Below are 111,984 nucleotides of genomic sequence, written 5' to 3' on the forward strand. Positions count from 1 at the left end.
CGATCCTGCTTTCCGGCCTGTTTGCCTACCGGATGCTCTCCACCTCGGCACTGCCGCAGGTGGACTACCCGACCATCCAGGTGACCACCCTGTACCCCGGTGCCAGCCCGGATGTGATGGCCTCTGCCGTCACGGCCCCGCTGGAGCGCCAGCTCGGGCAGATGGCCGGGCTGAGCCAGATGTACTCCACCAGCTCCGGCGGCGCGTCGATCATTACGCTGAAATTCAGCCTGGATCTCTCGCTGGATGTGGCGGAACAGGAAGTGCAGGCGGCGATTAACGCTGCCGACAGCCTGCTGCCCAGCGACCTGCCCAACCCGCCGACCTATAAAAAGGTCAACCCGGCGGACAGCGCCGTCATTACGCTGGCAGCCACCTCGCCTTCTTTGCCGCTGATTAAAGTGCAGGATCTGGTGAACACCCGGATTGCGCTGAAGCTGTCGCAAATCTCCGGCGTCGGCATGGTGACGCTGGCAGGCGGCCACCAGCCGGCGATCCGCGTGCAGATGAACCCGCAGGCGCTGGCGGCGCATAACCTGACGCTGGAAGACGTCAATACGCTTATCGGCAACAGCAACGTCAACGGCTCCAAAGGCGGCTTTGACGGCCAGTACCACTCCATCACCATTGATGCCAATGACCAGCTGCGTACCGCTGAGGAGTACGGCAACCTGATCCTGACCTATCAGGACGGCGCGGCATTGCGGCTGCGGGATCTCGCCACCATCACCGAGGCGGAGGAGAACAGTTACCAGTCCGCCTGGGCCAACCGCCAGCCGGCGATTGTGATCAGTGTGCAGCGCCAGCCGGGCGCCAACGTGATTGCCGTGGTGGACGCGATTAAGAAACAGTTGCCGGCGTTGCAGGCCGCATTGCCGGACGGCGTCACCGTGTCGGTGCTCTCTGACCGCACCCAGACCATCCGCGCCTCCATCAGTGACGTGCAGTTCGAACTGGTGCTGTCGATTGCGCTGGTGGTGATGGTGACCTTCCTGTTCCTGCGCAACCTCGCCGCGACGCTGATCCCCAGCATCGCGGTGCCGCTGTCGCTGGTCGGTACCTTCGGCGTGATGTACCTCGCCGGGTTCAGCGTCAATAACCTGTCGCTGATGGCGCTGACCGTGGCCACCGGCTTTGTGATCGATGACGCCATCGTGGTGGTGGAGAACATCTCGCGGCGGCTGGAACAGGGCGAAACGCCGATGCAGGCGGCGCTCAACGGTTCGAAGCAGATCGGCTTTACCATTATCTCGCTGACTTTCTCACTGATCGCGGTGCTGATCCCGCTGCTGTTTATGGGTGACGTGGTCGGGCGGCTGTTCCGCGAGTTCGCCATTACGCTGGCGGTGTCGATTCTGGTGTCGATGGTGATTTCCCTGACGCTGACGCCGATGCTCTGCGCCTACCTGCTGCGCCATATCCCGGAAGCACAGCAGAGCCGCTTCTCCCGCAAGGGCGGCGAGGTGTTTGACCGGCTGATCGCCGGTTACGACCGCCTGCTGACGGTGGTGCTCAACCACCAGCGGCTGACGCTGCTGGTGGCGCTGGCGACGGTGGCGCTCACTGCCCTGCTCTACCTGGTGGTGCCGAAAGGCTTTTTCCCGGCACAGGACACCGGGCTTATCCAGGGCATTACCGTGGCCTCGCAGGATGTGTCGTTCAAGGAGATGAGCCGCCGCCAGCAGGCGCTGGCGGACATCATCCTGAAAAACCCGGCGGTGGAGAGCCTCTCTTCCACGCTCGGCATTGACGGCACCAACACCAGCCTCAACAGCGGGCGGATACAGATCAACCTGAAACCCTTTGATGAGCGGGACGAACGCGCTGACGTGGTGATTGACGAGCTGAAACAGGCGGTGGCGCAGGTGCCGGGCATCCAGCTCTATCTGCAATCGTCGCAGGATCTCACGGTGAATGATCAGGTCACACCGAGCCAGTACCAGTTCACGCTGGACGATGCCGACAGTGAAAACCTGGTGGAGTGGACACCGAAGCTGGCGGCGGCGATGTCGGCCAACCCGGCGTTCCGCGACGTGGTCAGCAACCTGCAGGATCAGGGCCAGGTGGCTTATGTGGAGCTGAACCGCGACGCGGCGGCGCGCTACGGCATCACCGCCGCGGACGTCGATACCGCGCTGTATAACGCCTTCGGCCAGCGGCTGGTTTCCACCATCTTTACCCAGTCGAACCAGTACCGCGTGGTGCTGGAAGTTGCGCCGCGCTTCCAGCAGTCGCCGGCATCGTTTGATGATATCTACCTGGCGACCAATAACAGCGACAGCAGCACTGACAGCACAACCACCACGGACAGCAGCACCAGCGGCAGTTCCACCAGCACCAGCACCAGCGCTACCAACGGCATGGTGAAACTCACCTCGATTGCCGCCATCCACCAGCGCACCGGCGCGCTGGTGCACGCCCGGCTGAACCAGTTCGCGGCGGTGACGCTCTCCTTCAACCTGAACGAGGGCTATTCACTGGAAGAGGCGCAGCAGACGATTACGGACATCAGCCGGCAGCTTAAGGTGCCGTCCAGCATCACCCTGCGCTACCAGGGCGAAAGCGCGGCTTTCCAGAGCGCCACCGGCAACACGCTGTGGCTGATCCTGGCGGCGCTGCTGACCATGTATGTGGTGCTGGGCATTTTGTATGAGAGCTTTATCCACCCGGTAACCATCCTCTCCACCCTGCCCTCGGCGGCGGTCGGCGCGCTGCTGACGCTGCTGCTGGCGGGCACGGAGTTCAGCCTGATTGCGTTGATTGGCGTGATTCTGCTGATCGGGATTGTGAAAAAGAACGCCATCATGATGATCGACTTCGCGCTGGAGGCGGAGCAGAAACAGCACCTGTCACCGCGTGAGGCGATCCACCAGGCCTGCCTGCTGCGCTTTAGGCCGATCCTGATGACCACCATGGCCGCGCTGCTCGGCGCCCTGCCGCTGATGCTGGCGCACGGCTCCGGCGCGGAACTGCGCCAGCCGCTCGGGCTGGTGATTGTCGGGGGGCTTATCTTCAGCCAGGTGCTGACGCTGTTCTCCACGCCGGTTATCTACCTCTACTTTGACCGGCTGGCGATCCGCGGCCGGGCACTCTGGCGGCGTAAAGGCCCGCAGGGGGCACGATGAGCGAACCGCGTGAACCGCGCCGGGCGCGGCCGCTGAACATCTCGCGGCTGTTTATCTTCCGCCCGGTGGCGACGCTGCTGCTGACGCTGGCGATCCTGCTGCTGGGCGCGCTCGGCTACCGGCTGCTGCCGGTGGCCCCGCTGCCGCAGGTCGATTTCCCCACCATTATGGTGAGCGCCAGCCTGCCGGGTGCCAGCCCGGAGACGATGGCCGCCACCGTCGCCACGCCGCTGGAACGGGCGCTGGGGCAGATTGCCGGCATCACCGAGATGACCTCCAGCAGTTCGCAGGGCTCCACCAATGTTATCCTGCAATTTGAGCTGGACCGTGACATCAACGGTGCAGCGCGCGATGTGCAGGGGGCGATCAACGCCGCCCGCAGCCTGTTGCCGAGCAGCATGCCGTCGCTACCGACCTACCGCAAAGCCAACCCCTCTGATGCGCCGGTGGTGATGCTGGCGCTCACCTCCGCGACCCGCACCAGCGGCGAGCTGTATGACCTCGCCTCCAGCCAGATCAAACAGAAAGTGGCGCAGGTGCAGGGGGTCGGTGAGGTGTCATTGCTCGGCAGTGCGCTGCCGGCGGTGCGCATCGACCTCGAACCGCAGCGGCTGACGCACTACGGCCTGTCGCTGGACACGGTGCGCAGCGCAGTCGCCAACGCCACCAGCAACCAGCCGAAAGGGATTTTGCAGGGCAGCGCGCAATCCTGGGTGGTGGACAGCAACGGCCAGCTCGACAAGGCGAAAGCCTACCGTTCGCTGATTATCCGCTATCAGGACGGCAAAGCGGTGCGCCTCGGCGATGTCGCCACGGTGTATGACGCGGTGGAGGATAACTACAACGTCGGTTACTACAACCAGTCGCGTTCGGTGATGCTGGGCGTGACCCGCTCCGCCGGGGCCAACATGCTGGAAACGATCGATGCCATCAAGGCGCTGATCCCGGAACTGCGTGAGACGCTGCCGGGTGACGTCGGGTTGCAGATCGTGGTGGATCGTTCGCCCAACATCCGCGCCTCCCTGCGCGACACCGAAGAGACGCTGCTGATCGCGGTGCTGCTGGTGATCGCGGTGGTGTTTGTGTTCCTGCGTAACGTCAAAGCGGTGGTGATCCCGGCGCTGGCGCTGCCGGTCTCGCTGATCGGCACCTGCGCGGTGATGTACCTGCTGGACTACAGCCTGGACAACCTGTCGCTGATGGCGCTGATCATCGCCACCGGCTTTGTGGTGGATGACGCCATCGTGGTGCTGGAGAACATCACCCGCTACATCGAAGAGGGGCTGGGGCCGGTGCGTGCGGCACTGAAAGGCGCGCAGGAGGTGAGCTTTACCGTGCTGTCGATGACGCTGTCGCTGGTGGCGGTGTTCCTGCCGATCCTGCTGATGGGCAGCATCGTCGGGCGGCTGTTCCGCGAGTTTGCCGTGACGCTCACCGTGTCGTTGGTTATCTCGATGCTGGTGTCGCTGAGCCTGACGCCGATGCTCTGCTCCCGCCTGCTGCGGCGCAAGCCCCCCGTGGAGAAGCGCCCGCACCCGCTCTACCAGGCGATTGAACGCGGCCTCAGCGGCCTGCTGGCGATCTACAGCCGGGCGCTGACCTGGGTGATGCGCCACCAGCGGCTGACGCTGTTCAGCCTGCTGCTGACCATTGTGCTGAATGTGTTCCTCTACAGCGTGGTGCAGAAGGGCTTCTTCCCGAACCAGGACACCGGGCTGCTGATGGGGATGCTGCGTGCCGACCAGAGCACCTCCTTCCAGGCGATGAAGCCGAAAATGGAGGAGTTCTCGAAGATGATCCAGGCTGACCCGGCGGTGGACGGTGTGATGTCCTCAATGGGCAGCGGCGCGTTCGGCTCGCGCAACAGCGCCAATTTCTTTGTGCACCTGAAAGATTTCGACAAGCGTGACGCCACCGCCACCGAGGTCGCCAACCGGCTGACTATGAAGGGCATGAGCCAGCCGGGGTTGCAGCTGTTCCTGATGCCCGCGCAGGATCTGCACATCGGCGGCCGCAGCGCCAACGCCTCTTACCAGTTCAGCTTGCAGGCCGATTCACTCGACACACTGCGGGTCTGGACGCCGAAAGTGAAAAAGGCGCTGGAGGCGCTGCCGCAGCTCACCAGCGTGGACAGCGATTCGCAGACCGGCGGCCAGGAGGTGATGCTGACCATCGACCGTGACGCCGCGACCCGGCTGGGGGTGGACGTCAACACGCTGGATACGATGCTGAACAACGCCTTCAGCCAGCGGCAGGTGGCGACGATCTACAAAACGCTGAACCAGTACCATGTGGTGATGAACCTCAACGCGGACTTTACCGGTGACCCGGCGATCCTGCATTCGCTGTATGTGGTGAATGATGAGGGCGCGCAGGTGCCGCTGGCCGCCTTCACCCGCCTGAGCGGCGCCAATGCGCCGCTGTCAGTGGCGCACCAGGGGCAGTCCGCCACCAGCACCGTAGCGTTTAACCTGGCGGACGGCGTGTCGCTGGAGCAGGCACAGCAGGTGATTGACGAGGCGATGGCGAAAATCGGCCTGCCGGACACCATCCAGGCCGGGTTCCAGGGCACGGCAAAAGCCTTCAGCGACCTGACGGCCAGTATGCCGTGGCTGATCCTGGCCGCGCTGGCGGCGGTGTATATCGTGCTCGGGATGCTGTATGAGAGTTACATCCACCCGCTGACCATCCTCTCCACCCTGCCTTCGGCCGGGGTCGGCGCGCTGCTGCTGATGCTGGTGACCGGCACCCAGCTTACGGTAATTGCGCTGATCGGCATTCTGTTGCTGATCGGCATTGTGAAGAAAAACGCCATCATGATGATCGACTTCGCGCTGGCGGCGGAACGTGACCGCGGCCTGACGCCGGAACAGGCGATTGTGCAGGCCTGCCTGATGCGTTTCCGGCCGATTATGATGACCACGCTGGCCGCCTTCTTCGGCGCGCTGCCGCTGGCGCTTGGCAGCGGCGGTGACGCTGACCTGCGCAGCCCGCTGGGGCTGGCGATCGCCGGCGGCCTGGCGCTGAGCCAGCTTTTGACCCTGTTTACCACGCCGGTGGTTTACCTCTATATGGACCGCCTGAGCGCCCGTACCAAACGGCTGTGGCAGCGCCTGCGCCACCGCCCGGCAACAACTGGACACCCTGAATGAGCATGAAAATTTCCCCGTTTATCCCGGCGCTGCTGACGCTGCTGCTGGCCGGCTGCACCGTCGGCCCTGACTACCAGCGCCCTTCTGCGCCGATGACCGCCCAGTTCAAGGAAGCCAAAGGCTGGACGCAGGCCACGCCGCAGGACACGGCCGCCAAAGGCGACTGGTGGGCGGTATACCAGGATCCGGTGCTCTCCAGCCTGCTGGCGCAGGTGCAGATCTCCAACCAGAACGTGGCGCAGTATGAGGCGCAATACCGGCAGGCCCAGGCGCTGGTCGCCAGCGCGCGGGCCGGTTTTTTCCCTACGGTAAGCGGCACGGTGAGCAGCAGCCGCAGCGCCAGCGGGGCCGCCTCATCGGCCAACGGCAACAGTATCAGCAACAGCCACCAGGCGCAGGTCAGCGCCAGCTGGGAGCTGGACTTGTGGGGCAAACTGCGCCGCCAGCTGGAGAGTGACCGCGCCAGCGCACAGGCCAGCGCCGCTGAGCTGGCGAACATCACCCTCAGCGCCCAGTCCTCCCTGGCGCAGGACTATTTCCAGCTCCGCATCATGGACCAGCAGATCGCGCTCTATCAGCAGAGCGTGGAGGCGTACCAGCGTTACCTGCGGGTGATTGAGAACAAATACCGCGCCGGCAGCGAGTCACGCGCCACGCTGGCGCAGGCGCAGACCCAGCTGGAAAGCGCCCGCGCCTCGTCGCTGGATCTCCAGTGGCAGCGCGCCCAGCTTGAGCACGCCATCGCGGTGCTGATGGGCCGCCCACCGGCTGATTTCACCCTGGCCGTGGCGAAAGCAGACGCCACCCTGCCGCCGATCCCGGCGGCCCTGCCCTCCCAGTTGCTGGAGCGCCGCCCGGACATCGCCTACGCCGAGCGCAATATGGCCGCGGCCAATGCGGCGGTGGGCGTGGCGATCGCCGGGTATTACCCGGATCTGACGCTGAGCGCCAGCGGCGGTTACAGCAGTTCGACGCTGCATAAGCTGATTTCCGCACCGAACCGCGTCTGGTCGCTCGGCCCTGAGCTGAGCGGCACCCTGCTGGACTTTGGTGCCACGCGCGCCAGCGTGGAGCAGGCGCAGGCCAGTTATGACGCCAGCGTCGCGGCTTACCGCCAGAGTGTGCTGAGCGCCTTCGAGGAGGTGGAAAACTACCTGGTGGAACTGCACACGCTGGAGAGTGAGATCGCCGCCCAGCGCGCCGCCGCCGCCGCGGCCGGCGAGTCCGCCCGTGTGACCAATAACCAGTATCAGGCCGGGATGATCGACTACCTCGACGTCGCGACGACCGAGGCGACCAGCCTGTCGCAGCAGCAGAGCCTGCTGTCCCTGCTGGCAGACCAGCGGGTGACAAGTGTGAAGCTGATTGTGGCGTTAGGGGGCGGGTATGGTGCGCCTGCGGCGCAGAGCGGGGAGTGATCCGGCTGTGTTCTGCCGGCCCTGCACCCGCGGGCATGGTGTACGCGGTACGGCTTTTAAGGGTTTTTGTGGAAGGTTTCGGTTGCTCATGTGTATTTGTCTACCCGACTTTTCGCGCCTCAACCGAGCAGGGCGCGCCGGTGCGCTCGCCCTGCACCCGCGCACGTTCGGTACCCCGGCTGAATCATTGCACGCTCTCGCGTGTCCCCTCATTTCGCCTCCGGGCTAATCGGGCCGCCGCAGACACGCTCCCGGCGTGGCTGCGACTCTCGCACACATCCTTGTGTGCTCGCCCGGCCCTGCGTCTCCACTCGGCAATGATTTTTACGCCCCCACCAGACTGCATATATTTTTGTATGTAAGGAAATGGTAGGTGGGATTTTTTAGGTGTTATGTATGATTGACTGGCCTTGCGGCTCCGCTCGGCAATAATTTAAAGCGGCCATAACAATTCATCATCAACACGGGCAATCGCTTCAACGCTGATGGAGCACTCTTCATCAGAGGCAAGCGTTGTAGTCATAAAACGGAACAATTGATTATTTTTACCAGTAAACTGGATTCTGTAAATCTGTTTATAAATAGGCTGGGAAAGATAGATATCATCAAAAAGATGAGGAGCGTTTGATAAGCCTATCCGGCCAGCACGCTCAATTTCTCTTTTAATCAAAGCCTCCGCCTGTTTCTTCGTTATCTCTGCGGAAACCAGTAAATCAGTTTTGGTCTTTTCGAAGATGATGCTTTCACTTTTAATACCAAACTTTGCCAGCAAATTTGCCGTTATTTGTGTTGGCCAACTATTGATATCCGAGCAATCCGGCCCTGCGGCGCTTACAACACCCGAAAACAGCAGTGTGCAGAAGAGGATTATTTCATGCTTAAATAAGGAGCACTTTCCACACAAGTTAATTACCCTGTCAGGCACCACGCTCTTTCTCTTTATATTAACTCTTTCCTTACCCACTCCCGATAAATAATTTTCCAGCCACAAATAAATTGGCAGTGCCATTTTTCATCCCTTTCATTAAAAAAAGAACCCTAACAATACGCCTGTTAATAAACAGATGACTATATCAAGGCGCTTAAACATGATTTTAATAAGGCTAAATAAACAAAAAATTGGGTGATTTAAATCCTTCCCCTACTCTTTCCTTACATACCCACAAATTTGCAGAAGTGGTGGGGGCATTAAAATTATTGCCGACGAGGACGCAGGGCCGGGTGAGCGGGCAGGATGCCAAGGCCTTCGCCCACCTACCATTTCCTTACATACCCATAAATTTGCAGAAGTGGTGGGGGCGTAAAAATCATTGCCGAATGGAGACGCAGGGCCGGGCGAGCGGACAGGACGTCCGCGAGAGTCGCAGTCACGCCGGGAGCGTGTCTGCGGCGGTCCGATTAGCCCGGAGGCGGAGTGAGGGAACACGCGGTAGCGGGCAATGATTCAGCCGGGGCACCCAGGGCGCGGGGATGCAAGGGGCGCGCGCCTACGCGCCCCTTGCGCGGTGGCGGCAGCGGAGCCGGAGAAAGACGCCGGGCGTATGCCAACGCAACTCACCTCAATCAAAAAAGAAACGCTGCCGTACCGCGTACACCATGCCCGCGGGTGCAGGGCCAGCAAGCCGGGCCAATCCCCCTCTCCCTTTACACAGATTGACAAATAGTGCTATCCCCTCGCGAATTCAGGCTTTTCCCAGAGGTCAACTTGCAAAGTGCGCAGTACGCTCTAGGGTGAAAGAGTCACTTTCTTTATGAATTGGTGCAGCGGTTTGCTGCCATAACAGATGAGACCTATGAACAGCGATAAAAATAACGCGTCACAGGACGCTGCCGCGCAGGACGATCAGGCGCGTAAACCGGGAACCCAACAACAGAACGATAACGGCGCGGGAAAGGATAAAAAACCCTCTGACCGGGCTGATAAAAAATCGGATAACCAGGAGAACAACGACGAGCAGGACGACGGGGAAAACACCCGCAAACGCCCCGGCAAGAAACCGTTGATCATCCTCGGCGTGGTGGTGGCCGTGATGGTGGTGGTCGCGCTGGTCTGGTGGTTTATGACCCGCAATCAGGTCACCACCGATGACGCCTTTACCGAAGGCGACGCCGTGACCATTGCGCCGAAAGTCTCCGGCTATATCACCGATCTGGCGGTAAAAGATAACCAGCCGGTGAAAAAAGGCCAGCTGCTGGTGAAAATTGACCCGCGTGACGCCGTGGCGGAACGTGACCGCGCCCAGGCGCAACTGGGTATGGCACAGTCCCAGCTGCATCAGGCCGAAGTGCAGCTCGCCCTGGCAAAAGTCCAGTACCCGGCGCAACTGGCGCAGGCCAAAGCGCAACAGGCGCAGGCAGAGGCGAACCTGGTGAATGCGCAGGCGGACTACAAACGCCAGCGCGGCGTTGACCCGCGTGCCACGACCCAGCGCAATATCGATGCCGCCAATGCGCAGCTCCGCTCCGCCAATGCGGAACTGGAAAACGCCAAAGCGCAGGTGCAGGTCGCAGCCCAGGTGCAATTGCAAATCCGCCAGGCCGCGGCCAATGTCGAGGCTGCCCGGCAACAGGTGGCGCAGGCCAATGCCCAACTGGAAACCGCCAACCTCAACCTCTCTTATACCGAAGTGCGCGCGCCGTTTGACGGCTACGTCACCAAGCGTAACGTCCAGCTCGGCACGCTGGTGCAGGCCGGCTCCTCCCTGTTCTCGCTGGTATCGCGTGACGTCTGGGTCACCGCCAACTTCAAAGAGTCCCAGCTTGAGCACATGAACCCCGGCGACAAAGTGGTGGTCACGGTAGACGCCTACCCGGACATGGAGCTGCACGGCCATGTGGACAGCATCCAGCAGGGTTCCGGCTCTCGCTTCTCCGCTTTCCCGTCTGAAAATGCCACCGGCAACTATGTGAAAATCGTGCAGCGTGTGCCGGTGAAGATTGTCCTCGACAGCGGGCTGGATCCTGAATTCCCGCTGCCGCTCGGCCTCTCCGTGGTGCCGAAGGTGACTGTGGAATGAGTGGCGACCGTCAATGGAAACCCGCCAGTAACCCCTGGGCCGTCGCGCTGGTCGTGACGCTGGCGGTGTTTATGGAGATCCTGGACACCACCATCGTTAACGTGGCGCTGCCGCACGTCGCCGGGTCGCTCTCTTCCAGTTATGACGAGTCCACCTGGGTGCTCACCTCCTATCTGGTGGCAAACGGCATCGTGCTGCCGCTGTCGGCGTTCTTCAGCCGGGCGCTGGGCCGCAAAAACTACTTCCTGATCTGCATCGGCATGTTCACGATTTGCTCGTTTTTGTGCGGCATCGCCACCGAGCTCTGGCAGATGATCCTGTTCCGCATTTTGCAGGGCTTCTTTGGCGGTGGCCTGCAACCGGTGCAACAGTCGGTGTTGCTCGACTACTTCAAAGCGGAAGATCGCGGCAAGGCGTTTGGCCTGTCGTCCATCGCGATTATCGTGGCGCCGGTGCTCGGCCCGATGCTGGGCGGCTGGATCACCGACCACTACAGCTGGCGCTGGGTATTTTTGATCAATATCCCGGTCGGCGTGCTGACGGTGCTGGCAGTGTTCCAACTGCTGGAAGATCCGCCGTGGGAGAAACGGCTTGAGCCGGGCAAACTCAGCATCGACTACATCGGCATTGGGCTTATCGCCCTGGGGCTGGGCTGCCTGCAGGTGATGCTCGACCGCGGCGAGGATGATGACTGGTTCCAGTCCAGCTTTATTGTGCTGTTTGCAGTGCTGGCGCTGGTGGGGCTGGTGGGCGCGATCTACTGGCTGTTCTACGCCCGCAAACCGGTGGTGGATCTGCACTGCCTGAAGGATCGCAACTTTGCTGTCGCCAGTTTGCTGATGGCAGGGATGGCGATGATCCTCTACGGCAGTTCGGTGCTGATGCCGCAACTGGCCCAGCAGCAACTCGGCTATACCGCCACCCTCTCCGGGCTGGTGATGTCGCCCGGCGCGGTGCTGATTGTGCTGTCGATCCCGCTGGTGCTGGCGCTGATGCCGAAAGTGCAGACGCGGCTGATTATCGCGTTTGGCTTCCTGTTGCTGCTGCTCTCCTTTATCTACTCCAGCCGCCTGGTGCCGAATGTGGATTTTGAAACCATGGTGCTGATGCGCAGCGCGCAGTCGATTGGGCTGGGCTTCCTGTTTGTGCCGCTGACCACCATCGCGTTTGTGACGTTGTCACCCAAGCTGAATGCAGACGGCGCAGCGCTGTTCTCAATGTTCCGCAACGTGGCCGGCTCAATCGGCATTTCGCTCTCTACGGCGGCGATCACCGAGCGCTCCCAGACCCACAGCGCGTACCTCGCACCAAACATGACGCCGCTGGATGAGCAGTTCAACCAGGCGGTGCAGCGCGGCGCGGCAGCGATCCGGGATTTCAGCCATGCGGTGGGCGACCCGGTGACGCTGGCCACAGCGCAGCTATACCAAGAGATGATCAGCCAGTCCCGCGTGCTGGCGTATAACGACGTATTTATGCTGTGCGGGATAATGTCGCTGATCATGATTCCATTTTGTTTCTTGCTTTCGCCGATCAAGAGCGAAGGCAGTGCCGGAGGTCATTGACATGGCTGTCTCTACCTTGTTCAGTTCTGCACGGGCGCCGTTGCGCCTGCTGCCCCCTTCCCCTTTACGGCTGGCGGTGGCCCTGGCGGTGCTGGCGCTTGCCGGGTGTTCCGTTGGCCCCGATTACCAGCCGCCGCAGGCACAGACGCCCAAGGCATTTAACGATCTGGCGTCTCATACCCAGGCGAAACCCGGCTCCGTGGCGCTGGCCAGCGAGCCGGACCCGGCCTGGTGGCGCAGTTTTAATGACCCGCAGCTCGACAGCCTGATTGGCCGGGCGATTAACGGCAACCTGTCGTTGCAGCAGACGGTGCTGCGTATTGCCGGGGCGCGGGAACAGGTGACGCAGGCGCGCGGGGCGTATCTGCCTTCCGTGAATGCCACGGCCAGCGTCAACCGCCAGCAACTCGGGCTGAAAGGGATACTGGAAGCGCACGATATTCCGGGGCAACTTGAGGCGGAAAGCCCGGAAGCGGCGGATGCGCTGGGCAGCGTGACGAAGCCGGTCACGCTGTTCCAGGGCGGGTTTGACGCCTCCTGGGAATTGGATTTGTTCGGCAAAACGCGCCGGGCAGTGGAAGCGGCCGATGCCCAGACGCAAGCCACCCTCGAGCAGCGCAACGATGCGCTGGTGTCGCTGGAAGCGGAAGTGGCGCGAACCTATCTGCAATTGCGCGGGGCACAGAGCGTGCTGAACACGCTGCAAACGCAGATCGATATCGCCCGCCAGACCACCGACCTCACGCAGAGCCAGGCGAAAAACGGCCTGGCGCCGCAACTGGATGTGGAGAATGCGCAGGCGCAGCTTGGGTCACTGGAGGCGCAGCTGCCGGGTTATCAGGCGCAGGTACGGCAGGCGATGAACGCGCTGGCGGTGCTGCTCGGCCAGCCACCGGGCGCGCTGGATGCTGAGTTGCGGGCTGTGAAACCGCTGCCGCCGATCCCGGCCGCCGTGCCGGTGGGCGTTCCGGCAGAACTGGCGCGCCGCCGGCCGGATGTGCGCCGGGCCGAGGCGAACCTGCACGCCGCCACCGCGGAGATCGGCGTCTCGGTGGCGCAGATGTTCCCCAGCCTCTCCCTGACCGGCCAGGTCGGGATGCGCAACACCGATGCGGACTATCTCACCGACTGGAGCAGCCATTTCTACTCTTATGGGCCGCAGATTTCGCTGCCGATTTTCCAGGGCGGGCGGTTGGTCTCCAATGTGCGGCTGTCACGCGCGCAACAGGCCAGCGCTGTGCTGGACTACCGCCAGACGGTGTTGACCGCGTTGCAGGATGTGGAAAATGCGCTGGTGAGTTACCGCACCGATCAGGACCGGGTTGACGGGCTGGAGCGCACTGCCGCCTCGCTTCAGAACGCTTACGATCTGGCGAGTGAAAGTTACCGCCAGGGCATCACCACCTTTATTAATGTGCTGGATGCACAGCGCCAGTTGGCGCAGGCGCGGCAACAGGCCACCGAGGCGCGGGTGCAAACCAGCACCGATCTGGTGGCGTTGTATAAAGCGCTGGGAGGCGGCTGGCAGCCTTACCAGAATATTGCCCTGCCCAGCTATTCGGTATTTGGCCCGGCACAAACCGTGCCCGCCACCCCCTGAAAAACCAGGCGCCCGTTGGGCGCCTTTTTTATTTCCTCAGTATGCCGCGTTGTTTCCCCACTGATGCCCCCGCCCCTGCCGGCCTTTTTATTCCTGCCGCCGGCCAGAATAGCGCTTTTCAACCATACCGATGAGCCGGGCTTATTAATCACAGTTTTCACAGGGTTATTAATAAAATGCATTGCGCAGTTTGTGCACGTATTTCATCTTTTTTCGCCGAGGGTGAAATCAATTTTTACTCTTAAAAATTATCTACATAAATAAAAAAAGATAATACGCAAGCCAGCCTGGGTGATTTCACTTGCCGGGGGTAATGTGAAAATTCCTGTGATTGTAATAAAAATCGCTTATGCTTCTGGGGCAGTCTCTTTTTTCACCTGCCGGGCGGGTTTCTGCCGGGGTCAGGTGCTGCTTTACACCGAATTATAAAAAGGCAAGGCCGAAAGAGCCGCCAATAACCGTGCCTATTCACAGCAATGATCCGCCCCATTCTGTTTCATGATGGGGGTAATTCATGGTTATCCCGGCAGATACGCCGGGTTCTTATTCGGGAAATACGATGGCCTCGGTAAATAAAATGGCGAGTAAATTGGGTCTCTTCCGCGTCTCTTCACGCAACGTGTTTGTTCCGCTTTTTCTGCTTTCCCCCCTCAGTGCGCTGGCCGCAGGCAACTATTTTGAGGCCCGTAACGATGCGATGGGCGGCACCGGTGTGGCGTCTTCCACGTATGGCTCTGCGGTGCTGGCTAACCCGGCATTGATGACCAAAGCGACCGGCACCGATGATATCAGCGTCATTTTCCCGGCCGTAGGGGTGCAAGTCACGGATAAAGATAAGATCCTCGACAAAATTGATGACCTTTCCGATAGCGTGGACAGCTACAGCGACAACGTCACCAGCTACAGCGCCCTGCGCCGGGCGGCAGGCGATTTAGCGGGTGACCTGCGCGGCATTCAGGGCAGCCAGGCCTGGGCCAATGCCGGGGCCTCGCTGGCGGTGACGTTGCCGAACGATCAACTGCCGCTCGCCTTTGTGGTGAAAGCCTACGGCAATGCGCACGTCAGCACCGATGTATCGCAGGGGGATATTGATTACCTGCAACAGATCGCCGACGGCGTGCGCATCCCGCTGCCGGGCGATGAAGACCGCCTCACCTCCAGCGCACACGGGCGGGCGGCAATTATCACCGATTATGGCGTGGCCATGGCCCATGAATTCAACGTCGGCGGGTTGCCGGTGTCAGTGGGTGTGACGCCGAAAATCCAGCACACCACGCTCTATAACTACTACACCTCGGTGTATGACTACGATAAGTCAGACATCACCAACGGTGAGTATGAGAAATCCAATACCGGTTTCAACGTGGATGCCGGGCTATCGGCCGATCTTTCTGACGCCTGGACGCTGGGCCTCAGCGCGCAGAACCTGGTGCCGCGTGACATCGACACCAAAGAGGTGAACGGCTACCGCGATACCTACCAGATCCGCCCGCTGGTGACCGGCGGTGCGGCCTGGCATAACGAGCGCATCACCGCCACGGCGGACGTGGATATGACGCCGACCAAGCGCTTCAAATCGGAAGAAGACAGCCAGTACGCCGGGGTCGGGGCCGAGTTCCGCGCCTTTGACTGGCTGCAACTGCGCGCCGGTTACCGGGCGGACATGAAGTCCAATGACACCAATGTGTTCACCGGCGGTATTGGGTTGTCCCCGTATAAGAAAGTGCACCTGGATCTGACGGGGATGGTCGGGGATGACAATACCTGGGGGGCGGTGGCACAGGTAGGGTTTACGTTCTGATTGGGTGATTAGGGTGGCATGTTTCGGTTGCTCATGTGCGGTGGAATGTTTCGGTTGTTTATGTGCGGTTGTCCACCCTGGTTGCTGAGCCTCAACCGAGCAGGGCCTGCCGGCGCGCCGGCCCTGCACCCGCAGGCATTGTGTACGCGTCACGGCTTCTACGGGTCAAGTGGCATGTTTCGGTTGCTCATGTGCAGTTGTCTACCTGTCCTTCATTGCCTCAACCGAGCAGGGCGCGCCAGTGCGCTCGCCCTGCACCCGCGCACTTTCGGTGGTTTGGCTGAATCATTGCCCGCTACCGCGGGTAACCCTCACTTCGCCTCCGGGCTGCTCGGGCCAGTACAGACACGCTCCCAGCGTGGCTGTACCTCTCGCGGACGTCCTGTCCGCTCGCCCGGCCCTGCGGCTCCATTCGGCAATGATTTTTATGCCCCCACCAGACTGCATATTCTTAGGTATGTCAGGAAATGGTAGGGGTGGATTTTGCATGTGCGGTGTGCTCGCCCTGCGCTGTTCGGTGAGGATTCTTATGGCGCGGTAATCTTCTGCGGGCCGGGAAAATTTTGCGCTCCGGTAAAAAATGATCCTAAACTGTTCTTATGGATAAAGAAAAAGAACTCAAACGCAGTAAGCGCAATGCCCTGCTGCTGTTACTCGCGGCGGCCGCCGTGTTTGTTATTACCCTGTTTCTGCCGCGCAACCTCTGGGTTGACGGTATTAAGGCCGTGTCGGAAGCCGCTATGGTCGGTGCGCTGGCGGACTGGTTCGCCGTGGTGGCGCTGTTCCGCCGCGTGCCGTTGCCGCTGATTGGTGCCCATACCGCCATCATTCCCCGCAATAAAAATAAAATTGCGGATAACCTCGCGCTGTTTGTGCAGGAAAAATTCCTGGATGCTAACTCTCTGGTCGGGCTGATCCGCCGCTATGACCCGGCAACCATGCTGGCCGACTGGCTGAATACCCCCGCCAACACCGAACGGATGGCGCGCTACCTGGTGCGGGTGCTGCGCGGCCTGTTTGAAATGACCGACGATGTGCGCATCCAACGTTTCCTCAAAAAAGCCCTGTTTACCCTGATCGACAAAATCGACCTTACGGCATCCGTTGCGACCCTGCTGGAAAGCATGACCAAAGAGGGACGACATCAGGAATTGCTCGACAGCGCCGTGACCCAACTGATCCGCACGCTGGAACAACCCTCGACCCGCGCCACCCTGTCACGCCAGATCGTGCGCTGGGTGAAACGCGAACACCCGATTAAAGAGAAAATCCTGCCGACCAGCTGGCTGGGCGAACATGGCGCCGACATGATTGCTGACGCGGTGGGCACCATCCTGGATGAAATCAGCGCCGACCGCGGCCACGCCTTGCGCGTGCGCTTTGATATGGCAGTGGAAAGCTTTATCAGCCGCCTGAAACATGACCCGGCAATGGCGCTGAAAGCGGAAGAGATCAAAAGCTACCTGAAACATGACGAAACGCTGAATACTTACGTCAAAGCGCTGTGGGGCGACCTGCGCGAGTGGATGCGTAATGACCTGGATAAACCGGACTCCCTGCTCCAGCAGAAAATGCGCGATGCCGGGCGCTGGCTGGGCGAAACACTGGCACAGGACGCCACCCTGCGCAGCACCCTGAACCGCCAGCTTGAACAGGCCGCCGGGCGTATGGCCCCGGACTTCGCCGCCTTCCTGACCAAACACATCAGCGATACGGTGAAAAGCTGGGATGAGGCGGAAATGTCACACCAGATTGAACTGAACATCGGGAAAGACCTGCAATTCATCCGCATCAACGGCACCCTCGTCGGGGCGTGTATCGGTTTGCTGCTCTATCTCTTCTCACTGCTGCCGCTGGTGCTGCCGCGCCTGCTGCCCTGACATTCCCCCCTATTCCGGCGCATGGCAACAGACACAGAGTTTGTTGCCCTCCGGGCAGCGGAAATACGCGCCGTAATAGTCAGGATGGTAATGCGGCCGCAGGCCCGGTGCGCCTGCATCCTGCGCGCCGTGGGCTAACGCCACGGCATACGCCTCATCCACCTGCGCCCGGCTGCGTGCCAGCAGCGCGGTCATCTGCCCGTTACCGGGCGTGGCCGGCTCACCGTTGTGCGGGCGGCTGACCACCAGCAACGGCCGCGCGACGCCCGCCTGCCACCAGGCTGCACACTGCGCCTGCTCATCACAAAATTTCAGTTGCAGGCCGAGTACCGGTAACAGCGTGCTGTAAAACTGAAAAGCGCGCGTGAAATCATTCACGCCGAGGTAAACATGCGAAAACATGCCGGCTCCTGACAGAGGTGAGCGGAAAGGTGTAAGACGGTAATACCCTGTGCCGGTACTACCCTGTCGCGGTAAAACAGTGTGCCGGGCGACGGCGTGCCGCCCGGCCGGGAACCGCTTAGCTCACTGTTTTGCTGAAGGCGTCCACCGCCAGAATCGCGTGGGCCACATCTTCTGCGGAGAGGTTCGGGTTGAGGTTGTTCAGTGTGTCACCCTCACTGCCTGCCAGTGCACCAACCTTGACCAGATTCTCAAAGGTCTCATTCTCCAGGTGCATTTCCGCCAGCGTGGTCGGCATCCTGATGGCGCGGTAGAAACGCACATAACGCGCGATCTCCTCATCCGGGCGCTGCTCCAGCACCATCTGGGTCAGGGTGCCGTAAGCGACTTTCTCACCGTGTGTCAGGTGGTGAATGTCCCCCTGGATCGCCGTAAAACCGTTGTGGATGGCGTGCGCCCCGGCCAGCCCGGCATTCTCAAAGCCCAGGCCGGAGAGCAGCGTGTTGGCTTCCACCACCGCTTCTACTGCCGGGGTCACCAGTTTCTGCTCTACCGCTTTGTAAGCACTGTAGCCGTAGGTCAGCAGCGTTTTCTCACAGGCTTCGGCAATCGCCATCCCGGCGATGGTCGGGTCGCCGTCGACCATCGATTTGCTGTGGGAACGTTTCACGGCCTGCGCCTCGACGTACGTTGCCAGCCCGTCAGCAATGCCGGAGGCAAACAGGCGTGCCGGGGCCTGCGCACAGACGGCGGTGTCCACCAGCACCAGATCCGGGTTTTTGTCATAGAAGCGGTAGCTGTCAAAGACCCCTTCGTCGGTGTAGATAACCGACAGGGCGCTGCACGGCGCATCGGTGGAGGCGACGGTCGGCACAATCGCTACCGGCTGGTGCAACTCGTCCGCCACCGCTTTGGCAGTGTCCAGGGTTTTGCCCCCGCCCAGCCCGACCACCAGCGTGGTGCCGCCCTGTTTTGCCGCGGCCGCCAGCCGGGAGATCTCATTGCTGGAGGCCTCACCGTTAAAGCGCTCAAACTGGTAACGCAGGCCCGCTTCACCCAGGGCCGCTTCCACCCGCTTACCGATAATGCCCCAGACAATCTCATCGGCAATCAGCAGGGCATTATCGCCAAGCGCAGGCAAGTAACGCCCCAGGTCTTCAATGACGCCGCTTCCCTGTACATATTTCCGTGGTGATGAAAAAACAAATTTACTCATGGCTTTTACCTCTTGGTGGAGACATGAACCGGCCCTGATGTTCAGGCCGGAAGAGATTATCCTCACTGCCGAAAATAGTCTGCCGGCGCGCAGTGCATTTTATGTGAATTTAATGTTACTAATTAACTTTAAATTCACACACCTCCGGCGACAGCGGTGCGTTTATTTCCGGCACCTGATAAAGCGTAGAGCATCATGCGCCGCCCTGCCGCCGGGTGGTAGCAGAAACCGCATGATTTGCAAAGGAAATCGCAAACATCACTGCAACGGCATGATAACGAAAATAAGGGGTTACGCCTGTTCGCGCGGCGGGAAAATAAACTGCCGCGGCCCAGGCCGGGTTAATGCGCAGGCGATAAAAAGCCCGCAATCGCGGGCTGTTAGCTGACAGACGCAGGGCAAAAAATTAGCGCATCTGGCGGTCGTCGATATATTTGCGCTTATCGGCCGGCGGCGGGAAATATTGGTAGAGCCAGGTTTCGCTCAGCGTGGTGTCGTGGGAGCGCAGGAACATGCGCATCTCGACCGGGTCGGCTTTGTCGCTGTCCGGGAACCAGTCGAACAGGATGCGGTAGCCGTTGATCGGCTCAACATACAGGATCTCAATATTGTTGACCCGGCCGGATGAGACGTTAATCACCGGCTCAATGCCCTTGTCGGCGTAGGCTTTCAGCTCACCGTTGATGAAGTCCACCGCGAAACGGCGCGCCCAGACCGTGGGGTAGTTTTCGCCCGGCGCCCAGCCTTCCGGGAACGCGCCCATGCCGGTGCGGGTCGCTTTGATGTTCGCCAGCGGGCTTTTCACCGGCGCCTCAGAGGCCCAGTAGAGACGGTAGGCGTAGCTGTGCGACTGCCCGGCGCGCAGCGGCTGCTCCGGCTGCCAGAAGCAGACGATGTTATCCAGCGTTTCGCCGGTGGTCGGGATCTCCATCAGGTTGACGGCACCCTTGCCCCACTTGCCGATCGGCTCGACCCACAGGCTCGGCCGCTTGTTGTACCAGCCGATCACATCCTGGTAATCATCAAAGTCGTGGTTGGTTTGCAGTAACCCGAAGCCCTGCGGGTTGTCATCTGCATAGGCGTTGAATTGCAGGCGCTGCGGGTTGTTGAGCGGGCGGCAGACCCACTCGCCGTTGCCGCGCCACATCGCCAGCCGGTCGGAATCGTGGATTTGTGGGTGGATGGTGTCACACATCCGGCGTTCATTGGTGCCGCAGCTGAACATGGTGGTCATCGGCGCGATGCCGAGCTGTTTGATGTCTTTGCGCGCGTGGAGGTGTTTCTCAATCTCCATCACCACCCGCTCTTTCTCACAGAGGATAGTAAAGCGGTATGCCCCGGTGGCGCTGGGGCTGTCGAGCAGTGCATACACGATGAACGTGGTGTCTTCCGGCTTCGGCGTCTCGAACCAGAAGGCGGTGAAGTCCGGGAACTCTTCCGGCTGGTCGGTAAAGGTATCAATGGCCAGGCCGCGGGCGGAGAGGCCGTACTGGTAGGTATCATCCACCGCACGGAAATAGCTCGCCCCGAGGAAAGAGACCACGTCCCGGCGCGTCAGCTCCGGGGCTTTGTTGACTTTGAAGCCGGCAAAGCCGAGGTTGTCCCGCCCTTCCAGCTGTTTGGTGTCAACGCCTGCATCGTGGTAATTAAACAGCTCAGGGCGGAAGTGGATTTCGCGCGCCTGCTGTTTGGCCGCATCCACGGAATAGACGCGTATCCGGCGTTTAAAGCCCATGCCGACATGGAACAGCTCCACATCCAGCTGGCGGCCTGCGCCGTTGCCGTTCCACAACGAGTGGTCATGGTCATACTGGATTTTGTTATACGCCTGCGGGGTCAGCCCGGCCAGCGTCGGCGGCAAGGCGGCCGGGGGGCCACCGAACGGGGTGGCGGCCAGATCGCGGGCCATGTTTTGCAGGGTGGAGAAGTCGAACGGGGTAACATCGCCGTCTGCCACGTCGGCGGCCGCCGCAGAACGGCTGAATAGTGACGACATCAACGGCGTACCGCAGTAGGCGGCAAACGCCAGTGATGCTTTAAGGAATGCTCTTCTTTCCATGCCTGAGGAAGTTCCTGTGCTGGGCAAAGTGTCAGTCCGGGCGTCCTGGCCGCAATAAGGGATGCGGCAAAAAGGGCCACGCCGGGGCTCGAAAATTTACGACATCAAGGGTGACGGAAAATTCATGGCGTGAATACGGCAATACCCAACAATCACAGCCCGTTACGCCCTGCTTTCAGCAACAGGCAGCACACGCCACGCCGCAGTGTATGCGGGCTGCGGGCGCGCCGCAATATGTTGCCCGGCAGTTGCGGAAAAGTTCTGCGCAGGACGAGGTTTAAGAACATTCTGTATCCATTGCTCTGAGCGTGTGGTTGAAAATGCAGCGGAATTTCTGCGCGTGTGGTCACGTGCTGGTGTGCCGCCCTCATTCCTGCTTTACCCGCTTTTTAGCCTTTTATTGTGCCCCCTGCACCGCTGCTGCCTGAGGGTGCCGTCGCGGCAATAAGTATGTTGTAACTACATGTAGGGGTGAACGGTGCGCACACTTACCTTGCCGCAGCCGGTGACAGATGTTTTACACTCTGGCTTCTTTTTACTGACCGGGAATCACTATGTCCTTTTTCCAACCGGTACTGCCGGAACACGCCAGCCGCCTGCTGAACCACGGCCCGACCATCCTTATTACCAGCCGCAGCCGCGACGGCCAGCAACGCAACGTGATGACCGCCGCCTGGTCAACGCCGGTGGAGTTCACCCCGGCGCGCATCGCGATCGTGGTAGACAAAAGTACCCTGAGCCGCACGCTGATCGAAGAGAGCGGCGTATTCGGCATCTGCGTCCCGACTGCCGCGTTTATCGACACCGCCTACGCACTCGGCAGCGTGTCGGGCCGTGAGGAAGAGAAGTTTTCACGTTATCAGGTTGCGGCGCAGGCCGGGGAACAGACCGGCGTACCGCTGATTGAAACCGGCTGTGCCGCCTGGCTGGAGTGCCGCCTGCTGCCTGAGGCCGGGTCGCAGGAGAAGTATGACACCTGCTTTGGCGAAGTGCTGGCGGCGGCGGCCGATGCGCGGGTGTTCCATAGCGGGCGCTGGCACTTCACCCCGGAAAACCGGGCGCTGCACTCGATTCACCACCTCGGCGGCGGCCAGTTTGTGCTGAGCGGCGAGACGGTGCAGGCTAAGCCCCTGTAATGGCGCAGGGTGTATATACTTGAGGGAATAGTGTGAGGAAATAGCCTGAGGGAGTACGCCCGATGCCTGAGACCCTGACCTCTGCCTTGCTGGAGACATTGTGGCAACAACTCGCCCCACAGGGGGCCGCCGCCCCGTTGCATTTCACCGGTGACGGGCGCTACCCCTCGCTGTTTCCGGTGAGTGAGCTGGCGCAGGCATCCTTCGGCGTGCTGGGCCGGGCGCTGTCGGCGTTGCTGGCGGAGCGCCACGGCACCCTGGCCCCGGTACAGGTTGACCGGCGGCTCGCCTCGCTCTGGTTCGGCACCACGCTGCTGCCGCACGGCTGGGCGCTGCCCGCCGCCTGGGACGCACTGGCCGGTGACTACCCCACCGCGGACGGCTGGATCCGGCTGCACACCAATGCCCCGCACCACCGCCGGGTGGTGGAGGCGCTGCTCGGCGCAGCGGCTGACCGCGCCACCCTCGCCCCCAGGGTGGCTGCCTGCCGTAACGCTGAGCTGGAAGCGGAGATTGTTGCCGCCGGGGGCTGTGCCGCCCGGATGATGACGGAAGCGCAGTGGCAGCAGCACCCGCAGGGGCAGGCGGTGGCGCAGGATCCGCTGTTTTTGTGGCAGCCCCACGCCGCCGGGGCCGACCGGCCGCACTGGGCGTTGCCGCGGGCCCGGCCGCTGAAGGGTATCCGGGTGCTGGATTTAACGCGGATCATCGCCGGCCCGGCCGCCACCCGCGCGCTGGCCGGGTTTGGCGCAGAGGTGCTGCGCATCGATCCGCCCGGCTGGGAGGAGCCGTCCATGGAACCGGACGTCACTGCCGGGAAACGCTGTGCACGCCTCGACCTGCATCACCCGCAGGATCGCGCCACCTTTGAGCAGTTGCTGGCCGGGGCGGATGTGCTGGTGCATGGCTACCGCGCCGGGGCGCTTGAAAAGCTGGGCTACGGCGAGGCGCAGCGGCAGGCGCTCAGCCCAGGGCTGGTGGATGTCAGCCTGAATGCTTACGGCTGGCACGGCCCGTGGCGCGAACGGCGCGGCTTTGACAGCCTGGTGCAGATGAGTTGCGGCATCGCCGCCGGTGGTATGGAGAGCCTTCAGGCACCCGCGCCGCGGCCATTGCCGGTGCAGGCGCTGGACCATGCCACCGGCTGCCTGATGGCGGCGGCGGTGCTGCACGGGCTGGCGGAACGGCTGCGGCACGGGCGCGGGTGCAGCGTGCGGATGTCACTGGCGCGTACCGCACGCGAGCTGGCCGCCCACCGTTACCCGGCGTTCCTGGCCGGCGAGCCGGTGCCGCCCGCCACGCGCCGCGATTGCCGCGACACGCTGGAGCTGACGGCCTGGGGCGTGGCGTCCCGGCTGTATGCGCCAGTGACACTCGACGGCACCGCGATGCTCTGGCACACGCCCGCCCGGCCGCTTGGGCGCGACCTGCCGGTATGGTCTGCGCGCTGAATGGCTACGTCAGCCGTGGGTCGGGGTGGCAACTGGTTTTGCGGTATTGCAGCGGCGTCTGGCCGATCAGTTTTTTGAAGCTGGTAATAAAGTAAGGGGTATCCGCAAAGCCGCTTTTCTGCCCAATCTGCTCAATGGTGAGATCGGTGCCGCGCAGCAGTTCACAGGCGCACTTCACCCGCCGCGTCACCAGGTATTCCTGAATTGACCCGCCGGTCTCCTGGCTGAAAACCCGCGAGGTGTAGCTGCGTGACAGCCCCACCGCCTGCGCCAGCCGCTCCAGCGAGAATTTGCAGTCGTAATTCTCTTCGATCCAGTTCATGACTTTGGTGGCGGTGGTGTGCGGGAAAGCGTGGTGGTGCACCCCCTGCTCCGGCATAAAGGCCATCAGTTGCAGCACCAGCACCACGATGTCTTCCAGCTGGTGCGTGCCGTGGCGGCACAGGGTGTGAAAATTCTCCAGCAGGTAATCCAGGTGATCGCTGTGTTCGCTTAAATCGTAGATGCGCGCCAGGCTCTGGGTGTCGCACAGCTGGCGGAAGATTGCCCGGCGTTTTGGGAAGGGTTGCAGGGCGGTGTCGATAACCACGTTTTCAATATGCAGCGTGGTGCGCTCATAGGGGTTGGCCGGCCCCTGCTCCACATAGACTTTGTGTAACTTGAACGGCGGGAAGATAAACATCCGGCCGGGGCGCAGGGTGTATTGTTGGTTATCGACAATCACAATGCCGTACCCACGCATCACAAACAGGATTTCCAGACACTGGTGCCAATGGTAATAATTGGCGCTGGTGGTGCTCATCCGGGTAAAAGAGATAAATCGCTCATTCAGTGCAATACGTTCCAGAAAATCGTTATCCGCCATAAACAGGCTCCTGACTCGGGTTTTATTATTGTTGAGAACATTTTTTCCCTTTATGGCGAAGACAACAAAATTAAGTTTTTTAGCATTTTTTTATAATTTAAGCCGGGTTACGGCCAGATAATCAACTGACATTTAAAAAAAGCGCGCATTTTGTGAGCTGTCTAACAATTAGCAGCTTTTCCCTGCCTGTATTATCCGCCCAGCTGTTCAGCGGCAAAAAACAATAAAGTGATTACAAGGTTAGCCTATTTTCTGACCTTTCATTCCCGACTATTCCAATTATTCCTGTTAACCCGATCCGCCGGATCAGGAGGCCCAGATGCACCCTGAAGATGCCCCTTTCCCTGCTTCGCCCTTTGCCGGCGAGCTGACTACCCGGCCGCAGATGCAGGCGGCGCTGAATACCCTGCTTGGGGCGGTTGCCCCTTATTGCCGGGCGGGCGCGAGCCGCATTCCGCTCGGCCATTTCACCGCCCATTACGGCCCGGACATCGCCGGGATGGAGGCGCTGGCGCGGATGCTGTGGGGGCTGTTCCCGCTGCTGGCAGGCGATGGGCACAATGAACAGTTGCCCTTTTTTATCGAGGCCATCGCCCACGGCACCGACCCGGCGGACCCCGGCTATTGGGGTGAGGTGCAGGCGTATGACCAGCGCTGTGTGGAGATGGCGGTATTCGGCGTCGGGCTGGCGCTGCTGCCGCAACGCTGGCGGCAGTGGTTCAGCGAGGCGCAGCAACAGGCGATCTATGCCTGGCTGAACCAGAGCGCCGCCGCCGACATCCCGGACAACAACTGGCACTACTTCCCGATTCTGGTGCAGGTGGGGTTCCACCGCGCCGGGCTGCCGTTCAACCGGGCAGCGGTTGAACGCCATTTCGCCTGCATGGAGCATTACTACCTCGGCGATGGCTGGTATTCCGACGGGCCGGGCCGCCCGCGCGATTACTACATCTCGATGGGCTTCCACTTTTATGGCCTGCTCTACGCCACCCTGATGGAAGAGGAAGACCCGGCGCGCGCCCGCTTGTTGCGTGAGCGTGCCACGGCGTTTGCCCAGGATTTTATTTACCAGTTCGCCGCCGACGGCTCCGCCATCCCGTTTGGCCGCAGCCTGACCTACCGCTTTGCCGAGGCCGCGTTCTGGAGCGCGGTGGCGTTTTCCGGCCTGCCGGTGTTTTCGCCCGGCGTGGTGAAAGGGCTGGTGCTGCGCCACCTGCGCCACTGGCTGCAACAGCCGATTTTTGAGCGCGACGGCGTGCTGAGCGTAGGTTACCACTACCCGAACCTGATCATGGCCGAGGATTACAACGCGCCCGGCTCCCCCTACTGGGCGCTGAAGCTCTTTCTGGTGCTGGCGCTGCCGGAAGAGAGCGCATTCTGGCAGGCGGAGGAATTGCCGCTGCCGCGCCTCGGCCGGCAACGCACGCTGCCGCACGCCGGGCAACTGATTGTGCGTGACGCGCAGGATGACCACCTGTTCCTGCTGACCGCCGGGCAACTGGAGCTGAATAACTTCGTCAACACCGGCCCGAAATACACCAAGTTCGCCTACTCCAACCGTTTTGGCTTTTGCGTGGAGCGCGGCCGCTACGGCCTGCCGCATGCCGCCGGGGATTCAATGCTGCTGCTGGCGGAACAGGATGAGTACTGGCGCGGGCGGCGCGACTGCCGGGAGGTGGAAACGCGCGATGACCTGATCTTCAGCCGCTGGCTGCCGTGGCATGACGTTGAGGTATCGACCTGGCTGATCCCGGCCGGTGAAGGCCATGTGCGGCTGCACCACCTCGTCACTGCCCGCACGCTGAGCAGTGCCGAGGGCGGTTTTGCGGTGGTGTCTGACCGGCATACGCTTATCCGCACCGGCGCGCAGGGCCGCCGCTGTGACGCCGCCGCGCGCAACGGCACCAGTGTGATTCAGTGCCTGCACGCCACTGTGCCCCGGCAGGCTGACTGGGTGCGCACGCCGCCCAACAGCAATCTGATGTTTGCCGACACGGCGGCAATCCCGGTGCTGAAAGCACTGCTGCCGCCCGGCGAACACTGGCTCGGCTGTTGGGTGGCTGCCTCGCCGCAGGCCGCGATCGCAGACGCTGAGGTGCCGCAACTGGCGCTGTCAGCCGACGGCCTGACGCTGGTGTCCGGCGGCCATCGCCGCCTGGTCCGCCTCTGATCGTGTTGCTCACCGTTTCCGCCGGGCGGCAGCCCTGTTGCCGCCCGGCTCCCTGACCCTACGCAGGAGAACCCTCATGGATGCACCGTCAACCGGCTCTGCCCCGGCCGTGGCAAAAACGGCTTACTACAAGATGAGCAGTTTCATTTTCCTCTACTTCTTTACCTGGTCCGCCAGTTTCGGCCTCTATGCGCTGTGGCTCAGCCAGAAAGTGGGGCTGGACAGCGTCACCATCGGCACGGTGTTTGCCGTTAACGGCGTGTTCGCGGTGGTGATGAAGCCGGTCTACGGCTACATCATGGACAAGATCGGCATGAGCAAGCGCCTGCTGTACGTGGTGATCCTGCTCTCCGCCCTGATGGCACCGTTCTTCGCCGGGGTCTACCAGCCGCTGCTGATGTCATACCCGCTGGCAGGCATCATTCTGGGGGCCATCTACCTCAGCCTCGGCTGGTACGCCGGGGTGGCGGCCTCTGAGTCTTACGCTGACCGCTTCAGCCGCCTCTACGGGCTGGAGTTCGGCCAGATCCGCATGTGGGGGTCGCTGGGCTGGGCGCTGGCCGCGGCCTTTTCCGGCGTGCTGTTCAATATCTCCCCGCTGCTGAATTTCTGCCTGAGCAGCGCCACTTCGCTGGTGATGCTGGCGGTGCTGCTCAGTTTGAAAATCGGCGAGCAGGAGCTGAAGAACAACCAGGTGATCTCCGACGAGAAGATTGTGTTTGCTGATGTTGTGCTGCTGCTGAAAAACCGCAAATTCTGGATGTTCAGCCTCTATGTGGCCGGCGTGGCCTGGATGATGTTTATCGCGGAGCAGCAATTCCCGCGCTATTTCGTCTCTTTCTTTGAGACGCAGCAGCAGGGGAACGCGATGTACGGCTATTTAAGCACCCTGCAATCGGGGCTGGAGTTCCTGATGATGATGGCGCTGCCGTGGCTGGTGAACCATTTCGGCGCCAAAAAAGGGATGCTGCTCACCGGCCTGGTGGTCGGGCTGCGGCTGATCGCCTCCGGGCTGGTGCATGACCCGCTGATGATTTCGCTGATCAAGCCGTTTTACGGGCTGGAGATCTCGCTGCTGCTGATCTCGGTGTTTAAATATATCGCCGAGCATTTCCCGAAACGGGTTAACGCCACCATGTACCTGCTCGGCTATCAGGCGATGATTTATGTCGGGTCAGTGGTGGTCGCGCCCCCGGCCGGTTACCTCTATGACCGCATCGGTTTTGACCGCACCTACCTGCTGATGGGCGCGGCCGCACTGCTGTTTACCCTGATCTCCGCCTTTACGCTTTCTCCCTGCCGGGCGGCCCGCACCGCAACGCCGCCTGCGCCCGCTGCGGATCTCACCCGTTTGAAACCCTGACTGATTTTCACTGACAAGGAGTACGCCATGAGCCATCCCCCCTTTATTGCCCGGCCACAGCCGGACCGCGCCGCCCTCAGCGCCCGGCTGGAACAGGCCTGGGCCACGGTGCTGACCCGTATTGACGCCGGGATGGCCGCCTTCGGCGACCGTTTCCCGTCGGAAACCTGCCTCCACGGCCACTATCAAGCCCGTGATAACGTGGAGTGGACGCCCGCTTTCTGGAGCGGCCAGCTCTGGCTGGCGTGGGAACACAGCGGCAACCCCGCTTACCGGGCGCTGGCTGAAAGGCATGTGGTCAGTTTTGGCCGGCGGATTGTGCAGCGGATCGACACCGCGACCCACGATCTCGGCTTCCTTTATAGCCTCTCCTGCGTGTGTGCCTGGCAACTGACCGGCGACCGGGCCGCGCGCGGCATCGCCCTGCTGGCGGCCGAGGCCCTGCTGGAGCGGTTTAACCCCCAGGCCGGGATCATTCAGGCGTGGGGGGATCTTAACGATCCGGCGCAGCGCGGGCGGATGATCATCGACTGTAACCTGAACCTGCCGCTGCTCTACTGGGCAAGCGCGCAGACCGGCGACCCGCGCTTCGCCGATGCCGCCCGCACCCATGCCGGCCAGGCGGCGCGTTATCTGGTGCGGCCGGACAGCTCGACGTATCACACCTTTTATATGGACACCGTGACCGGCGAGCCGCGCTTCGGCAATACCCACCAGGGCTATGCCGATGACTCCTGCTGGGCGCGTGGGCAGGCGTGGGGCATTCTCGGCTTTATGCTGAGCTGGCGCTATACCGGTGACGCGGAGATGGTGCGGCTGGCGCAACGGCTGGCGGACTACTTCCTGCAACGCCTGCCGGAGGATGGCGTCTGCCATTGGGACCTGGCGCTGCTCGGCACCGACGCCCTGCGGGACAGCTCAGCGGCGGCCATTGCGGTGTGCGGCCTGCTGGAGCTTTCTGCCGCCCTGCCCGCCGCCGGGGCCGACCGCGGGCGCTACGAGGCAGCCGCACTGCATATAATGGATTCGTTGACGCAGACCTATCTGGCTGCGCCGCAGGAGCCGGGGACCGGGCTGCTGAAACATTCGGTCTACCACCTGGCGGATAATAAAGGGGTGGATGAGTGTTGCAGCTGGGGGGATTACTTCTATATGGAGGCGCTGACCCGGTTGACCCAGGTGTGGCAACCTTACTGGTAACCGCAGCCGGGGCATTCCCCCGGCTGCATCTTATGCCGGGTGCTGCGGCATAAATGCCTGCAAGCGGCGGTGCTGATGGCCCGCCCCATCAAAGTTGTCCGCCGCCAGCCACTGGGAGAACGCCTGCCTGATGGCCGGCCAGTCGCTGTCCAGCAGCGCGAACCAGTCGGTGTCGCGGTTACGCCCTTTGCTCACCATCGCCTGGTGGAAACGCCCCTCGTACCGGAAACCGTAGCGCAGCGCCGCTGCGCGTGAAGGGGCATTCAGACTGTCGCACTTCCATTCACAGCGCCGGTAGCCCAGTTCATCAAACAGGTAGCGCAGCATCAGGAAAATCGCCTCGGTGCCGGCGCGCTGCCGTTGCATCCGGGGTGACCAGTTAATCCAGCCTATTTCTGCCACGCCATGCGCAGGGTCAACGCGCAAAAACGCCGCGGTGCCGAGCGCCTCGCCGCTGGTTTTATCAATGACGGCCATGTGCAGGTCTTCCGCCCCGTCCAGCGATGCCAGCAACTGGCGGAACGCGGCTAAATCCGCCGGGCGTTCAACCGGCAAATAGGTCCACCCTTCGTTATGCGGGATACTGTAATAGGCATCAAACAGCGACTGGGTATGGCGCTCTGCCATCAGCGGCTCCAGGCGGCAATAGTCACCGGGCAGAGTAATACGCGCCGGGCGCGGCCGGGCCGACCATGACGGCAGGTCTTCCCCCACCGGCTGGCCGAAATGATTAATCACAGGCATAGGTATCATCCTTGTTATGGTCATTGGCCCACTCCCGCTTATGAAAGAAACGGCAGCGCGGGCGGTATAGGTGAAAAAGAGGATGTTTGATTTTTGTTATGTAAATTCTGAGGTTACATAACAAAATTTGAGCAACCGGTTAACGATAGCACAGGCCTGATAAAATGAAATAGTCCAGGATGATTTCATGAATTGTTCAGCAAAACAGATAATTCATTAGTCTAAAATGCTTTTACTTCACAATTCAGGACAAAAACCGTACGGCATCTCTGTAAAATGCGTTACAAAAAGGACTTCTATACGTGATTTAAGTTTCAATAGTGTTACTTTCTTGTGCATTTACTGATCTTTTTTTAAGTGCTTATCATTTCCAGCAAAGGCGCATTTCCATAAGTCATTGTTTATAAAAAGTAAAGCCCAACAGAGACTTGTACAAAAAATAGACTTAAGACAAATTCTGATATTTAGTCAATCAGTAGGGTGTAATAGATGAATTATTTTTAACTATCATGCAAGACTGGATTCTTTGACTAACCTTCTCTCCTCCAGGGTACAAGCCCGCCAGCACCGTCAATCCCGGTAATACTCCTACCCGAAAGGAGGTATCCGGCTCTTTTTTTCCTGTCAGAACCCGGTTTACCAGGCACCACTGACTTAAGGCAAATTTATAGTTAGTGTGAGATCAGCGGTTTAGTCTGAAATTATCATTGAACTGGTGATAGGTTTGTTGGTAGAACATACACCAACGTGATGTATCTGATCTATTTTCTCGTCTTCAGGATTTTTCTTACTGTAATTTAACGGTTAAAAACGGATTTAATTGAGGGGTTCTCTTATGCCGACGATCATTATGGATTCATGCAGCTATACACGCCTGGGTCTGACCGATTACCTGACAAGTAATGGCGTCAGAAAGAAACATATAAATGCCATTAACGACCTGGAAAGCCTTCAGGAACGATGCAGTAAATTAAATCCCAACGTTGTGTTTATTAATGAAGATTGTTTTATTCATGAAACCAACGCAAAAGAGCGGATTAAACGTATTATAATGCAGCATCCGGATACGTTATTCCTGATTTTCATGGCGATTACCAATATCCATTTTGAAGAGTATCTCTTTGTTCGCAAGAACGTGATTATCTCTTCAAAAGCGATTAAGCCACAGACCCTGAACGAGCTGCTGAAAGGTTACCTGGAAAAGACCAGCCACGCGGCAGAGCAGCGCCCAAAGATCGATGTGACGCCGGTAACGCTGAGCCAGACCGAGTCTAACATGCTGCGCATGTGGATGTCCGGGGAAGGCACCATCCAGATCTCTGACAAGATGCAAATCAAAGCAAAAACGGTCTCGTCACATAAAGGCAATATTAAACGTAAAATTAAAACCCATAATAAGCAGGTTATTTATCATGTGGTGCGCCTGACTGACACCCTGACCAGCGGTATTTATGTCAACACCCGGTAATCCGTTTTATTTTTTCACACCAAGAATGCGCTAAATAAGCTATTGTCATTTTTAATTACTGCGGTAATTAAAAATGAGTGAATTCACCAGTTACTTTTTTTGCGCTTTTACCCCACCGGCGTTTTACCCGGTGGGGATTTTTATTCCCCAGCCTGATTCCCTATTCTACTGCGTCGCTGTTTTTATTTTTTCCTGCTTTACACCCTGAATAAAATTTACGACCGTACCGTTATTTTATTTCACCTGAAATCCCCCATTTTATTTCACTTTTCATCCGCTTTTAAGAATCCTCTTATGTCACCCCGGCAGAATTTTCCACTGCCCCGCAGGGCGCATCACGCCTGGCTTTTCCCTCCTTTGCGCCCCACATACACGCGCGTGCGCCCTTCCCTGACCGCGATTAAAGCTTTGATTTTTACGGCCGATAACAGCCCGGCATACTCTTCTGTGCGATTTGCCTGCACAGGGTTATTTTTACACCTTGCAACGAGTCACTATTATGAATGCGTCTTCACACGCTGAAGGTTCCTTACCGACCGGGGTGATCGGAAACACCCGTCTGGTCACGTTGTTTATCGTGGTGCTGAGCAGCATCCTGCTGCTGTTTGCGGTTTCTATTGGGGCGTCCAGCTATTTCCTGAAGGAGAGTAACGATGCGCTGGTCAACAATAACCAGGAGATCGCCACCCGGAAAGCGCTGACGGACAGCGCCAACCAACTGAGTACTGCCCGCCTGATCATGATTCAGGCTGCCTTTGCCTCCCGCGTGAACGACACCACGCTGTTCCAAGAGGATATTAAGGCCGCGAAAGTGATGATTGCCCAATCCCAGGCGTCGTTTGACCACTTTATTGCCAACAGCAAACGCAGTGAGTCCGGCACCCAGTTCAATGCCGAACTGACCCAGGCGTATAACCTGTACCGTGATATGGGCATCACGCCGATGCTGGCCGCCACCGAAGCGGGCCAGTTTGAGGATGTGCTGGCGCTGGAGTCCGCGACGCTCAGCAAGCTGGAGCAGGACTACCGTAAGCCGGTATCAGCCTCTTCGGCGTTCCGTACGGCGCAGGCGAATGAGATCAATGAGCACGCCCGCGCCAATGCCGGCCGGGGTTACCTGATGATGGCGCTGGCTTTCGCCGCGGCGCTGGGGCTGTCTCTGCTGACTTACGTGGTGCTGCGCCGGGCCGTTGTCGCCCCGCTGCTGATGCTGGTTAACCGCATCCGCCAGATTGCCGCCGGTGACCTGACCCTGCCGGCCATGCGCCCCGGCCGCAATGAGATTGGCGTGCTGGCGACCAACCTTGACCTGATGCAGCAGGCCCTGGCGGAAACCGTGTCCGCCGTGCGTGAAGGCGCCGAGTCGATCCACCAGGGATCGACCGAGATCGCCTCCGGCAACACCGATCTCTCTGCCAGGACGGAGCAGCAGGCCGCGTCACTGGAGCAGACCGCTGCCAGCATGGAGCAGCTCACGGCCACCGTGAAACAGAACTCTGACAACGCCCACCATGCCAGCCAACTGGCGGCCAACGCCTCCAATAAAGCGCGCCAGGGCGGCACGCTGGTGAATGACGTGGTCAGCACCATGGAGAGCATCTCCAAAAGCTCCGGCAAGATTGCCGAGATCACCACGGTGATCAACAGCATCGCCTTCCAGACCAATATCCTGGCGCTGAATGCGGCGGTAGAAGCGGCCCGTGCCGGTGAGCAGGGGCGTGGGTTTGCGGTGGTGGCCAGTGAAGTGCGTAATCTGGCACAGCGCAGCGCCGATGCGGCGAAAGAGATTGAAACGCTGATTGAGGAGTCGGTGACGCTGGTAGGGGAAGGTGCCGGGCTGGTGGCCAACGCCGGTGATACCATGCGTGAGATTGTGTCGGCAGTCACTAACGTGACAGACATCATGGGCGAGATCGCTTCCGCATCGGATGAGCAGAGCCGCGGCATTTCTCAGGTGAGCCAGGCGGTGTCGGAAATGGACAGCGTGACGCAGCAGAATGCCTCATTGGTGCAAGAGGCTTCTGCGGCGGCAGCGTCACTGGAGGCGCAGGCCGCCCGCCTGACGCAGTCCGTAGCCGTGTTCCGGCTGAACGGCCGCCAGAGCACCGCCCCGGCCCGCCCGGCAAGCACCGTGAAAAGCGCGCGTACGCCTTTGCCTACCATCGTGCCTGATACCGCCGGTGCGCGCACCGGCCGGGTCAATGACAGCGACTGGGAAACGTTCTGACGTCAACAAGGGCAGCCGCGGCTGCCCTTTTCTTCTCAGGAAGAGGATGGCGGCGTGCGCGGCTCAACAAAGGTGCCGTCCAGGCTGTCGACTTCATTGAAGAACCAGATGCCGGTGGGATAGTCCTCCAGCTGCACCAGATACATGACCCCTTCGTTAAATTGTTCCACCGCCAGGATGACGCCTTCCCGGCGTGGCCCACCGTCTGTTTTTACCGTCACCAGATCATTGACTTGCATGGCGTTGCCTCGCGTATTGACGCACAAAATGAAATGCAGGCCTACAGGCTACCACAGAGTGGCCGGGGGTGTCTTTCGCCGCATATTTTCAAAATCTTAACACTTCACCGCGAGAAATCTGTCAGGGCTTTCACCTAGACTACGCCTGTACTACCCCCCAAAGTAGTAGCTTCAAAAAACGATGTAACAAGGAACTTTGCCCGCTCACCGCGGGCTTTTTTTTGCCTGTTTTCCGGCGCACGCGCGGATCAACGCCCATAAAAAAACCCGCCGGAGCGGGTGACAGTCAGGCCAGACAGGCTGCCTGTAAAAACAAAAAACCCGCCGGAGCGGGTAGCTATTTTTATAGACCAACAAAACAAAAAACCCGCCGAGGCGGGTTTTTTTAAATCTCGTTAACGGCGCGTCAGCTCATGATAAGCGTGCTGCGCAGCAAGGGAGATTAGATAGCGGTAACGTTAGCCGCTGACGGACCTTTAGCACCGTTCTCGATGGAGAACTGTACGTTCTGGCCTTCAGCCAGGGTCTTGAAGCCGGTGTCCTGGATGGCAGAGAAGTGTACGAACACGTCTTTGCTGCCGTCAGCCGGAGTAATGAAGCCAAAGCCTTTAGACTCGTTGAACCACTTAACCTGACCTTTCATCATAGTCATGATAAATTCCTTAATATTAAAAATGTGACGCCGAAGGCGATATATAGCCGGCTTTCAGCCATTACTTATGAGGCACTCAAAAGGAAATTCGTCACAGAAGGGCTATCAACGATAACGCTTGGATTGAAACTTCTTTACTCAGGATGTCGTGCATAAATAGGTCTGTACCACAGGCCGAGATGCATTTACTCATAGCGCAGAAGTAATAGCAACTCTTTTTATGACGCCCGATGATGATTGCCGTGATTTTCAGCGCCCCAAAACGGGGGCCTGCCCCCCGTAAAGGCAGCAGGGGCGCGGCCCCGGCGGGTGTTGCGCCCCTGCTCTCCCCTGCCGGTTTTCAAGGTAAAATTTCGGATACCGTATGCCGGACATAGGCGGTTATCTGCGCCAAATCGTCCGGCTTGGCATGGTCGCCGCCAATCTGCCGCACTTTTTCATCGAGCTGGGCGATGTCCTGCTCCACTTTATGTGCGATCTGGACCTGAACAATTTTGTCCACTGAGGCAATCAACGCCCGCAACACCGCTTTAATGGCGAACGTTTCACAGAACGAATCGTAAGTCTGACCATTTACCGTGGGAGGGCGGGATGCCGGGCGGGGCGCAAGCGCTTTCAGGTTTTCTACATGTTCAATAATAAGATCGATATCTTTGAGTAACTGATCTAACTCTTTTGCCACTTTTTTTCCTTCGCCCCCCGAAAACCGGGAAGAATATCATCCGCGCCACAGCGGGAGAAGCCACTGCCGGTTGCGGCACGCACATTTATTTTCCCGGCCGCCTGGGGCCGGGGTCAGATCAGCGCAGCGTGGCGCAATTCATTTTTCAGGTATGCATAGTAAATCGGGGCCGCAATCACCCCCGGCAGGCCAAAGGCGGACTCAAAAATCAGTATCGCCAGCAGGATCTCCCAGGAGCGCGCATTGATGCGGGTGCCGACAATCCGGGCATTCAGGAAATACTCCACTTTATGGATGATGATGAGGTAACTCAGCACCAGCAGCGCCACCCACAGCGACAATGACAACCCGACGATAAAGATCAGCGTATTCGACAGCAAATTACCGATGACCGGGATCAGGCCGCAGACAAAGGTGACCACCACCAGCGTTTTTGCCAGCGGCAGGTGGATGCCGAACAGCGGCAGCACGCCGAACAGAAACGCCGCCGACAGCACCGTGTTAATCAGCGAAATTTTGAACTGGGCAAACACGATATTGCGGAACGCCGAGGCCAGCAACTGCATACGCTGCAACAGTTCCGCTTTCAGGGGCGGATAGGGTTGCGCGCTGTCATCACGTTGCAGGGAGACAATCGCCCCCAACACCATGCCGATCAGCATCGTAATAAAGGTGTGGGCCGCATTTTTGCCGATATTTTGCAGCATCACGATGTGGTCGCGCAGCCATTTCAGGAACTGGCGCTGTAACTCTTCGATGTTGGTCGGCAGGTAATGGGACATCACCGGCGACAGCCGGGACTGCGCATCTTCCAGCAATGACGCCACCCTGGCGTTGAATACCGCCGAGTTTTGTACATCCTGCATCAGGAAACTGATGATGCCGGTCACGGCCGCAATCAGGCCGCTGACCACCGCCGTACTGATTAACGCCACCACCAGCCAGCGCGCACGGTCACCGCTGATGATCTTCTGGAAATGCGGCGTCAGGGCATTCACCAGCTCGTACACCACAAAGCCGGCAATAAAACAGCCCAGCAGATGCAACGGCAGCAACAACAGTAAGCCGCCCAGCATCACCACCAGGCTTAACCAACGAATTTGATTCAACGACATGATCTGCATTGCAAAAGTCCTTATGCCCTACACCGCGCACGGAACGCGCCCGGCGCATCATACCATTTCAGGCAAATGTCTCGCAGCGCCCATTTTCCCTGTTGCCCGTACCAGGGCCGGGCGCTGCCCTGCCCGGCCGGTTTACGGCGTTTAATAAGCGTTGTTGCCGATTTCACCTGGTGAAATTCCTCAAAAAAAGTGAAAAACAGCCAGCCTGCGTAATCTTTTATTACCCCATCAGCGGCCGGATAATAGCGCTGATGGGCGTTAATATTCTGTTATCGTGCATTAATTATCCATTACGCCTGTTTTGCGGCGACATTAACAGCGTTCATGATACTTAACTGTTTTTATTTCCCCGTCAAAAATACATTAAGAGTATTGATCGATAGTAAACCGGTTATTTCCGCCGGAAAAAACGGAATAAAGGCAGAAAAAAAGCGGGTCAGGCGGATTTAATCCGTAACAGACTCAGGCGTCCGCCAAATACGGCACCGGTATCCAGATAGAGTTGGTTAAGAAATTTAAGCGGACGTTTCAGGGGGGTATGGCCGAAGATAAACAGATCGGCCCCGGCAATCCGGTTGCCGCGCCCTTCCAGCGCCCCGGTAATGCGTTTGCGGCTCCAGACGACATCTTCCGCGTTGACCGGCTGGTCATATTCATAGCGTTCGGCCGGATAATCGGCGTGGGCCACCACGATATGCTGCGGGAGATGGGTGACTTCAATCACCAGCGGCAGGGCGTCACAGCGGTGGATCAGCGTTTCCGCCCGCTGCCGCGCCTCCCCTTTCAGGCGGTAGAACCAGTCACCGCCGTTGCGCTGCCAGTGGAAATCCACCCCGCTCAGTAATGCCATCAGCGCCATCTGTTCATGGTTACCCATCACCATGCTAAACCAGGGCGCGTCCAGCAGCCCTAAGCAGCTCAGGCTTTGCGGCCCGCGGTCGATGACATCCCCGACGGCGATCACCAGATCCTGCTGCGGATCAAAGTCACGCGCCTGGAGCTGCTGTTGCAGCGCCTGATAACAGCCATGCACGTCGCCTACAACAAAAATTTGCCGGTAACGGCTGCCGTCAATTCGGTGGTACATCGCAGGGTGGCCCTCACTGGACAAAAAATCGTACGCAGATAAGGAGTATAGCGGCTACCACCGCAGGAGAGGGAGGTGAAAAGCAGAAACAGGAACACGTACCCGGCCGCGGGTGCCGGGTACGTTTGCGCGTCATAAAAAAGACGCATCCTAAGTCAAAAAATAAAAGTGCGTGGCGTAAGTCAGGCCAATTTATTTTTTAAATCAGTGCTCAATGACTGAATGGCCGCAGCAGGGTCAGGCGCGTATTACGCTCAGCCGTGACCATGGCTGTGGCGGCGGCGCAGTGACATCATCCGCGGACGCACGATAAGTTTTTTCTTCTCTTTTTCGCCGCGATACATTTTGAACGCGTAGACAGAGAACGAGAGTAATATAACGGCCAGGGCGAACCAGACAATAAGCATGAAAACCTCCGTAACAAGAGACTATTTAAATCAGTATTCCTAATTATTTCTTATGTGCGAAATATCTTAGACACTCAAAACATCACACACCCGCTCCCTGGGTGCAATCGGTGAAATATAAAACCTCCGGTTATTTTATGACTTTTCACTTTTTGCGCATCGTACAGCGGGGCACGTAAGTGAAATAAAATTATTTCACCTCTTTTTCTTGATTTTGATCAAGCAGATAGCAAAAAGCCCATTTTTAACGATGATTTTCCTGAGCCGAGGTGCCGGAAGCGCAAAAATGCGTGTTTTCTGGGGCTTTGCCATTTTTTTTGGTTAATCCGGCTGTTCAAACCACTAAAAATGCCAAGGTTAAGCGCACAAACCATCTGTCAGGCTAATAAATCCCAGCAATATTCCACGCAGAAGCCTATGCATCGTTTTTTGCCGCGGCTGTCAACCCCCTGCCGGCCGCGTGATCGCCGCTTATGCGAAGTGAAATCACATTCAGAGTTATTTTGCGCTGTCTATAGGCGTCGGACGAAACCTGAAAAAGCCCAAAAAAGCGCCATATGAACGATGTGGTAACACATTTCTGCCCGGCTTTACTTTTGAATTCTGTATTTGCCCCAATTAACAGGCTAACGTCATCTATTATTAACGGACATACGCAGTTAACCGGCGGCCATACGCCTGCCGTATCAACGTAATACGGCGCTGCACCACCACTGGAGGTTTCTATGCAATCTGAAGAACAGCAACTTATTGATGGTTTGTTTGATCGTCTCAAACAGGCTGAATCACAAACCGGCGCGCGCGACCAGGCCGCCGAGCAGCGTATCCAGGCGCGCATCCGCGAACAACCGGCTGCGCCTTACTATATGGCGCAATCCATCATCATCCAGGAAGCGGCGTTGAAACGCATGGATCAACGCGTGAAGGCGCTGGAAGCGCAGGTGAATACGCTGCAACAGCAGGCGGCCCAGTCCCAGCAAAGCAGCGGCGGTTTCCTGTCCAACTTATTCGGCGGCGGCCATCGCCCTGCCCCGCAGCAGACGCAAAATTATCAGGCTGCCCAGCAGAACCAGGCCGCCTGGAACAATGCCCCGCAACAACCCTATTCACAGCCTGCCGCCCCGGTTCAGGCTGCACCTTCACGGGCCGGCAGTTTTATCGGCGGTGCCTTGCAGACGGCAGCCGGTGTGGCGGGCGGGGTGATGCTGGCGGATATGCTGACCGGCATGTTCCACCATTCCCAGCCGGAAGAGATTGTGAACATCATCAATGATGAGCCGATGCCGGTGAATACCGCAGAAGATCAGAACATGTTCCAGGAATTTGATCAGTCCAACAATCTGGATACCTTTAACGGCACGGACGATCGTTACGCCAGTAATGGCTTCCTCGATAATCAGAATGACACGTTCGGCAGTGATGACAGTTTCGGGGATGACAGCTTTAACAGCGACGACGACTCGTTCCTGTAATCCGCCTCTGTCAGGTGTCTGCGGTCAGCCCGCAGGCACCTTTTCTTTGCCTTCGATATGGCGCAGTTTCTGTTTATAGCCTCTGGCCTTACGCCGTTTGTTGAGCGCCTGCCAGCCGGCCGTCAGGCAGATGCCGCCGGAAAGCAGCATCGGCCCTGCCGGGTGGCCGGTGGCCGCCATGAGGATAAAATAGAGGCCGGCGATCACCGCCAGCCACATCGCGCTGTGGCTGATGCGGTGTTTTTCGTGCACCTGCCGGCGCAGGCGCTCTTTTTCACTGATTCCCATGTGTTTTCCTTATTATTGGGGAAGAAGGAACACTGATATGGGGGCAGTTTCTTAATAATTCAATAGGTTACTGGAATTCTTTTTCAGCCGGCCGCCCTCTACTTTTTTTCGGAATCAATAAACGGCGGGATTTTGCGGCTCTCCCAGGCCGATAAAATGGCCTCGCGGATGCGGTCCGCCCCGATAAAGCCAACAAAAATGCCTATGATCGGCATCCAGGACGCGTGCAGCCCGCTGGTCCGCATCGCGGCCACCACCGCCAGCGTGGTCAGCACACAGACCAGGCCACCAATCAGCAGCGACAGGCCGCGCCGCCCCTCGGCCAGCCCAGACCAGCAAGAGACAATAAAGGCAGATAAGCCGGTGAAGAAACCCAGCGGGTGGTTGGTCAGCCAGATGCCGACTTGTAACAGGTGGGAAAACCAATCCGGTTCAGACAGTGGCATAACGCCTCCAGACCAGAAATATGTACCGGCGGCACGGGTGCGCCGGGCCACAAGCGGGCAGCGCACCCTCCGGCCCGGTTACATCGGGACGATTTTATAGCCGTATTGGTTCAGCAACGCCTCATACGACTCCGGAGTAATAATAATTTGGTCGTCTGCAAGGGGTAACACCCAGATCACCTCCTCTCCGTCGGTATAAAGTTCATACCGTCCCCCAGGCGCAATAAATTCACGTAAATTGTCGAATGTCATAGCCATCGTTCCGATTAATTGTTCATCCCCTGCGGGGGCCTGTCCATTTAATCCTTTCGCGCGAATTTATATCTAAGACCTGAATGAACTATCCATCAAATTAGCCGCGCTAACCTATAAAGATGGAGGTGCAATAACAGGCCAGGCTGAGCAGGCCGTATCGCGTGAATACAGCACGGGTCCGGCGGCTCATTTTTTCTCAGTGAGGGATACGGCACCTGATAATAACGGGTGTAATACCAGCATAGCACCTAAGCTTAAGGCTTACAATGAACTCAACTTTAAGCTTATTTATAAGCGTAAACCTTATGGGTATACTCGATCGATGAAATCATTAAACCGTAGTGACCACGCCCTGGCCGTCAGGCTGGATGAATTGCTCAGGATGAAGGGTATCTCAAAGGCAGAGATGGCCCGTATCGCCGGTGTCAGCCCGCAGTCGGTGAATGGCTGGTACCGCCGCGGGCAGATCAGTAAAACCTCTGCCCTGCGCCTCTGCGCGACGCTGAGTGTGCCCTTGCCCTGGCTGCTGGGCGAAGAGGTGGAGCCCGAGTCGGGGTTGACCTCACGTCAGCAACGGATGCTGGATTTGTTCGATCAGCTGCCGGATCTGGAGCAGGAAAATATGCTGGCGGTCTTCGAGCAACGGCTGAAAGAACTGGATGCCCTGACCGAAAGCTACCTGCTGCGCCGGAAACGCGACACCTGAACCGGCCTGTAAGGCCTTGTCTCATCCGCCCGCTTATAAGCCTAAAGTTGACAAATTATACACCATAGGCTTAACTTTTTATCACGATATTCCCTCATTGATACGCTTCATCACTCACTGTGCATCATCGGCTGCCGGGCATTTCCGGCAGCCGCCCTTTCAGCGGGAGGCCACAATGTGCGCCCAGACTGCAGATAAAAAAACGCGTCCGAAAACCTCAGCGGCCTGCCTGGCGCTGGCGGCAGAAAACGCGGCCCTGAAAACCCGGCTGCTTGCCGCCCGCAAACTGGCCGGGTGCGGCCGGGTGGTGTTTGCTATTCAGGCATTGGGGGGTGCCTTGCAGGATCTGCCGGTCACCAATGCCGTGATTGCGGATATCGAAGCCCAGGCGGCAGAAAAGGTGGCAGCGCACCTGCGGCAACAGGCGTTGCGCGCCCGCCAGAAAGGCTATCTGGCGCAGGCCAATGCGCTGAACCACGCCGCGGCCATCACCGCACAATTTGCGCTGGGCTTGCAGCCGCTGAATATCGCCGCCACAGGGAAACGTAAGTAACAGAAAACCGGGATCAGTCAGGCAGAAAGCGTAAAGAAAAACATTCAGGGGAACACATTGACAGGAAAAGCAGGAGGAATCATCACTGCGGGAGGTTTATCACAGACAGGAAGCAGCGTAAGTGCTTGAATAGTGGCGGAGAGAGGGGGATTTGAACCCCCGGTAGAGTTACCCCTACTCCGGTTTTCGAGACCGGTCCGTTCAGCCGCTCCGGCATCTCTCCGTAATTGCGGTTGCCATCATGCCCTGTTTTACGGCATTTTTACAGCACTAACCGGTGCCCGGACGTTCGAGTGATCACTTTGCGAGCAAGATGATGATTAAGTGGCCGTGGAAAGCAACCCCTCCCCCTCCTCCCCCGTTTGAACAGTGGCCGGAAGCCCTGGCGATTCCGTTGTTCGCCGCGTTTACCGACGAGGAAAAACAACAGATTACCCAACTGGCCGCCCAGTTTCTGCGGCAAAAACGCCTGGTGCCGTTACAGGGGCTGGTGCTGACCCCGCTGATGGAAGCGCGGCTGGGGCTGCTGTTTGTGCTGCCGGTAATGTCGCTTGGCCTGCCGTGGCTGGACGGCTTCCATGAAGTGCTGATCTACCCTGACCCGTTCCTGGTGGAGGATGTCTGGGAGGATGACGCCGGGCTGGTGCACAGCGGGCCGGTGGTGCACGCCGGGCAGAGCTGGGATCAGGGGCCGGTGGTGCTGAACTGGCAGGATGTGCAGGACTCGTTTGATCTTTCCGGGTTTAACCTGGTGGTGCATGAAGTGGCGCACAAGCTGGACCTGCGTAACGGCGGCGTGGTGAACGGCGTGCCGCCGATCCCCTTGCGGAGCGTGGCGGGCTGGGAGAAAGCGTTGCATGCCGCGATGGAAGCGATTCAGGAAGAGAGCGATCTGGTGGGCGATGCCGCCGCCAGCCTGGACGCCTATGCCGCGACTGACCCGGCGGAGTGCTTCGCGGTGCTGTCCGAATACTTTTTCAGTGCACCTGAGCTGCTGGCCGACCGTTTCCCGGCGCTCTACCCCTATTTTGTCAGCTTCTACCGGCAAGACCCGCTGGCGCGCCTGCAACGCCAGCCCGGATAAACGCCGGATTGTTTAGTTGCTGAGCAGTCAGCAGTGTGATGTCACTTTGCCGTTGACAGGGTCAGGGCGTATGGATATGATGCGCCCCGTTCACACGATTCCTCTGTAGTTCAGTCGGTAGAACGGCGGACTGTTAATCCGTATGTCACTGGTTCGAGTCCAGTCAGAGGAGCCAAATTCGAAAAGCCTGCTTTTAAAGCAGGCTTTTTTCGTTTATCTATTTCTCATCATTATTTTGCCTGTTCGTCAGGCCGCAGAATAAAGAACGTGCACGGTATGCTGTTATTTTCTGCCGTTTGGTCATAATGCCAGCAAACAAACCGTTACGCTTTTTTCTGCTTTGACAAGGCCGGTACGCATCGCTATTATGCGTCCCGTTCACACGATTCCTCTGTAGTTCAGTCGGTAGAACGGCGGACTGTTAATCCGTATGTCACTGGTTCGAGTCCAGTCAGAGGAGCCAAATTCGGAAAGCCTGCTTTTTAAAGCAGGCTTTTTTCGTTTGGGCCTGTTTTTCGTGTGCGGAATTAACCGCCCTCTCCCCCATTTTTAATCACAGCCCTTATCATCACGGCATCATCCCTATGGCACCGGCACACATCGCTCCCCCTGTGTTCTGGACACGGAGTCACACTGATGAAGAAATTTATCCCCCTGTCTGACCTCGGCCCCCGTATCTGCATCCTTGGCCCCTCGAACAGCGGTAAATCGACCCTGGCGCACGCCATCGCCCGCAAAACGGCCTGCCCGGTGGTGCACCTTGATCAGCTCTATCACCTTCCCCACACCCGCTGGCAGCCCCGGCCGGAGGCGCAGTTTCTGGCGCTGCACCGCGCGGCGGTTCAGGAGGAGCGCTGGGTAATTGAGGGAAATTACACCCGCTGCCTGCCGGAGCGGCTTAACCGGGCGACCGGGGTGATTCTGCTGGATATTGCGTTACCGCATATGCTGCTGCGCTATGTGCGCCGCACGCTGTTTGAACGTGACCGGGTGGGCGGCATTGAGATGGGAAACCAACGCGATCACCTCACGATTGAGATGCTGAAATACCTGATCGTGACGACGCCGCACAACAGAACAAGGCACCGGCAATGCCTTGCTGATTGCGCGCAGCCCACGCTGTTTCTCTCCTCACCGGCTGAGGTCAGTGCCTGTTGGCAGGCGTGGGCACTGTGAACATCCCGTGGGGAACGTAAAAATGCCGCACCGGGGCAGCCCGGTGCGGCATCGGTCAACGCACGGCGTTTACGTCCGCGGGTTACGCATTCCCCCGCGCGGCGATGATCGCCTCCGCCACGTTGCGCGGCGCTTCTGCATAGTGGTCAAACTCCATGCTGTAAGAGGCGCGCCCTTGCGTCATGGATCGCAGCGTGGTGGCATAGCTGAACATCTCCGACAGCGGCACTTCAGCGCGGATCACCCGTGCACCGTGCAACTCATCCATGCCCTGCACTGTGCCGCGGCGTGAGGACAGGTACCCCATCACCCCGCCTGCGTACTCTTCCGGCGTTTCGACCTCAACTTTCATGACCGGCTCCAGGATCACCGGATCGGCCTGTTTCGCCGCCGCTTTGAAGCCGAAAATGGCTGCCATGCGGAACGCCATCTCGGACGAATCCACCTCATGGTAGGAGCCGAAGGTCAGCGTGGCCTTGAGATCCACCACCGGGTACCCCGCCAGAATGCCGTTGTTCAGCGCCTCACGGATGCCCTTCTCCACCGACGGAATGTACTCACGCGGCACCACGCCGCCTTTGGTGGCATCCTCAAAGCGGAACCCGCTGCCGGGTGCCAGCGGTTCCAGCGTCAGCACCACATGGCCGTACTGGCCTTTCCCGCCGGACTGGCGCACAAATTTCCCTTCTACGTCACGCACCGTTTTACGGATGGTTTCGCGGTACGTCACCTGCGGGCGGCCGATATTGGCCTCCACGCCGAACTCACGCTTCATGCGGTCAACGATGATCTCCAGATGCAATTCGCCCATGCCGGAGATAATGCTCTGCCCGGACTGCTCATCGGTGTGCAGGTGGAAAGAGGGGTCTTCCGCCGCCAGCCGTTGCAGCGCGATGCCCATTTTCTCCTGGTCGCCCTGGGTTTTCGGCTCGATGGCCAGGGATATCACCGGGTCCGGGAACTCCATCCGCTCCAGGGTGATCACCGCCTGCGGGTCGCAGAGGGTTTCCCCGGTGGTGACCTCTTTCAGCCCGACGCAGGCCGCGATGTCCCCGGCGCGGATCTCATCCACCTCGTGCCGGTCATTGGCGTGCATCTGCACAATACGGCCGATGCGCTCTTTCTTGCCTTTGACCGCGTTGAACACGCTGTCGCCTTTGCGCAGCACGCCGGAATAGACGCGCACAAAGGTGAGCTGGCCGACGTAGGGGTCGGTCATCAGCTTGAAGGCCAGCGCGGAGAACGGCTCATCATCGGCGGCATGGCGCTCCGCCACCTGGCCTTTCTCATCCACGCCCTGCACCGCCGGGACATCCACCGGTGACGGCATCAGGTCAATCACCGCGTCAAGCATCCGCTGCACCCCTTTGTTTTTGAAGGCGCTGCCGCACAGCATCGGCTGGATCTCCCCGGCCAGCGTGCGCAGGCGCAGCCCGAGCGTGACTTCCTGCTCCTCCAAATCGCCCTGATTCAGGTATTTATCCATCAGCGTATCGTTGGCTTCCGCCGCGGCCGACACCATTTTCTCGCGCCATAACTGTGCGACCGGCATAAGATCCTCCGGTACCGGCGCATAGCGGAACGTCATGCCCTGGGTGGCGTCATCCCAGTAGATGGCGCGCATTTTGTTGAGATCGACCACGCCGCTGAAGTGCTCCTCACTGCCGATTGGGATCACAATCGGCACCGGGTGGGCGTTCAGGCGGTCAATCATCATCTGCACCACGCGGAAGAAATCCGCGCCCGCGCGATCCATTTTGTTGACGAACGCCAGCCGCGGCACGTGGTATTTATTCGCCTGCCGCCATACGGTTTCCGATTGCGGCTGCACGCCGCCCACCGAGTCATACACCATCACCGCGCCGTCCAGCACACGCATGGAGCGCTCCACCTCGATGGTGAAATCGACGTGCCCCGGCGTATCAATAATGTTGATGCGGTGTGGCTCGACACTGTTGTCCATGCCGGGCCAGAAGCAGCTCACCGCCGCCGAGGTGATGGTGATCCCGCGCTCCTGCTCCTGCGCCATCCAGTCAGTGGTTGCCGCGCCATCATGCACTTCCCCCAGCTTGTGGCTCATCCCGGTGTAGAACAGGATGCGCTCCGTGGTGGTGGTTTTACCGGCATCGATGTGCGCGGAGATGCCGATGTTGCGATAACGTTCGATAGGAAGGGTTCGGGGCATGATGCGTCCTTAGTCAGTGACACTCACAGGCCGGCACCATTGCCGGCCATCAGGTTACTGCGGATCAGCATAATACAACCGTACGTGTATCGTCGAACTATTTGCGCTAAAATTAACCACATCACCCGCCCGTGATGAGTTGGTCCGGGCCTGCCATGATTGGTATAGTAGCGGCCCGGCGGCGTAGGCCGCCGCCGCTGAATTCATGCTCAACAGGAACACTATGATTGCCAACCACCCGGAAACGGATCAGATTCGCCTGGAAAATGTGTTGCTGGCGTTAGGCAACCCGCTGCGGCTGGAAATTGTCAGGACGCTGGCCAAAGAGGGCGAACAGGCGTGCGGTGCGCTGCGGCGCGACGTGGCGAAATCCACCATGACCCATCACTGGCGGGTATTGCGCGACAGCGGCGTCATCTGGCAGCGGCCGCAAGGGCGGGAAAACCTGATTTCACTGCGGCGGGATGACCTGAACGCCCGTTTTCCCGGTTTGCTGGATACGCTGATGGCGGTCATGGACAGCCCGCAGGCCTGAGTGGAGGGGTGACCCTGATCTCTGCCGTAAAAAAAACACCTGCCGGTCAGGGCAGGCGTTCAGTGCACAGTTCGTTCCAGTAGCAGTAGCGCAGGCTGAGGCGGTAGCGGCTATTTTCCATAATGCCGCTGCACCGAAGGATGGAACGTCAGCCCATACAGCGCACTGGTGGGGATCAGCACGTCGCACAGCGCGGCGGCATCCACCTCGTACGGCGGCCGGGGTGCGGCCGTGCCTGGGGTGCGGTGAAATAAAAAGGCCAGTAAACGCGTCATGCCATCCTCCGGGGTCAGGGTCAGTGTGGTGCACAACCCTGAGTAGACCGCGTTTTTGCCGCCAACGGAAATACGCATTTTTGCGCTGCTTAGTGAAAAAAATGCGGATGCCCTGCCGGATCAGCGGGAGCTTCTCGCTTTCAGCCAGTGCGTTTTCACCGGCGCCGGTGCCACCTCGCCCTGTTTCAGCCGCGGGTATTTCCACAGCCAGCGGCCGCTGACCATCCGCCAGTAGAAGAAGGCACCGCGCACCGTCCAGTCCAGGAACATCCCAAGCCAGACGCCGACCACGCCCAGGCCGAGCACAATCCCCAGCGTGTACCCGGCGACCACGCGGCAGCCCCACATGCCCAGCATCGACACCCACATCGCGAAGCGCGCATCCCGTGCGCCCTTCAGCCCGGACGGCAGCACCCAGGAGGCCGCCCAGATCGGCATAAACAGCGCGTTGAGCCAGATCAGGTGTTTCACCACCTCTTTCACATCCTCCTCACGGGTGTAGAACGAGGCGAACAGCCCGGCGAACGGCGCGGTACTCCAGGCGATCAGCGTTAACCCAATGGTGGAGAGCCAGAACACATGGCGCAATTGCCGCTCCGCCTGCCCAATCTGCCCTTTGCCGAGCCGTTTGCCGACGATGATGGTGGAAGCGGAGCCAAGTGCGCTGCCCGGCAGGTTAATCAGTGAGGCGATGGAAAACGCAATAAAGTTACCGGCAATCACGTTGGTGCCCATGCCGGACACAAACATCTGCGTCAGCAGTTTGCCGCCGTTAAACAGCACCGATTCAATGCTGGCCGGCAAACCGATGGCCAGCACTTCCCACAGAATATTCCATTTCAGCGGGGTGAAATAACTGCGCAGGGTAATGTGCAGCGCCGGGTTAAAGCCGATCATCAGCACATAGATAATGCCGATGGCGCCGATATAGCGTGAAATGGTCAGCCCCAGCCCGGCCCCGACAAAGCCCAGGCCGTCCCAGCCAAACAGCCCGTAAATCAGGATGCTGCTGATGATGATATTGAGGATGTTCATGCCGCCGTTGATCAGCAGCGGGATTTTGGTGTTGCCGGCGCCGCGCAACGCGCCGCTGCCGATCAGCGCAATCGCCGCCGCCGGGTAACTCCAGACGGTGGTTTGCAGGTAGGAGAGCGCCAGCGCTTTCACCTCCGGCGTGGCGGCCCCGGCAATCACGTCAACAATCTGCTCCCCGGCCAGATGGATGCCGCCCGCCAGCAGCACAGACACCACCGTCATCAATACCAGCGACTGCCGCGCCGCAGCCCGCGCCCGTTTATGGTCACGCTTACCGAGGCTGAACGCCACCACCACTGTGGTGCCGAGATCCACCGCCGCGAAGAAAGAGAGCACCACCATGTTGAAGCTGTCTGCCAGCCCGACCCCGGCCATCGCCTCTTTGCCGAGCCAGCTGACCAGGAAGGTGCTCAGCACCCCCATCAACAGGACGCAGGTATTTTCCAGGAAAATAGGCACCGCCAGCGGCGTGATTTCACGCCAGAACAGCACCCGGTAACTTTTACGGTTGGTATACCAGCGTGTGCTGGCAACGCGCTGGTGCACGGCATTGATGACGTTCAAGATTGGCCTGCGAGAAGGTAAGTGAAACCACATTTCAAATAATGATTTACAAACGCCTATCCTGCAAAGGCTTTTTTTTACTCATTTTTTCGATCGCCTTTTTTGCACCTTCTGCCCGGCAATAAAGCCCGCGGCAGGTGCAGCCCGGCCACGCCGGCGATACTTATCATGCCGGCGATACTTATCATGCCGGCGATACACGGCGGGGGGCGGGGGGCGGGCGGCACACCCTGAAAAAGGATTCGCCGGGCGGCCCCGCCTGCAACGTGCGCGCCCGGATCGATTTTTGCGGTGTGCCGTTACGCCACGGCAGCCATGCGGGTGGCGGAGGGGGATTCGCTCATCAGGGACAACAGGATCTCTTTCACCGCGGCGGCGGCGGCAGAGAGCGGCAGGCTGTCGGAAAGGCAGAGCGAGAGCGGCACCTGCAGCGCCGGGCAGTTGATGCGTGACACCCATGCCCGCGCCGGGCCGGCCAGCGCCCGCGCGGCGGACTCCGGTAAAATGGTCGCCCCCAGCCCGCTGGCGACGGCGGCCGTCAACGTCGGCACGGATTCAATCTCACCAATCACCGTGGCCTGCAAACGGCGCAGCGCCAGGGCGTCATCCACCAGCTTGCGCATCACATGGTGGCTGCGCGGCAGGAACAAATTGAGTTTCGCCACCTCAGACAGCTCAACCGACGCCCCTGGGTTGGGTACCGCCAGCGTGCCGACCAGGTAGAGATCCTCTTTCAGTAACGGCGTATAGCACAGGCCATTGGCCGGTTTATTGCCGTAGAGCATCGCCATATCCACCCGGCCGCTCACAATCGCTTCGCCCAGCGCACTGCCGATATTTTCATCTAAATAGAGCAGGATGCCGGGGTGTTGTTCGCGTACCGCCTGCAACAGCGGCAATGCCAGCTGGGAGGCGGCCGAGCCGGGCGTCAGCCCTACAGAGACCTGGCCGCTGAGCGCCTGCCCGACGCCGGTGACCGCATTCTGCGCCTGTTCGCACTGGCGCAGGATGGTCTGCGCATGGGCATACAAAATATTTCCCGCCTCGGTCGGCGTGACGCCGCGCTTGGTACGGATTAACAACTGCTGCTTCAGCTCTCCTTCCAGCGTCGCCAGTTGCTGGCTCAGCGCAGGCTGGGCAATGTGCAGGATCTCTGCGGCCTGGGTCAGACTGCCGATCTCGACGATTTTCACAAAGTATTTTAACCGTCTTAAATTCATCGCTGCCTCCAAATGCATCAGGAAAGGGATCACCTGATAAGGGTCAGCAAGAAACAGGCCAGAGTCGCTGCGTCACCGTATGGCCCGGCGTGCGGCGGCGCTAATCCCCCGGAAAGTAACGTGAAACCGCTCTGCCCTGCGTAATCCAGGCCGGGGCTGGCCGCTGTTGCCTGCTGCCCTGCCCCTTGCCGGTGCACCAACATAATGCAAACTTATGGCTCGCCGCACAGCCCTAAGCCGCCGTGATGCCCCCGCATCCGGTTACGCCACGCACAAATTGGCGAAGGTTGCAGCAAACAGTTCTGCAAATGAAATCCGGGCTTTGACAAGCCCCCGGCAGGCCGTTATTATCCGCCCCGTTCACACGATTCCTCTGTAGTTCAGTCGGTAGAACGGCGGACTGTTAATCCGTATGTCACTGGTTCGAGTCCAGTCAGAGGAGCCAGATTTAAAGAAGCCCGCGCAGGAGACTGTGCGGGCTTTTTGCTTTTCCCGCGTCCCTTTATTTTTCTTTTCCTGTTTATCGCCAAAAACGCTGTTTATTGGTTATGACTCTTTAATAATTCACATTAGCTGAATAAAAGTTCCGCCTTTATTTCATGCTAATCTGTGACAGCACACAAATTTCCCCTGCCGGCCACGTTTCTTTATCGTTAAATACTTTTTCATACTGGCTTCAGGGAGGGGAAATTTGCCGTTTCCGGCCTAAAAAACCCTCAAAAAACAAGTAAAACAGTTATATAGATTAATAAGAATTATTCCGCTGTTATTCATTGGACGCCGCCCCGCCACTCCATTACAACTACAGAGGGTGATCACCTGATTCATTTATTTTCCTTACCCTATTTATCATGAGGAATGCCTGATGGACAGTTGCAAAGATATTGCTACCCTGCGCACCATTGAACCCACCAAAGACGGCCAGTTTATTATGGTGATCAGCTATTTTTCCGACTGGCTGACAAATGGCGGAAAACCCAGCGGCGGCGGCCCGTTTGTGGCGCTGATGAGTGATAAAACCTCGCCCGATGATAACGGCGAATATATCGTCACCAAAGGCGGCCACCGCTGGCACCGGGTCGCCGAGCAGCTTTTGCCGGTGGATTTTGGCTGCACCCCCGGCGGCACCAAAGACTGCACCCAGCATATGCGCGCCTATCTGAAGGCGTCGGCCAATAAAACGGTGATTTTCCAGAACGGGCCGTGGCGGGTCAGCGGCACGCTGGATTTCACCCTGATCAAACGCGTGATGGCCGATGACTCCGGCCGCTTTAAGATCAACCCAAAAGGCTTTGACGGCGACTACGCCATCATCATGGGCGACCCGACCGACCAACCCAACAGCGGCCGCAGCAGCCGGCTGGTGATTGACGGCGACCTGGTGGTGGACTGCGACAACCGCGATACGGAGCTGAACGGCATTTACATCAAAGGCCAGTGGTTTGTCGGCGGCCATATCCGCGTCAGCAGTTTCAACGGCACCGGCATCAATATGGATTCAGTCTGGGATTCCACCTTCGAGCGGCTCAGCGTGGAACGCTGCGGCAACCTGAAAAAATGGGCGCTGGAGATCGGCTCCTCCGGGGACACCTTCAACGCCACCCATATTTCATCAATCCAGTGTGAACAGGCCTACCACCGCGGTATTTTCATCAACAACAACGTCCGCAATATGTTTGACAACATCCACGCCGAGCGGCTGATTGTGCTCACCGAAGATGACGGCACCACCGGGCTGGCCTCCGGCCTGAAGTACCAGAACCACAACATCATCATCGGCAACAGCACCATTAACCAGGTGTTTATGGATGCGGCGCTGGAGGACTCCGTCACCGGCCAGAAACCGGGCGTGACCACCAAGCTGTCGGTCAACATCGGCACCGATCGGGCAGAGGTCAGGAACTTCAACGCCTCCGGTGCCGTTTGCAGCACCAGCTACGGCACCAAATCGGTGTTCAGCAGTTGCCGCTTCGGCAGCTGGTATATCGCCTCCCCGGCGTCCCACCTCACGCTGGCGGAAGCGGAAGTGGATGACCTGCTGATGGTGGAGCGCGATGTCACGCTGATTAACCCCACCGTGGAAAAGCTCGATTTCCGCTACAACGCGCAGAATGTGAAGATTATCAAAGGCGAACTGAAAGACATCTCCCTGTCGAGCAACATCCTCGGCAACATCACCTTCTACGACACCAAAATCACCGGCAAGGTGAACGGCACCAAAGTGGCGAGCAGCGGCTATATGCCGATAACATTCAACAACTGCATTTTTACCGGGACGTATGCCGGGGCCTACCAGTCCACGGCGATCGTCAACGGCGGCCATATCGCCAATGCCGCGCTGGTTTCCGGGGCGGCGGTACAGTTCTACAACGTGACGTTCGACAGCTTCAGCTGTACCGGCAACATCAGCTTTATCAGCCGGGGTTGTCAGGCAAAAAGCGTTTCAGGCTGGAAAAACCCCAACCACACTTTCCCGGTCTACCCGGCCGGGACGATAAACGAGCGCATCGGCAAGCCGGCGTCCGGCAACGGCATCCTGTACGTCAACGCCGACGGCACCCCCACCGGCTGGAAAATGGTCGTCACCCTGCCGTAAGCACCTCCCCTGGGGCAAGGGATGCCCCCACCCACCCGCGATAAAGTGTGAACCTGCTCACCCCCTGCTTGCCTCCGGCTTTACAGCCACCCGCCCCGCAGGCAGTGTAACCGTAAATTGTGAGCGCATAACATTTTACTGCCGGAGCCTGAAATGAGTGCTGATTCTGCTGTTTCCCGCTGTTCCCTGGCCGCGCTGCTGGCCGCCCGCGCCTGGGAGTCCCCTGTTATCACCCACCTGAACCGGCTGCCGGCACACCCGCCGTTTGCCAGCTGGCGTGACCCGCAAACCGCGCGCGATGATGCGCCGTCCCCCAGCCGCCACAGCCTGAACGGCGACTGGGCGTTCAGCTATTTCCCGCGCCCGGAGGCGGTGCCGGAAACCTGGCTGGAGGCCGACCTGCCGGACGCCGCCACGCTGGCGGTGCCGTCCAACTGGCAACTGGCGGGCTTTGATGCGCCGATCTACACCAACGTGCAGTACCCGATCCCGGTCAACCCGCCGTTTGTCCCGGCGGAGAACCCCACCGGTTGCTATTCGCACCAGCTGCGGGTGCCGGACGGCTGGCTGGCTACCGGGCAGACGCGCATCATTTTCGACGGCGTTAACGCGGCCTTTTACCTCTGGTGCAATGGTGCGTTTGTCGGCTTCTCGCAGGACAGCCGCCTGCCGGCAGAGTTTGATTTGTCACCGTTCCTGCACGAGGGCGAGAACCGGCTGGCAGTGATGGTGCTGCGCTGGTGTGCGGGCAGCTATCTGGAAGATCAGGATATGTGGCGCATGAGCGGCATCTTCCGGGATGTCACGCTGCTGCATAAACCTGAGGTGCACCTCACCGATGTGCGGCTGAGCACGCCGCTGGCCGCCGGGTTCCACCAGGGGGAACTGGTGGCCGAGGTGCACGCCAACCTGACGCCGGCGCAGCAGGCGGACTATCAGGTCGCGGTGTCGCTGTGGGACGGCGACCACCAGGTGGCGATGCTCTGCCGCCCGTTTGGCAGCGATCCCATCGACGAGCGCGGCCACTATCACGACCGCGTGACGCTGCGGCTGCCGGTGCCACAGCCCCGGCTCTGGAGCGCCGAAACGCCGCACCTTTACCGGGTGGTGGTGTCACTCTGCCCGCGCACCGGTGAGTTGCTGGAAGCGGAAGCCTATGACGTCGGGTTCCGGCAGGTGGCGATTGAAAACGGCCTGCTGACGCTGAACGGCCGGCCGCTGTTGATCCGCGGCACCAACCGTCACGAGCATCACCCCGATCGCGGCCAGGTCGTGGACGAGGCCTCGATGATCCGCGACATCATGCTGATGAAGCAGCACAACTTCAACGCGGTGCGCTGCTCGCACTACCCGAACGTGCCGCGCTGGTACCAGCTGTGTGACCGCTACGGGCTGTATGTGGTGGATGAGGCGAACATCGAAACCCACGGGATGCAGCCGATGAACCGTTTGTCGGACGATCCGCGCTGGTTTGCTGCCTTCAGCGAACGCGTTACGCGGATGGTGCAGCGCGACCGCAACCACGCCTGCATTATTATCTGGTCGCTGGGCAATGAATCCGGCCACGGCAGCACCCATGATGCCCTCTACCGTTGGGTGAAATCCGCTGACCCGACCCGCCCGGTGCAGTATGAGGGCGGCGGGGCAGACAGCGCCGCCACCGACATTATCTGCCCGATGTACGCGCGGGTGGACGAAGACCAGCCCTTCCCGGCGGTGCCGAAATGGTCACTGGCAAAATGGATCGGCCTGCCGGATGAGTCGCGCCCGCTGATCCTGTGCGAATACGCCCACGCGATGGGCAACAGTTTTGGCGGTTTTGCGCGCTACTGGCAGGCGTTCCGCAAGCATCCGCGGTTGCAGGGTGGCTTTGTCTGGGACTGGGCGGATCAATCCCTGACCAGACTTGATGATCAGGGGCGGCCGTGGCAGGCGTACGGCGGGGATTTTGGCGACACGCCGAACGATCGCCAGTTCTGCATGAACGGGCTGGTATTCGCTGACCGCACGCCCCACCCGTCCCTGTTTGAGGCACAGCGCGCGCAGCAGTTCTTCCAGTTCCGCCTGACCGGCACTGACCCGCTGACGCTGGAGGTCACCAGCGAATACCTGTTCCGCCACAGCGATAACGAGCGCCTGCACTGGCGGATAGAACAGGATGGCGAACCGCTGGCGCAGGGTGAGGTCACACTCGACCTGCCGCCGAACGGCGTGCAGCGTATCACGCTGGAGGCGGCGTTGCCGGCTGCGGGGGAGAGCTGGCTGAGCGTGGAGGTGATTCAGCCTGCGGCGACCGCCTGGTCAGAGGCCGGGCACCGCAGCGCCTGGGATCAGTGGCCGCTGCCGCAGTTCCTCGCCGTGCCGCCTGCGCTGCCCACCGGGATCGCCCCGGCGTTGCAGACCACCGACGACGCGTACGACGTCAGCCACGGCGACCAGCGCTGGCAGTTCAGCCGCACGCACGGCACGCTGATGCAGTGGACGCAGCACGGTGAACCGGGGCTGCTCTCCCCGCTGACGGACGAATTTGTGCGTGCGCCGCTGGACAATGACATCGGCGTCAGCGAGGTGACGCGCATCGACCCGAACGCCTGGGCAGAGCGCTGGAAAGCCGCCGGGCTCTATGAGCTGGTGCCGGAATTGCTGGCGTTCAGCGCCGCCGACGTGGCAGAGGGGGTGCAGCTCAACAGCGATCACCTCTATCTGGCAAACGGACGCGGCGTGTTGCGCAGCCGCAAAACCTGGCTGATTGACCGGCAGGGCCGCCTGCATATTGATGTCACGGTCGAGGTGGCGGGCAGTGTACCGCCGCCGCGCATCGGGTTGCGTACCCAGCTGGCAACCGTGGCACAACAGGCGGCCTGGCTGGGCCTCGGCCCGCATGAGAACTACCCGGACAGGAAACTGGCGGCGCAACATGGGCGCTGGCAATTGCCGCTGGCGGCGATGCACACCCCTTATGTCTTCCCGACGGAAAACGGCCTGCGTTGCGACACGCGTGAACTGGCATACGGCGGCTGGCAGATTGAGGGCCGCTTCCATTTCAGCCTGGGCCGCCACAGCCGCGAACAACTGACAGCCACCAGCCACCGCCACCTGCTGCGTGACGAGCCGGGCACCTGGCTGCATCTGGACGGCGCGCACATGGGCGTGGGCGGGGATGACTCCTGGAGCCCGAGCGTCCATGCTGATTTCCTGTTGAGTGCGCCGGTTTACCACTACCGGGTCACGCTCGCGCGGCGCTGATCCCCGGCGGCGCGCCCGGTGCGCGCCGCCAAATCGCTAAAAATATCAACGACGTGCACAAAATAACGACAAACGCATCACTTTTTATGACAACCCTTTGACAGCACGGCAGCAGCCCGTTATTATCCGCCCCGTTCACACGATTCCTCTGTAGTTCAGTCGGTAGAACGGCGGACTGTTAATCCGTATGTCACTGGTTCGAGTCCAGTCAGAGGAGCCAGATTTAAAGAAGCCCGCGCAGGAGACTGTGCGGGCTTTTTGCTGCCTGGTTTTCTGTCTGGCTTTTCTGGCGTGATTTTTTTCTGTTGGGAATGCAGGCAGTGAAATAATACAGCGGAAGAATAACCAGAATAAATCACCCTGTTCTTTCCAGGAAAGGATTTACCATGATTAATAGGTTCATTGTTTTTTCACACTATGCCTGATTCGCCCGCGAAAAAGATACATTCCCTTCAGGCAGCATTACCATTTAATATCGCGTGCTTCCTCACGGCCTTCCTCTTTAGCCTCACGTTTATCTTCACGGCATTCATGGTTGCTTTTATCATCGTGGATCACGCACTCGCGTTTCTCTTCCCGCGCGTCCCGGCGGGCGTCCTGCCGCGTATCACGTGCCTCGCGCCGCTCACGCCCTTGCTCTGTGGCATAGGCTGCCGGTGCCAGTGAACCGGCAACCAGCGCACCCGCCATCATCATACCCAGAAAACGTGTATATTTTTTCATCATAAATACCTGCTCACGACATGATAGGTGTTGTGCCGGCTTTCATCGCCGGCACACTAAAAGGCATACATTCCCTTTGGTAAAACGGCGTTAATAATACGCCCTTCGCCACTGAAAAACGGATGAATTAACGTAACGCCGCATGTCATTTATTTTTAGCGTTAATAAAGTATCACCAGAGGTTTCGTATTATTTGTGTCGTGAATAATTATAAGTCTCAATATAAACAGGCAGGATATTTATTCCCTTTTTGCGGGTGGCGCGGCAGTCTGGCATCTTGTCTGATTTTTTGATTCTGGGTGCCGCCGGCCCCCCTATCGCCCGGCAGAATTGCTCAAGTGCCGCTACAGTTAAGGAGGTCTTCCTCATAAAAAGGATAAAACTGTGAAAGCACTTACTTATCATGGCCCCTATAAGGTCAGTGTTGATAACGTCGCCGACCCTGGGATCGTCGATCAGGATGACATTATCCTGCGCGTGACCGCCACCGCCATCTGTGGCTCCGACCTGCACCTCTACCGCGGTAAAATCCCTAAAACAGAACATGGCGATATTTTCGGCCATGAGTTTATGGGTGAAGTGGTGGAAGCCGGGCGCGATGTCACGGCGGTGCAGAAAGGCGACCGGGTCGTTATCCCGTTTGTTATCGCCTGCGGGGACTGTTTCTTCTGCCGTATGCAGCAGTTTGCCGCCTGTGAAACCACCAACACCGGCCGTGGCGCCATCATTAATAAGAAGCAGATCCCACCGCCGGCCGCGCTGTTTGGCTTCAGCCACCTGTACGGCGGCATTCCCGGCGGCCAGGCGGAATATGTGCGTGTGCCGAAAGCCAATACCGGGCCGTTCAAAGTGCCGGATCTGCTGTCGGATGACAAAGTCCTGTTCCTCTCTGACATCCTGCCGACCGCCTGGCAGGCAGTGAAAAACGCCCAGGTCGGCAAAGGCTCACGGGTGGCGATTTTCGGTGCCGGGCCGGTTGGCCTGCTGAGCGCCGCCTGTGCACGGATGCTGGGTGCCGAGCAGATTTTCATGATCGACCATCACCCCTACCGGCTGGCGTTTGCGCAGGAGCGCTATGGCGTGATCCCGGTGAATTTCGATGAGACGGATGACCCGGCCGAGGCGATTATTGAGCAGACGCCGGGCAACCGTGGCGTCGATGCGGTGATCGATGCCGTGGGCTTTGAGGCCAAAGGCAGCACCACCGAAACCATCCTGACCAACCTGAAACTGGAAGGCAGCAGCGGCAAAGCATTGCGCCAGTGCATCGCGGCAGTGCGCCGCGGCGGCATCGTCAGCGTGCCGGGCGTGTATGCCGGCTTTATCCACGGTTTCCTGTTTGGGGATGCGTTCGACAAAGGGCTGACCTTCAAAATGGGCCAGACCCATGTGCAGGCCTACCTGCCGGAGCTGCTGCCGCTGATTGAGCAGGGGCTGCTGAAACCGGAAGAGATCATCACCCATAAGCTGTCGCTGGATGATGCCGCCAAAGGCTATGAGATTTTCGAGAAGAAAGAGGAAGAGTGCCGCAAGGTGATTCTGGTGCCGGAAACGGTCGCAACGCCGGAACCGCTGACCACCACCGCCGCCATTGAGAATGGCCCGGCGCTGGTTGACACGCCGCCGCTGGTCAACCCAAAACCGGTGGGGCCGTAATGACCTCCCGGCCTGTGCCATAAAAAAGCCCGCATCTGCGGGCTTTTTATTCAGGTCTGCCGGGTGAGTTACACCTGGCCCAGCGCGGTTATGCCTGGCCCAGGACCTCACGCACGTAAGCTTCGATCGCGTTATCCTGACAGTTTTCAAAGAAACACTGCTGGAAGCGTTCGCCGGTGACGGCGGTTTTCACCAGTTCCTGGTCAAGGGCGCGCAGGGTTTCCACGCAGCCGCCTTTCAGCATGCTGGTTTTCACCTGGTTCAGGATGCCCGCATTGCGCACCTGCGGCTCTTTGCGCTCCGGCGGGTAGCCCGCACCGCGCTCGCCGGTAAAGGCTTTCTCAAAGATATAGCGCACATTCAGCTCTGCACCCCAGCCAAAACCTTTGGCAAACGGCAGCGCCAGCGCGTTACCGTTGTTGATCTGCGCGAACAGGAAGGCGTCCGCCGGATCGATGCAGTAACCGCAGCTGACGCCGGGGTGCAGGTTCAGCGACAGCAGCGCGCCCTGCCCGGTGCCGCAACCGGTCACCACGAAATCCACCGCTTTTGAGTTCAGCAGCAGGCTCGCCATGATGCCCAGATGAATGTACGTCAGGTGGTGATCCTGCTCGTCGCTCATGCCGACGCAGAAGACGCTGTGCTCTTTCTCATTCGCGACATCCGTGAGCTGCTTCAGTACCACCGGGCTTTTTGCCGCCTGGCTGTTTTCCATCATCAGTGCAATTTTCATCTTTCTCTCCTCTGGGTGCAGATAATGCCGCGCCCGGTCTGTTGAGTGGCCCCGGCTGATGCCGCGGCCAAAGAAGGGTTAACGTGCCAGCCATCCGCCGTCGACAGCAATAGTGTAGCCGTTGATGTAGTCCGACGCCGGAGACGCGAGGAACACCACCGGCCCCATCAGGTCCTGCGGCAGGCCCCAGCGGCCCGCCGGGATGCGCCCGAGGATCTCCTGGCTGCGGGCTTCGTCTGCGCGCAACTGCTGGGTATTGTTGGTGGCCATGTAACCGGGGGCAATGGCGTTAACGTTGATGCCGTGCTTCGCCCACTCGTTGGCCAGCAGACGGGTCACGCCCATGACCGCACTTTTCGACGCGGTGTAAGACGGCACGCGGATGCCGCCCTGGAAGGAGAGCATCGAGGCGATATTGATGATTTTGCCGCCTTCCCCCTGGGCGATAAATTGCTTCGCCACCGTCTGCGCCATAAAGAACACCGCTTTGATGTTGATGTTCATGACGTCATCCCAGTCTTTCTCGCTGAACGCCAGGGCGTCTTCGCGGCGGATGATGCCGGCATTGTTGACCAGCACATCGATGCGGCCGAACTCTGCCACTGCACGGCCCACCAGATCGGGAATGATGCTGGTGTCACGCAGGTCGCCGGTCAGGCTGAGGAAACGGCGGCCCAGCGCCGTGACCTGCTGCTCAGTGTCGGTTGGCTCGACAATGTTCACGCCGATGATGTCACACCCGGCCTGTGCCAGGCCGAGCGCCATGCCCTGCCCCAGCCCGGTGTCACAGCCGGTGACCAGCGCCACCTTGTTTTGCAGTGAGAAGCTTTGCAGCGAAAAGTTCTGCTGAGAAGACGTATCAAGACTCATCATAATTCCCTCATTGTGCCGCCGCCCCCGCGGGGCCGCTTAGTTGTCACGCATCCTAACGCAAATAAAAAGGGGCGACAAATTAAAATAAAACATCGTTTCAATTTTTTTGAGGTGCATCAGAAAATTTCCTCTGCGCACCGTTCCGGGGTTAAGGGTGCAGCGGCGGCACATCGGCCGGTTTGCCCACCGCAGGCGCGAGCATTTTGCGGCAGACGGCGCTGTTGCCCCAGCACTCCTCATACCGGTAGCCGATCAGGTTCTCCATCACGGCGCGCGTATCCGGGGTGACATCCGCGATACGGCCGCCCTGTTTGATGCGCGCCACTTCATTCAGCACCACCAGGTGGGTTTCGCGGTTGAGTTTCATCTGCTTGCTGAACACCATCGCCACCAGCGCCAGCCCGATGACGCCGATGCAGAACACCAGCGCAATCGCCATCACGGCGCTTTCCGGCTGGGTATGGGATTTGGACTGGAAGCCGTAGTAGCTGAGGATCGCGCCCATCACGAACACAATCACCGAGCGCATCAGCTTGCCGGAGAAGGTCATCGCCCCGGCGTAGATGCCTTCACGGCGGCGGCCGGTAAAGGCTTCATCCACATCGGCCAGGAAGGTGTAGACCGTCCACGGGATGTAATACACGCCGCCGGTGCCGATGCCGAACACCACCGTGATGCCGAGCATCGCGACGGTGGCATACGCGGCCGGCAGGTGCATAAAGTAGAGCAGCGTGTAGCAGCCCACCGAGAACACCACAATGCCCAGCGCCAGGATGTAAGGTTTGCTGAAGCCCTTTTTCACGCACAGCGCGATGAAAATGGCGGTAGAGAAGAGTTGCAGGATCGAGTTCAGGCTGTTCAGCCCGGCCACCATCGCCGGATCATACTGCAACACGAAAATCACAAAGTAGGTGAACACTGACGCAAACAGCCACTCCGCGCCGAACCCAAACAAATACATGCCGAGGTGCTTGCGGAACACCCGCAGATGGAAGGTGGAGATCATATCCCGCACCAGCGACAGCATGGTCTGCCCGAGGCTCTTTTTATGCAGGTCCAGCGGGCGCAGCTCTTTGACATCGCGCTCCCAACTGGAGAGGTAAAGCAGGCCGACGGCAATAAACAGGATCGCGCCGTAGGTCAGGCCGGTATAGAAAAACGGCTGGGCTGACTCTTTGCCGTAGATCAGGATGAACTGGCCGGGGATAAAGGCCGCCAGGAAGTTCGCCATCTTGCCGAAAATCGCTTTATACCCGGTGAGTTTGGATCGTACCGCGAAATTGGTGGTCATCTCGGTGGCCAGCGTTTCATACGGCACCATCACGGAGGTATAAATCAGCTCAAAAATCACGTAAGTGGAGAGGTAGTACCAGAAACCAAAGCCCTCGACCCACAACAGCGGGTAGAACAGCATCAGCGGCGCGCCGATCAGCAGGAAAAAGCGGCGGCGGCCGAAGAGTTTCCCAAGCCGGGTGTGGCCGAAGTTATCGGTGAGGTAGCCCATCAACGGGTTACTGATGGCGTCAATAATGCTGGCGACCGAGAAAATCGCCGAGGCTTCCAGCAGGGTCAGCCCACAAAAAGTGGTGTAGAAGTAGAGCAGCCAGGCCCCGGCAATCGCCAGTGCGCCGCTGCCGAGCAGGTTACCGCCGCCATAGGCCAGCAGGTGCCGCACAAAGATCGGGCGTTCTGCGGTGCCGGGCTGCGCGTCTTGCATTTTCATATTGAACCGCCGTTTCGTTTTTGTTGAATTGGCGTTTTTATACTCATGGCGCAGCAAGATTGATGTGAAAGTAATCACATTTAGTCACACGTATGGCGACTTTTCATCCGTTTTGTGACGCAGGCTAATCAATGGACATTAAAGGATCTTCAACGCCTGCAAACCTCTTCCCCAGGCCATTTTTATGCTATGGGCAGGCGAAAACCCCATCAGGTTATTGAGGCGTGATAACACACTGCCCTTGCCCCAGATTTTATTTCCTGCCGGGTTATTTTCTTATTTCTTTAATAAAAAACCCGTTACGTAAACCACTAACACGATTCACTAACACCTTCTCTTCATTGCCCGCCTAATAACATCCCTACTCTGTTTTCAGATAAATTGTCGCTTTTCTTTATTTATCCCAGGCGTATTATCCCGCGGGAAATGCCCCCTCGCGATTAAGGCCGACTTACATGGCTATTCCGGTTTATTTATGGTTAAAAGATGACGGCGGCGCGGATATTCACGGCTTGGTGGACGTACGCGGGCGGGAAAACAGCATCGAAGTGCTCGATATTGAGCATTGTATTGAACTGCCGACCGACTTTCACAGCGGCAAAATAGTGGTTAACCACCGCCATGAGCCGGTCTCTTTCACCAAAGAGCTCGATTACGCCTCCCCTTATCTCTACCAGGCCCTCACCACCGGCAGGATGCTGCGCTCAGCGGAATTCCGTTACTACCGCATCAACGATGCCGGGCAAGAAGAGAACTACTTCACCGTGCTGCTGAAGAATGCTTACGTCACAGGGCTGCACGCGATGATGTATGACATTAAGTCTGATTATGGCGAGCGCTGTAATCATCTTGAAGGCGTAGAACTGCATTACGAGAAGATCAGCTGGCACTACCGCGACGGTAATCTCATTCATTCAGACAGCTGGGACACCCGCCGCACGGCATAAAGGAGCGTGATATGACATGGACTTATCATCAAAGTACCGGCGAAATTTACCACAACAGCCGGTATAGGGGGAAAGGCTACGCCGGGCGTATGACCAATAAAAACAACCCCGATCGCCAGCAGGTAAAAGGGTTGGGTCCGCTGCCGCGGGGGCGGTATAAGATTACTGCTAAAACACACTCTAAAGGCCCTGTTACACTGGTTCTGGAACAAATTGAAGGCACAACCTTTGGCCGCTCGGCATTCCGGATTCATGGTGAACGCAGACGCCCTCCAGTCGGATGGGCATCAGAGGAATGCATCATTTTGGATCGTGATATAAGAGAAGCTATCTGGGATTCTGGTGACAAGATTTTAGAGGTAATGCGATGAAATCTTGTTTACTCATAGGCTTGCTTTTTCCGGCCCTGAGTTTCGCTGAATCTGACTATCCCCCGCCGATAAGCTGGCCGGTATTGATTGATCGCGTAACCTATGCCAGCCCCGGCACCTTACACAACCTGGATATTAAATTATTTCCGTTAAGGTCAACACTGGATGAGGCGCATAAAAATGAACTTAACCGTGCGCTGACACTGGCCTTAGTGAAATCGCCTGCCACTACACTTGATGCCCTGAGTAATATTGACCTCTATAGCATCCGTGAAGACAATGCGTTTATGCGCCTCTTTACTACCCACGCGGTATGCCGTTTGCCGCAGGTGCGTTATTACGATAAGGCATCAATGACCCGTTATTACCAGCAGGCGACGCGGGTATTAAGCGCCAGTTCCCATAAAAACAGCCAACGCTGTTTGCATATTATGGAGACAGCAATGAACGACCTTAACGTGGATGACACGCACGGCAGAATCGCATGGGGAACCGAAAAATATTACGTGACAGCACCCGGCACTCAGGTGCCGGATAACTGGCCGGTATTGATTGAACAGGTGACCCGCGGCGACCCTGGGGCGTTAAAAACATTGCCGGAAAATGTATTTTCATTTGGGCTGACACTGGGTGGTGACCCTACTTCACAACTGAATCATGCATTAAGACTCGCTTTAATTAAGGCAACGCCGCAAACGCTCGACGCGTTAAGCATCATTGATCATCACCAGGCCGGAAAGCAGACTGCACTTATTCAACGATTCAATACTGACAGCGTGTGCACGCTATCAGTGGGTTTTTATTATGATAAGCCCTCTGCCTTCCGCTATTACCACAAAGCAACCCATGTGCTGAAAACCAGTACGCACAAAAACAGTCAACACTGTTTAGGGTTAATGCGGAAAACGATGGAAGAGTTCGGCTATAAGGAGCAGCGCGGGACGATGAAATGGGGCACCCGCTTCTACCCTGAACCCGGCACAGCGGTCCCTGATAGCTGGCCAATCTATATCAAGCAATTAACGCAGGCTGAACCTGGGGCGATTAACACACTGCCTGATGCGGTATTTATTACCGCGCCTGTATTGAGTTATGAGCAATTAGTGGAATTTCACATCGCCGCCAGTATTGCCTTAATGAAAGCGCCAGCGCTGACGCTTGAGGCATTAACGGTGATTGATGCCTACAGCGGCGACGATCCCCGGATTATCCAGCACTTTGATACAGATACTGTCTGCGGCATCCCGGCTGCCATGGATCACACCAAGGCCTCGGTTATCCGTTACTACCGGCAAACCAAACAGGGTCTGGAGAAGACGGCCCTTCAAAATACCCGACGATGCCTGTGGATGCTGAATGCGTCCATGGAAGAAATCCTGGCGGATGCAGCGCGCAGCAACAGCAAATGGGGCACCCTGACCTACCCAACGCCCTAAAAAGAGGCCGCTTCCTGACAGGGAAACGGCCTCGCAGAGCAGCGCAGGATCAGGCCGGCCAGCGGTCGAGTTTTATGCCGCGGGTCGGTGCTTTCTCACGGAATTCATTGAGCAACGCTTTGACGTCCGGGTCGATGTAGTGGGCGTTTTCACTGTCTACCATCACTACGCTGTTGTCCGGAATTTCTGCCAGGATGCTGTGCAGCCGCGGGTTGTGCAGGAAGGTCAGGTTCTGGTGGATGCGCACCACGTAGTGATCGTCATAGCTGGAGAGTTGCAGCGCGTTCACGTGGCTTTTATAGGTGCTGCACAACAACTGCGCCAGCAGCCCCAGCCCAATGCCGGCCAGCATACCGAACAGCATGATCCCGGCGACCGTGGTGACGAACGGGAGAAACTGCGGCCAGCCCTGTTTCCACTGCATCAGCCATAACGCAGGGGACGCCAGCTTATACCCGGTGTAGAGCAGTACTGCGGCCAACGCCGCCAGCGGGATAGTGTTCAGCATGTCGCTGAAAAACAGCCCGCACAGCAACAGCAGCACCCCATGCAGCAGGATAGAGACTTTGCTGCGCGCGCCGGTATTGACGTTGACTGAACTGCGCACAATCACCGCGGTGATCGGCAGCCCGCCCAGGAAACCGCTCAGGGCGTTACCGATCCCCTGCGCACGCATCTCTTTATCCGGCGACGGTGCCGGCACCTGCTCTTTCAGCTTCTTCAACGCCTCCTGGCTCAGCAGGGTTTCCAGGCTGGCAACCAGCGCCAGGGTGACGGCCACCATATACACCGCCGGGTTTTTCCACGCCTGCCAGTCCGGCCGCTCCAGCTGGGCGGTCAGCTCGCTCAGGCTGTTAAACGCCGGCAGGGAGATGCGCGGCATCGCACCCTCGGGCAACAGCCGCTCGCCAAACACCACCGCCAGGCTGCCCCACAGCACCGCCACCAGCGGGCCGGGAATGTAAGTCAGCAGCCCGATACGCCGGAACGGCGCGGTGGTCCATAACCACATAATTAACAGCGCCACCAACGCAATGATCAGGGCCGGGGCGGAGAAGGCTGCCGTCCCGCTGAGCAGTGCGCCCAGCCCCTGCCCCTCCGGCAGGCCCATCGCCACCGGGATCTGCTGCACAATCAGCAACAGGCCAATCGCCACCAGCATCCCCTGAATCACCGTGCCGGGGATGAGCGTGATAAAGCGCCCGGCGCGGGCGATGCCGAGCATGACCTGTAACATGCCGGCCAGGATCAGCGCGAACAGCAGCGCCGGGAAACTGCCGAGCGTCTCCATTGCGGCGGTGACAATGGTCACCAGCCCGGCCGCCGGGCCGCTGACGGCAAACCGGGAGGGGCTGAAGGCCGTTACCACCAGCCCGCCGATGACGCCGGTCAGCAGCCCGACAAACGGCGGCAGGCCGCTGGCCTGGGCAATGCCGAGGCAGAGCGGCAGGGCCACCAGAAAAACCACCAATCCGGCGGGAATATCATGGCGCAGGGTCGAGGCCCCGGCCGGAGCCTGGCTCAGGGTTGAGTCACTCATCGCGGGCCTCCATACTGCGCTGTTCAACCAGTTTTTTCAGGTGGCCGCTGTGCAGGTCATAGACACAGCCGTAGACCTCCAGCGGTTTTTGCTGCTGCCAGGCAAGCCGCACCGGCCAGCACTCGGTGAGGTGAACGAACTGGCGGCGCACGTGCGCCTCTACCAGTGCATTCTGCCGCGCACTCTCATCCGGATGGCCCTGCTCCGCCAGCGCCTCGCCCAGCGAACGGCGCAGTGTCCGCATCCGCCGTGCCAGCGCGCTCTCCTCCTGTGCCAGCGGCATATCGGGCAACATGCTGGCCGCCTGTACCCCGCCGCAGCCGTAATGCCCGCACAACACAATGCCGGAGACTTTCAGGTACTCCAGCGCGTATTGCAGCACGCTCATCAGGTTGTCGTCCTCTTCCATCACCATGTTGGCAATGTTGCGGTGGACAAAGAGTTCACCGGGGTGGGAGCCGGTCAGCACTTCCGCCGGTACCCGGCTGTCTGAGCAGCCAATCCACAGGGAGTGCGGCTGTTGTGGGCGCGCCGTCTGGATAAAGTAGTCAGGATCGCTCTGCTGCTGCTTCATGGCCCAGCTGCGGTTTTTGGCCAATAGGGGTGTCAGTATCGTCACGGCATGTATCTCTCTGTTGGGGGGCAGTCGTGATCACGTCGCCCGGTTGCCCGTTAACCTGGGAAATACTCATCAGAAATTTCAACCATTCTGGAGGTGTGCACTGTCCTTGTGTGCGGATGCCGGGGCAGGCGGAACCGCCCGATCCGCCGTTACCGCGTCGCGATAACGGAGATATTTACTAACATCCCAGTGAAAGGTACTGCATAAGAGTAATCTGCAAGTAACAACTATGCTTTTTTATTTACAAAAGCATACTTTTCGATACACAGAGTCACAGTTCATACTTTTACATATTCAGATCAATAACTTTGCTTAGCCCGCAATCAAATAAGAAATTCTTATAACTTAGCAGGAAAAGTACACGAAAAAGCCGCCCGAAGGCGGCTGAAACCGGGTAACTAACGAGGATGTTTACCAGCGACGGTAAGTGAGGAAAGCGGTGCGTTCGCCCAGCTGATCATAAAGCGCACGGGCGCGGGTATTGGTTTCGTGCGTGGCCCAGTAGACACGATCACACTGTTTTTCATCAGCCAGCTGGTATACCGCGTCAAACAGCCGGTGGGCAATGCCCTGGCCGCGTGCGGCCTCACTGACGTAGAGATCTTCCAGATAGCAGTAGCCGTGTTCGCTCCAGCTCGAGGGGTGAAACACCAGATGCGCCAGGCCAAGCAGCGTGCCATCCGGCGCTTCAGCGACCAGCCCGGCCAGCCGCTCACCAATGCACAGGCGTTCAAAGGTCAGTAAGGTCACCTGTTCACTCAGCGGATGCTGGTAAAAATGCAGGTAACCTTCCCACAGCGGCCACCAGCCGGGGTAATCGGTGTGGGTCAACGGACGCACAACAACGGCCGCCGCGGTGTCAGTGCTGCTCATAAAACCTCCTTGGCAGGGCGTAAGGTATGGTCATTAAGCATACTGCATGGCGGCCGGGGCGTCAGCCCGCGACCCGGAAGGTCAGGTTGATGCGCTGTGCCCCCATCCGCGGATGCTCACCCGGTTTGATCGGCAGCACGCCGTGGAACCGCAGCCGGTCAGGGCCGCCCCATACCACCACATCGCCGTGGGTCAGCAGGTAGCGCTGCGCTTTGTCGCTGCGCGCCAGCCCGCCAAACTGGAACACTGCCGGCAGCCCCAGCGACACCGACACAATCGGCTGGCTGAAATCGGCTTCATCCTTGTCCTGATGCAGGGACATTTTTGCACCCGGCACATAGCGGTTGATCAGGCAGGAATCAGGGCGGAACGCCGGGAAGCCGGCCTGTACCGCCGCCTGTTCAGCCAGCGTTGCCAAAAGCGGCGGCATGGCGGGCCAGGGTGCCTGCTCACGCAATGGATCCGCAGTGACATAACGGTAGCCGCGCCGGTCAGTCATCCAGCCCAGGTGGCCGCAACTGGTGGTCGCCACGGACATCGTATGGCCGCCGGGGTCTGCATCCGGCGGAAGGGTGCTTCGGCGATTACACCGCGCAATGCCGCCAGCAGCGCCTCCTCCTGCGCCAGCGCAAAGCCGTGCAGCAGCATCGATCCGTCACCGATCCGCTCATTCCACGGATCGGCCGGCTTCTCAAACAGATCCGGCATGATCGTCTGCATCGGGGATGTGTTCCTCTTTCTCTGCGGCGCGCTCTTTCAGCAGCAGCGCCCGTTTGCGTTCCACGCCCCAGCGATAGCCGGAGAGTGAGCCGTCCTGCTTTACCACCCGGTGGCAGGGGATCGCCACCGCCAGCCGGTTAGCCGCACAGGCCCCGGCCACCGCGCGCACTGCCGCCGGTGCGCCGATGCGCGCGGCAATCTCGCGGTAGCTCAGGGTGCTGCCGGGCGGAATGGCGCGCAGCGCCTGCCAGACCCGTTGCTGGAACAGCGTGCCGCGGATGTCCAGCGGTAACGTCAGCCCGGTTTGTGGATGGTCGATCAGGCCAATCACCTGCGCCACGCCCTGCTCAAAACCCTGATCCGCGCCACGGAATTCCGCCTGCGGGAAACAGGCTTCCATCTGCCGGACCAGCGCCTGCGGGTCATCGCCCAGCAGGATGGCACATACGCCGCGCGCGCTCTGGGCCACCAGCACAGAACCGAGGCTGCACTCACCGACTGCAAACCAGAGCTGCTCGCCCTGCCCGCCCCGGCGGAACTGCCCCGGCGTCATGCCGAGCTGCGCCTCTGAGGCCGCATAAAAGCGGCCGCTGGAGCCATAGCCAGCCCCATACAGCGCCTCCGTGACGCTGGCGGCCTGCGGCAAAGCATCCCGGACCCGCTGGCCGCGCCGGGCCGCGGCATAAGCGCGCGGGGTGAAGCCGGTCAGTGCCCGGAAGCGCCGGTGGAAGTGCCACGGGCTGACCCCGGCCTGCGCCGCCAGCTGGTGCAGCGTGGGTTCGGTTTCTGCGTGTTCCAGCTGGCGGCAGGCTGCTGTAATGCGTGCTGCCCACTGCTGCTGGTCTGAATCGCCGTCCGGGCGGCAGCGTTGGCAGGCACGGTAACCGGCCGCCGCGGCCTCAGCCACCGTGGCAAAGAACACGACATGATCGGGGTGTGCCCGGCGTGACGGGCATGAAGGGCGGCAATAGATGCCGGTGGTACGCACTGCATACACAAAACGGCCATCGGCCTGTTTGTCACGCGCCAGAACCTGCAACCAGCGCGGATCGTTTACTGCGGTATCAGGCATAGTCATAAGGATCTCCTGCTCGGATTACGTTACCCGATCCAGACTACCCGCCGCAACCGGCTGCCGCATCCCGTCCCTTGCGCTCAAATTATCTGCGTTGCAGCAGATCCTTCATCGCCCGCTCAATAAACTCACTCTCCGCCTCAAAGCGCCCCGGCAGCCCGGCACAATGGCCATAGGGGGAAATCAGCGGCCGCCATTCGCCGCGCGGCAGCAAATCACACTCGATACGCGCTTGCGCCACGGTAAAGTAGTTATCGGTATCACACGGCATAATGATGGCATCGGCGGTGATCCGCGACAGAATAGCGGCGAAATCGCCTTTCAGCCGGGGGTCGAGGCTGACATCTGCCTGATGCCAGGCATCCAGCAGGGTCAACAGATCGTTGGCATCCTGCTGCTGGTGGTTGCGCTCCCAGGCAGAGAGCAGCGCTTCCAGGCTGGGATAGCCCATGCGGCGGAACAGTTCGTCGCGGAAAAACGCGGCAGAGTAAGCCCAGCCGGCATAGGTGCGGCCAAAAGCGGCCAGCCCGCGCAGCGGCGGGATCAGGTAATCGCCGTTGGCGAAGGCGCTGTCACTCAGCAGTGCACTGCGCATGTTATTGAGAAACACCCGGCAGAGCGGGCTGCAGCGGGCGGTACCGCAGATAACCAGCAGCCGTTTCACATAGTCCGGGTAGGCTGCCGCCCAATGCCAGGCCAGCATCGCCCCCAGTGACCAGCCGCCCACCAGCGCCAGTTGCCGGATGCCGAGATGTTCACGCAGCAGCAAAAACTGCGCATGCACATTGTCTGCGATCGAGACGCGGGGAAAGCGCCGCCCCGGCTGGCTCAGGCTGTTACTGGGCGAGGTGGAGAGGCCGTTGCCGAACATATTGACCAGCACGATAAAGTAGCGGCTCGGGTCAAGCACGCGATCTTCACCAATAAGCGGCAGGTAGGAGAGATGGCCGCTTGAATAGAAACTGAGCAGCAGAATGGCGTTGTCACCGGCAGCGTTCAGTTCGCCGAACGTCTGGTAGGCCAGGGAGGCCTGCATCAGCACCCCTCCCTGTTGCAGAGGCAGATCGCCCAGCAAGGTGTGATGAAAATCATTTCCCATGGCAATCCTCGCGATTCTTTTTATCTGCTTTTTATTGTTGTGTATTGCCTGACCAATTTATCACGCGGGGGAATTATTCCGTGACGGTGGTACCTAAATTAGGAGGTTTCCGGGATCAGTGCGCGGGCAGGAATGCACAAACCGGCGGGGTAGCGGGCATAAAAAAACCGGGCGCATGGCCCGGTTATGTCAGAAAAGCAAAGGGTTATTTCACGGCCAGTGATTTGACTTCGCCCATCGCTTTCAGTTTTTTGGAGATCTCACGGCGCTCTTTGGAGAGGTCGGCATTTTTGATGATGTAGTCATCAACGCGATCTTCATAGTCACCCCGCATGTTGGCGATAATCGCCTGGATCTCTTCGATGCTCATGCCTGGCTTGATGTAGTCACTCAGGTTGTCCAACAGCAAAACACGTTTCTGGTTGTCGCGGATTTTTTTCTCGTTGTCCACGATTTCGCGCTGAAGCTTGTTCTTACGACGGAACAGACGAACGAACTCCAGCACATCCTGGAAACTTTGCTTGTTTGCATTATCCATTTTTACACCTTTGCTTAAGTTTTACACAAATTCATTCACTGACGCGCTGTGGACAACCATACCTTGTCGCCGTGGTCAGAGATAGCCCTGATTTCTCTATCTTACCTGCTTTGGCGCATGAACAACACTGCACCCTGCTGACCTACCGGCGCATCGCCATCGTCACCAGATCGCCCAGCTCTTTCAACTGCTTGGTCATCTCCAGGCTCAGCCAGAGGTAACCATAGATCGGCGCTTCCAGATTTTTCCCAACGCTCATCTCATGCAGCAGCGCTTTCAGCTCACCGGCAATCTCCTCCATCTCCCGCGGGAAACCGCGCTCGCGCTCCGGCGAGCCGTTACGCAGGATATCCGCCAGCGTGTCCATGGAGTGCAGCGTCAGCAATTGGGCGCTGCGTAAGGTACGGGCGTTGAGCATAATGAAATGGCTTTCGCGCGAGGCCCAGTAGGCATCCACCTGCAATTCCAGTGTGCACACCAGGTTGCGGGTCAGCGTCTGGATCGCTTCAAACACCTCTTTCTGAATGCCGCTCTCTTTACTGGCGGGGGCAATAAGTGTGCGGATTTTCACCACCTGGGTCAGGGCGCCTTTGAGTTTGCCCTCCAGATGCGGCCGCTCCACCATATTGGGCGACTGATAGGCGCTGTAAAGCTGGTGCAAGGTGGTCAGGCTGTCCGCCATCTGCAACCGCCAGTGAATAAAGGCGCGCTGCGGGTAGATGCTGGTAAACAGCAGCGCCAGCACCGAGCCGAAGATCACGTCACCACTGCGCCACAGCGCGGTTTTCATGTCGCCGGTGGCGCTGCCGCAGACCACGGCCAGCGTGATGCCGATCAACAGCGCCATATAGGGGCGTTTGCCCAGTGTCAGGTAGCCGCAGACAAACATCACCACCAGGCTCCAGGCCAGCATCAGCGGCAGGGAGTAAAGCTCCAGCCACAGCGCCATCAACCCGGAAATCGAGCCAAACACCGTCCCGGCGATGCGTTGCAGGGCGCGCGGCTGCACGTTGCCCCAGAAGGAGATCGGCCCCATCACCACCACCAGGGTGATCAGCGGCCAGGTGCCCTCCGGGATCGCCAGCAGGCGCACAATCAAAAAGGTCAGCACAAAGGCCAGCGCAATCCGCAGGCCATGCATCACCCGGTAGCGGCGGTAAATCAGGTGTTCAAACGGGGAAATCTTTTTATCCAGGCGCATTATCGGTGGTCAGTCAGCAGCAAATCCGCACAGTGTAGCGGAGTCAGCGGCCATCAGCGAACCGGTTTACCTTTCTGCCGGCGGCGCAGTTACAACACCTTACACCTGCTGATAATTTCCTTTGATAATGCTACACTTCGGCCACTTTTTTCAGCCGGTGCTTTCCGATGATTAAACTGTTTACCAAATACGCCCTGGTGGGGGTGATCAACACCTTAATCCACTGGGTGACCTTCGCCCTGCTCTATTACGCCGCCGGGGCCGATCAGGCGCTGTCTAACTTCGGTGCCTTCTGCGTGGCAGTGACCTTCTCCTTCTTTGTGAATGCCAAAGTCACGTTCAAAAGTGACGCCACCACCATCCGTTATATGTTCTATGTACTGTTTATGGGGGCGCTGTCCGTCAGCGTGGGCTGGGTTGCCGAAGTCAGCGGCCTGCCGGCCCTGTTTACGCTGGTCACCTTCTCCGCTGTCAGTTTGGTCGTCGGCTTTTTCTACTCCCGTTTCTTTGTCTTCAAGGTTAAGGATGCCCAATGAAGATTTCCCTGGTAGTGCCGGTTTTTAATGAAGAAGCGGCCCTTCCCCTGTTTTATCGCGCAGTGCGTGATTACGCGCCATTACAGGCATGGCAGGTCGAGATCGTCTTTATCAATGACGGCAGCAAAGACCGCACGCCAGAGCTTGCCGCCGCGCTGGCGCAGACCGACCCGCTGGTGACGCTGGTGAATTTCACCCGCAATTTCGGCAAGGAACCGGCGCTGTTTGCCGGGCTGGAACATGCCACCGGCGACGCGGTGATCCCGATGGATGTTGACCTGCAAGACCCGATTGAGGTGGTACCGCAACTGGTGGCTGCCTGGCAGGCCGGGGCCGATATGGTGCTGGCGAAGCGGGTTGACCGCTCCACCGATGGGCGGCTCAAGCGTAAGACGGCGGAGTGGTTCTATAAGCTGCACAACAAAATCAGCACGCCGAAGATTGAGGAGAACGTTGGGGATTTCCGGCTGATGTCGCGGGAGATCGTCGATAACATTCTCATGCTGCCGGAACGCAACCTGTTTATGAAAGGCATCCTGTCTTTTGTGGGCGGCCGGGTGGCGGTGGTGGAGTATGCCCGTGCGGAACGGGTGGCCGGCACCACAAAATTCAATGGCTGGAAGCTGTGGAACCTGGCGCTTGAGGGCATCACCAGTTTTTCAACGTTCCCGCTGCGGATCTGGACTTATCTGGGGCTGGGCGTCGCTGTGCTGGCCTTTATTTATGCACTGTGGATGGTGGTAGACAAATTGATCTGGGGCAACCCGGTGCCGGGCTACCCGTCCCTGATGACCGCCATCCTGTTCCTGGGCGGCGTGCAGCTGATCGGCATCGGCGTTTTGGGCGAATACATCGGCCGTATCTATATCGAAACCAAGGGCAGGCCACGGTATATTGCGAAAAAAACTATCAACGATAGTCAAAATTCATCCCCATAAGACGATAAGTGAACAGTGAATACAAATATGAACACATTATTTTGCCGCTCCGGCATACCGCTTTTTTTAACTGCGTTAGTTTGTGCCATTATAGTCTATGGTTTTGAACTGACGCATTTTACACTCTCTATTGATGAAGAGTTTTCAAATAATTATTTACAAACCATCGCTTTAGGACGTTGGGGTCATGCCCTGCTGCGGTTGTTTATTTTCCCTGAGCCTTACGCCCCCTGGTTTACCACCCTTTGCGCTTTGCTGTTTGCCTCTGCCGCCGCGGTCGTTATGGCAAAAGTATTGCAATTTTCCGCGCATATTTCCCTTTGTTTTGTTGCTCTTTTTATCGCGCTTCCTCAGTTTGCTTACCAGCTGCAGTTCTCCAATCAGGCTGATACGGTTGGTTTAGGATTTTTGAGTGCTGCACTTTCGGTCTATTATTTTAAACGCGCGACCCCATTGTATGGGCTGTCAATTATTACCTACGTTTTTGCTATCTCTATCTACCAGTCGCTGGCTTTCTTGCCGATTTCTCTTATTCTCCTGTGTGTTATCAAGGAAAACATTGAAGGGAAGAATAACAAGCAATCCTTACTTACTTTGGCCGGATTTGCAGCCATCTCTGTACTGTCAGTGATTGCTTATGAGCTGATTCTCCTTTCTTTCCAGCACTATTATCAGGTGAGCGGCGCCAGCTATTTCTCTTCATTAATTAATTGGGGGAAACTCAGCACATCGCAAGTGATTAGCCAAACGGTGCATTATATCGCTGATTTTTTCACTTTTAATGGCTTTTACGGATTGCAGCCTTTTTCGCTGGTTGTCATTCCTTTCCTGTTTTTATCTTTTTCTTTAATTTACAAGAAAGGTATTGCAGGCATGGTACCGGTGATGCTCTTGGTTGGGCTGCTCTTTTCTCCTTTTGTCATGCCAGTGATTTCCGGGGGTTTTCAGGCTCCACGTGTTTTAACCTCACTCTCGCTGGTGATGGCAGGGCTCTTTTCCCTGATGATGATGTACCTGAGCAATAAAGCAGTTAATATACTCTTTTCTGCTATTATATTACTTATTGGTTCTGCATCAGCCAGCCAGCTATTTTATTCTGATTATATGTCTGAAAAGGCTGACAGCCTGTTGGCCACCCAGATTACGACCCAAATCTATCAAACTTATCCAGACTTTAATGCTGAAACCACAGGCATTTATTTCTTTGGCATGCCTAAAAGAGATAATATCTGGAAAAAACCCAATTCGGATGTATTTGGCTACTCATTCTTCACCTGGGACGGCGGCAATAATGCCCGCATGATTGCCTATTATCGTGCCCTGGGCATTGCCTCTCTGCATAAGGCCTCTGAGACACAATTATCAACGGTGCGTGAGCAGGCCAAAACCTTACCTGTCTGGCCTGCAGCAGGGAGTATCGCCATGATAAATAATGTATTGGTTATCAAACTTGGCGAACATCAGGGCGTAGACTGAGTTTTCTTTATTAATACAGCGTTGTTGTTTTCAGCAACGCTGTATTAAACACCCCCTATTCCTTATCATTATTTTTGGATTAATATTTAATTATCAGTTAAATATGCATTCATTCCACATGAAATGATAAACCCAATCTCTATTAATGAGTTTAATTATAGATATCAATGATATATTAAATCAACCAGGCTCATCTTAACCTTAAATCACTCTAATATTATCAGGATATATTAATCCAGATCAAACCACCTCTCTTTAAAATCCTTAAGAATAAAAAACAATCTACTTTTTTAGATATATCAGGATTTTAAAATGGAGTTAAAAAGAAATTGGATTCAAGGGTTAATTATATTAATAGCAACTTATTTTATTCTTTTTCTACGCAGGCCAGACATTTTAACGAATGCTCAATTCTGGGCTGAAGATGGTGTTATCTGGTATAAAAATGCGTATGAATATGGGGCATTATTATCGCTTCTACATCCACAAAATGGGTACTATCAAACCATCTCAAAAATAGTGGGCGGCATGTCTATTTTTGTACCTCTTGCTTATGCCCCAATTTTTACTAATGCACTAGGAATTCTAATCCGTGCTGCTGTAGTATGGTTTTTTTTAAGTAAAAGATTAAATTTTCTCTCTCTGGTTCCAAGAATATTCATAGCGCTATATTTTATTTTCATGCCTTATACTGATGAGGTTCATGCGAATATTACTAACGCCCACTGGTTTTTAGCATTATATTCCTTAATGATATTAATGGCTAATAAAAGCGAAAGTATACTTTGGCGCTTTCACGATTTGATAATATTATTTACATCCTCTATAAGTGGACCATTTTCAGTGTTTTTATTACCTTGCCTAGCACTAAAGTACTTATCAATAGAAGGATTGAGTAATATTTTTAATATTGAAAGAATAATAAAATTCTTCGAATCTCGACATCATCTAATTATTCTAATAGGTGCGTTCATTCAAGTTTTTTCTATTTTAATATCTTCTGACTCATCCCGTTCAAATGCACCTTTAGGTGCTGATTTATTATTGATGTTTAAAATAATCTCTTCGCGCGTGGTAGTTTCTACCATTGCCACGGGTAATATTAGCCTTCTTTTTTGGGATATTTCATCCCTCTCCATCTTAACCTCTTTTGCTTTTTTATTAGGTGTAATCCGAGTTATAAAAACTAAAGATTGGCGCCCAATATCGCTCTTACTATTATCAGGACTTATCATAGGCTTTAGTTTAGCTAGACCTATGATTAGCCTTACTGAGCCACAGTGGCCTATCCTTCGTTCTTACATGGCCGTTCAACGCTACTTCGTATTGCCACACATCGTTATATTCACACTAATTTCTTTATTAACTTTTGAAATGTGCAAAACTTTTCTTGCAAAAATAATATATGTATTTAGTTTCTCCATTGTTATCGTTTTCTTAATTGTTAATTTTTTTAGTATCCCGCCTTTACCTGACCAGCATTGGCAAGAAAGCGTAAACCGCTTTAACATTGCCTTACCTGGAGAGATTGTAATTATGCCTATTACTCCCACTGGCTGGGAAATGAACCTACAAAAAAAACAGTAAATTTATAAAGAGAAAGGCATGTTAACACATGCCTTCTTTCCTCACTCCCTACCCCACCAGCCCCTGTACATGGTCGCGCAGGAAAATGACCTCCTGGCCGGGGTGGTATTTGCCGGGCTGGGCGGCGGGTTCGATGGCATCGGTGTCCACGACTTCGCCGACATAGTGCCCGGCGTTCAGGCCGGTGATGCGCACCACCAGCTGGTAACTCTCCGGCGGGGTGCCGGAGGGGACGGTAACCAGCAATACCCGGTCACCGATCTGCGGTGCCGGGGCCAGAGGTGTCAGCGCGCGTTCAAACAATGCTTCATCCATGCTTTCCTCCGTCATCTCTGAGTGCTGTCAGAATGGCAACTTATGCCGCCTTGCCTGTCTCTTCCAGATCTTGTGGATAAACAATCTGGCTTGGCAGCGCCAGCCGGACGTTAATTTTATCCAGCTCCTCCATAATACGGATATTAATTTCCTGTTGAATATCCATATATTTATTATAGTCTGCCGAATTCACGATATGGACCACTTCAAATAACAGCCGGTCCTGACCAAAAGCGGAGAAATGGGCACGGTCGAAACGGGTTTCGCCGACGTCTTCAATAATCTTTTTCACTATCATGCCAATCTTGCGCAATTTACCGGGCGGGGTGTCATTCGACAGGCCAAAGGTGAAGACAATGCGGCGCGTTTGCATCCGTTTGTAGTTATGGATAGTCTGCTGGAGCAGAATGGTATTGGCGCAGACGATCTGTTCGCCGCTCAGGCTGCGGATGCGGGTGGTTTTCAGGCCAATATGCTCAATGGTGCCGGAAACGTCGTTAAACACGACGAAATCCCCGATCTCAAAGGGTTTGTCAATGCCGATTGACAGCGAGGCGAACATGTCGCTCAACACCGTCTGTACCGCCAGGGCGATGGCAATACCGCCTACCCCGAGGCTGGCCATAAAGGCGGTGATATCCACGCCCGCATTCGACAGAATCGACAGCAGCATCACGGACCAGACCAGCACCCGTAAAATCACCCCCAGGATCACCAGCGTCACCGGGTTACGCCGTGACCCCGGCGTATAAAGCAGTTTTTTCATCCATGACTGTACGCCCTGATCCATCCAGATGGCGATCTGCACCGCCAGCACCAGGAACCAGGCGTGGGAAATGGTGTTATATAACCGGTCTGACAGCACGACAAACCGCAGGCTGAACAGGAAAGCGGCAAACAGAATCAATATCCGTTTGGTTTTGCCGATCACTTCCGAAATGATGAGGTTGGCGTTGTTCTGCTTTTCATTGGCCCAGACCAGCATTCTTTTATGCAGGAAGCCGATGGCCTGGGTAATTACCCAATAGGTCACCAGCGTCACGCCAATCACAATGGCGACATCCGTCCAGAATGGTAACGACAAAAACAGCTTAAAGTAGTTAATATTCTGAATCGCTTCCATTATTCCCTCGGCTTTATCAAAAATACACAACAGCCTAGCAGTATAGTTCAGTAACCGGCCACCCGCCCGGCAGCCCCCTGCCCTATTAAAAGCCCGGCAGGTGACGGAAAGATGACCGCCTGGTCAGTGGGGGCATCGCGCTTCACCTTCAGGCAGGCCCGATTATGGTTTACCATAGACAAAGCCGCGCCCACGCCTTTAAACAGAGAGCCTCAGTGAAAAAAGAATCCCCCCAGCCGACCTTCTACATTCACGATTACGCACATAATATCGCTTTCTTTTGATTTTATTAGGTTAATTTTAATATCTAGATTTTTTTGTACGCATTTTTGTACACAACGGTAATTTTGCTCGCGTATCAATCCAATTTTAAAGGGCAGCATCGTTATAAAGATGCAAAGGCTTGGGAAAGGTCACAAACCTTTGCATGTCCTAAATCCGTCCCATCAGCCGATAGCTACTTATTCCTCACACTTTCCCCTCACCTGCCGATAACTTAATCACCTGAAGCTGAGAGCATTGGGATCACAATAAGAATACACACGTAAACCTTTTGCCCGCCTTGCGCGGGCTTTTTTGCGTATACCTACCGTCTCACAGCCCACCGTTCGGATTGTACAGCTGGAAAGTGCGCTCCTCTCCCTCGGCAGTAGAGACATCCCGGAACGTGGTGATGTGAGTCTCGATCCACTCATTGGCCTCTTTCAGGCTCCAGTGCCAGTTGACCTTCGCCAACTCCTTTACGAAGTCCTGGGTGGTGATGGTCGTCCTACCCTTACCTTCTCTCTTGGTGGCATTGATGAAAGCTGACTTAATCTCGTACTCGCGTGGCATGGTTACTCCCCTTGATTTTTACTGTATGGATAAACAGTAATTTGATCTGCGTAATCTATCAAGGGGGATTTTGAGAATATGGCTTCCATTCAGACCGTCTGTAGCGTCACATGCTGTGTCCTCATGGTGGGTTACAGGCAATAAAAAAACCGCCGCAGCGGTCAGGTCTGATTTCAGGTTGCGTTAATTTTTGGCTTCAAGTAATGCATTAACCTTTTCTGTGAGCTCGGCAACCTTATCTTCTAATGCCTGAATTCGTTCGGCCGTAGTTGGCTCTACAGGCGCATCGGGGTCTGCTGCTGGGATTTTTTCCAGTCTCGGCCCCTTTTCATCAAACACCTGTGTATATCCCTCCTTTCCTGAAAAGAAGAGCTCATAATCTTCTTTTGAAATCTCTTTTAAGTCGGAGGGTAATTCAGGGTAATCTACACTGCTTGGATAAAACCCCTTTGTTTCGACGCTGTAGTAATATTTTACGTCTTCTTCCATTTTTAAGCTCCAATGGCAATGAAGTGAATACGAACTGGCACCGACCTTCTGTTCTGAACATCAATATCGAATGATGACAGTCTGGAACCAGAGAAATTGATAATACTGACCATCCCGTCTCCATTAGCCTGACCAGAATTATCCCCGTTCATTGCCATGACGTTAAATAACTTGGTAAAGGTCAATGGGTAAGAAATAGTTGTTTGTGCGCTCACGTTTGTTGTTACGACAACTGAGGCAGTCTGAATAAGAATGGAGCCGCCGTTGTACGGGATGCGGATTGCCATCTGAAGTGCAGACGGCGAGTAATAAGAAAATCCAAGAGCAGATAAAAGCGGAGGCAATGAAGTTTGTCCCGTACCGCCATTAGCAACCGGAAGTGTCCCGGCTAAATCGGTTAATGCCGGCTTATTATTCTGGCTGTAAACTTTTTGCCATTCACTCAGGTCAGAGCTGGCACCCGTATATCCTCTATACCAGAAGGATGCAGATGCGCCGCGCCCAGAAACGCCAAATTGTGCCGGTCGCAACTCTCGCTGAACATGCACGCCACCAAAGAGATCATTCTCTATTGGCTTATGTGTATCTGCCTGGGTGGCCGCAGCAGTTGCGTTTATGAATCTTGTTTCACTGACATTCGTGCCGCTAATTGGCGGGGATGAATAAGCTGGAGAGTCTGCATTTTTAACACCCAGGCCATAGGCTTTAAAGGCAGCGACAGAGTCAGCCATTAACTTTGACATGCTGCTTATCGCCACACTGGTTCCATCTGGCGCAGTAAGTGTCACAGTTCCAGTGCTGGTCAATAACTGCTGCCAGCCGTCCATTTGTCCCTGGTAGTAGCTTAATTGCGCAGCCAGACGCCGGGCGAAGTCAGGCACGGAGTTTGTATAGAACGACATAATGGCATACGCCTGCCCCGCTGCCAGCGTTCCCGCGCTACTCATCAGCGTCAGCTTTGTTGCGCTATCCACGCTCTTAATTTCGTACATCTTCACGGTGCCGGCACCGGGAATAAGCAGCGCCTGACCGGGGCCAATACCCTGCTTGTTATCCGTCCAGTTAGTACCAGTGCCGGTTACAGTTGTTCCTGATACGGCAATTGTGCCGGTGGTGTACCATGCCATTTATGTTTTCCTTTCTGAATGCAGAAACCTGTTCGTGATTAATCAGGTATGCCAGTTGTTACTTGTCGGGTTTGCCATCGCTATTACGCGGAATCCCGCTGATTGGTTTTGCCCTTGGTTGATACCTGGCGTGCGCATTTCAATGGTGCCGCCACTGGTACCAACATCAACGCTGAAGGTGAATGTTGAGCTTCCGCTCATAAACCCATTAAATATTGTCTGACCAAATGCGGTAATAATGACTTCTATGCTTGCGTTTGTAGTTACCATAATCAAGCCATGCGCAGTCATTGGGACATCACCTTTCCCAGCCGAGCCATCCCAGTAAATTACAGAGCGTGCACCAGTAGTGCTATGGCTAAAAGTAAAGCTCTTACCCTGCATTAATGGGCCATAGATTTGCTTCGCCGATAACGTTCCTTTAATGGTGCAGTTTTCATTGATAGTGACGTTATTCATTTCGCCGGCATTGGCATACATCGTGCCGCGAACCGTTACCTGATTAAATTGAGCCGCACCATTTTTATTAATCGCCCAGCCAGTACTTCCCTCTGCGTAATTATTGGATTGGATATAATTGCCGATTTTAGCGTTATCTATCGATCCATCTTGGATAAATGCGCTGCGCATGAACATCTGGCCGTTAGAAGTAGCAAACACCAGTTCCTGACCGCCTGATGTTGGGTTATAAACCGCAAAAGTATCAGCCGATATGAGGAAGTTGGATTTCCCTCCTTCGCCGCTAATGCCTAATTGAATCCCGGCGATCCTTACGGTGCCGTTCACTTCCGTTTGAACCGACACTCCCCATTGCGCTGATAGCTTACCGTCAATCGTAGCGACAGCCGTTGACGTCTGTTGTACGGCTGCGTTCGTCTGATTGAGCTGCGCCGCAACAGTCTGCTGATATTCAGAGAATGCGCCGTTCGCATCTGCCTGCGTTTTTTCAACAGTGGTGATACGTGCGCGAGCTTGCCCAATCGCGTTGCGCTGCGATTGATCGGCCATGTCGTTAGCCAGTGCGTTTTCAATTGCAGCCAAAGCAGAGCTGTCGAAATTAGCCTCTGTATTCTGTGTCAGGTTAGCTATAGCGTCGCTAGTACTGGTCTGTGCCGTCTGCAAAGTCCCAATTGAGGAGGTATTGGCATCGGTTGTAGCTTTTACATTACTGATGTTCTGTGAAAGCGCTGCATCAGCGTCAGTACGGGCTTTTTGCTCGGCAGTAATATTGGCTGCGTTTGCATCAGTTTTTGTATCGAGGCTACTCAAACGTTGCGCTGTGGAGGTCTGGTTATCCGTAACGGTTTGCTCGACAGTGGTCAGGCGTGCAGCGTTATCATCAGTTTTAGAAGAGAGGTCTGTATATTGCTGGGATAATGCATTATCGCCATCTACGCGAGCCTTCTGCTCACTGCTAATTGCCGCACTAACGCCAGCAACAGCCTGCTGGTTTTTATCTACTTCCGTTCTGACTGAGGAGATGTCTTTCTGCGCCTGATCAACTGCCGTGTTCAGTGTGTCAACATCGGTCTGAGTGCTTTTTATTTCAGAGGTTAGATTTTCAAATTCGTCTGAATTGCGGATTGCCTCATCGATATAGTCGAGCATTCCGGGTATGTCAGATGATGCTTGGCCTGATACCTCAACGAATGCGGAGACTCCAAACGCGTTCTTGGTTCGCACATACATGTAGTACGTCGTATCAGCTTTTAAAGCATGTAGCGTCCATTGTGAGGCGCGGCCAAGGAACTGAGCCTGAGTCTCGATATTGCCAGGGCTTGCCGCTGCCGACTCTCCTGTGTACCAAAATTCAAAAGAGGTGTCGGTAGTCGATGTTACGTTCATCACTGGCACGATATCCGCAGAGAAGATACCGGGAGTCCACTGCACGGATGAGGGTGCTGACGGCTCACCAATCACCAGGCTGACCTGGGTTTCCGCCCCCTTCATGCCATTTTCGTTACGCCCGCGTACGCCAAGCGTGTAGCTGCCTGCGTTCAGACCGTAAAACTCATATCGGAATTGGTCAGTTTCATACTGTGCTACCACCGCACCGCTGCCGTTATAAACGTAGAGTTCAAACATAAGCTTGCGTGTGGTTGTTGCTGTTTCCCAGGTGGCAGTAACCTGCACAGTTTCACTGTTGGTATTGATGATACGCAGGTTTTCGATGTTCGGGACGCGATACCCATTCAGTGTGTCGGTTGGCATTTCAAACACTGCGCCTTCATCCACGATCGCCTGCTTGTGCGGGTCATAAAGCGTTGCTGAGATGCTGTAAACAGAGTTGTTATCGTCCTCTGATACCCCCATCACTCGAAAAAGCCGGGTGGCAACCTCCCCAGTTGAGATCACAAAGATGGTGCCGTCTTTTATCCATGCCGGTGAGGTGCGAAGGGTGATAACCCTGCCTGCTACGCTACCGATAGTGAACTTAGAGAACTTCCCATCTGCCCCCATCAGAGACATGGTGTCACCACCGCCAACAACGTCAGATACATCAGCATCAACGGTAATCACGGCGCCGCTATGGGAGGCGATACGCCCACCTAATCGCGTGGCCGCGTAGTTGTTATCCATCACTTCAATGATGTCGCCTGGAATGAAGCCAATCGCGTCACGTGCCATACGGAACGTCACCTTCTTGGTTTCACGCTTCGCACTCTCGATGAGCCACTTGCCGGCACGGAATGCCTGTCCACGAGAGGTGCAGCCGAACGCTTCCAGCGTAGTCTCGTTGTAGCCGTAGCGGTCAATCATCTCGTCATCAGAGACGTACTCTTTAACCTGCTCCCAGCCGTTATTTGGGTCTGTCCATGAGACCACCACCGCGTTATAGCGGTCTGAGCGCTTCATGGAGCTATAGGTGAAAAGGCCGTCTACCACGTTGGCATTCGTGACCGCGGTAACCGGGTCTTGTGGGTTATCCAGCATGATAGAAAAGCGCATCCCATCCCACAGGGCGATACCGCGAAACATCCCAGCGATGCTATCCAGAATATCCCGCGCACTTTTCTGCTCAGTGATGTAAGCGTTCAGGGTAAAGCGTGGCTCCTGCCCACCATAGCCATCATCGACAAGCTGATCGCAGAACTGCGAAAGCACGTAGAGGCTGCCATCATCGACATCAATATAACCGGCCCGCTTTGCCAGCCCGTAACGGGTATTTTTTACCAAAGCCCGGAAAATCCAAGCGGGGTTATTTGTCCAGGCTGACTTGAAGCCGCCAGTCCAGATACCGGCATAAGAGCGGGCTATCGGGTCATAGTTATCCGGCACATCCACAATGAGACCGCGTAAGTGATAAGTGCGGGTCGGCGTATCAGTGTATTGGTCCCGGTCAATCACGGCGCCGGCAATAGCGGCATACGGGTAAGAGAGGTTGTCGTCAGTGATTTCTGTATAGCTATTCCAGACGGTTCCATTGGTTAGCAGGTCGCTTGAACTGTCGGCGGTGACACGACGCAGACGGATATCAAAAGGCTTCGTCTCAGGTGCGTCGATTAAATGCGCCTCAAGGTATTCACCGGAGATTTTCCCCTTAATGGTGACTGATTTCGCAGTCTGCCAGGCGCTGTTGCCTGTTCTGAGTTCGATCACCATGGTTACAGATGTATTTTTCTGATTACCTTTCGTGTCTTGCTCCATCAGCCCTGAAACACCAATGTTCATGCGCACACGAGTAACATCTGAATCAGTAACAGTACGCACAAGAGGCGTATTCTGTGTGACATCAGCATTAACAATCGTTGTGGCTTCGATAGCTGAAAAGCCATTAATTGGTGATTGTGTTGCCGTGCCTGGTCGCCATGCCACACTGACGCCGTTAATGCTCGCGTTGCCCTGCGCATCCGTCACCGGTGTCTTGTTCAGCATGAAAGAAGAGAGATGCATCTGGTCTACCGGGCCATAGATTGGGCCTTCGGAAATGAGGTCGAGAACGCGGAGGAATTGCTTTGATTTGAGGTTGTCGTCGATAAGTTTCGGTGTGCTACCACCACCGCCGCCTGAGCCCATGTTTTCACCTTAGCTAATAGAAATGTTCCAGTCCTGGTTGTTTGATGTATCGATACCGAGGGAGATAACGTTTGAACCCACTACCATCTCACCAAGAAGCAATGGCACTGGCCTGCCCTGACCAACACGGTTTTCTGCGCTCGTAAAAGAGTTGTTCGTCAGCGAGTTCGTTTCAGCTGATTCAGCAGATGTCTTGGTCTTCATGGTCGAGGTCATATAGAGGGAGTAAGCCACTGACGCGACGCTGACAGCTACCATAACCCACACCGCTGCCGCGGCACTGATGGCACCCTCAATCACTGGCACGAATAGGACTGTTGCCCCGTTTTCAAGGTGCCGATTCATGTGAAACTCAAGCGTGTCAGCAGCCACATCTGAGCCATCTACCCGCATACGGATATTTGTTTTATAGAAGTCACGCTTAAAGGCCGGGCATTGCGCCAGGAGAAGCCGTAACCCTTGTGATGGCGTGTCGACATTTAAAGTGATTTGGCGGAAATGTCGTCGAAGATTCCCCGCAAATCTAAAGATGAGCATTGTTCATGCCTCCAGATGGAATGGGTGAGCTTTATGTAGGCTTGACGGTATGGCTCACGGCGGCTGAGCCGCCCGGCTAATTCGTGATGGAGAATCGTGTTGTCACCGAGCCAGAGCATGGCATGGCACGGGTCGGCCTCAGGAAATGCACGGCGGATAATCACATCTCCAGGCTGAATATCTGCCGGCGATACCTCATAGAACCCATTGAGCGCCATGTTTTTGACATACAGGTTCTCTCCACGTACCCACCAACCGCTCGTTCTCTCAAAGTCAGGCAAATCGATGCCGCAGAGGTGGTAGGCGTCCCTGAACAGGGTGTAGCAGTCCATCACGCCATGCTCGAAGGTACGCCCCAGCAAGTGCGATACAGGGCGAAATTTGCGAAGACGGTTGTCACTGGCTAACCACCAGTCCAGCCCGGAAGAGATCTGCGCTTGCCGGTCAGCCCCTGAGAGAACCAGTTTTGGTTCAGGATGAGAATGAAAAACGGCGGTGATTTCTCCCGCCGCTTCTGCTTTTAGCCATTCCGTGTCGCTTATCCGAAAGTGTCGCTCCGGCTCTGGATGCGTGTTTTCACAGCGCATTAGCCGGCTGCCATCGATGATCAGGCCGCAGACCTCGTTACAGGACTGCGCTGCATAAGCCAGGCATTCATCTTCAATCATCAGGACACCTTCGCTGATCCAGGGAAGCCACCAAATGGCAGAGATTCAGGTTTAGGGAATCGCAGCCGACAGCCGGTCAGGTGTTTTGAACACTTATCTTTCGACAGGTCAGAGGTTGGATTATCTTTCTCATCCGCTACTGCTGGCCCGTCATAGCCACAACCATCTCCTCGGTAAACCCACTGGCACACGTCCGCCAAAATAGTACGTGCTGGGATAATGGCATTGTCACAGTCAACGGGCGTTGCCAGGCTATAAGTCACCGTCTCAAACGTCTCTTCGGTCATTTCTTCAATGACGTAACGAGACACAGCCTCCATTGTGCTGTTCGCATCTGCATTCCCGTTCGGGAAGTTGACCGCGTCAAGGTGCTTGACCAACACCTGGCGGCGGGTCACCACCGCGCCAAGGGCGTCGTCAAAGTCATGGTTGATGCCGGTAATCAGACCGGAGATGTTCGCGACCTTCATCGTTGGGCGCGAATACGTGCCTTCAGATTTTGATTCGAACCCCTCAACGGCTATCGGATAAGCTGAATACTGTCGGCCTTGCCAGATAACATCTCCGTAATAACCGTTGGTGCCGGCATGGAAACGGATCACATCACCGCCAAACGCCTGGAGGTCAACCTCAAATAGGTCGAGCATGGCACCCACGCCCGCATCCGTGCTTTCAATAATGAGTTCTGCTGGTATGTCTCGCATATTGCGCCCATGGAAAAGGCCGCCCTATGGCGACCACTGGTTGGTTACTGATCGAATATCAGGATGTTGCTGATAGACAGATAAGGATATGTTGAGTATTCAGCTCGTCTATGTTTGGGCATAGGCGTAAACAGTAAAATGAGGAATGGCTGATCACCTCTGCAAAGGATAAGGAATGATCAAAGAATTTAATTTTCACGTAAATGCAGACGCTTCTACTAAAGAGTCTACTGCAAATGAATTGATGGCTATTAAAGCTGCTCTTGGCTTCATCCTGGCGAAACTTCCTCCTGACGCCCAAGCCGATGTAGTGCAGAACATGATTAACCTGCCATCCAAGGAAGCAAAAGACTTGGGGTCAATCCTTAATCAATTCAGGAATCTGCATCTCCCAGATTAAGAATCATTGTGTAGGTGGCAGACATTCTCCCGCAGCTTGAGGAATCTAATGCATCCGAAGGCTGCCTTTTCAATGCGGCCGCTTTTTCACAGTTGCCATGTTGATACAAAAATCCGCCTGGAAGCAGGGATTTTTTAATCGCCTCAATCGCCACTTTTTGCATTAATTGTGACATACCATCAGACATTTCCTGCTGTGACTTCATCTTCGTCAGTTCTGTTTCAACTGCTGCTAAGCGCTGTTCTAAATTCATGTGAGATCTCCTAAGTTATCTCGGCACCTGCTCAAAATCAGCAGCCAGCTTATAGTGGCTGCCAGTTTTCACCATCGACCACGACCGGCATACAAATAAAGCCTGAATTCCGGTATCGGATGGCGTCCAGTAGAACGACTCAACAGCCATTCTCGCTTTGATAAAGGCTTCGGCTTCTTTAGCAACGTTTGGCCGGCCACACTTGTCATCAACGCCCACAAACTCCAGCGTGTATTTGTCCATTAATGGGTTGATGCCCTTTGTCTGGCGCTGCTCATAGCCGTCACCCAGATTCACTACTGCCACATTTGGCGCGCGCGAAGCCGTGAACCCTTTTTGTGGGCTCCATGTGAAAGTTTCTGGCATTAGATACTCCGTAGTATTATGAAATAGCCTATTTGGCTAATCACATATAAGGAATGTTTGATGAGTAATTTAACTTATGACCAAAAGCAGATTCTTGCTTTGCGTACACTGGCAGGAATAATGTTTTCCTCATTAACTGAGCAGCAAAAAGAAGCTATCAGTCGAATTGTTGGAAAATCTCCAGATGCCCTTGATTTGCAGATACCTACCTCAGCCACACTCGCTCAAGCAGAAGATGTGAAAGAAATCTATGAGTTGATGAAAGAAATCATCGCAGGTGAATAAATTAAAATGATCAAGGCGGTTTACCGCCTTATTTAGTTAGCATTCCTCCCGGCCTCTTCTGGTCTTTTATTGCTCGCAGTGACTGCTCATAGGCGATTTTCGCAAACGTAGTAACCATCTGCTGCTGATCGCCACTCGCGTTCTGGAATGTGAAGTGATTAACCTGCTGAATCATCCCTCCAGATGAACCGCCATCACCCAAATCACTATTGCTGATCACCTTGCCGTTATCGCCTGGGATCATGTACTGGCTGCCGTTGCTGGCTTTGAAGATTTCAGGCTTACCGCCCTCACCTACCCGGTACATGCTGCTGGCAGAAACAGGGCCGCCGTGTTCGCGGGCGCCGGCAAACAATCCAACCATAGCAGGAATGGCTGCGCTCATTGCTGTCAGCCCAACGGCTGAGGCTGAGCCCATTGTAGCTATATTGGTAGCAGCAGCAGCAGGGGCCATTGAGGCTGTGATGCTAGCTCCCGTGGCTGCAGCGCTGGCGGCGGCAGTCGTATTGGCCGTGCTTGCCATCACTGAGCTTTTTAAATACTCAACCCCCATCTGAACCAGACTTCCAACAACGCTATTAAGAATAGTTGATCCAATATTGGCAAAGGATTCACTCAGGCTTTGCGTACCGTTTAAGAGTCCAGTAATGGCGTTAGTAGCACCGCCCTGCAACGATTCGATCACACTACCAAGCATTTGGTTAGCCTGGCTTTGGTTCTCCCAGATTTTCCATGCAGCATCAATACGAGCTTGCTCGTATTCGGTGTTTGCGGCATTCATGAGCGCAAGCCCGTTAGCTGTTATCTGACCCTTCTCAGTTTCAAACTCTTGAATCAGAGCCAGCTTACGTGCGTTCTCATTTGCTAAAGCCTGGACAGGATCAACACCCCCTTGAGCATCTTGTAGAGCGGTCACACCTGAGTTACTCGCTGCTCTTATTTTGGCAAGGTTAACCTGGTGTTGTTGCTCCAATTGCTCAGATGTCGCGTTGTACTGCTGTTGTGTGATTTTCTTGGCCGTAAGCGCTGTCTTTAGATCTGAAATATCTTGTTGGTAACTGGCGTTTTCCCGTGCTTCTGGAAGCAGCTTTTCAGCTGCGGCCTGTGCTTTAATGGCATTCGCAGTATCCCATTTAGATGCTGCATACTCGCCGGCCAGCTTAATATCACCCTGAGTTGCTGCACTACCAAGCGACTGTTGAGCCGCAAGGATGGCCTGCTCTCTGCTGAGATCTCGGGTTGAGTCTGCCGACAATTCAGCTTGCTGCTTAAGATTGGCAAGTTTCTGAGCAATGCTTTCAGCTTGAGTTGCCGCCTTTTTCCCGGCAGAGATTGATTCTTTAGCTGCCTTATTTCTCGCTACTTCTGCCTGTTGGAGGTCATAGTTTCTCCCAGCTAACTCGCCGGCGGCATTTATTTGATTCTGATTGCCTTGCTTTTCAGCTGCATCCATTCTTGCTTTGGTAACTGCTCTTAGGCGCTTATCAGTGATCGCCAGAAGGGTATTTTCTTCCTGCAGCCCTTTGTTGTATTCATCTGCTTTGTCGCTGCGAGGGATCTCCAGACTGGTAGAGTTGAATTTCTCTTTTGCCCGGCTGGCGAAGTTTATCGCGTTTCCGAACTGGTTCATCAGGCCGGCAGCTACACCCGCTTGCTCCCCATCGCGCTTGAGCAGGTCAATGCCTTGGGCAAAAGTGCCATTCATATGCGCACGCAGAATACCTGTTTTACTTACAGTCTGGCTGAGCTTGTTTTCTGCACGTTCGTTTTCAGCCAGCAGCTGAGTGTGCTCGCTCTGCGCATCGGTCAATTCGGATAAAGTAGCTTTATAGAGCAGGCTGCCTTCACTTAGATAACTCAGCGTGCGCTTTAAACGGGCCTGCTGCAGTTCGTTCGCCTCAATGGTTGACTGATTATCTTTAAGCGCATCAGTCTGGGCCTTGATAGAACGGCTAGCGTTATCGATTTCAGCCGCGAGCTGTACCTGGCTCATACTCTTCATTTTCGCAATGACGCCATCGAGCTTGTCTGCGAACGCAATGCTTTCCTGCCGCGCCTGCTGCATCTTCTGATAGAAGTAGAAGATACCCGCTGCGGCAATCACAGCGGCTCCAGCTGGGCCACCAACTAACGCCAGCGCACCGCGCGCAAGACTACCGATAGTAGTGCTCGCCGCCGCCGCGGCCGCTGTAGCCGTTCTAGTAGCCGCTGCCTCTGCCAGTTGTGCCTCGGCAAATGCTGCAGACCGCTGAATTGCTACTGACTTAACTGCGATCAGGTTTTCCAACGCAAAGGCTTCTGCAGCTGTTCCTTTGGCAACGTTATATTCAGTCTGTGCCAGTGCCAAATTTGAAACCGCTTGATCCTTATCGAGCCCAGCTTTCAGCGCGGTCACGCGTGCAGCGTTTGCGGTAGCCGCTGCTGATTCAGCTGTTGCTGTAGTCTGCGCGCGGGCAGCAAGTGCATCGTCTATACGCGATTTAGTTGCCAGCGCTAGAGCGCCAGCAAACCTGCCGCCAAAAATCACAGCTGCAGCACCAATCAGATTCGCTACAATCTCCAGATTCTGGCTTAGGCCAATAGCACTCTCATTGAACACTTTGATTGAGGTACTGACGCTGGAGCTTTCGCCCACAAACTTTGTAATGTTGTTAGTGGCAACGGTGAGCGCCTGCCCCATTGTCATGGTCGTATTAGCAAACTCTTTTGCAATGGTGTCGCTCTGTTTAAGCAGGCCGTTGACTACGACTTCAGTTGTCAACTTTCCTTGCGCAGCCATGGCACGAAGCTGACCGATCGTAACGCCCAAAGAATCAGCCAGAGCGACGGCGAGGCGGCTACCATTCTCGGAAATTGAGTTAAACTCCTCACCCCGCAACACGCCGGAAGCCAGCGCCTGGGATAGCTGCGTCATGGTGGAGCTGGCTTCTTCGGTGGTTGCACCTGAAACTGCCAGTCCTTTATTGATTGTTGATGTCAGAGTTACAAGATCCTTGGTGCTGGTTCCAGCACTCCGTGTAGCCCGCTCAAGTCGTCCATACAGCGTTGCGGTAGCGGTCAGGCTGCTCATGGTATTCTGAGATATATCAAAAACACGCTGTGTAACGTCTGCTAGTTGTTCACTGGCCCGCACCGAGTTAGCCAGCTTGTTATTGACTGTCACCCACTCGTTTCCGTATTGAGCTACCTGCTGGATAGATAGCGCAGCGATAACACCTTTCGCCACTCCGCTCAGGCTGGACATAGCGCGCTCCATAGAAGCGACTGACCGCTCGGTTCTGGTAACGCTGGCGTCTAATCGCCCCATGCTTCCACTTAAGCCATTGAGCGCAGCATCTACCTCCCTACGCGCAGCAAGAAGCCGGGCAGTATCCATATCTACTTCGTAAATGATATTTCCAGCATTTACCGATCCAGCCATTTATTTTCTCCGGACATAAAAAAACCTCGCCGAAGCGAGGTAAGGAAGTCAGTTCAACTACATATTGACAGAGCTTGCTGAGAAATCTCTATTTAAAGAGAGCTTTTCTTGGAGTTTTCAATTTCTGCATTGCAAACGTCTATATTTTTAAAGTTATACTGAAGGAAAATATAGCCCTTGTCAGAACGACTTGACCTAGCTTCAATAGAAATTGAATTCAAGTTATTTTTAAGAGGTGAAGACGAAGTGCCTTTCCATTCGGCTGAAAGAAATCGTTCCTTTTTACTCAATGCCATCATCCAGTCTTGAGGATCTTTCCAGATCGACCCTGACAGCAAGAAGTCATTTTTTTCTGCGTTTCCATATATTGAAGAAAGTGATTCACTGAGGTCTTTATATTTTGATTGCAGTGCGAGTCCATAACTGTCTGTATCAATGGTTTTACCTAATGCTCTGATTTGGCAAAGGCCTGACTTGGGAGAGATCAATAGGCCATAGGCTTCAAAATCAGCATTATTTTTTGGCAATGATTGAGATGTATAAAGATTGGGGTTGTTTTCAACAGGCTTAAGCTCTTCACCAGTCATGTCTTCAATATTCTTTTTTGTTAAACCTGACTCTAAACCAAACGGCCCCTCTCCAGGCGGAATTAATGTCATGGTGTTGGCAGCTTGCTGTGATTTCTCGATTTTATTGTTATCAACAGCTTTTCCTTGTTGTAAATCAGCGGGCATCACATTAGCTAAACCATACTTAGCAGAAAGATAGCGTTGCTGAAGCATCGCCATCGTTTGCTCTTGAGTTGCTATAGCTGCCAATTTCATCGCAAGAACAAGCCCTCCACTATACTGAGCAGCTTCTGCCTTGGCTTGAGCAAGCTGAGTGTTTAAAGCATCGATTTCTTTTTTTACTGCTCCTGCCGCCGCTTCATCGGGTTTTATACCCGAGACTTCAATCGTGATTTTTGCGCCTGACTCAATCGCATCAATTCGTTGCTTAATTAGCTCTTGGTTTGTCTTCAGAACTTCAATCCTGGCGTTTATTAGAGACTTTATCAGCCCGCCAGAGTATTCCTGATTAGTTGCGTTCGCAGTCGAAATCTCATTTTCTGTTTGCGACAGCTCAACCTTCAATTGCTCAACTTTTTGTTTATCTTCAGGAGAAAGCTCTTTTGGCCCACATCCTGATAGAAGAAATACTGATACAAAGCATGCCAGAATAGTCTTTTTCATTTCCTTGCCCCATAGCAAAAAAGCCACCCGAAGGTGGCCCTATCATTAACTTGCGTTCTCGCAGCCAGGCTGGCTACGGTCAATGATTTCTGTACCTTCAATGCGATAGCCAATCATGCCAAACAAGAATGAGTGGTTCAACTGAGATACCACTACATCTGACAGAGCAACAGCACAGCTGTTTTTCTCAATGGCGCGATCCATGGCTGTTTTCACATTAGGAATGCCCAACGGGAAAATCACTACTGGAGCTTTATCTTCACCAATAACACGTTGCCCTTTAACGAATTTTGCTGAGTTCAGATTGTAGTTTTTAGTACTGCCTACAGTCATATCAGCGACGCGAACAGTACAACCACTGAGTAACAGCGCTCCAAGCGCTACTGCCAAAACCTTTTTCATTTTATATTTCCATTGATTACAATCGGAAATATCTTAACATTATTAAGTTGATGTTAATTAGAGAAATTAGACCACATTTGCCATTTTCTTTGCTCTTTTGTATAAATAATCATCAGCGATACTGTTGTATTCATCTCGCGTAAACCCTTTCTGGTCAGGATACTTGGCAGCTAACAGCATCTGAAACTCCGTCATAGTCAGCTGCTCTGCCTCTGCGCGGCTCATGCCGAAGTGGTTGCGGGCGGCGCTGATATACTCCAGAGCATTGAACTCGCTCGTTGCCTGCCCGCCCTCATGCCTTTGCAATCGTCTAACCTTCGCCTTGCCGATAATCCCATGCGTAATGAGCGACTGTGCTATCAGCACCATCTCGGGCAGCGACATGTGTCCAGGCCGGTAAACAAACGCCCATTTGCCTGTCCGGCCAGGAACCAGTTCACCAATCAGTGGAGTAATGTCATGCTCACAACATGCGCGGAGTACGTTCATTGCGGCATAGGCTGGAGATTTAGATAACTGAGGTTTGCTGGCAAATGTGAGCAGCCAGCCAGGGGTGCTTCCATAAGCCTCAAAACCTCGCCTCAATAACTGAGTTACTTCATCGTTATGCAGGTCATGGAAGGCTTGCACTATTTCCCTTGGTTCTCCAATGGCGGACATTGCACTGAAGGATGGTCGAAAGAAGTAATCCGTCTGACCATCGATAATCAGGCATTCGCCAATATCCTTAAGTGGTGTCATTCATCCTCCATAAACAGTATCAAGGGCAGCCGTAACCACCCTTTGTACTGGTTACGAAGCGGTAACAGTCACCGCGGTGGAGCCGGTGAAAGCACCATCGTTTGAGGTAAACGTGACGGTTGCTGTGCCGGCGGCTTTACCCGTCACCAGGCCAGTGGAGCTGACTGTGGCCTTAGTGGCATCAGAGGTTTTCCAGGTGCCTGATTGGTCGGTTGCATTGGCCGGAGTTACTGCGGCGGTCAACTGACGAGTGGCATTAACGGCCAGAGAAGTTGTTGCTGGGGTCACGGTTACCCCTGTGGCCGGCACCGTTTCATCAGTATCGCGCACATCAATAGTACTGGCGTCACCTACTTTGAATTCAGTGGAGAACGTGACGATGTCATTGGTGCCACCGTCAGAACTCAGTGCCGTCACGACCATATAGCCAATGAAAGTAACCGGGCCGTACTCCATACGCACCCAGATGCCAGGCTGACGCCGTGCTTTGAGTTCGGTAGCGAAATACTTAATGAAGCGGCCAATGCCGTACTGATCGAGTTTGTCGTTTTTACGGACCTCACCTTCAAAGCTGATGGTGAAGTCAGCATTGGTGATGATGCTCTCGACATAGCCGCCGCCATCATCAGCGTCGCTGGTTACCGTATTGGGTGAAAAATCCCAGCCCTTAGATGTGCCGGCTGCCAGGGCTTTCCACTCTGATTCTTGCGGTAGTGTATCTGAACATCCGTCTGCCACTTCGAGCACAACGGCGCCACCGAACAAGCGTTCGTTGCTGTTCTGGCAATTAGCCATGGTTAAATTCCTCTTTGATAGAAATAAAAAAACCACCCTAAGGTGGTTTATTCATAGATGCGGCTATAAGCGGTAGTAGAACGGGATTTATAATTTCGTATAACGCGAAGCTCTTGAAAACAAATCGTTATTGCGCAGTTTTTGGTCTGTTTGATCAAGCTTGTAGCCATGGTGCTCCATAATTTGCCTAACCATATGACCCATCATCTGCTTCAACCTGTTGTTTTTATCGTTCAGTACTTCACTTCCAAATTTTTGGATAAGAAAAGGCTGTACTGGTTCAAGAGCTGGACGTGAAAGGTATGAAGCAGTTTCCATTCGAATAAAATTATCGCCCTCAGTTAAAAACTGCCATAAACGATTACCTAAATCGGTTTCATAAAGATCTGCAAAGCTGCCAGCAACATAATAACTCATTGTCTTTTCTCTCAAATGTTAGGATAAGGAGAATCATAGCAGTCTTTTTATATGGGTCAAATATGACGGGTGCAATAAAATTTTCACCTTCTCTTAATTGAAATTAAAACCTTTATTCTCCAAAAATTGCGACAAACTGAAGCCGATAGACTAGGCGACCTTCGGTTGTAAGAATGGGTGCGGGGATACCACCTAAGTTTTCCAGGTAGCCTACGCAGGGGTCTGACATGGGGTTGTTTTGGATGTGTCCAATAATTCCCTGTACAGCCTCATCAACAAGGCCGTTCATGCCCTTTGCGCCAATCACGTCGACCATGACGTAATACTCGGACCCCAAGTCATTACGCACAGCAGAGCCGCCATTAGGCCGAAACACGATGAAGCTCTCAGAGAGATTGCCGCTATCAGTCCAGACCAACAGTTGTGTGGTAAACCCAAAGGTCAGCCCGGCGTCAATGAAATAGTCCCGCACACGGGTATGCATTGGAGGCGTCACAATGACATCTCCTTCTGGATGGTTCTGTCGATGAGAGGTTGTGTATCTGCGAAGCCTTTTGTTAAGAACTCTTTTTGGGCGGTAGCACGGCGGAAGTTTTGCGGAATGCTTGGGTCATGGACATAGGCGGCGTAACTTGCTGTGTAACCTACCCGGCCGGTTATCCTGGCACCGTTGACAACAATCTCCCGGAACTGGCTGTTAATCAGAAGCGACGTATCGATGGGCGTATAAAGAGCGGCTTGTGAACCGCCAATGATCATGGCGCTCTGCAATGCCCTGACAACTTTTCTGCCCTGAATATCATTGATGATCGTATTCAGCTTTCTCTGGGATTGCTTTACCCCCCTTACTTTCACGCCCATATCAGCCTCCTGTGATGATTGCAAAGTCATCAGCCATTCGCTCGAACGTGTCTGCGTAACGTATGACCTGCATGACTTCATCAGCACCGGCACCAACTGGGCTGGGATTGTCAGACACACCAATCAGGATGTAATCCCCATGCTCTGCTGAACCGTATTCAGTCCAAAAGGTATTTTTCACTACCCTCTCAGCCCCAATGTCGCCCAGGCGTTTTGATAATCCGCCTTCATAGTCACACATGATGACCAGTGGCTCAGAAAACACCGGGTCGCCGTAATCATAGGTGGCACCCGTTCGCTTCCAGATGGTCGCCTGCGCTGTGTATGACCAATTAGCTAATGAAGACATGTCATTTCCTCCAGCTCGCTACAGCGGGCTTCAGGGCGGCAATGCGTGGGCAGTTAATTACCCACACACCGCTGCTGTTTACGTAGCCGGTCGTTTCATCCCCGGTTGACGTTTTCACCCACACACGCTCGAAAGGCTTGGGTAGCTGCTGGCTGGCAATAATCCAAATCATCAGCACCCCCTGACTACGTCAAAGAAGCCGACTGATACGCCTGATATCGGCAGCCCACCGAGGCAGCCATTCGTATCCCATGCAAGAATTTGCCTGTAGAGATGATCTGTCCCCGAGCTGTCATAAGTGAATGAGCGTGATGCTCCGGATGGTGCAGATTGAGAGGAAATTTTCCGGGCGCCAGACAGGGCAGCCAATCGCGCGGCCGCATAGATGAGCAAAAGCTTTTGCAGGCTCTCGGCGTAGCCTGCCCTGTCCATACAGACAGACGCAGCACTAACCTGGTCTAACAGCAGTTGAAGGACAGCATCAGGAACCGTGAAGCCCAGTTCAGCCATCAGCGGTTTAACATCTTCCAGCGTGATTTGGGCTGCCATAGTTACTTATCCTTTTTTGGTGGCCTCTGCCAGAGCGGCTTCTGCATCGTCTGCGCGCTTGGTTTCAGCAGCCAGTGCATCAGCGTGTGCTTTCTCTTTCGCCTCGGCATCGGCCTGCTGCTGCTTCAACGCGGCCTGTGCTTCATCCAGTTGCGACTTAAGCGCGGAAGTATCAGTAGCAGCTGACGGCGTGGCGACTTCGAACTGCAGCGCTTCACCCTTTTCTTTCGAAGTCTCTGCTTTGCCATCGGCAATCCACTTTTCAGCAATCGCCTTATCAACGTCATAGACCTTACCGGCCTCCAGTTTCTGGAAGCCGGCACCGGCAAAAAGGTTCGTGGACAGAATTTTTACAAGTGCCATTGGTTACTCCTTAGGAGGCGTGAATGACAGAGAACTTGTTGTTGATGTCCTGCTTGACCATCAACCCCATCGCACCCCAGGTGCGCCATACGTAATCGCTGTTGTAGTACTGGCGCGGGTCTGCAACGGTCCCGATTGCCTGGCCGACAATTGGCGCGATAACACCTGCAGTCAGCGGAACAATCAGGATTTCATTGCCGGACAGTTGCGCATCTTCTTTGATCGCCGCAATACCGGAGAGCTTCAACAGCTCTTCCAGCACGGTACGGGTGGCGTTCACGTCGAAGTAACGTTCGAGGTTCGACATGATTTCCGCGGAGACGTACCACGTCTGGGGTGCGTACTGGCTGTTAGTGACACGCACCACATCGCGCAGAGCGATAGCGTTGGTACGCAGCGCAACCGGGTCAGTACTGGTCGCAAAGTTAAAGGTCAGGGTTGCCTGAGCAACACGCTCATCGTTTTTCAGGCCTTTCCAGGTCAGACCGTCAAACTGGACGTAATTACCTTCAGAATCACGGAAGCCGTTGAACATGTAGTCAACGTACTGGCGCTGTACGTCTTCGACCGAGCCACGCTGAGCATCAGCCTGAGATTGCAGCGCAGATGGGCTGTTGAAGATCGGGTCACGCCAGGTGAATTTGAAGCCGGAATCATGCACCGGCACCATGGTGCCGTCGAAGGTATAGGACTTGGCATCCAGCGCCGCGCCAATCTGACCAGACATAGACGTATGCGCCCAGCCACGGCCACCGGTACGTGCATAGTCGTAGCGGGATTGCTCAATGCGCACAGAGCGGGAAAGCGGCATCAGGTCGTTTAGCAGCGTGAACTGCGTGTTGGGTTCAAACTGCGCCAGCACAGTGGTATCGAAGGCACGGTACAGGCGGCGAATATCATCAACGGCATTCACAGCATCCAGACGGCCTGCATCTTCACGAATGCCACGCACACGCCCGAGGAAATCAGCAGCAGCCTGGGCGCCTTCGTTTCGCGCCATTTGCAGCTCAGCAAACTGAGCCTGGTTTACTTCAAGGTTGCCGGTGCGCTCACCGACAGAACGGGAAAATACAAACATTCAGGTGCTCCTTACTTGAACACAACGCGAATCAGATCGCCGGCTGCCGCGGTAGTGGCCCGATCTTCCTCGACATAAGCAAATACAGCAGCCCCATCAGCTACTGCAGTGATACGGCCACTCGCCACAGCAACCGGCTGACCTTTGGTATAAATGCCGGCAGCGGCACGCACATTCAGAAACAGCCCTGGTAACGGCTGGATCGCCACAACGTGTTCACCGACCGCAATAGCATCATCAGCGCCCATGCAGCGCAGGTAATCCATGTTCGCCACGTACAGAATTGCGCTTTCAGCGCCTGCTACAGATGCGGTGAACTTACCCGCATCAAAAAAGCCGATGGTGCCAGGCAGGGTGACTGCCGCCGCGGCACCTTCACGGTTGAGAAGCGGGTTCGGGAAGATGCCGCCCGCATGAATTACATGCTTTCCATCTTTAGCCATTTTTTACTCCGGCATTTCGCTGAGGGATTGAGTTGAGTTGACCTGGCGGAATGCACCATTCAGGCCGGTAGAGGACTGGCATTGCGCATAGAGGCCATCCAGCGCCGCACCATCAAGGGCGTTGACTGCGACATCATCCAAGCCGAACTTGGCTTTTACAGCTGTACGCTTTTCACCTTTCTCTTTGTCAGCATTGGCGTTCAGGCTGTTAACGACTGTGTCAACTCGGTCGGCTAACGCTTTCGCCCAGGCTGGCATGTCCTCGGCATTGGTAGCAGCCTCTTTAGCCTTCTTATCGCCAGTTTCCTTTTTCTCGCGGGCTGCTTTCTCTTCAGGTGTTTCGTTTTTTTCAATGGCCTTTTCGGCAGTCATCTGGTTATAGGCGCCCATCAGTTCTGCATCGGTTTTGCCTTCAGTCGGCTTACCCGCGGCTTTGAGCGCGTTTACGATCAGGTCTTTCATCGGATTCTCTTCTCCGTTGGTTTTAATTTCGTACTCAGTAGGTTTGCGCACGACTTCTTGTGGTTCGCCGACGAATTGGGCTACGCCGTCATCATCGATGAGATACTTCTGCTTGAAATAACGGGTGTCATCCCGGTAGATGAAGGTGTCCGGCCAGACTGTTTCAGGCCAAAGCCACTTATCATCCGAACGCCCTTCCCGTAGCTTGTCGCCAATGGCGCGCTGGATGTCGTCGAATGAGAAGTTGGAGGCATTAGTGAAATAGAACTTTGTCTTGTTGAGCAGGCCTTCTTGTGTGCAGTTAGATGCTGCCGCGAGGTCTACAAATGCTGTTTCCACTTCCTCGGTTGAGTTGTCCGCGTTCACGAAGATACCAACACCTTCTGCTGGGGTTGCAGCGCCGGGCTCATCCAGCAAGACGGCCACATGGTCAAAGCGCATGTTTCGCGCCACCCACGAATAGCTCTTACCTTTCGATTTACCCTTGTTCTGCTCGCGGCTCAGAAGGAGCCCGGTAGATACGTGGATGGGCTCTGCGCCAGCGTTCGCCTGCAGTTCCTCAAGTCGCTCAATCAATCGCTTACCGTTGGAAGAAGATTCCGCATAACGCTTGTTGACCTTCATATCCATGACAACGCGATCACCATCCTTTCGGACGTTTTCAGCCCATGCGCCAACATGGAATTTGTTCACTGCTCGTGGGTTGCTGGCACTGACGTACTCGCCACCAATCTTTGGGTGTCCGAAAGGCATGTGATTGCCTTCGAGGGTCTGAAATGCTTTGTTAATTTCCTCAGCCGGATACAAACCGCCATTCATGACAACGTCATCAACGACAGGCACAACGCCACGAATGACGATATGCTCGTCACCGTCGATGGTTTCATTTGAGATGTTGGCAGAGTTGATGGCGAGGGATTTAACGTGGATGCTGGATAGCTTCACGCTTCTTCCTCAAAGTTGTTGATTGGATAATTAATGAGCGCTAATTTCATCTCTGATTATCAATCAAGAGGTGCTCATGGATATTTATAAAGTGACTTATAAATTTAACGGCGATGACACTTATCGTGATGTGAATATTGAAAGTAACCAACAGCCATCTATCACCGATGCTCAGGTAATTCAGGCAGCTATGCGTGATTCTGCTCGTTATTCTCCTGTTTCATCTGCAACCACTATTAACTCACTACAAATTTTGATGGTTACTAAGGTTAATTAGCTTCCCATTTCCCTCGCTCCTTTCCAAGCCGATCAATCAGGCCGGGGTTTTCTACCCGGCCATTCTCATTGAGAATGATTGGTATCTGGCTGCAATAGCAGCGATAGCGGTTACCATTGGTGGCATAGAAGGCCTCAACCTCTTCAGTGGTGTACGTGTTGCCATGCCTGGCTGCATGCCATCTGCGTGTCGTAGGCTTCAGTGCAGAGAGCCAGAGCAGCCTGGTATTCAGACCCAGCCTTTCTCTTGCCCAATCTGTCTCAAGCCATTGGGCTTTACGCAGTGCGCCGACCTGCTCTGTCTGAGCTATGTTCTTGGCTCTGTCCATAGACACATCAAGGCGTTTACTAATGATACCCGCGGTTTCTCGCGGGTTAACACCACGCCCGATTGAATCTGATATCACGTTAGCCAGGTCAGCGCGGGCTGCATCACTCAGGCCGCGCCAATCGCTATAGGTAGAGACATAAGCTGCAGCAATCTGGTTCTGGTAAGCCGGGCTGCTGAGTAGCTGTTGCAGCGTTGTCTGCTGCCCATATACCGAGGACTGCACAGAGAGATTTGTGAATGCTTGCCTGGTGCCTCGCTCGTACTCTGCAGCGACATAAGACAGAGCCCACAGGTTCTGGCTGCCACCATCAAGTAAGTGGTCATCCAGGATGATCTGCACCCGCTCCAGCAAGTCGGCCAGTTGAGCCGCTGACATGTCGTAGAGGTATGTGCCGGCGTTCACCTGGTAAATCACATTGCCGTGTACAGCATGACCTTGCTGACCGTTAACCTCTCGCTTTCGGCCAGTCATTCGGGCATCAAGCAGTTGCCGCAGTGCCAGCTTAATCTGGTAATAGCGGCTCTCAATGTCGCGGAACATGCGGTTAACTGACTTGGATGACTGGGTGGGGTCTGCTTTATTGCGGGGTATTACCGGTGTCCGGATTAGCTTCTGGGTCGTCACTTAGCGGGTCTCCGGGAGGTGGCTCAGGCGGTAACTCATCTTCTGGCAAAGGCTCAAGCTCACCTGCCGCACGCACCTCGTTTTGCGTAATCGCCGGTGTGCCATATGCCTGTTGAGTTTTCTGCGCCACGTCTGCCAGTGCCTGCATGTTGCCAATCTTCTCTTTCTCGCTTGGTGCGAGTAAATCAGACCATGCCAGTGTCACTTCACCGGATGATGGCGTGTCAATCACACCCATTGTCCAGAAGCGCTCCAGCACACTTTGAATTACAGCGGTTTGGAAGCCCCAGCGACGGCCATTGCAGCGTTTAGCCCAATCTGATTTATCTTCATCAGAGGCAAGGCGCCCGGTTTGCTGGCCGAAAAGGATGGTGAACGGACATTGGATTGACGACGCGAACTCGTTAGCTGTAACTGTCCAGGTTGGCGCGGGGTCTGCAGCCGCGACAGAAAGCACTGATGATTGCCCTGCCTGCATTACTAGGGCAGCGTCAGTGCCACGGTTCATACGTGCAATCTTATCGTTGAGCGCTTCACCCAGATCTTTAAACCCGGCCTTCTCTGCCTGCGCCTGCAAAGTCTGCATATCGGTTTCTTTGTCGAAGGCGATTCCCAGTTGGCGACTGGCGTTCTTCAGGAAGCCTTCAGCGCTCCCGCCTGATACTTTCTCAAGGTCGAGCAGTTTGTTGTAACCGGCGCGGAGGTAAGGGATGCCAGACAGCATGTTTTCATCTTCCGAACCTTCACACAGGATGATGATGCGATCTGGATGAACCGTAACACCCCGAACGGGGCCGTATGTGCCATCGTCACCAACCGGCTGCTCATTGAAGTTGTAGGAAACGGGCTGCCCGTACGTTTCAGAGAGCGTGTCAGTATCGAAATTGCCAGGCTTAACCTGTGATTCCCATGCTGGGATAAGCTTGACGATGCCCTTCTCTTTCAGGCGAGCGACAACGGCTGTATCTACTGGCTGGCTCCACTCCCGGCCATCACGAAACTGGATCAGCAGCGCTGAATAGCGGCCTACCAGATTGCGGCGGTCAGCATCCTTGATTTTGGCCCAGTGCTTGTTCAGTAACTTGGTGACTGCCTTTTCCCATGGCGTCGTCTGGGTAGACTCTTTCTCTTCATCGCCATCAATGATGGTCGGCTTGTCTACCCAGCACGAATCCAGCAGCTTATGAACTGCGGCATACGCCACGGCATTACGCTCATAGGCACGGTAGTAGCGGTCGAACTCAAGGTTGTCCGGGTAGCCGAACTCATCCCACAGCTTTGTACGCTTCGTGTTGCCGGGCTGGCCGGCATACAGCATCCGCTGCCGCCCTATCTCATGAGCGAGGGCGTTTACGAGGAATTGCTCCCCGCTGCTTAATTCACTCACTGAGTGCTCCTTAGAAGAAGATTGCGCCAGGTGTCTGGCCGCTGAGCTCTGTCATCGCCCAAACAAGCGCATCGAGGCGGTCAGGTGATTTCTTTGCTGTGGTTGGTACGTACTCCATCTGCTGATTTTCCAGCTGATAAAGGTTACCTCGGTGTGCAACACGGCCTTGTGCATAGAGCGCTGATATAGGTTCAGCGCGTGCAAACTTACCCTTACTGGCATGAACACGGATGATCCGCTCCCGGAAGCCGGCATTGCGCAGCGTTTCTTCTGCCATGTCCCCACCTTGGTTTGTTTCAATCACGATGGCGTCTGCATCATGCTGCTTGTAAGCATCCATGGCGCGGGTTGCCCAACCATTGGGGGAGTACTTGCCGCTATAGTCACCGTCTGCAGAATATTGCTTTCTGTCGCCCGTGCCATAAACGCTGGCTGCAACGATGCCTGTTTCATCACTTTCATCGCTGTTGGTGGCTTGCGGGTCGATTGCTATTACCGTACGTGAAAGCGTCTCTATGATATTGAGCGCGTGCGCAGCGGCAATCATGTCCTCAGTCCACAAAGCCCCCTCAGCATTAAACCTGCGTGGGCATTGCATGTACTGCGCTTCAGCAGTGCGACGATGTGAAAACAGTGATACGCGGTGGGACTCGTTGTGCTTGAAAGGCCAAAGCCACCCATTAGGGAGATTGTGCTCAATCGGTATTGCGTGGGTGTTCTCTGGGTACTGCTCCGTATAGCTGAGTGAGTTGTCGATGATTACCGGCAGATTGAGATGATGCCAATGCTCACCACTACCTCCTCTCAGCAGATAACCGCTCAGATCGTGATAGTGGATACGCTGCATTATCACAATCATTGGCGTTGTCTCTATCGCCAGACGTGATTTGATGGTTTCATTAAAACGGTTATTCACACCGTCGCGAACCGTTTCGCTGTAGGCATCATCAGGCTTAACCGGATCATCGATGATCAGAGCGCCCTGCCAGCCTGGCTCCATGTGGCCGGCACGAAAGCCGGTAACCTGACCGGCTGCGGATGATGCATAAACACCGCCGCCGTGCTCTGTCCACCACATAGCCTTACTATCGGCATCATCTCGTAGCATCATGGGCCACATGGCCTGATAGGCTTGCGATTTGACCATGCTGCGTGCAGTCGAGGAATTCAATAGCGCCAGGTTGTGTGAATAGGACAGGTGCATAAAGCGGGAGCGATTGTTCAATGAAAGACCGCGCCCCATCATGTTGATGGTCGCCAGTTCAGTCTTTGTATAACCTGGAGGAACGTTGATGATCAGGCGGTTAATCTCGCCATCAATTACTCTATCCAGGGTCTGCTGAATCACCTTATGATGAGGCGCAACAATCATCTTGCCGCCAGTGCGCTGCTTGAAGAAATAACGGGAGAAGTACAAGCCGTCTTCTTCACACTCTATCTTGCGGGCATAGCTCCGCTGCTCAACAGTCGTCATCCTCCAACATCTCCCGTCGAGCCTGCTTATATTCGTCTTTGCTTAGTACCGCGGCCTCAATTGGGCCACCGTTTTTACCCGTATGCTCATGAGTAGTCTGCTCCTTGAAAGCCATAACAGACACATGCTTACCAAGCAGTTCAAGGTTCTTCACCTTATCCGGCCACTTAATCTTTTTCAGGATGTTCTCCATGGTCGTTTCATCGAAGTTGGTGACGGTAGTGAGAATATCCAGGCCACTTAGCGTTGTTCGCCAGACCTTCGGCCACTCGTGGACCATTTTAAGACCACCGTCATCCTTCAAGATGTCGAGCACGTCCATTTCGTCAATCTCAACCAAGCGGCGCAGCACATAGTCTGCATTTACCTCTACCCTTTCGTTGCGCTCTGATTTAAGGTCGATGATGCGTTGCGCAATGTCTGGTTTTGTGAGGTTTTCACTGCCAATCTTTCGGGCGGTGTTATCGCTGTACCCCGCCCGAATGGCCGCTTGCGTGGCGTTCAAATCGATGAGGTACTCGCGACAGAACATTTCTTGTTTGTCGGTGAGTGCCATTATGCATTCCTGTCTCAGCCGGAAAAAAAATAATGAATCCACTCAATACCTACGATGCATCTTCAGTTATAAGTGAATATGAGTTGCAAAAGATTAGAGCTCAAGCTCAACAAAATTTTGCTGTGAGCGGAAATTTTGCCAATGAGTTTCATCTTCGACTAACTCAATGGATTAATGATTTCCATCGGGATCTTGAAGATGAATATGAAGTAGGTGGCCAGTTGGTTACTTTTGGTCAAACACAGACTTTCACCTTTACTAGCATTGGTTACTGGAATCCATCTTTAATCTCCTTTAGAGGAGTACGCGAAGACGGAAGTCCAATTGAGCTAGTACAGCATGTATCGCAAATAAGCGTATTACTGGTGAGAATGCGACGACACAATCTTGACGAGCCTAAGCGCCCAATAGGTTTTGCAAGCTGGGATGATTATGACCAGCAAGTTCAAGAGTGGGAAAAAAGCTGAGACATGCTATTAACCAATTTTCATCATCGGGCGTACTGTTTGAGTGCGCCCTGTGATGAAAGCCGTTGTGAAAGAGGCTCTCTTTTACATCCCTCAGAATGTAGGGATGTAACTTAGGCAGCTTTTTCTTCCATGAGTGACACCATGTCAGGATCCATCTGCTCGATGATTCGCTCGCGAGCATTGTTCAGCAGCGCCTTGCGTCCGCCCTTACCCCATTTGTTCATGGTGCGGGCGCAGGTGCTAACCTCCTTGCTCTCGTTAGCAATCAGCATATCGAGGCGGTTTAACTGGTTCATATGACTGATGCCATTCAAAACGGCTTCACGGAACGTTCCATAAACTCGAATTTCAAACTGAGGGCTGAGCCAGGCGGCATAACGAATAGCCACCAGTTCTAACCCCCACACACCTTGTTGCAGACCACCTTTGATGATCTGCACCGAAGCGCATTTTTGTGCTTCGGTCAAAGCTTCAGCAAACCGCTTGATTTGAGCACTACGCATGAAGAGGCTCGGCCGCTGGGAATCATTCGCCTCGCCCTTTAGCACTGCCGCGGCGTGCAGGTCGTTAAGGTTGTAGCGTCCTTCACTGTCTACGCGAACCGATACGCCGTTCACAATTACTGTTGGATATGTCATTGCGTTTTACCTTTAAGGAAGATGAGCCTGTCGCACAGAACAGCCGCCACCCGAGAGGCCGCAATGAAACCAACGGTTGTTCTCAGGCTCAGCTTTCTGAAAGGCTCGAGTTATTGTTTGCGCGTGCGAGGCGCATAAAAAAGCCCCGCGAGTAGCGAGGCTGATATTGCCCTTTGTAACGTAGGGTTTGTGAGTTGCTACTGGAAGGTTGCTACGGTTACGCCTTTCTCATTGCAGACATACGCTACCTCACCTTCATCAAGCAGCATTTCATCATCACCGCCCGCCCAGCCCCGGAAGAAAATCATCCGGGAACCTCGTACATAACTGACATCACCTGTGGCCTGAAGGACCGAGATATCGTTGTCTTTGTTGATAGTTTTAATTGTTAACATGTTGTTCCTCTTAGTAGTGGTAATAAAAAAGCCCCGGCAGGAAAACCTGTCAGGGCTGGGTTTAGGGCAAAAAAAAGAGCTGAACCTTTTATAGGCACAGCTCTGCATCTTTCTGGAATTTAACCCATTATCTTGCCCTTTGCAATAACTGAACTTTTTATAATCAGGTTAATTACGCGGGCTTAACCGGTTTGATGAAGGTTTTGGCTAACGCAACCGAATCAGCAAATGCTTCTGCACCAAATACAGACGCTGCATATTTCCCGAAAGCAAAGACTTTCTCTACGTCCTCAGCGGCGTAGTAAACACGCTCTGCTTCAGCCTTCAGGTCAACAACAGGCGTTTCAGCAGTGGTTACGGTGTCGGCAACAGGGGTTGTTGCTGTATCGGTGGTGATCGTGTCAGTCACGATAGGTTCCTTTGTCTCTTTGGTGAGTAGCCATTTGAGCGGGTTCATTTCTTTTCTCCGCAAAGGCGGTCGTATAAATCGTTGTGAGCGTTGATAGCCCGGACGGTGCGGATATCCATTAGCTCTGAGTCTTTACCGTGGGTGTAGATAGGGCTGAAGAGTGTGCAGCTGGAATCAACGGTAACCGTGGGGCTAGTCGTCTGTGTTGTAGCGTGAGGAGTGCAGCTTGTTGCGGCTAGCAGCATCACTGAGAGCAGCGTTATTCGTTTGAGCATCTTTAGCCACCTGTGCATTTTCTTTCTGCTTTTCAGCAACAGCTGATACCTGAGCAGACTCGACCTTAGCCGCGGTTACGTCAGCTTTAGCCTGTGTCTGCGTGGTGCCGATCTTTTTGCCACCGAAGTAGCTCGCGACCAGCGCAACTACAACGGCGAGACCAGTCAGGATCTCTGACCACCATCCGGAGAGAAGTGCTGTCATGGTTTCGTGTCCAGTCGTTGCTTCTGGTTGAGTAACTTCCGCTGACGGATGAACTGCGCCAGCACTGCCATCACCATCAGGAATGAGCCGATGATGCTCAGGTAATTTGGGGGCAGGAATGACTTAATGTCTGGCGGAAGCATGTTCCATCCGGTGAGGGCGGCATCGGGGATCAACTGCATCGCCGCGCTTAATGCTGCGCCGGCGCTTCCCAGCCACACTGACCACGCTTTGAATAGCAGCTTGGCGTGAGCTACAAACTCCAGATTGGTGTATTTGCGGATGAGCAGAACGCCGATAATTATCGCCAAGACAATCAGGAGCCAGATGAGGAATGTCATAGCGCCACCCTCTGCTGAATCCAGCCATAAACAAACGTCTCGTTAGCCACCCTGCTTTCTGCAAGCTCGATATAACGGGCACCCTGAAGGCTGTTTAGTGCTTTGAGCATCACCGTAACGCCTTCATGACTGCGAGCCGCAATGAACGCCCGTAAAGCAGTGATGGTGCGTGGGCCAATCTGGCCGTCTGCCGCAATGTCTGGGTACAGCGTCGCCTGCTGATTGAATACATTCAGACAGCGCTGGAGGAACTTAGCCGCTACTGCCGGCCCCATGTTTACGCCGGTGTCGCAAAGCTCTGCCGCAATCTGCGGTGACAGGGCATTGACCTGATCGAACCGTGGACCAGTCCAGTAATCAGCCTCAAGAATGCTCAGCGCCTGTTGTCGTGACAGGTTCTTCATGTCGCCGGTGTAGCCATGCGCCCGGGCGACCGCTTCAGTGATGCCCCAATTGGTCGCGCCGCCTTTGTCGTTGGGGTTGTTCACGTAACCCCCTTCCTTGCCGAGGATTTCGTTAAAAATGTCGTCTTTCGTCATTTCCCTTCCCCCTCCTTGACCGCTTCATTAACCGCTTGAGGGAGTCGGTCTACTTTCTTGCTGATGTCATTGACTGTCTTGTCCCGCTTATCTGCCCTTAACGAATATTCCGTACTGGAAATGAAGTATCCTGAGAAGCAACCGGCGAGATATATCCCCAGCGCTGAGCTGATAACTATCAGCAGCATTTGCCAGGTAATAAGGGTTTCCCCTTCAGAGTTTTTAATGCTCATCGCTGAACCCCCAATGAGGTGCGAAGATCGGTGATTTCTTTCACCAGATTCATATTGGATATCGTCAACTCTCTTACCTGCTCCTTAAGGCTGTCATTCTGCATCTCAAGGTGCTTCTGGGAGCTTTCGATGATTTGGAGTCGCGCCTGAGTTTCTGAAATGGTTTTCCAGTACTGGCGGATTGTCTCGTCACGCTCTTCTATCTCATCGCGCAACTGGTCGATTTTGGTGTTTGCTTCTAACAGAGCCTTGCTTTGCCACTCCAGCATGTTCACTTGCTGCGAGTCGTTAGCATTGCGGGCGCGGTTACTTATCCAGTAGCGGCTAAAGGCCATCCATCCGTTTAGGCCAACAGAAAGAGCGCCACCCACACTGAGGAGCGTTTCTTTGGTGAAAATTAGTTCAGTGATTGACATGGCCGTCTCCGGCAATCCCGGCAAGACCGGCACTATTGCTGTTGAAAGAAATAAAAGAGCGCTCGCGGTAAAAGGACACAGGACTAAACAGGGGAAATCCATGAGCGCTAAAACGAAAAAAGGCCGCCCGTAGGCAGCCTTATTTTTTATATGTATGAATGCAAAATATAGGTTGACCTATAATATAGGTTTACCTATAATCATCCCATCAGCCAGACGCTGAAACGGGAAGGCCCCTACCGAAGCAGAGGCCAACATGAGGAAGGGTTATGATGAAGTTAATCATCATCCTGATTGTTCTCTTAGTGATTAGCTCCCCAGCTTACTAAGACAGTCAGGCGGAGGGGAGAAATCCCCTCCAACCCACACTCCATAATTTAGGATTTTATCATGGCTCGGTCAATAACTGACATCCAAAAACGCAGCGATGAACGGCGTGGTTTGAAGGTAAAGAGCATGAAGCTCAACGTCGAAACCATCGCGTTACTGGAGCGCCTTGCAGCCCATACTGGTGAGCCTCAATCGGCAGTTGTTACCAGGGCGCTTCAGATGCTGGCCAATGAACTAAAGGTGTAACGAGAAGCCTCCTTCGGGAGGCTTTTTTACAAGCAATAAATGCCTGTTGGGATGTGGTGGCCGGTGCTGTTAAATCCGGCATACGAAATCTTAGCTTTCGTGGGCCTTCCGCGCATCAGCCTGCGCATTCACCACAACGGAAAGAGCACTGCTGTTTGCCGGGTCTATGGATAATCTTTCAAACCATCCCCGCAATGCGTCGCAATACCCTTACCTGTTGGGCTGAAACGAAAAAGGCCGCCCGAAGGCAGCCTTTGAGTAAGGTAGTTAAATCAGGCAACCGTTAGTTCCAACCGCTTACCTAAAGCACTCATCGCTTTCTGGATGGTGTCGATTTTTGTCGTATGGTGCAGGTCGAAGATGCGCGTCACTTCCTGCTTTTTAACCCCCATGCGATTAGCCAGCTCAACTTGCGTCAAGCCAGCATCGACGAAGGCGTTAAGCAGCATTACCTTAGCGGCAACGCTTAACGGCACCTCTACAAAGTCACCAGTTATATCACCAGGTGCCGGAACACTTCGGTTATCTTCAAAGTAAAAATCGAAAGATGTCACCAACGCATCCAGCCCCATCTCCAGCGCTTCCTCTCGCGTATCGCCTTGGGTCAGCGCCTCCGGTATGTCCGGAAATGAAACAAAATACCCGCCTTCACATGGCTCTAGATTAATGGGGTATCGCATATCGTCTTAGTGAATCTCCGCGAGAACCAGCCCCGAAGGGCTGGTTTGTTATTTCAGGCCTAACTGCTTGATTATGCCCTTTCGCAATGGTTCTTTTAACTCAGCGCCGGGATGCCTTGGCATTACGCTTCGCTTCCCGTTTAGTTTCAGCTTCAAGTGGTTTGTACCGTTTGAAACTTCCACTCCCTGAGATTCAAGCCACCGCCTGAACTCGCTTTGCTTCACTACTCCTCCTGTCTGTTGAACATGCAACCATAGTAAGCATTAATGATTACCGAGTCAACATATTTGTTTACCGGAGGGTGGATAATAAAAGTCGCTCTATGGCGATTTTGGATTACTCAGGAAGATATCAACACAACGGTCAAGAGCAATCGACGTTTCTAAAGCGATCGAAATCACCCACTGAATGCCCTTACCGTTGTGCAGAACTCAAAAGACCTACCGGAGTGAACCTTGAATAAAATAAACCTTGACCGCTAGCACCAAAGGGGCTATTATTTATCACATGAGGTAGCGAACAGGTCGCAGCCCAAACCCGAAAGGAAGAACGATGAGCACTAACGAGATGACACAAGCAGAACTGGCAAAGATTAACGCTGAAATTGCTAAGTTGATTGCCGAAACCTCTAAGCTGAACCGTGAAACGATGTGGTATCCCATCGCTGTAGCCAGCGGCCTGATTGGTGCGGTGGCAACTATTACTACCGTCCTGCTCAAATTTATTTAACAGAAGCCCCGGAAGGGGCTTTTTTACAGGTGATTTATGCGACTCATTAACGACTACACACCGCCAACTACGGAAGATTTAAACCAACTCAAAGACAAGCTGGGGTATACCGGCAATCAGATGGCCGACCTGGCGGGCGTTGCAAGTAACAGCCAGTGGCGTAAATATACTGGCGGCGAGTCTCCTCGTGCTATGTCTCCGCATATTCTTTTTTTCATGGCCGCACAGCTCGCGTTAAGCGACGATGAGCTAAACCGCGTGATCAAGAAAATGCAGGAAATTGGTGCGAAAACACAATAGCAAAAAGCCCCGGCGGTCAGGCCAGGGCTTAAATTTCTTAACGAATGCACAAATCCCATCGTTAGAGATAAATTAACACAGTTTCGGGAAAAGTAAATAGCTCGCGATAAAATATCAGGCTATTTCATATTGCGCTATGCAGTCACTTTCGATAAAGCGCTGTTTGCCCAAGCTTCCTCAACCTCAAGCTTGGTCACTAGTGCGTCATAGAACGGTTTTACGCTCTTTTTCCATGTATCGAGGGTCATTGCATCAGTAACTGCCGATAAAGCTCTGTAGGCCTCTGTAGAAGGTATGCGCTCGTATCCTCGTCCAGAGCAGCGCTTGCAATCGCCCATCACCGGCACACCCTGTAATTCGGTTTCTTTCCTGTTGAGGGCTTTCCCGCGCCCGGAACAGTCGTTACATGCCGCAGAGACTACACCGCGCCCCTGGCATGGTTTGCAGCGAACCCGGACAATCTCCCGCACACTGCGCTGCATTCCGCCGAACAGCGGCGCTTTCAGTGAGAACACTTCCGCTTCAATGAAGCCGGCGCCCGTGCAGCACTCACACGGCTTTATGCTGGCGGCACTGCGGCAGTAATCCAGATATGCATAAGTTGCGAGAACTTGCATCACCACTGGTTTAATATCACTCTCAAGCTTGCGAAGGGCTGCAACCCGGTCGCAGGTTTCAAGTGAATGTTTGGTCAGCAGGTTGATCGCCCGATCACTGTCCTGCTTACTGATACCCATCTTCCCCAGAAAAGCGCTGTACCCCATTTCAGCGCGACTCTGAGCCATACCCATTGCCGCCATTACGTCAGTGCCTGTCAGAGCTTCTGAAGCGGTTGCTGGCGTAGTTGCGGTGTAGTTTGGGGATTTCGGAGAGTGGAATTTGATAGCGCTTTCGAGATTCATGCTGCCTCCTGATTAAATAAGTCCATCTGGGTACTGTCTGCGATAAAGGCCTCACAGCTTTCTGAGCAGGAGCCTGTGTCATAGGCTTTATTGCCTTTGATGGTTGTGGCTATATCTTCTCGGCTCATATGGCTAAACAGTGATTCGATGGTTTCGAGTGAATGAGAGTTGCGGTACATGCTGGATATTGCAGACTGGCGGTTGCTTAGCTCCCTGACTTCTTCAGAACGGATAGCAGCATTGAACTGAGCGAGAAGCTCTGGTGCATCACGCATGGCCAGCGCTATTTTGCTGAGGCTCTTCTTAATGCAGAAAACGCAGTTACCTAGGTGTTCCTCGATCTGCAAGTTGAACGGTTGTTTCGCCCACCAATTCAGAATGTCTTCCTTATCGAAATCACTCACCTCTGCCAAAAACCTTTGGTTGAGGCTTCTCATTTTCATGATGCGGTCACTAATGCGGCGGGCATTTACTGTATCCAGAAGGTATCGATCACTGAGATGCTCAACCATTAGTTGCTGATTCCCTTTCTCGCTCAGCTCTTGATAGAGGCTGCGGATTTCAAAGTCATCCATTTTCATTCGACGAAGCACTGACAAAATCTCTTGCCCCCAGATACGAGCAGGCTCATCTGCTCTCATGCCTAGCCAGGTGGTGTAATTGCCTTTACCGAATTTTTCGTTGCAGTACTTTTGAA

At 55.7% G+C, this 111,984-nt stretch carries 111 protein-coding genes, 5 tRNA genes and 1 pseudogene (2 of these 117 only partly in view); 43 read left to right on the forward strand and 74 right to left on the reverse strand.

The genetic code is table 11. The annotated features are described in order from the left end of the window. The 3 genes in view from JK232_RS01730 to JK232_RS01740 are tightly spaced (at most 32 nt apart) and all read left to right on the forward strand, a layout consistent with a single transcriptional unit that may run on beyond the window. A protein-coding gene (locus tag JK232_RS01730) for an efflux RND transporter permease subunit (RefSeq protein ID WP_212588691.1) crosses the window boundary here: on the forward strand, positions 1–3,125 show its 3' portion. It extends 58 nt beyond the left edge of the window; 3,125 of the gene's 3,183 nt are visible here — the last part of the coding sequence; the start codon falls outside the window, past its left edge; it ends in the stop codon at positions 3,123–3,125. Between the two features lie 32 nt (positions 3,126–3,157). Further along, the gene (locus JK232_RS01735) at positions 3,158–6,277 is read left to right on the forward strand and encodes a multidrug efflux RND transporter permease subunit (RefSeq protein WP_276515046.1); all 3,120 of its coding nucleotides are present in this window, start codon (positions 3,158–3,160) and stop codon (positions 6,275–6,277) included. 2 nt (positions 6,278–6,279) lie between these two features. Continuing rightward, complete coding sequence (locus JK232_RS01740) at positions 6,280–7,695, forward strand: efflux transporter outer membrane subunit (RefSeq protein WP_101828809.1); 1,416 nt, start codon at positions 6,280–6,282, stop codon at positions 7,693–7,695. 433 nt (positions 7,696–8,128) lie between these two features. Here JK232_RS01740 and JK232_RS01745 read toward each other — a convergent pair whose 3' ends face one another. Beyond that, positions 8,129–8,704, reverse strand: coding sequence for a hypothetical protein (locus tag JK232_RS01745; protein WP_101858074.1), 576 nt, complete (start codon positions 8,702–8,704; stop codon positions 8,129–8,131). 784 nt (positions 8,705–9,488) lie between these two features. Here JK232_RS01745 and JK232_RS01750 point away from each other — a divergent pair. From JK232_RS01750 to JK232_RS01770, 5 genes are all read left to right on the forward strand, one after another. Then, positions 9,489–10,712: an HlyD family secretion protein gene (locus tag JK232_RS01750; protein WP_101855220.1), complete on the forward strand. Its 1,224-nt coding sequence runs from the start codon at positions 9,489–9,491 to the stop codon at positions 10,710–10,712. Continuing rightward, on the forward strand, positions 10,709–12,277 hold the full coding sequence (locus JK232_RS01755) for a DHA2 family efflux MFS transporter permease subunit (RefSeq protein ID WP_072928363.1): 1,569 nt from the start codon (positions 10,709–10,711) through the stop codon (positions 12,275–12,277). Before JK232_RS01750 ends, JK232_RS01755 begins: the two co-directional genes overlap by 4 nt. Position 12,278: 1 nt before the next feature. After that, on the forward strand, positions 12,279–13,877 hold the full coding sequence (locus JK232_RS01760) for an efflux transporter outer membrane subunit (RefSeq protein WP_101835813.1): 1,599 nt from the start codon (positions 12,279–12,281) through the stop codon (positions 13,875–13,877). A gap of 577 nt (positions 13,878–14,454) precedes the next feature. After that, entirely contained in the window at positions 14,455–15,678 is a 1,224-nt protein-coding gene (locus tag JK232_RS01765) for a conjugal transfer protein TraF (protein WP_101828833.1), read from the forward strand. A 599-nt stretch (positions 15,679–16,277) separates the two neighbouring features. Continuing rightward, a complete protein-coding gene (locus JK232_RS01770; protein ID WP_101828805.1) occupies positions 16,278–17,558 on the forward strand; it encodes a DUF445 domain-containing protein in 1,281 nt (426 codons plus the stop codon). 9 nt (positions 17,559–17,567) lie between these two features. Here the strand turns inward: JK232_RS01770 and JK232_RS01775 are convergent, their stop codons facing one another. From JK232_RS01775 to JK232_RS01785, 3 genes are all read right to left on the reverse strand, one after another. Beyond that, entirely contained in the window at positions 17,568–17,960 is a 393-nt protein-coding gene (locus JK232_RS01775; protein ID WP_072928361.1) for a VOC family protein, read from the reverse strand. Between the two features lie 118 nt (positions 17,961–18,078). Continuing rightward, on the reverse strand, positions 18,079–19,176 hold the full coding sequence (locus tag JK232_RS01780; RefSeq protein ID WP_072928360.1) for a glycerol dehydrogenase: 1,098 nt from the start codon (positions 19,174–19,176) through the stop codon (positions 18,079–18,081). 406 nt (positions 19,177–19,582) lie between these two features. Beyond that, on the reverse strand, positions 19,583–21,235 hold the full coding sequence (locus JK232_RS01785; RefSeq protein WP_101835807.1) for a glucan biosynthesis protein D: 1,653 nt from the start codon (positions 21,233–21,235) through the stop codon (positions 19,583–19,585). Positions 21,236–21,789: 554 nt separating this feature from the next. Between JK232_RS01785 and JK232_RS01790 the strand changes: the two genes are divergently transcribed. Further along, the gene (locus JK232_RS01790) at positions 21,790–22,371 is read left to right on the forward strand and encodes a flavin reductase family protein (protein WP_072928358.1); all 582 of its coding nucleotides are present in this window, start codon (positions 21,790–21,792) and stop codon (positions 22,369–22,371) included. Positions 22,372–22,433: 62 nt separating this feature from the next. After that, positions 22,434–23,822, forward strand: a complete 1,389-nt coding sequence (locus JK232_RS01795) for a CoA transferase (RefSeq protein WP_101835805.1) — start codon at positions 22,434–22,436, stop codon at positions 23,820–23,822. A gap of 4 nt (positions 23,823–23,826) precedes the next feature. Here JK232_RS01795 and JK232_RS01800 read toward each other — a convergent pair whose 3' ends face one another. Then, a complete protein-coding gene (locus JK232_RS01800) occupies positions 23,827–24,687 on the reverse strand; it encodes an AraC family transcriptional regulator (protein ID WP_072928356.1) in 861 nt (286 codons plus the stop codon). 319 nt (positions 24,688–25,006) lie between these two features. Between JK232_RS01800 and JK232_RS01805 the strand changes: the two genes are divergently transcribed. The 3 genes from JK232_RS01805 (at position 25,007) to JK232_RS01815 (ending at position 29,420) form a co-directional block, all read left to right on the forward strand. Continuing rightward, positions 25,007–26,857 (forward strand): DUF2264 domain-containing protein, encoded by a 1,851-nt coding sequence (locus JK232_RS01805; protein WP_246538177.1) that lies wholly within the window; start codon positions 25,007–25,009, stop codon positions 26,855–26,857. A 76-nt stretch (positions 26,858–26,933) separates the two neighbouring features. Beyond that, the gene (locus tag JK232_RS01810) at positions 26,934–28,220 is read left to right on the forward strand and encodes an oligosaccharide MFS transporter (RefSeq protein WP_101858071.1); all 1,287 of its coding nucleotides are present in this window, start codon (positions 26,934–26,936) and stop codon (positions 28,218–28,220) included. Positions 28,221–28,247: 27 nt separating this feature from the next. Next, on the forward strand, positions 28,248–29,420 hold the full coding sequence (locus JK232_RS01815) for a glycoside hydrolase family 88 protein (protein WP_212588693.1): 1,173 nt from the start codon (positions 28,248–28,250) through the stop codon (positions 29,418–29,420). 30 nt (positions 29,421–29,450) lie between these two features. Here JK232_RS01815 and JK232_RS01820 read toward each other — a convergent pair whose 3' ends face one another. Then, positions 29,451–30,164: a GNAT family N-acetyltransferase gene (locus JK232_RS01820; RefSeq protein ID WP_212588694.1), complete on the reverse strand. Its 714-nt coding sequence runs from the start codon at positions 30,162–30,164 to the stop codon at positions 29,451–29,453. Between the two features lie 835 nt (positions 30,165–30,999). Here JK232_RS01820 and rcsA point away from each other — a divergent pair. Beyond that, positions 31,000–31,632, forward strand: a complete 633-nt coding sequence (rcsA, locus tag JK232_RS01825) for a transcriptional regulator RcsA (RefSeq protein ID WP_101835799.1) — start codon at positions 31,000–31,002, stop codon at positions 31,630–31,632. A gap of 499 nt (positions 31,633–32,131) precedes the next feature. After that, on the forward strand, positions 32,132–33,859 hold the full coding sequence (locus JK232_RS01830; RefSeq protein ID WP_212588695.1) for a methyl-accepting chemotaxis protein: 1,728 nt from the start codon (positions 32,132–32,134) through the stop codon (positions 33,857–33,859). 35 nt (positions 33,860–33,894) lie between these two features. Here JK232_RS01830 and dsrB read toward each other — a convergent pair whose 3' ends face one another. The 6 genes from dsrB to JK232_RS01860 form a co-directional block, all read right to left on the reverse strand. After that, entirely contained in the window at positions 33,895–34,098 is a 204-nt protein-coding gene (dsrB, locus tag JK232_RS01835) for a protein DsrB (protein WP_079205213.1), read from the reverse strand. Between the two features lie 442 nt (positions 34,099–34,540). Next, positions 34,541–34,750 (reverse strand): transcription antiterminator/RNA stability regulator CspE, encoded by a 210-nt coding sequence (cspE, locus tag JK232_RS01840; RefSeq protein WP_072928349.1) that lies wholly within the window; start codon positions 34,748–34,750, stop codon positions 34,541–34,543. A gap of 340 nt (positions 34,751–35,090) precedes the next feature. After that, positions 35,091–35,432 carry a hypothetical protein gene (locus JK232_RS01845; RefSeq protein WP_072928348.1) on the reverse strand — a complete coding sequence of 114 codons (342 nt, stop codon included), beginning with the start codon at positions 35,430–35,432 and terminating at the stop codon, positions 35,091–35,093. 113 nt (positions 35,433–35,545) lie between these two features. Beyond that, positions 35,546–36,556 carry an AI-2E family transporter gene (locus JK232_RS01850; protein ID WP_212588696.1) on the reverse strand — a complete coding sequence of 337 codons (1,011 nt, stop codon included), beginning with the start codon at positions 36,554–36,556 and terminating at the stop codon, positions 35,546–35,548. 436 nt (positions 36,557–36,992) lie between these two features. Beyond that, entirely contained in the window at positions 36,993–37,643 is a 651-nt protein-coding gene (locus JK232_RS01855) for a metallophosphoesterase (protein WP_072928346.1), read from the reverse strand. 254 nt (positions 37,644–37,897) lie between these two features. Continuing rightward, on the reverse strand, positions 37,898–38,050 hold the full coding sequence (locus JK232_RS01860) for a hypothetical protein (protein WP_165698502.1): 153 nt from the start codon (positions 38,048–38,050) through the stop codon (positions 37,898–37,900). 725 nt (positions 38,051–38,775) lie between these two features. Between JK232_RS01860 and JK232_RS01865 the strand changes: the two genes are divergently transcribed. Beyond that, positions 38,776–39,522, forward strand: coding sequence for a DUF2076 domain-containing protein (locus JK232_RS01865; protein ID WP_072928345.1), 747 nt, complete (start codon positions 38,776–38,778; stop codon positions 39,520–39,522). Positions 39,523–39,546: 24 nt separating this feature from the next. Here JK232_RS01865 and JK232_RS01870 read toward each other — a convergent pair whose 3' ends face one another. From JK232_RS01870 to JK232_RS01880, 3 genes are all read right to left on the reverse strand, one after another. Beyond that, positions 39,547–39,810: a hypothetical protein gene (locus tag JK232_RS01870; RefSeq protein ID WP_072928344.1), complete on the reverse strand. Its 264-nt coding sequence runs from the start codon at positions 39,808–39,810 to the stop codon at positions 39,547–39,549. Positions 39,811–39,908: 98 nt separating this feature from the next. Further along, positions 39,909–40,256, reverse strand: coding sequence for a phage holin family protein (locus JK232_RS01875; RefSeq protein ID WP_072928343.1), 348 nt, complete (start codon positions 40,254–40,256; stop codon positions 39,909–39,911). A 78-nt stretch (positions 40,257–40,334) separates the two neighbouring features. Further along, positions 40,335–40,508 carry a hypothetical protein gene (locus JK232_RS01880; RefSeq protein ID WP_165698501.1) on the reverse strand — a complete coding sequence of 58 codons (174 nt, stop codon included), beginning with the start codon at positions 40,506–40,508 and terminating at the stop codon, positions 40,335–40,337. Positions 40,509–40,833: 325 nt separating this feature from the next. On the opposite strand from JK232_RS01880, the gene JK232_RS01885 reads away from it, so the two are divergent. Both JK232_RS01885 and JK232_RS01890 read left to right on the forward strand, forming a co-directional pair. Beyond that, complete coding sequence (locus JK232_RS01885) at positions 40,834–41,217, forward strand: helix-turn-helix domain-containing protein (protein ID WP_072928341.1); 384 nt, start codon at positions 40,834–40,836, stop codon at positions 41,215–41,217. A 175-nt stretch (positions 41,218–41,392) separates the two neighbouring features. After that, positions 41,393–41,770 (forward strand): hypothetical protein, encoded by a 378-nt coding sequence (locus JK232_RS01890; protein WP_072928340.1) that lies wholly within the window; start codon positions 41,393–41,395, stop codon positions 41,768–41,770. Between the two features lie 133 nt (positions 41,771–41,903). Here JK232_RS01890 and JK232_RS01895 read toward each other — a convergent pair. Then, a tRNA-Ser gene (locus JK232_RS01895) sits at positions 41,904–41,993 on the reverse strand. A gap of 93 nt (positions 41,994–42,086) precedes the next feature. On the opposite strand from JK232_RS01895, the gene mtfA reads away from it, so the two are divergent. From mtfA to JK232_RS01915, 4 genes are all read left to right on the forward strand, one after another. Beyond that, positions 42,087–42,854, forward strand: coding sequence for a DgsA anti-repressor MtfA (mtfA, locus tag JK232_RS01900; protein ID WP_072928582.1), 768 nt, complete (start codon positions 42,087–42,089; stop codon positions 42,852–42,854). A gap of 99 nt (positions 42,855–42,953) precedes the next feature. Then, positions 42,954–43,029: transfer RNA gene (locus JK232_RS01905), tRNA-Asn, on the forward strand. A gap of 212 nt (positions 43,030–43,241) precedes the next feature. Next, positions 43,242–43,317, forward strand: a tRNA-Asn gene (locus tag JK232_RS01910). Positions 43,318–43,490: 173 nt separating this feature from the next. After that, the gene (locus tag JK232_RS01915) at positions 43,491–44,030 is read left to right on the forward strand and encodes a P-loop NTPase family protein (RefSeq protein ID WP_101858068.1); all 540 of its coding nucleotides are present in this window, start codon (positions 43,491–43,493) and stop codon (positions 44,028–44,030) included. 82 nt (positions 44,031–44,112) lie between these two features. On the opposite strand, the gene fusA is transcribed toward JK232_RS01915, so the two are convergent. Then, positions 44,113–46,215, reverse strand: coding sequence for an elongation factor G (fusA, locus tag JK232_RS01920; RefSeq protein ID WP_101855278.1), 2,103 nt, complete (start codon positions 46,213–46,215; stop codon positions 44,113–44,115). 223 nt (positions 46,216–46,438) lie between these two features. Here fusA and JK232_RS01925 point away from each other — a divergent pair, with 223 nt between their 5' ends. Further along, complete coding sequence (locus tag JK232_RS01925; RefSeq protein WP_072928338.1) at positions 46,439–46,750, forward strand: ArsR/SmtB family transcription factor; 312 nt, start codon at positions 46,439–46,441, stop codon at positions 46,748–46,750. Between the two features lie 110 nt (positions 46,751–46,860). Here the strand turns inward: JK232_RS01925 and JK232_RS01930 are convergent, their stop codons facing one another. The 3 genes from JK232_RS01930 to nac form a co-directional block, all read right to left on the reverse strand. Beyond that, positions 46,861–47,103 carry a hypothetical protein gene (locus tag JK232_RS01930; protein WP_101836241.1) on the reverse strand — a complete coding sequence of 81 codons (243 nt, stop codon included), beginning with the start codon at positions 47,101–47,103 and terminating at the stop codon, positions 46,861–46,863. Between the two features lie 42 nt (positions 47,104–47,145). Continuing rightward, entirely contained in the window at positions 47,146–48,624 is a 1,479-nt protein-coding gene (locus JK232_RS01935) for an EmmdR/YeeO family multidrug/toxin efflux MATE transporter (RefSeq protein WP_072928336.1), read from the reverse strand. Between the two features lie 299 nt (positions 48,625–48,923). After that, positions 48,924–49,844, reverse strand: coding sequence for a nitrogen assimilation transcriptional regulator NAC (nac, locus tag JK232_RS01940; RefSeq protein WP_101836245.1), 921 nt, complete (start codon positions 49,842–49,844; stop codon positions 48,924–48,926). A 369-nt stretch (positions 49,845–50,213) separates the two neighbouring features. On the opposite strand from nac, the gene JK232_RS01945 reads away from it, so the two are divergent. From JK232_RS01945 to JK232_RS01960, 4 genes are all read left to right on the forward strand, one after another. After that, a tRNA-Asn gene (locus JK232_RS01945) sits at positions 50,214–50,289 on the forward strand. Positions 50,290–50,709: 420 nt separating this feature from the next. Further along, positions 50,710–52,440 (forward strand): hypothetical protein, encoded by a 1,731-nt coding sequence (locus tag JK232_RS01950; RefSeq protein WP_212588697.1) that lies wholly within the window; start codon positions 50,710–50,712, stop codon positions 52,438–52,440. A 153-nt stretch (positions 52,441–52,593) separates the two neighbouring features. After that, a complete protein-coding gene (locus JK232_RS01955; protein WP_072932807.1) occupies positions 52,594–55,686 on the forward strand; it encodes a beta-galactosidase in 3,093 nt (1,030 codons plus the stop codon). Positions 55,687–55,830: 144 nt separating this feature from the next. Beyond that, positions 55,831–55,906: transfer RNA gene (locus JK232_RS01960), tRNA-Asn, on the forward strand. 242 nt (positions 55,907–56,148) lie between these two features. Here JK232_RS01960 and JK232_RS01965 read toward each other — a convergent pair. Beyond that, a complete protein-coding gene (locus JK232_RS01965; RefSeq protein WP_241521561.1) occupies positions 56,149–56,412 on the reverse strand; it encodes a hypothetical protein in 264 nt (87 codons plus the stop codon). A 381-nt stretch (positions 56,413–56,793) separates the two neighbouring features. On the opposite strand from JK232_RS01965, the gene JK232_RS01970 reads away from it, so the two are divergent. Beyond that, a complete protein-coding gene (locus JK232_RS01970) occupies positions 56,794–58,065 on the forward strand; it encodes a zinc-dependent alcohol dehydrogenase (protein WP_072932810.1) in 1,272 nt (423 codons plus the stop codon). 88 nt (positions 58,066–58,153) lie between these two features. On the opposite strand, the gene JK232_RS01975 is transcribed toward JK232_RS01970, so the two are convergent. The 3 genes from JK232_RS01975 to JK232_RS01985 form a co-directional block, all read right to left on the reverse strand. Beyond that, positions 58,154–58,798 carry an RpiB/LacA/LacB family sugar-phosphate isomerase gene (locus JK232_RS01975; RefSeq protein WP_212588698.1) on the reverse strand — a complete coding sequence of 215 codons (645 nt, stop codon included), beginning with the start codon at positions 58,796–58,798 and terminating at the stop codon, positions 58,154–58,156. Positions 58,799–58,876: 78 nt separating this feature from the next. Then, a complete protein-coding gene (kduD, locus tag JK232_RS01980) occupies positions 58,877–59,668 on the reverse strand; it encodes a 2-dehydro-3-deoxy-D-gluconate 5-dehydrogenase KduD (RefSeq protein ID WP_072932907.1) in 792 nt (263 codons plus the stop codon). Positions 59,669–59,819: 151 nt separating this feature from the next. Further along, the gene (locus tag JK232_RS01985; protein ID WP_101828372.1) at positions 59,820–61,388 is read right to left on the reverse strand and encodes an MFS transporter; all 1,569 of its coding nucleotides are present in this window, start codon (positions 61,386–61,388) and stop codon (positions 59,820–59,822) included. A 461-nt stretch (positions 61,389–61,849) separates the two neighbouring features. On the opposite strand from JK232_RS01985, the gene tssD reads away from it, so the two are divergent. Genes tssD through JK232_RS02000 form a run of 3 tightly spaced genes read left to right on the forward strand, consistent with a single transcriptional unit; the run spans position 61,850 to position 64,148 of the window. Then, positions 61,850–62,341, forward strand: a complete 492-nt coding sequence (gene tssD, locus JK232_RS01990; protein ID WP_212588699.1) for a type VI secretion system tube protein TssD — start codon at positions 61,850–61,852, stop codon at positions 62,339–62,341. A gap of 11 nt (positions 62,342–62,352) precedes the next feature. After that, positions 62,353–62,712, forward strand: coding sequence for a tlde1 domain-containing protein (locus tag JK232_RS01995; protein ID WP_212588700.1), 360 nt, complete (start codon positions 62,353–62,355; stop codon positions 62,710–62,712). Continuing rightward, complete coding sequence (locus JK232_RS02000) at positions 62,709–64,148, forward strand: hypothetical protein (RefSeq protein WP_212588701.1); 1,440 nt, start codon at positions 62,709–62,711, stop codon at positions 64,146–64,148. The genes JK232_RS01995 and JK232_RS02000 overlap by 4 nt, the downstream gene beginning before the upstream one ends. Before the next feature lie 49 nt (positions 64,149–64,197). On the opposite strand, the gene JK232_RS02005 is transcribed toward JK232_RS02000, so the two are convergent. From JK232_RS02005 to JK232_RS02045, 8 genes and pseudogenes are all read right to left on the reverse strand, one after another. Beyond that, on the reverse strand, positions 64,198–65,688 hold the full coding sequence (locus tag JK232_RS02005; RefSeq protein WP_101828365.1) for a SulP family inorganic anion transporter: 1,491 nt from the start codon (positions 65,686–65,688) through the stop codon (positions 64,198–64,200). Next, the gene (locus JK232_RS02010; RefSeq protein WP_101828371.1) at positions 65,681–66,262 is read right to left on the reverse strand and encodes a carbonic anhydrase; all 582 of its coding nucleotides are present in this window, start codon (positions 66,260–66,262) and stop codon (positions 65,681–65,683) included. The genes JK232_RS02005 and JK232_RS02010 overlap by 8 nt, the downstream gene beginning before the upstream one ends. Before the next feature lie 459 nt (positions 66,263–66,721). Beyond that, positions 66,722–67,183, reverse strand: a complete 462-nt coding sequence (locus JK232_RS02015) for a GNAT family N-acetyltransferase (protein ID WP_072932823.1) — start codon at positions 67,181–67,183, stop codon at positions 66,722–66,724. A 61-nt stretch (positions 67,184–67,244) separates the two neighbouring features. Then, positions 67,245–67,891 (reverse strand): annotated as a pseudogene (alkB, locus tag JK232_RS02020) (DNA oxidative demethylase AlkB). Next, complete coding sequence (gene ada, locus JK232_RS02030) at positions 67,875–68,981, reverse strand: bifunctional DNA-binding transcriptional regulator/O6-methylguanine-DNA methyltransferase Ada (protein WP_101828364.1); 1,107 nt, start codon at positions 68,979–68,981, stop codon at positions 67,875–67,877. The pseudogene alkB and the gene ada overlap by 17 nt, the downstream one beginning before the upstream one ends. An 82-nt stretch (positions 68,982–69,063) precedes the next feature. Further along, positions 69,064–70,077: an alpha/beta fold hydrolase gene (locus JK232_RS02035; protein WP_072932827.1), complete on the reverse strand. Its 1,014-nt coding sequence runs from the start codon at positions 70,075–70,077 to the stop codon at positions 69,064–69,066. Between the two features lie 205 nt (positions 70,078–70,282). Further along, positions 70,283–70,615, reverse strand: a complete 333-nt coding sequence (tmaR, locus tag JK232_RS02040) for a PTS system regulator TmaR (RefSeq protein WP_072932829.1) — start codon at positions 70,613–70,615, stop codon at positions 70,283–70,285. Between the two features lie 142 nt (positions 70,616–70,757). Beyond that, positions 70,758–71,816, reverse strand: coding sequence for an FUSC family protein (locus JK232_RS02045; protein WP_072932831.1), 1,059 nt, complete (start codon positions 71,814–71,816; stop codon positions 70,758–70,760). 167 nt (positions 71,817–71,983) lie between these two features. On the opposite strand from JK232_RS02045, the gene JK232_RS02050 reads away from it, so the two are divergent. From JK232_RS02050 to JK232_RS02065, 4 genes are all read left to right on the forward strand, one after another. Continuing rightward, positions 71,984–72,352 (forward strand): GtrA family protein, encoded by a 369-nt coding sequence (locus JK232_RS02050; protein ID WP_072932833.1) that lies wholly within the window; start codon positions 71,984–71,986, stop codon positions 72,350–72,352. Next, positions 72,349–73,290, forward strand: a complete 942-nt coding sequence (locus JK232_RS02055; protein WP_072932835.1) for a glycosyltransferase family 2 protein — start codon at positions 72,349–72,351, stop codon at positions 73,288–73,290. The genes JK232_RS02050 and JK232_RS02055 overlap by 4 nt, the downstream gene beginning before the upstream one ends. 27 nt (positions 73,291–73,317) lie before the next feature. Continuing rightward, on the forward strand, positions 73,318–74,766 hold the full coding sequence (locus JK232_RS02060) for a glucosyltransferase domain-containing protein (protein ID WP_072932837.1): 1,449 nt from the start codon (positions 73,318–73,320) through the stop codon (positions 74,764–74,766). A gap of 312 nt (positions 74,767–75,078) precedes the next feature. Further along, positions 75,079–76,353, forward strand: coding sequence for a hypothetical protein (locus tag JK232_RS02065; RefSeq protein WP_212588704.1), 1,275 nt, complete (start codon positions 75,079–75,081; stop codon positions 76,351–76,353). A gap of 48 nt (positions 76,354–76,401) precedes the next feature. Here JK232_RS02065 and JK232_RS02070 read toward each other — a convergent pair whose 3' ends face one another. The 9 genes from JK232_RS02070 to JK232_RS02110 form a co-directional block, all read right to left on the reverse strand. Further along, entirely contained in the window at positions 76,402–76,668 is a 267-nt protein-coding gene (locus JK232_RS02070; protein ID WP_072932839.1) for a hypothetical protein, read from the reverse strand. Positions 76,669–76,708: 40 nt separating this feature from the next. Next, the gene (locus tag JK232_RS02075; RefSeq protein ID WP_072932842.1) at positions 76,709–77,791 is read right to left on the reverse strand and encodes a mechanosensitive ion channel family protein; all 1,083 of its coding nucleotides are present in this window, start codon (positions 77,789–77,791) and stop codon (positions 76,709–76,711) included. A gap of 594 nt (positions 77,792–78,385) precedes the next feature. Continuing rightward, positions 78,386–78,625 carry a DNA polymerase V gene (locus tag JK232_RS02080; RefSeq protein ID WP_212588705.1) on the reverse strand — a complete coding sequence of 80 codons (240 nt, stop codon included), beginning with the start codon at positions 78,623–78,625 and terminating at the stop codon, positions 78,386–78,388. Between the two features lie 183 nt (positions 78,626–78,808). Beyond that, positions 78,809–79,114, reverse strand: coding sequence for a hypothetical protein (locus tag JK232_RS02085; RefSeq protein ID WP_101854380.1), 306 nt, complete (start codon positions 79,112–79,114; stop codon positions 78,809–78,811). A 2-nt stretch (positions 79,115–79,116) separates the two neighbouring features. After that, on the reverse strand, positions 79,117–80,241 hold the full coding sequence (locus JK232_RS02090) for a hypothetical protein (protein WP_101854381.1): 1,125 nt from the start codon (positions 80,239–80,241) through the stop codon (positions 79,117–79,119). A 42-nt stretch (positions 80,242–80,283) separates the two neighbouring features. Beyond that, complete coding sequence (locus JK232_RS23045; RefSeq protein ID WP_212588706.1) at positions 80,284–84,258, reverse strand: TipJ family phage tail tip protein; 3,975 nt, start codon at positions 84,256–84,258, stop codon at positions 80,284–80,286. 9 nt (positions 84,259–84,267) lie between these two features. Next, positions 84,268–84,795 (reverse strand): tail assembly protein, encoded by a 528-nt coding sequence (locus tag JK232_RS02100; protein ID WP_212588707.1) that lies wholly within the window; start codon positions 84,793–84,795, stop codon positions 84,268–84,270. Continuing rightward, positions 84,738–85,463, reverse strand: a complete 726-nt coding sequence (locus tag JK232_RS02105; protein ID WP_212588708.1) for a C40 family peptidase — start codon at positions 85,461–85,463, stop codon at positions 84,738–84,740. Before JK232_RS02105 ends, JK232_RS02100 begins: the two co-directional genes overlap by 58 nt. Next, a complete protein-coding gene (locus JK232_RS02110; protein ID WP_212588709.1) occupies positions 85,463–86,167 on the reverse strand; it encodes a phage minor tail protein L in 705 nt (234 codons plus the stop codon). The genes JK232_RS02105 and JK232_RS02110 overlap by 1 nt, the downstream gene beginning before the upstream one ends. A gap of 175 nt (positions 86,168–86,342) precedes the next feature. On the opposite strand from JK232_RS02110, the gene JK232_RS02115 reads away from it, so the two are divergent. Continuing rightward, positions 86,343–86,567, forward strand: a complete 225-nt coding sequence (locus JK232_RS02115) for a hypothetical protein (protein WP_212588710.1) — start codon at positions 86,343–86,345, stop codon at positions 86,565–86,567. Here JK232_RS02115 and JK232_RS02120 read toward each other — a convergent pair. After that, complete coding sequence (locus JK232_RS02120) at positions 86,542–86,820, reverse strand: hypothetical protein (protein WP_212588711.1); 279 nt, start codon at positions 86,818–86,820, stop codon at positions 86,542–86,544. The genes JK232_RS02115 and JK232_RS02120 overlap by 26 nt on opposite strands. Before the next feature lie 15 nt (positions 86,821–86,835). Then, entirely contained in the window at positions 86,836–87,186 is a 351-nt protein-coding gene (locus JK232_RS02125) for a phage tail protein (RefSeq protein WP_212588712.1), read from the reverse strand. 60 nt (positions 87,187–87,246) lie between these two features. Here JK232_RS02125 and JK232_RS02130 point away from each other — a divergent pair, with 60 nt between their 5' ends. After that, positions 87,247–87,471, forward strand: a complete 225-nt coding sequence (locus JK232_RS02130; RefSeq protein WP_212588713.1) for a hypothetical protein — start codon at positions 87,247–87,249, stop codon at positions 87,469–87,471. 28 nt (positions 87,472–87,499) lie between these two features. Here JK232_RS02130 and JK232_RS02135 read toward each other — a convergent pair whose 3' ends face one another. The 15 genes from JK232_RS02135 to JK232_RS02205 form a co-directional block, all read right to left on the reverse strand. Continuing rightward, positions 87,500–90,892, reverse strand: coding sequence for a tape measure protein (locus tag JK232_RS02135; protein WP_212588714.1), 3,393 nt, complete (start codon positions 90,890–90,892; stop codon positions 87,500–87,502). A gap of 92 nt (positions 90,893–90,984) precedes the next feature. After that, positions 90,985–92,124, reverse strand: a complete 1,140-nt coding sequence (locus JK232_RS02140) for a hypothetical protein (protein WP_212588715.1) — start codon at positions 92,122–92,124, stop codon at positions 90,985–90,987. A gap of 45 nt (positions 92,125–92,169) precedes the next feature. Beyond that, the gene (locus JK232_RS02145) at positions 92,170–92,526 is read right to left on the reverse strand and encodes a hypothetical protein (protein WP_212588716.1); all 357 of its coding nucleotides are present in this window, start codon (positions 92,524–92,526) and stop codon (positions 92,170–92,172) included. A gap of 66 nt (positions 92,527–92,592) precedes the next feature. Then, positions 92,593–93,267: a DUF6246 family protein gene (locus JK232_RS02150; RefSeq protein WP_212588717.1), complete on the reverse strand. Its 675-nt coding sequence runs from the start codon at positions 93,265–93,267 to the stop codon at positions 92,593–92,595. 51 nt (positions 93,268–93,318) lie between these two features. After that, on the reverse strand, positions 93,319–94,062 hold the full coding sequence (locus tag JK232_RS02155) for a phage tail tube protein (protein ID WP_212588718.1): 744 nt from the start codon (positions 94,060–94,062) through the stop codon (positions 93,319–93,321). An 87-nt stretch (positions 94,063–94,149) separates the two neighbouring features. Further along, on the reverse strand, positions 94,150–94,479 hold the full coding sequence (locus JK232_RS02160) for a hypothetical protein (protein ID WP_212588719.1): 330 nt from the start codon (positions 94,477–94,479) through the stop codon (positions 94,150–94,152). Between the two features lie 112 nt (positions 94,480–94,591). Next, the gene (locus tag JK232_RS02165; RefSeq protein ID WP_212588720.1) at positions 94,592–94,975 is read right to left on the reverse strand and encodes a phage tail termination protein; all 384 of its coding nucleotides are present in this window, start codon (positions 94,973–94,975) and stop codon (positions 94,592–94,594) included. Continuing rightward, a complete protein-coding gene (locus JK232_RS02170) occupies positions 94,972–95,340 on the reverse strand; it encodes an HK97 gp10 family phage protein (RefSeq protein WP_212588721.1) in 369 nt (122 codons plus the stop codon). Before JK232_RS02170 ends, JK232_RS02165 begins: the two co-directional genes overlap by 4 nt. A 1-nt stretch (position 95,341) precedes the next feature. Continuing rightward, positions 95,342–95,689: a hypothetical protein gene (locus JK232_RS02175; protein ID WP_212588722.1), complete on the reverse strand. Its 348-nt coding sequence runs from the start codon at positions 95,687–95,689 to the stop codon at positions 95,342–95,344. A 1-nt stretch (position 95,690) separates the two neighbouring features. Then, positions 95,691–95,861: a hypothetical protein gene (locus tag JK232_RS02180; RefSeq protein WP_212588723.1), complete on the reverse strand. Its 171-nt coding sequence runs from the start codon at positions 95,859–95,861 to the stop codon at positions 95,691–95,693. After that, positions 95,861–96,238 (reverse strand): DUF7370 family protein, encoded by a 378-nt coding sequence (locus JK232_RS02185; RefSeq protein ID WP_212588724.1) that lies wholly within the window; start codon positions 96,236–96,238, stop codon positions 95,861–95,863. The genes JK232_RS02180 and JK232_RS02185 overlap by 1 nt, the downstream gene beginning before the upstream one ends. 6 nt (positions 96,239–96,244) lie before the next feature. Further along, entirely contained in the window at positions 96,245–96,601 is a 357-nt protein-coding gene (locus JK232_RS02190; RefSeq protein ID WP_212588725.1) for a hypothetical protein, read from the reverse strand. Between the two features lie 10 nt (positions 96,602–96,611). Then, a complete protein-coding gene (locus tag JK232_RS02195; protein WP_101815131.1) occupies positions 96,612–97,679 on the reverse strand; it encodes a major capsid protein in 1,068 nt (355 codons plus the stop codon). Between the two features lie 11 nt (positions 97,680–97,690). Continuing rightward, positions 97,691–98,122, reverse strand: coding sequence for a hypothetical protein (locus tag JK232_RS02200; RefSeq protein ID WP_212588726.1), 432 nt, complete (start codon positions 98,120–98,122; stop codon positions 97,691–97,693). Positions 98,123–98,125: 3 nt separating this feature from the next. Continuing rightward, positions 98,126–99,529: a DUF2213 domain-containing protein gene (locus tag JK232_RS02205; protein WP_212588727.1), complete on the reverse strand. Its 1,404-nt coding sequence runs from the start codon at positions 99,527–99,529 to the stop codon at positions 98,126–98,128. A gap of 76 nt (positions 99,530–99,605) precedes the next feature. Here JK232_RS02205 and JK232_RS02210 point away from each other — a divergent pair, with 76 nt between their 5' ends. After that, entirely contained in the window at positions 99,606–99,806 is a 201-nt protein-coding gene (locus JK232_RS02210; protein ID WP_212588728.1) for a hypothetical protein, read from the forward strand. Here JK232_RS02210 and JK232_RS02215 read toward each other — a convergent pair. Genes JK232_RS02215 through JK232_RS02230 form a run of 4 tightly spaced genes read right to left on the reverse strand, consistent with a single transcriptional unit; the run spans position 99,799 to position 104,178 of the window. Continuing rightward, the gene (locus JK232_RS02215) at positions 99,799–100,677 is read right to left on the reverse strand and encodes a phage minor head protein (protein ID WP_212588799.1); all 879 of its coding nucleotides are present in this window, start codon (positions 100,675–100,677) and stop codon (positions 99,799–99,801) included. The two genes, JK232_RS02210 and JK232_RS02215, sit on opposite strands and share 8 nt — an antisense overlap. Positions 100,678–100,714: 37 nt before the next feature. Next, positions 100,715–102,148 carry a DUF1073 domain-containing protein gene (locus JK232_RS02220; RefSeq protein ID WP_420847726.1) on the reverse strand — a complete coding sequence of 478 codons (1,434 nt, stop codon included), beginning with the start codon at positions 102,146–102,148 and terminating at the stop codon, positions 100,715–100,717. Positions 102,149–102,158: 10 nt separating this feature from the next. Continuing rightward, the gene (locus tag JK232_RS02225; protein WP_212588729.1) at positions 102,159–103,622 is read right to left on the reverse strand and encodes a phage terminase large subunit family protein; all 1,464 of its coding nucleotides are present in this window, start codon (positions 103,620–103,622) and stop codon (positions 102,159–102,161) included. Then, positions 103,609–104,178, reverse strand: coding sequence for a terminase small subunit (locus JK232_RS02230; RefSeq protein ID WP_212588730.1), 570 nt, complete (start codon positions 104,176–104,178; stop codon positions 103,609–103,611). Before JK232_RS02230 ends, JK232_RS02225 begins: the two co-directional genes overlap by 14 nt. 32 nt (positions 104,179–104,210) lie before the next feature. Here JK232_RS02230 and JK232_RS02235 point away from each other — a divergent pair, with 32 nt between their 5' ends. Beyond that, positions 104,211–104,645 (forward strand): DUF6173 family protein, encoded by a 435-nt coding sequence (locus JK232_RS02235; RefSeq protein ID WP_246538179.1) that lies wholly within the window; start codon positions 104,211–104,213, stop codon positions 104,643–104,645. A 113-nt stretch (positions 104,646–104,758) separates the two neighbouring features. On the opposite strand, the gene JK232_RS02240 is transcribed toward JK232_RS02235, so the two are convergent. From JK232_RS02240 to JK232_RS02275, 8 genes are all read right to left on the reverse strand, one after another. After that, positions 104,759–105,286, reverse strand: coding sequence for a KilA-N domain-containing protein (locus JK232_RS02240; RefSeq protein ID WP_212588731.1), 528 nt, complete (start codon positions 105,284–105,286; stop codon positions 104,759–104,761). Positions 105,287–105,483: 197 nt separating this feature from the next. Beyond that, positions 105,484–105,681 carry a hypothetical protein gene (locus JK232_RS02245; protein ID WP_212588732.1) on the reverse strand — a complete coding sequence of 66 codons (198 nt, stop codon included), beginning with the start codon at positions 105,679–105,681 and terminating at the stop codon, positions 105,484–105,486. Between the two features lie 172 nt (positions 105,682–105,853). Beyond that, positions 105,854–106,138, reverse strand: a complete 285-nt coding sequence (locus tag JK232_RS02250; protein WP_212588733.1) for a hypothetical protein — start codon at positions 106,136–106,138, stop codon at positions 105,854–105,856. Between the two features lie 144 nt (positions 106,139–106,282). Beyond that, entirely contained in the window at positions 106,283–106,570 is a 288-nt protein-coding gene (locus JK232_RS02255; RefSeq protein ID WP_212588734.1) for a hypothetical protein, read from the reverse strand. Further along, a complete protein-coding gene (locus JK232_RS02260) occupies positions 106,567–106,911 on the reverse strand; it encodes a DUF7940 domain-containing protein (RefSeq protein ID WP_212588735.1) in 345 nt (114 codons plus the stop codon). Before JK232_RS02260 ends, JK232_RS02255 begins: the two co-directional genes overlap by 4 nt. Beyond that, positions 106,908–107,450 (reverse strand): glycoside hydrolase family 108 protein, encoded by a 543-nt coding sequence (locus JK232_RS02265; RefSeq protein WP_212588736.1) that lies wholly within the window; start codon positions 107,448–107,450, stop codon positions 106,908–106,910. The genes JK232_RS02260 and JK232_RS02265 overlap by 4 nt, the downstream gene beginning before the upstream one ends. Further along, the gene (locus tag JK232_RS02270) at positions 107,447–107,683 is read right to left on the reverse strand and encodes a hypothetical protein (RefSeq protein ID WP_212588737.1); all 237 of its coding nucleotides are present in this window, start codon (positions 107,681–107,683) and stop codon (positions 107,447–107,449) included. Before JK232_RS02270 ends, JK232_RS02265 begins: the two co-directional genes overlap by 4 nt. Then, positions 107,680–108,099, reverse strand: a complete 420-nt coding sequence (locus tag JK232_RS02275) for a hypothetical protein (protein ID WP_101854410.1) — start codon at positions 108,097–108,099, stop codon at positions 107,680–107,682. The genes JK232_RS02270 and JK232_RS02275 overlap by 4 nt, the downstream gene beginning before the upstream one ends. A 269-nt stretch (positions 108,100–108,368) precedes the next feature. Between JK232_RS02275 and JK232_RS23050 the strand changes: the two genes are divergently transcribed. Both JK232_RS23050 and JK232_RS23110 read left to right on the forward strand, forming a co-directional pair. Continuing rightward, positions 108,369–108,428, forward strand: a complete 60-nt coding sequence (locus JK232_RS23050) for a type I toxin-antitoxin system Ibs family toxin (RefSeq protein WP_112041632.1) — start codon at positions 108,369–108,371, stop codon at positions 108,426–108,428. A 127-nt stretch (positions 108,429–108,555) separates the two neighbouring features. Then, entirely contained in the window at positions 108,556–108,675 is a 120-nt protein-coding gene (locus tag JK232_RS23110) for a ribbon-helix-helix domain-containing protein (RefSeq protein WP_476739370.1), read from the forward strand. Between the two features lie 272 nt (positions 108,676–108,947). Here JK232_RS23110 and JK232_RS02290 read toward each other — a convergent pair whose 3' ends face one another. Both JK232_RS02290 and JK232_RS02295 read right to left on the reverse strand, forming a co-directional pair. Further along, on the reverse strand, positions 108,948–109,355 hold the full coding sequence (locus JK232_RS02290; RefSeq protein ID WP_101854412.1) for a type II toxin-antitoxin system HicB family antitoxin: 408 nt from the start codon (positions 109,353–109,355) through the stop codon (positions 108,948–108,950). 48 nt (positions 109,356–109,403) lie between these two features. Next, positions 109,404–109,580, reverse strand: coding sequence for a type II toxin-antitoxin system HicA family toxin (locus tag JK232_RS02295; protein WP_101854413.1), 177 nt, complete (start codon positions 109,578–109,580; stop codon positions 109,404–109,406). A gap of 328 nt (positions 109,581–109,908) precedes the next feature. Between JK232_RS02295 and JK232_RS02300 the strand changes: the two genes are divergently transcribed. Both JK232_RS02300 and JK232_RS02305 read left to right on the forward strand, forming a co-directional pair. Next, positions 109,909–110,085, forward strand: coding sequence for a hypothetical protein (locus JK232_RS02300; protein WP_165699889.1), 177 nt, complete (start codon positions 109,909–109,911; stop codon positions 110,083–110,085). 36 nt (positions 110,086–110,121) lie between these two features. Beyond that, positions 110,122–110,385: a helix-turn-helix domain-containing protein gene (locus JK232_RS02305; protein WP_101854414.1), complete on the forward strand. Its 264-nt coding sequence runs from the start codon at positions 110,122–110,124 to the stop codon at positions 110,383–110,385. Positions 110,386–110,519: 134 nt separating this feature from the next. Here JK232_RS02305 and JK232_RS02310 read toward each other — a convergent pair whose 3' ends face one another. Next, on the reverse strand, positions 110,520–111,287 hold the full coding sequence (locus JK232_RS02310) for an antitermination protein (protein WP_212588738.1): 768 nt from the start codon (positions 111,285–111,287) through the stop codon (positions 110,520–110,522). Then, positions 111,284–111,984: the 3' portion of a phosphoadenosine phosphosulfate reductase domain-containing protein gene (locus JK232_RS02315; RefSeq protein WP_212588739.1), read on the reverse strand. It continues 340 nt past the right edge of the window; 701 of the gene's 1,041 nt are visible here — the last part of the coding sequence; its start codon lies beyond the right edge, outside the window — the gene reads right to left on this strand; the stop codon is at positions 111,284–111,286. The genes JK232_RS02310 and JK232_RS02315 overlap by 4 nt, the downstream gene beginning before the upstream one ends.

The sequence above is a fragment of the Nissabacter archeti genome (assembly GCF_018257325.1).
In the GTDB taxonomy this organism is placed as follows: Bacteria; Pseudomonadota; Gammaproteobacteria; order Enterobacterales; family Enterobacteriaceae; genus Chimaeribacter; species Chimaeribacter arupi.

Bases quoted from the DNA above. Each gene is read 5' to 3' on its own strand.
- JK232_RS01740 (WP_101828809.1), top strand. From the start codon at position 6,280: ATGAAAATTTCCCCGTTTATCCCGGCGCTGCTGACGCTGCTGCTGGCC.
- JK232_RS01745 (WP_101858074.1), bottom strand. From the start codon at position 8,704: ATGGCACTGCCAATTTATTTGTGGCTGGAAAATTATTTATCGGGAGTG.
- JK232_RS01750 (WP_101855220.1), top strand. From the start codon at position 9,489: ATGAACAGCGATAAAAATAACGCGTCACAGGACGCTGCCGCGCAGGAC.
- JK232_RS01755 (WP_072928363.1), top strand. From the start codon at position 10,709: ATGAGTGGCGACCGTCAATGGAAACCCGCCAGTAACCCCTGGGCCGTC.
- JK232_RS01760 (WP_101835813.1), top strand. From the start codon at position 12,279: ATGGCTGTCTCTACCTTGTTCAGTTCTGCACGGGCGCCGTTGCGCCTG.
- JK232_RS01765 (WP_101828833.1), top strand. From the start codon at position 14,455: ATGGCGAGTAAATTGGGTCTCTTCCGCGTCTCTTCACGCAACGTGTTT.
- JK232_RS01770 (WP_101828805.1), top strand. From the start codon at position 16,278: ATGGATAAAGAAAAAGAACTCAAACGCAGTAAGCGCAATGCCCTGCTG.
- JK232_RS01775 (WP_072928361.1), bottom strand. From the start codon at position 17,960: ATGTTTTCGCATGTTTACCTCGGCGTGAATGATTTCACGCGCGCTTTT.
- JK232_RS01780 (WP_072928360.1), bottom strand. From the start codon at position 19,176: ATGAGTAAATTTGTTTTTTCATCACCACGGAAATATGTACAGGGAAGC.
- JK232_RS01785 (WP_101835807.1), bottom strand. From the start codon at position 21,235: ATGGAAAGAAGAGCATTCCTTAAAGCATCACTGGCGTTTGCCGCCTAC.
- JK232_RS01790 (WP_072928358.1), top strand. From the start codon at position 21,790: ATGTCCTTTTTCCAACCGGTACTGCCGGAACACGCCAGCCGCCTGCTG.
- JK232_RS01795 (WP_101835805.1), top strand. From the start codon at position 22,434: ATGCCTGAGACCCTGACCTCTGCCTTGCTGGAGACATTGTGGCAACAA.
- JK232_RS01800 (WP_072928356.1), bottom strand. From the start codon at position 24,687: ATGGCGGATAACGATTTTCTGGAACGTATTGCACTGAATGAGCGATTT.
- JK232_RS01805 (WP_246538177.1), top strand. From the start codon at position 25,007: ATGCACCCTGAAGATGCCCCTTTCCCTGCTTCGCCCTTTGCCGGCGAG.
- JK232_RS01810 (WP_101858071.1), top strand. From the start codon at position 26,934: ATGGATGCACCGTCAACCGGCTCTGCCCCGGCCGTGGCAAAAACGGCT.
- JK232_RS01815 (WP_212588693.1), top strand. From the start codon at position 28,248: ATGAGCCATCCCCCCTTTATTGCCCGGCCACAGCCGGACCGCGCCGCC.
- JK232_RS01820 (WP_212588694.1), bottom strand. From the start codon at position 30,164: ATGCCTGTGATTAATCATTTCGGCCAGCCGGTGGGGGAAGACCTGCCG.
- rcsA (WP_101835799.1), top strand. From the start codon at position 31,000: ATGCCGACGATCATTATGGATTCATGCAGCTATACACGCCTGGGTCTG.
- JK232_RS01830 (WP_212588695.1), top strand. From the start codon at position 32,132: ATGAATGCGTCTTCACACGCTGAAGGTTCCTTACCGACCGGGGTGATC.
- dsrB (WP_079205213.1), bottom strand. From the start codon at position 34,098: ATGCAAGTCAATGATCTGGTGACGGTAAAAACAGACGGTGGGCCACGC.
- cspE (WP_072928349.1), bottom strand. From the start codon at position 34,750: ATGACTATGATGAAAGGTCAGGTTAAGTGGTTCAACGAGTCTAAAGGC.
- JK232_RS01850 (WP_212588696.1), bottom strand. From the start codon at position 36,556: ATGCAGATCATGTCGTTGAATCAAATTCGTTGGTTAAGCCTGGTGGTG.
- JK232_RS01855 (WP_072928346.1), bottom strand. From the start codon at position 37,643: ATGTACCACCGAATTGACGGCAGCCGTTACCGGCAAATTTTTGTTGTA.
- JK232_RS01860 (WP_165698502.1), bottom strand. From the start codon at position 38,050: ATGCTTATTGTCTGGTTCGCCCTGGCCGTTATATTACTCTCGTTCTCT.
- JK232_RS01865 (WP_072928345.1), top strand. From the start codon at position 38,776: ATGCAATCTGAAGAACAGCAACTTATTGATGGTTTGTTTGATCGTCTC.
- JK232_RS01870 (WP_072928344.1), bottom strand. From the start codon at position 39,810: ATGGGAATCAGTGAAAAAGAGCGCCTGCGCCGGCAGGTGCACGAAAAA.
- JK232_RS01875 (WP_072928343.1), bottom strand. From the start codon at position 40,256: ATGCCACTGTCTGAACCGGATTGGTTTTCCCACCTGTTACAAGTCGGC.
- JK232_RS01880 (WP_165698501.1), bottom strand. From the start codon at position 40,508: ATGACATTCGACAATTTACGTGAATTTATTGCGCCTGGGGGACGGTAT.
- JK232_RS01885 (WP_072928341.1), top strand. From the start codon at position 40,834: ATGAAATCATTAAACCGTAGTGACCACGCCCTGGCCGTCAGGCTGGAT.
- JK232_RS01890 (WP_072928340.1), top strand. From the start codon at position 41,393: ATGTGCGCCCAGACTGCAGATAAAAAAACGCGTCCGAAAACCTCAGCG.
- mtfA (WP_072928582.1), top strand. From the start codon at position 42,087: ATGATTAAGTGGCCGTGGAAAGCAACCCCTCCCCCTCCTCCCCCGTTT.
- JK232_RS01915 (WP_101858068.1), top strand. From the start codon at position 43,491: ATGAAGAAATTTATCCCCCTGTCTGACCTCGGCCCCCGTATCTGCATC.
- fusA (WP_101855278.1), bottom strand. From the start codon at position 46,215: ATGCCCCGAACCCTTCCTATCGAACGTTATCGCAACATCGGCATCTCC.
- JK232_RS01925 (WP_072928338.1), top strand. From the start codon at position 46,439: ATGATTGCCAACCACCCGGAAACGGATCAGATTCGCCTGGAAAATGTG.
- JK232_RS01930 (WP_101836241.1), bottom strand. From the start codon at position 47,103: ATGCGTATTTCCGTTGGCGGCAAAAACGCGGTCTACTCAGGGTTGTGC.
- nac (WP_101836245.1), bottom strand. From the start codon at position 49,844: ATGAATTTAAGACGGTTAAAATACTTTGTGAAAATCGTCGAGATCGGC.
- JK232_RS01950 (WP_212588697.1), top strand. From the start codon at position 50,710: ATGGACAGTTGCAAAGATATTGCTACCCTGCGCACCATTGAACCCACC.
- JK232_RS01955 (WP_072932807.1), top strand. From the start codon at position 52,594: ATGAGTGCTGATTCTGCTGTTTCCCGCTGTTCCCTGGCCGCGCTGCTG.
- JK232_RS01965 (WP_241521561.1), bottom strand. From the start codon at position 56,412: ATGATGAAAAAATATACACGTTTTCTGGGTATGATGATGGCGGGTGCG.
- JK232_RS01975 (WP_212588698.1), bottom strand. From the start codon at position 58,798: ATGAAAATTGCACTGATGATGGAAAACAGCCAGGCGGCAAAAAGCCCG.
- kduD (WP_072932907.1), bottom strand. From the start codon at position 59,668: ATGAGTCTTGATACGTCTTCTCAGCAGAACTTTTCGCTGCAAAGCTTC.
- JK232_RS01985 (WP_101828372.1), bottom strand. From the start codon at position 61,388: ATGCAAGACGCGCAGCCCGGCACCGCAGAACGCCCGATCTTTGTGCGG.
- tssD (WP_212588699.1), top strand. From the start codon at position 61,850: ATGGCTATTCCGGTTTATTTATGGTTAAAAGATGACGGCGGCGCGGAT.
- JK232_RS01995 (WP_212588700.1), top strand. From the start codon at position 62,353: ATGACATGGACTTATCATCAAAGTACCGGCGAAATTTACCACAACAGC.
- JK232_RS02000 (WP_212588701.1), top strand. From the start codon at position 62,709: ATGAAATCTTGTTTACTCATAGGCTTGCTTTTTCCGGCCCTGAGTTTC.
- JK232_RS02005 (WP_101828365.1), bottom strand. From the start codon at position 65,688: ATGAGTGACTCAACCCTGAGCCAGGCTCCGGCCGGGGCCTCGACCCTG.
- JK232_RS02010 (WP_101828371.1), bottom strand. From the start codon at position 66,262: ATGAAGCAGCAGCAGAGCGATCCTGACTACTTTATCCAGACGGCGCGC.
- JK232_RS02015 (WP_072932823.1), bottom strand. From the start codon at position 67,183: ATGAGCAGCACTGACACCGCGGCGGCCGTTGTTGTGCGTCCGTTGACC.
- ada (WP_101828364.1), bottom strand. From the start codon at position 68,981: ATGACTATGCCTGATACCGCAGTAAACGATCCGCGCTGGTTGCAGGTT.
- JK232_RS02035 (WP_072932827.1), bottom strand. From the start codon at position 70,077: ATGGGAAATGATTTTCATCACACCTTGCTGGGCGATCTGCCTCTGCAA.
- tmaR (WP_072932829.1), bottom strand. From the start codon at position 70,615: ATGGATAATGCAAACAAGCAAAGTTTCCAGGATGTGCTGGAGTTCGTT.
- JK232_RS02045 (WP_072932831.1), bottom strand. From the start codon at position 71,816: ATGCGCCTGGATAAAAAGATTTCCCCGTTTGAACACCTGATTTACCGC.
- JK232_RS02050 (WP_072932833.1), top strand. From the start codon at position 71,984: ATGATTAAACTGTTTACCAAATACGCCCTGGTGGGGGTGATCAACACC.
- JK232_RS02055 (WP_072932835.1), top strand. From the start codon at position 72,349: ATGAAGATTTCCCTGGTAGTGCCGGTTTTTAATGAAGAAGCGGCCCTT.
- JK232_RS02060 (WP_072932837.1), top strand. From the start codon at position 73,318: ATGAACACATTATTTTGCCGCTCCGGCATACCGCTTTTTTTAACTGCG.
- JK232_RS02065 (WP_212588704.1), top strand. From the start codon at position 75,079: ATGGAGTTAAAAAGAAATTGGATTCAAGGGTTAATTATATTAATAGCA.
- JK232_RS02070 (WP_072932839.1), bottom strand. From the start codon at position 76,668: ATGGATGAAGCATTGTTTGAACGCGCGCTGACACCTCTGGCCCCGGCA.
- JK232_RS02075 (WP_072932842.1), bottom strand. From the start codon at position 77,791: ATGGAAGCGATTCAGAATATTAACTACTTTAAGCTGTTTTTGTCGTTA.
- JK232_RS02080 (WP_212588705.1), bottom strand. From the start codon at position 78,625: ATGCCACGCGAGTACGAGATTAAGTCAGCTTTCATCAATGCCACCAAG.
- JK232_RS02085 (WP_101854380.1), bottom strand. From the start codon at position 79,114: ATGGAAGAAGACGTAAAATATTACTACAGCGTCGAAACAAAGGGGTTT.
- JK232_RS02090 (WP_101854381.1), bottom strand. From the start codon at position 80,241: ATGGCATGGTACACCACCGGCACAATTGCCGTATCAGGAACAACTGTA.
- JK232_RS23045 (WP_212588706.1), bottom strand. From the start codon at position 84,258: ATGGGCTCAGGCGGCGGTGGTGGTAGCACACCGAAACTTATCGACGAC.
- JK232_RS02100 (WP_212588707.1), bottom strand. From the start codon at position 84,795: ATGCTCATCTTTAGATTTGCGGGGAATCTTCGACGACATTTCCGCCAA.
- JK232_RS02105 (WP_212588708.1), bottom strand. From the start codon at position 85,463: ATGATTGAAGATGAATGCCTGGCTTATGCAGCGCAGTCCTGTAACGAG.
- JK232_RS02110 (WP_212588709.1), bottom strand. From the start codon at position 86,167: ATGCGAGACATACCAGCAGAACTCATTATTGAAAGCACGGATGCGGGC.
- JK232_RS02115 (WP_212588710.1), top strand. From the start codon at position 86,343: ATGATCAAAGAATTTAATTTTCACGTAAATGCAGACGCTTCTACTAAA.
- JK232_RS02120 (WP_212588711.1), bottom strand. From the start codon at position 86,820: ATGAATTTAGAACAGCGCTTAGCAGCAGTTGAAACAGAACTGACGAAG.
- JK232_RS02125 (WP_212588712.1), bottom strand. From the start codon at position 87,186: ATGCCAGAAACTTTCACATGGAGCCCACAAAAAGGGTTCACGGCTTCG.
- JK232_RS02130 (WP_212588713.1), top strand. From the start codon at position 87,247: ATGAGTAATTTAACTTATGACCAAAAGCAGATTCTTGCTTTGCGTACA.
- JK232_RS02135 (WP_212588714.1), bottom strand. From the start codon at position 90,892: ATGGCTGGATCGGTAAATGCTGGAAATATCATTTACGAAGTAGATATG.
- JK232_RS02140 (WP_212588715.1), bottom strand. From the start codon at position 92,124: ATGAAAAAGACTATTCTGGCATGCTTTGTATCAGTATTTCTTCTATCA.
- JK232_RS02145 (WP_212588716.1), bottom strand. From the start codon at position 92,526: ATGAAAAAGGTTTTGGCAGTAGCGCTTGGAGCGCTGTTACTCAGTGGT.
- JK232_RS02150 (WP_212588717.1), bottom strand. From the start codon at position 93,267: ATGACACCACTTAAGGATATTGGCGAATGCCTGATTATCGATGGTCAG.
- JK232_RS02155 (WP_212588718.1), bottom strand. From the start codon at position 94,062: ATGGCTAATTGCCAGAACAGCAACGAACGCTTGTTCGGTGGCGCCGTT.
- JK232_RS02160 (WP_212588719.1), bottom strand. From the start codon at position 94,479: ATGAGTTATTATGTTGCTGGCAGCTTTGCAGATCTTTATGAAACCGAT.
- JK232_RS02170 (WP_212588721.1), bottom strand. From the start codon at position 95,340: ATGGGCGTGAAAGTAAGGGGGGTAAAGCAATCCCAGAGAAAGCTGAAT.
- JK232_RS02175 (WP_212588722.1), bottom strand. From the start codon at position 95,689: ATGTCTTCATTAGCTAATTGGTCATACACAGCGCAGGCGACCATCTGG.
- JK232_RS02180 (WP_212588723.1), bottom strand. From the start codon at position 95,861: ATGATTTGGATTATTGCCAGCCAGCAGCTACCCAAGCCTTTCGAGCGT.
- JK232_RS02185 (WP_212588724.1), bottom strand. From the start codon at position 96,238: ATGGCAGCCCAAATCACGCTGGAAGATGTTAAACCGCTGATGGCTGAA.
- JK232_RS02190 (WP_212588725.1), bottom strand. From the start codon at position 96,601: ATGGCACTTGTAAAAATTCTGTCCACGAACCTTTTTGCCGGTGCCGGC.
- JK232_RS02195 (WP_101815131.1), bottom strand. From the start codon at position 97,679: ATGTTTGTATTTTCCCGTTCTGTCGGTGAGCGCACCGGCAACCTTGAA.
- JK232_RS02200 (WP_212588726.1), bottom strand. From the start codon at position 98,122: ATGGCTAAAGATGGAAAGCATGTAATTCATGCGGGCGGCATCTTCCCG.
- JK232_RS02210 (WP_212588728.1), top strand. From the start codon at position 99,606: ATGGATATTTATAAAGTGACTTATAAATTTAACGGCGATGACACTTAT.
- JK232_RS02215 (WP_212588799.1), bottom strand. From the start codon at position 100,677: ATGTTCCGCGACATTGAGAGCCGCTATTACCAGATTAAGCTGGCACTG.
- JK232_RS02225 (WP_212588729.1), bottom strand. From the start codon at position 103,622: ATGACGACTGTTGAGCAGCGGAGCTATGCCCGCAAGATAGAGTGTGAA.
- JK232_RS02230 (WP_212588730.1), bottom strand. From the start codon at position 104,178: ATGGCACTCACCGACAAACAAGAAATGTTCTGTCGCGAGTACCTCATC.
- JK232_RS02235 (WP_246538179.1), top strand. From the start codon at position 104,211: ATGAATCCACTCAATACCTACGATGCATCTTCAGTTATAAGTGAATAT.
- JK232_RS02240 (WP_212588731.1), bottom strand. From the start codon at position 105,286: ATGACATATCCAACAGTAATTGTGAACGGCGTATCGGTTCGCGTAGAC.
- JK232_RS02245 (WP_212588732.1), bottom strand. From the start codon at position 105,681: ATGTTAACAATTAAAACTATCAACAAAGACAACGATATCTCGGTCCTT.
- JK232_RS02250 (WP_212588733.1), bottom strand. From the start codon at position 106,138: ATGAACCCGCTCAAATGGCTACTCACCAAAGAGACAAAGGAACCTATC.
- JK232_RS02255 (WP_212588734.1), bottom strand. From the start codon at position 106,570: ATGACAGCACTTCTCTCCGGATGGTGGTCAGAGATCCTGACTGGTCTC.
- JK232_RS02260 (WP_212588735.1), bottom strand. From the start codon at position 106,911: ATGACATTCCTCATCTGGCTCCTGATTGTCTTGGCGATAATTATCGGC.
- JK232_RS02265 (WP_212588736.1), bottom strand. From the start codon at position 107,450: ATGACGAAAGACGACATTTTTAACGAAATCCTCGGCAAGGAAGGGGGT.
- JK232_RS02270 (WP_212588737.1), bottom strand. From the start codon at position 107,683: ATGAGCATTAAAAACTCTGAAGGGGAAACCCTTATTACCTGGCAAATG.
- JK232_RS02275 (WP_101854410.1), bottom strand. From the start codon at position 108,099: ATGTCAATCACTGAACTAATTTTCACCAAAGAAACGCTCCTCAGTGTG.
- JK232_RS23110 (WP_476739370.1), top strand. From the start codon at position 108,556: ATGAAGCTCAACGTCGAAACCATCGCGTTACTGGAGCGCCTTGCAGCC.
- JK232_RS02290 (WP_101854412.1), bottom strand. From the start codon at position 109,355: ATGCGATACCCCATTAATCTAGAGCCATGTGAAGGCGGGTATTTTGTT.
- JK232_RS02300 (WP_165699889.1), top strand. From the start codon at position 109,909: ATGAGCACTAACGAGATGACACAAGCAGAACTGGCAAAGATTAACGCT.
- JK232_RS02305 (WP_101854414.1), top strand. From the start codon at position 110,122: ATGCGACTCATTAACGACTACACACCGCCAACTACGGAAGATTTAAAC.
- JK232_RS02310 (WP_212588738.1), bottom strand. From the start codon at position 111,287: ATGAATCTCGAAAGCGCTATCAAATTCCACTCTCCGAAATCCCCAAAC.